The 115,343-nt window shown below is 67.9% G+C and carries 110 protein-coding genes (1 of these 110 cut by a window edge); 70 read left to right on the forward strand and 40 right to left on the reverse strand.

The features are described 5' to 3' along the window. The first annotated feature begins 208 nt into the window (after positions 1-208). From IC40_RS0111240 to IC40_RS0111260, 5 genes are read left to right on the forward strand one after another with little or no spacing between them, the layout of a single operon-like run. Complete coding sequence (locus IC40_RS0111240; RefSeq protein ID WP_042509996.1) at positions 209-1,372, forward strand: glycosyltransferase; 1,164 nt, start codon at positions 209-211, stop codon at positions 1,370-1,372. Between the two features lie 54 nt (positions 1,373-1,426). Beyond that, positions 1,427-2,104, forward strand: coding sequence for an acyltransferase (locus tag IC40_RS0111245; protein WP_030134808.1), 678 nt, complete (start codon positions 1,427-1,429; stop codon positions 2,102-2,104). Beyond that, positions 2,104-3,243, forward strand: coding sequence for a glycosyltransferase family 4 protein (locus IC40_RS0111250; protein ID WP_030134809.1), 1,140 nt, complete (start codon positions 2,104-2,106; stop codon positions 3,241-3,243). The genes IC40_RS0111245 and IC40_RS0111250 overlap by 1 nt, the downstream gene beginning before the upstream one ends. Continuing rightward, positions 3,222-4,427, forward strand: coding sequence for a lipopolysaccharide biosynthesis protein (locus IC40_RS0111255; RefSeq protein ID WP_030134810.1), 1,206 nt, complete (start codon positions 3,222-3,224; stop codon positions 4,425-4,427). The genes IC40_RS0111250 and IC40_RS0111255 overlap by 22 nt, the downstream gene beginning before the upstream one ends. Further along, positions 4,424-5,575 (forward strand): glycosyltransferase, encoded by a 1,152-nt coding sequence (locus IC40_RS0111260; RefSeq protein WP_030134811.1) that lies wholly within the window; start codon positions 4,424-4,426, stop codon positions 5,573-5,575. The genes IC40_RS0111255 and IC40_RS0111260 overlap by 4 nt, the downstream gene beginning before the upstream one ends. Here IC40_RS0111260 and IC40_RS0111265 read toward each other — a convergent pair. After that, positions 5,572-7,068, reverse strand: a complete 1,497-nt coding sequence (locus IC40_RS0111265; RefSeq protein WP_042509965.1) for an O-antigen ligase family protein — start codon at positions 7,066-7,068, stop codon at positions 5,572-5,574. The genes IC40_RS0111260 and IC40_RS0111265 overlap by 4 nt on opposite strands. Between IC40_RS0111265 and IC40_RS27835 the strand changes: the two genes are divergently transcribed. The 10 genes from IC40_RS27835 to IC40_RS0111315 all read left to right on the forward strand — a co-directional run bounded on the left by IC40_RS27835 (position 6,959) and on the right by IC40_RS0111315 (position 19,228). Further along, a complete protein-coding gene (locus IC40_RS27835; protein WP_234411676.1) occupies positions 6,959-8,707 on the forward strand; it encodes a tyrosine-protein kinase domain-containing protein in 1,749 nt (582 codons plus the stop codon). The two genes, IC40_RS0111265 and IC40_RS27835, sit on opposite strands and share 110 nt — an antisense overlap. Before the next feature lie 2 nt (positions 8,708-8,709). Next, on the forward strand, positions 8,710-9,963 hold the full coding sequence (locus IC40_RS0111275) for a lipase family protein (protein ID WP_030134814.1): 1,254 nt from the start codon (positions 8,710-8,712) through the stop codon (positions 9,961-9,963). Continuing rightward, on the forward strand, positions 9,960-10,685 hold the full coding sequence (locus IC40_RS0111280) for a YveK family protein (protein WP_030134815.1): 726 nt from the start codon (positions 9,960-9,962) through the stop codon (positions 10,683-10,685). The genes IC40_RS0111275 and IC40_RS0111280 overlap by 4 nt, the downstream gene beginning before the upstream one ends. Before the next feature lie 21 nt (positions 10,686-10,706). Beyond that, positions 10,707-11,942 (forward strand): lipase family protein, encoded by a 1,236-nt coding sequence (locus IC40_RS0111285; protein WP_030134816.1) that lies wholly within the window; start codon positions 10,707-10,709, stop codon positions 11,940-11,942. Between the two features lie 57 nt (positions 11,943-11,999). After that, positions 12,000-13,277, forward strand: a complete 1,278-nt coding sequence (locus tag IC40_RS0111290) for an acyltransferase family protein (protein WP_030134817.1) — start codon at positions 12,000-12,002, stop codon at positions 13,275-13,277. Further along, a complete protein-coding gene (locus IC40_RS0111295) occupies positions 13,277-14,506 on the forward strand; it encodes a lipase family protein (protein WP_030134818.1) in 1,230 nt (409 codons plus the stop codon). Before IC40_RS0111290 ends, IC40_RS0111295 begins: the two co-directional genes overlap by 1 nt. Before the next feature lie 617 nt (positions 14,507-15,123). Further along, positions 15,124-16,608 carry a sugar transferase gene (locus IC40_RS0111300; protein WP_234411665.1) on the forward strand — a complete coding sequence of 495 codons (1,485 nt, stop codon included), beginning with the start codon at positions 15,124-15,126 and terminating at the stop codon, positions 16,606-16,608. Between the two features lie 43 nt (positions 16,609-16,651). Beyond that, positions 16,652-17,908 (forward strand): lipase family protein, encoded by a 1,257-nt coding sequence (locus tag IC40_RS0111305; protein ID WP_234411664.1) that lies wholly within the window; start codon positions 16,652-16,654, stop codon positions 17,906-17,908. Next, the gene (locus IC40_RS0111310) at positions 17,898-18,698 is read left to right on the forward strand and encodes a biotin--[acetyl-CoA-carboxylase] ligase (RefSeq protein WP_030134821.1); all 801 of its coding nucleotides are present in this window, start codon (positions 17,898-17,900) and stop codon (positions 18,696-18,698) included. The genes IC40_RS0111305 and IC40_RS0111310 overlap by 11 nt, the downstream gene beginning before the upstream one ends. Positions 18,699-18,709: 11 nt before the next feature. Then, entirely contained in the window at positions 18,710-19,228 is a 519-nt protein-coding gene (locus IC40_RS0111315) for a PH domain-containing protein (RefSeq protein WP_030134822.1), read from the forward strand. On the opposite strand, the gene IC40_RS0111320 is transcribed toward IC40_RS0111315, so the two are convergent. Further along, positions 19,183-19,842: a GtrA family protein gene (locus IC40_RS0111320; RefSeq protein WP_030134823.1), complete on the reverse strand. Its 660-nt coding sequence runs from the start codon at positions 19,840-19,842 to the stop codon at positions 19,183-19,185. The two genes, IC40_RS0111315 and IC40_RS0111320, sit on opposite strands and share 46 nt — an antisense overlap. 150 nt (positions 19,843-19,992) lie before the next feature. Between IC40_RS0111320 and IC40_RS0111325 the strand changes: the two genes are divergently transcribed. Genes IC40_RS0111325 through IC40_RS0111335 form a run of 3 tightly spaced genes read left to right on the forward strand, consistent with a single transcriptional unit; the run spans position 19,993 to position 22,916 of the window. Continuing rightward, positions 19,993-21,189, forward strand: a complete 1,197-nt coding sequence (locus tag IC40_RS0111325; RefSeq protein WP_030134824.1) for a 5-(carboxyamino)imidazole ribonucleotide synthase — start codon at positions 19,993-19,995, stop codon at positions 21,187-21,189. Continuing rightward, complete coding sequence (purE, locus tag IC40_RS0111330; RefSeq protein WP_030134825.1) at positions 21,179-21,703, forward strand: 5-(carboxyamino)imidazole ribonucleotide mutase; 525 nt, start codon at positions 21,179-21,181, stop codon at positions 21,701-21,703. Before IC40_RS0111325 ends, purE begins: the two co-directional genes overlap by 11 nt. A 52-nt stretch (positions 21,704-21,755) precedes the next feature. Next, a complete protein-coding gene (locus IC40_RS0111335) occupies positions 21,756-22,916 on the forward strand; it encodes an acyl-CoA dehydrogenase (RefSeq protein ID WP_030134826.1) in 1,161 nt (386 codons plus the stop codon). Positions 22,917-23,009: 93 nt separating this feature from the next. On the opposite strand, the gene IC40_RS0111340 is transcribed toward IC40_RS0111335, so the two are convergent. The 3 genes from IC40_RS0111340 to IC40_RS0111350 form a co-directional block, all read right to left on the reverse strand. After that, entirely contained in the window at positions 23,010-23,810 is an 801-nt protein-coding gene (locus IC40_RS0111340; protein WP_030134827.1) for a class I SAM-dependent methyltransferase, read from the reverse strand. Between the two features lie 92 nt (positions 23,811-23,902). Then, a complete protein-coding gene (locus tag IC40_RS0111345; RefSeq protein WP_030134828.1) occupies positions 23,903-24,619 on the reverse strand; it encodes a TIGR03089 family protein in 717 nt (238 codons plus the stop codon). Between the two features lies 1 nt (position 24,620). Further along, positions 24,621-26,120: an LCP family protein gene (locus IC40_RS0111350; RefSeq protein ID WP_030134829.1), complete on the reverse strand. Its 1,500-nt coding sequence runs from the start codon at positions 26,118-26,120 to the stop codon at positions 24,621-24,623. Between the two features lie 216 nt (positions 26,121-26,336). On the opposite strand from IC40_RS0111350, the gene IC40_RS0111355 reads away from it, so the two are divergent. The 4 genes from IC40_RS0111355 to manB are packed head-to-tail and all read left to right on the forward strand — an operon-like array spanning position 26,337 to position 30,254. Beyond that, the gene (locus IC40_RS0111355) at positions 26,337-27,389 is read left to right on the forward strand and encodes a cellulase family glycosylhydrolase (protein WP_042509964.1); all 1,053 of its coding nucleotides are present in this window, start codon (positions 26,337-26,339) and stop codon (positions 27,387-27,389) included. Between the two features lie 6 nt (positions 27,390-27,395). Continuing rightward, entirely contained in the window at positions 27,396-28,253 is an 858-nt protein-coding gene (rfbD, locus tag IC40_RS0111360) for a dTDP-4-dehydrorhamnose reductase (protein ID WP_030134831.1), read from the forward strand. 43 nt (positions 28,254-28,296) lie between these two features. Further along, positions 28,297-29,172, forward strand: coding sequence for a glycosyltransferase family 2 protein (locus IC40_RS0111365; RefSeq protein ID WP_030134832.1), 876 nt, complete (start codon positions 28,297-28,299; stop codon positions 29,170-29,172). Positions 29,173-29,174: 2 nt separating this feature from the next. Next, positions 29,175-30,254, forward strand: a complete 1,080-nt coding sequence (gene manB / locus IC40_RS0111370; RefSeq protein WP_030134833.1) for a mannose-1-phosphate guanylyltransferase ManB — start codon at positions 29,175-29,177, stop codon at positions 30,252-30,254. Between the two features lie 18 nt (positions 30,255-30,272). Here manB and IC40_RS0111375 read toward each other — a convergent pair whose 3' ends face one another. The 3 genes from IC40_RS0111375 to cofD are packed head-to-tail and all read right to left on the reverse strand — an operon-like array spanning position 30,273 to position 33,183. Continuing rightward, on the reverse strand, positions 30,273-30,860 hold the full coding sequence (locus IC40_RS0111375; RefSeq protein ID WP_030134834.1) for an NUDIX hydrolase: 588 nt from the start codon (positions 30,858-30,860) through the stop codon (positions 30,273-30,275). After that, complete coding sequence (locus IC40_RS0111380; protein ID WP_030134835.1) at positions 30,857-32,200, reverse strand: coenzyme F420-0:L-glutamate ligase; 1,344 nt, start codon at positions 32,198-32,200, stop codon at positions 30,857-30,859. The genes IC40_RS0111375 and IC40_RS0111380 overlap by 4 nt, the downstream gene beginning before the upstream one ends. Then, entirely contained in the window at positions 32,197-33,183 is a 987-nt protein-coding gene (gene cofD, locus IC40_RS0111385) for a 2-phospho-L-lactate transferase (protein WP_030134836.1), read from the reverse strand. Before cofD ends, IC40_RS0111380 begins: the two co-directional genes overlap by 4 nt. Before the next feature lie 464 nt (positions 33,184-33,647). Here cofD and IC40_RS0111390 point away from each other — a divergent pair, with 464 nt between their 5' ends. Beyond that, positions 33,648-33,914 carry a WhiB family transcriptional regulator gene (locus IC40_RS0111390; protein ID WP_191293506.1) on the forward strand — a complete coding sequence of 89 codons (267 nt, stop codon included), beginning with the start codon at positions 33,648-33,650 and terminating at the stop codon, positions 33,912-33,914. Between the two features lie 9 nt (positions 33,915-33,923). On the opposite strand, the gene IC40_RS0111395 is transcribed toward IC40_RS0111390, so the two are convergent. Further along, positions 33,924-34,346 carry a metallopeptidase family protein gene (locus IC40_RS0111395; RefSeq protein WP_019514716.1) on the reverse strand — a complete coding sequence of 141 codons (423 nt, stop codon included), beginning with the start codon at positions 34,344-34,346 and terminating at the stop codon, positions 33,924-33,926. 150 nt (positions 34,347-34,496) lie between these two features. Between IC40_RS0111395 and IC40_RS0111400 the strand changes: the two genes are divergently transcribed. The 8 genes from IC40_RS0111400 to alkX all read left to right on the forward strand — a co-directional run bounded on the left by IC40_RS0111400 (position 34,497) and on the right by alkX (position 41,347). Then, positions 34,497-34,922 (forward strand): DUF3499 domain-containing protein, encoded by a 426-nt coding sequence (locus IC40_RS0111400; protein WP_030134838.1) that lies wholly within the window; start codon positions 34,497-34,499, stop codon positions 34,920-34,922. 138 nt (positions 34,923-35,060) lie between these two features. After that, entirely contained in the window at positions 35,061-36,485 is a 1,425-nt protein-coding gene (locus IC40_RS0111405; protein ID WP_030134839.1) for a phosphomannomutase/phosphoglucomutase, read from the forward strand. Continuing rightward, positions 36,482-37,552 (forward strand): hypothetical protein, encoded by a 1,071-nt coding sequence (locus IC40_RS0111410; protein WP_030134840.1) that lies wholly within the window; start codon positions 36,482-36,484, stop codon positions 37,550-37,552. Before IC40_RS0111405 ends, IC40_RS0111410 begins: the two co-directional genes overlap by 4 nt. 4 nt (positions 37,553-37,556) lie before the next feature. After that, complete coding sequence (gene manA / locus IC40_RS0111415) at positions 37,557-38,798, forward strand: mannose-6-phosphate isomerase, class I (RefSeq protein WP_030134841.1); 1,242 nt, start codon at positions 37,557-37,559, stop codon at positions 38,796-38,798. A gap of 214 nt (positions 38,799-39,012) precedes the next feature. Beyond that, complete coding sequence (locus IC40_RS0111420) at positions 39,013-40,251, forward strand: alkane 1-monooxygenase (protein WP_030134842.1); 1,239 nt, start codon at positions 39,013-39,015, stop codon at positions 40,249-40,251. A gap of 2 nt (positions 40,252-40,253) precedes the next feature. Then, positions 40,254-40,415, forward strand: coding sequence for a rubredoxin (locus IC40_RS27265; protein WP_081843402.1), 162 nt, complete (start codon positions 40,254-40,256; stop codon positions 40,413-40,415). A gap of 78 nt (positions 40,416-40,493) precedes the next feature. Further along, positions 40,494-40,673, forward strand: a complete 180-nt coding sequence (locus IC40_RS0111425) for a rubredoxin (protein WP_030134843.1) — start codon at positions 40,494-40,496, stop codon at positions 40,671-40,673. Positions 40,674-40,714: 41 nt separating this feature from the next. Further along, positions 40,715-41,347 carry a TetR family transcriptional regulator AlkX gene (alkX, locus tag IC40_RS0111430; RefSeq protein WP_030134844.1) on the forward strand — a complete coding sequence of 211 codons (633 nt, stop codon included), beginning with the start codon at positions 40,715-40,717 and terminating at the stop codon, positions 41,345-41,347. Here alkX and IC40_RS0111435 read toward each other — a convergent pair. Beyond that, a complete protein-coding gene (locus IC40_RS0111435) occupies positions 41,325-42,584 on the reverse strand; it encodes an MFS transporter (RefSeq protein ID WP_030134845.1) in 1,260 nt (419 codons plus the stop codon). The genes alkX and IC40_RS0111435 overlap by 23 nt on opposite strands. A gap of 286 nt (positions 42,585-42,870) precedes the next feature. On the opposite strand from IC40_RS0111435, the gene ahcY reads away from it, so the two are divergent. The 10 genes from ahcY (at position 42,871) to secA (ending at position 56,205) form a co-directional block, all read left to right on the forward strand. Beyond that, a complete protein-coding gene (ahcY, locus tag IC40_RS0111440) occupies positions 42,871-44,331 on the forward strand; it encodes an adenosylhomocysteinase (RefSeq protein WP_030134846.1) in 1,461 nt (486 codons plus the stop codon). 206 nt (positions 44,332-44,537) lie between these two features. Further along, positions 44,538-45,815 (forward strand): lipase family protein, encoded by a 1,278-nt coding sequence (locus IC40_RS0111445; protein WP_042509993.1) that lies wholly within the window; start codon positions 44,538-44,540, stop codon positions 45,813-45,815. 42 nt (positions 45,816-45,857) lie between these two features. Next, the gene (locus tag IC40_RS0111450) at positions 45,858-46,676 is read left to right on the forward strand and encodes a tetratricopeptide repeat protein (RefSeq protein ID WP_051644314.1); all 819 of its coding nucleotides are present in this window, start codon (positions 45,858-45,860) and stop codon (positions 46,674-46,676) included. A 21-nt stretch (positions 46,677-46,697) separates the two neighbouring features. Continuing rightward, positions 46,698-47,330 carry a dTMP kinase gene (locus tag IC40_RS0111455; protein WP_030134849.1) on the forward strand — a complete coding sequence of 211 codons (633 nt, stop codon included), beginning with the start codon at positions 46,698-46,700 and terminating at the stop codon, positions 47,328-47,330. Between the two features lie 57 nt (positions 47,331-47,387). After that, positions 47,388-48,074 (forward strand): two-component system response regulator MtrA, encoded by a 687-nt coding sequence (gene mtrA / locus IC40_RS0111460; protein ID WP_019514701.1) that lies wholly within the window; start codon positions 47,388-47,390, stop codon positions 48,072-48,074. Between the two features lie 46 nt (positions 48,075-48,120). Continuing rightward, positions 48,121-49,797 carry an MtrAB system histidine kinase MtrB gene (gene mtrB, locus IC40_RS0111465; protein WP_036463168.1) on the forward strand — a complete coding sequence of 559 codons (1,677 nt, stop codon included), beginning with the start codon at positions 48,121-48,123 and terminating at the stop codon, positions 49,795-49,797. Continuing rightward, the gene (gene lpqB, locus IC40_RS0111470) at positions 49,794-51,563 is read left to right on the forward strand and encodes an MtrAB system accessory lipoprotein LpqB (protein ID WP_030134851.1); all 1,770 of its coding nucleotides are present in this window, start codon (positions 49,794-49,796) and stop codon (positions 51,561-51,563) included. The genes mtrB and lpqB overlap by 4 nt, the downstream gene beginning before the upstream one ends. A gap of 56 nt (positions 51,564-51,619) precedes the next feature. Then, positions 51,620-52,249, forward strand: a complete 630-nt coding sequence (locus IC40_RS0111475; protein ID WP_030134852.1) for a ComF family protein — start codon at positions 51,620-51,622, stop codon at positions 52,247-52,249. Positions 52,250-52,541: 292 nt separating this feature from the next. Further along, a complete protein-coding gene (gene hpf, locus IC40_RS0111480; protein WP_030134853.1) occupies positions 52,542-53,219 on the forward strand; it encodes a ribosome hibernation-promoting factor, HPF/YfiA family in 678 nt (225 codons plus the stop codon). 193 nt (positions 53,220-53,412) lie between these two features. Further along, complete coding sequence (gene secA / locus IC40_RS0111485) at positions 53,413-56,205, forward strand: preprotein translocase subunit SecA (RefSeq protein WP_030134854.1); 2,793 nt, start codon at positions 53,413-53,415, stop codon at positions 56,203-56,205. 3 nt (positions 56,206-56,208) lie between these two features. Here secA and IC40_RS0111490 read toward each other — a convergent pair whose 3' ends face one another. Then, the gene (locus IC40_RS0111490) at positions 56,209-56,706 is read right to left on the reverse strand and encodes an Rv3235 family protein (protein WP_042509962.1); all 498 of its coding nucleotides are present in this window, start codon (positions 56,704-56,706) and stop codon (positions 56,209-56,211) included. Between the two features lie 183 nt (positions 56,707-56,889). Between IC40_RS0111490 and IC40_RS0111495 the strand changes: the two genes are divergently transcribed. The 5 genes from IC40_RS0111495 to IC40_RS0111515 all read left to right on the forward strand — a co-directional run bounded on the left by IC40_RS0111495 (position 56,890) and on the right by IC40_RS0111515 (position 63,244). Continuing rightward, positions 56,890-58,299 carry a WS/DGAT/MGAT family O-acyltransferase gene (locus IC40_RS0111495; protein WP_030134856.1) on the forward strand — a complete coding sequence of 470 codons (1,410 nt, stop codon included), beginning with the start codon at positions 56,890-56,892 and terminating at the stop codon, positions 58,297-58,299. Positions 58,300-58,343: 44 nt separating this feature from the next. Beyond that, the gene (locus IC40_RS0111500) at positions 58,344-60,122 is read left to right on the forward strand and encodes a BCCT family transporter (protein WP_036469719.1); all 1,779 of its coding nucleotides are present in this window, start codon (positions 58,344-58,346) and stop codon (positions 60,120-60,122) included. A gap of 9 nt (positions 60,123-60,131) precedes the next feature. Then, positions 60,132-60,632, forward strand: a complete 501-nt coding sequence (locus IC40_RS0111505) for a DUF6912 family protein (protein ID WP_030134858.1) — start codon at positions 60,132-60,134, stop codon at positions 60,630-60,632. Between the two features lie 102 nt (positions 60,633-60,734). Next, on the forward strand, positions 60,735-61,901 hold the full coding sequence (locus IC40_RS0111510; protein ID WP_030134859.1) for a ferredoxin reductase: 1,167 nt from the start codon (positions 60,735-60,737) through the stop codon (positions 61,899-61,901). A gap of 89 nt (positions 61,902-61,990) precedes the next feature. Further along, positions 61,991-63,244: a fatty acid desaturase family protein gene (locus tag IC40_RS0111515; RefSeq protein WP_030134860.1), complete on the forward strand. Its 1,254-nt coding sequence runs from the start codon at positions 61,991-61,993 to the stop codon at positions 63,242-63,244. Between the two features lie 81 nt (positions 63,245-63,325). Here the strand turns inward: IC40_RS0111515 and rsgA are convergent, their stop codons facing one another. Both rsgA and aroA read right to left on the reverse strand, forming a co-directional pair. Further along, positions 63,326-64,312 (reverse strand): ribosome small subunit-dependent GTPase A, encoded by a 987-nt coding sequence (gene rsgA / locus IC40_RS0111520; protein WP_030134861.1) that lies wholly within the window; start codon positions 64,310-64,312, stop codon positions 63,326-63,328. Continuing rightward, complete coding sequence (gene aroA, locus IC40_RS0111525; RefSeq protein ID WP_110783503.1) at positions 64,309-65,604, reverse strand: 3-phosphoshikimate 1-carboxyvinyltransferase; 1,296 nt, start codon at positions 65,602-65,604, stop codon at positions 64,309-64,311. Before aroA ends, rsgA begins: the two co-directional genes overlap by 4 nt. A gap of 10 nt (positions 65,605-65,614) precedes the next feature. Here aroA and IC40_RS0111530 point away from each other — a divergent pair, with 10 nt between their 5' ends. Together IC40_RS0111530 and IC40_RS0111535 are read left to right on the forward strand one after the other, a co-directional pair. Beyond that, positions 65,615-66,478, forward strand: coding sequence for an SOS response-associated peptidase (locus tag IC40_RS0111530; RefSeq protein ID WP_030134863.1), 864 nt, complete (start codon positions 65,615-65,617; stop codon positions 66,476-66,478). Beyond that, positions 66,475-67,950: a DUF7782 domain-containing protein gene (locus IC40_RS0111535; RefSeq protein ID WP_030134864.1), complete on the forward strand. Its 1,476-nt coding sequence runs from the start codon at positions 66,475-66,477 to the stop codon at positions 67,948-67,950. Before IC40_RS0111530 ends, IC40_RS0111535 begins: the two co-directional genes overlap by 4 nt. Here IC40_RS0111535 and IC40_RS0111540 read toward each other — a convergent pair. The 3 genes from IC40_RS0111540 to IC40_RS0111550 form a co-directional block, all read right to left on the reverse strand. After that, positions 67,938-68,711, reverse strand: a complete 774-nt coding sequence (locus IC40_RS0111540; protein WP_030134865.1) for a class I SAM-dependent methyltransferase — start codon at positions 68,709-68,711, stop codon at positions 67,938-67,940. The two genes, IC40_RS0111535 and IC40_RS0111540, sit on opposite strands and share 13 nt — an antisense overlap. A gap of 71 nt (positions 68,712-68,782) precedes the next feature. Next, positions 68,783-69,094, reverse strand: coding sequence for a GNAT family N-acetyltransferase (locus IC40_RS0111545; RefSeq protein ID WP_030134866.1), 312 nt, complete (start codon positions 69,092-69,094; stop codon positions 68,783-68,785). A 28-nt stretch (positions 69,095-69,122) separates the two neighbouring features. Then, positions 69,123-69,614 (reverse strand): YbaK/EbsC family protein, encoded by a 492-nt coding sequence (locus IC40_RS0111550; protein ID WP_030134867.1) that lies wholly within the window; start codon positions 69,612-69,614, stop codon positions 69,123-69,125. A gap of 238 nt (positions 69,615-69,852) precedes the next feature. On the opposite strand from IC40_RS0111550, the gene IC40_RS0111555 reads away from it, so the two are divergent. Then, on the forward strand, positions 69,853-70,491 hold the full coding sequence (locus IC40_RS0111555; protein ID WP_030134868.1) for a sigma-70 family RNA polymerase sigma factor: 639 nt from the start codon (positions 69,853-69,855) through the stop codon (positions 70,489-70,491). After that, positions 70,488-70,790, forward strand: a complete 303-nt coding sequence (rsrA, locus tag IC40_RS0111560) for a mycothiol system anti-sigma-R factor (RefSeq protein WP_030134869.1) — start codon at positions 70,488-70,490, stop codon at positions 70,788-70,790. Before IC40_RS0111555 ends, rsrA begins: the two co-directional genes overlap by 4 nt. 94 nt (positions 70,791-70,884) lie before the next feature. Here rsrA and IC40_RS28570 read toward each other — a convergent pair whose 3' ends face one another. Next, positions 70,885-70,959: a 50S ribosomal protein bL37 gene (locus IC40_RS28570; protein ID WP_085976028.1), complete on the reverse strand. Its 75-nt coding sequence runs from the start codon at positions 70,957-70,959 to the stop codon at positions 70,885-70,887. Between the two features lie 160 nt (positions 70,960-71,119). Here IC40_RS28570 and IC40_RS0111565 point away from each other — a divergent pair, with 160 nt between their 5' ends. Then, positions 71,120-71,335 (forward strand): biotin/lipoyl-binding carrier protein, encoded by a 216-nt coding sequence (locus IC40_RS0111565; RefSeq protein WP_030134870.1) that lies wholly within the window; start codon positions 71,120-71,122, stop codon positions 71,333-71,335. A gap of 19 nt (positions 71,336-71,354) precedes the next feature. Further along, on the forward strand, positions 71,355-72,854 hold the full coding sequence (locus IC40_RS0111570; protein ID WP_030134871.1) for a two-component system sensor histidine kinase PdtaS: 1,500 nt from the start codon (positions 71,355-71,357) through the stop codon (positions 72,852-72,854). Positions 72,855-72,967: 113 nt separating this feature from the next. Here the strand turns inward: IC40_RS0111570 and whiB1 are convergent, their stop codons facing one another. From whiB1 to IC40_RS0111610, 8 genes are all read right to left on the reverse strand, one after another. Next, entirely contained in the window at positions 72,968-73,222 is a 255-nt protein-coding gene (whiB1, locus tag IC40_RS0111575) for a transcriptional regulator WhiB1 (RefSeq protein ID WP_019514677.1), read from the reverse strand. Positions 73,223-73,498: 276 nt separating this feature from the next. After that, entirely contained in the window at positions 73,499-74,443 is a 945-nt protein-coding gene (locus IC40_RS0111580; RefSeq protein WP_030134872.1) for a diacylglycerol/lipid kinase family protein, read from the reverse strand. 130 nt (positions 74,444-74,573) lie between these two features. Further along, a complete protein-coding gene (locus IC40_RS0111585) occupies positions 74,574-75,068 on the reverse strand; it encodes a M15 family metallopeptidase (protein WP_030134873.1) in 495 nt (164 codons plus the stop codon). Between the two features lie 9 nt (positions 75,069-75,077). After that, positions 75,078-75,461, reverse strand: a complete 384-nt coding sequence (locus tag IC40_RS0111590; protein ID WP_030134874.1) for a YchJ family protein — start codon at positions 75,459-75,461, stop codon at positions 75,078-75,080. Next, entirely contained in the window at positions 75,451-76,362 is a 912-nt protein-coding gene (locus tag IC40_RS0111595; protein WP_030134875.1) for a LysR family transcriptional regulator, read from the reverse strand. Before IC40_RS0111595 ends, IC40_RS0111590 begins: the two co-directional genes overlap by 11 nt. A 36-nt stretch (positions 76,363-76,398) precedes the next feature. Continuing rightward, the gene (locus IC40_RS0111600; RefSeq protein ID WP_030134876.1) at positions 76,399-78,798 is read right to left on the reverse strand and encodes a CaiB/BaiF CoA-transferase family protein; all 2,400 of its coding nucleotides are present in this window, start codon (positions 78,796-78,798) and stop codon (positions 76,399-76,401) included. Between the two features lie 7 nt (positions 78,799-78,805). Beyond that, on the reverse strand, positions 78,806-80,008 hold the full coding sequence (locus IC40_RS0111605; protein ID WP_030134877.1) for an acyl-CoA dehydrogenase family protein: 1,203 nt from the start codon (positions 80,006-80,008) through the stop codon (positions 78,806-78,808). A 3-nt stretch (positions 80,009-80,011) separates the two neighbouring features. Then, complete coding sequence (locus tag IC40_RS0111610; protein ID WP_030134878.1) at positions 80,012-81,103, reverse strand: acyl-CoA dehydrogenase family protein; 1,092 nt, start codon at positions 81,101-81,103, stop codon at positions 80,012-80,014. A gap of 125 nt (positions 81,104-81,228) precedes the next feature. Between IC40_RS0111610 and aroQ the strand changes: the two genes are divergently transcribed. Further along, positions 81,229-81,669 (forward strand): type II 3-dehydroquinate dehydratase, encoded by a 441-nt coding sequence (aroQ, locus tag IC40_RS0111615; RefSeq protein ID WP_030134879.1) that lies wholly within the window; start codon positions 81,229-81,231, stop codon positions 81,667-81,669. After that, complete coding sequence (locus IC40_RS0111620; protein WP_030134880.1) at positions 81,666-82,043, forward strand: hypothetical protein; 378 nt, start codon at positions 81,666-81,668, stop codon at positions 82,041-82,043. The genes aroQ and IC40_RS0111620 overlap by 4 nt, the downstream gene beginning before the upstream one ends. On the opposite strand, the gene IC40_RS0111625 is transcribed toward IC40_RS0111620, so the two are convergent. Genes IC40_RS0111625 through IC40_RS0111635 form a run of 3 tightly spaced genes read right to left on the reverse strand, consistent with a single transcriptional unit; the run spans position 82,040 to position 84,227 of the window. Next, positions 82,040-82,534, reverse strand: a complete 495-nt coding sequence (locus tag IC40_RS0111625) for a GNAT family N-acetyltransferase (RefSeq protein ID WP_030134881.1) — start codon at positions 82,532-82,534, stop codon at positions 82,040-82,042. The genes IC40_RS0111620 and IC40_RS0111625 overlap by 4 nt on opposite strands. Beyond that, positions 82,531-83,631, reverse strand: coding sequence for an isochorismate synthase (locus tag IC40_RS0111630; RefSeq protein WP_030134882.1), 1,101 nt, complete (start codon positions 83,629-83,631; stop codon positions 82,531-82,533). Before IC40_RS0111630 ends, IC40_RS0111625 begins: the two co-directional genes overlap by 4 nt. Continuing rightward, positions 83,610-84,227, reverse strand: coding sequence for an acid phosphatase (locus tag IC40_RS0111635; protein ID WP_030134883.1), 618 nt, complete (start codon positions 84,225-84,227; stop codon positions 83,610-83,612). Before IC40_RS0111635 ends, IC40_RS0111630 begins: the two co-directional genes overlap by 22 nt. A 59-nt stretch (positions 84,228-84,286) precedes the next feature. On the opposite strand from IC40_RS0111635, the gene IC40_RS0111640 reads away from it, so the two are divergent. Continuing rightward, positions 84,287-85,081: a ParA family protein gene (locus IC40_RS0111640; RefSeq protein WP_030134884.1), complete on the forward strand. Its 795-nt coding sequence runs from the start codon at positions 84,287-84,289 to the stop codon at positions 85,079-85,081. A 19-nt stretch (positions 85,082-85,100) separates the two neighbouring features. On the opposite strand, the gene IC40_RS0111645 is transcribed toward IC40_RS0111640, so the two are convergent. Both IC40_RS0111645 and IC40_RS0111650 read right to left on the reverse strand, forming a co-directional pair. Next, positions 85,101-86,327 carry an Rv3212 family protein gene (locus IC40_RS0111645; RefSeq protein WP_036463248.1) on the reverse strand — a complete coding sequence of 409 codons (1,227 nt, stop codon included), beginning with the start codon at positions 86,325-86,327 and terminating at the stop codon, positions 85,101-85,103. A gap of 20 nt (positions 86,328-86,347) precedes the next feature. Then, a complete protein-coding gene (locus IC40_RS0111650) occupies positions 86,348-87,874 on the reverse strand; it encodes a DEAD/DEAH box helicase (RefSeq protein ID WP_030134886.1) in 1,527 nt (508 codons plus the stop codon). Positions 87,875-88,175: 301 nt separating this feature from the next. Between IC40_RS0111650 and IC40_RS0111655 the strand changes: the two genes are divergently transcribed. Both IC40_RS0111655 and IC40_RS0111660 read left to right on the forward strand, forming a co-directional pair. Continuing rightward, positions 88,176-89,408 (forward strand): FAD-dependent monooxygenase, encoded by a 1,233-nt coding sequence (locus tag IC40_RS0111655; protein ID WP_042509992.1) that lies wholly within the window; start codon positions 88,176-88,178, stop codon positions 89,406-89,408. A gap of 9 nt (positions 89,409-89,417) precedes the next feature. Beyond that, positions 89,418-90,104 carry a ferritin-like fold-containing protein gene (locus IC40_RS0111660; protein WP_030134888.1) on the forward strand — a complete coding sequence of 229 codons (687 nt, stop codon included), beginning with the start codon at positions 89,418-89,420 and terminating at the stop codon, positions 90,102-90,104. A gap of 4 nt (positions 90,105-90,108) precedes the next feature. Here the strand turns inward: IC40_RS0111660 and IC40_RS0111665 are convergent, their stop codons facing one another. Next, positions 90,109-91,050, reverse strand: coding sequence for a hypothetical protein (locus IC40_RS0111665; protein ID WP_081843404.1), 942 nt, complete (start codon positions 91,048-91,050; stop codon positions 90,109-90,111). A gap of 224 nt (positions 91,051-91,274) precedes the next feature. Here IC40_RS0111665 and IC40_RS0111670 point away from each other — a divergent pair, with 224 nt between their 5' ends. After that, the gene (locus IC40_RS0111670; RefSeq protein WP_030134890.1) at positions 91,275-91,523 is read left to right on the forward strand and encodes a DUF3107 domain-containing protein; all 249 of its coding nucleotides are present in this window, start codon (positions 91,275-91,277) and stop codon (positions 91,521-91,523) included. On the opposite strand, the gene IC40_RS0111675 is transcribed toward IC40_RS0111670, so the two are convergent. After that, on the reverse strand, positions 91,520-92,176 hold the full coding sequence (locus IC40_RS0111675) for an HTH-type transcriptional activator FasR (protein WP_019511184.1): 657 nt from the start codon (positions 92,174-92,176) through the stop codon (positions 91,520-91,522). The two genes, IC40_RS0111670 and IC40_RS0111675, sit on opposite strands and share 4 nt — an antisense overlap. A 219-nt stretch (positions 92,177-92,395) precedes the next feature. Here IC40_RS0111675 and IC40_RS0111685 point away from each other — a divergent pair, with 219 nt between their 5' ends. The 3 genes from IC40_RS0111685 to IC40_RS0111695 all read left to right on the forward strand — a co-directional run bounded on the left by IC40_RS0111685 (position 92,396) and on the right by IC40_RS0111695 (position 95,795). Continuing rightward, complete coding sequence (locus IC40_RS0111685; protein WP_240478685.1) at positions 92,396-93,625, forward strand: DUF3152 domain-containing protein; 1,230 nt, start codon at positions 92,396-92,398, stop codon at positions 93,623-93,625. Positions 93,626-93,736: 111 nt separating this feature from the next. Beyond that, positions 93,737-94,903: an adenylyltransferase/sulfurtransferase MoeZ gene (gene moeZ / locus IC40_RS0111690; RefSeq protein ID WP_030134893.1), complete on the forward strand. Its 1,167-nt coding sequence runs from the start codon at positions 93,737-93,739 to the stop codon at positions 94,901-94,903. Positions 94,904-94,940: 37 nt separating this feature from the next. Next, a complete protein-coding gene (locus IC40_RS0111695) occupies positions 94,941-95,795 on the forward strand; it encodes a TIGR02569 family protein (RefSeq protein WP_030134894.1) in 855 nt (284 codons plus the stop codon). Positions 95,796-95,871: 76 nt separating this feature from the next. Here the strand turns inward: IC40_RS0111695 and IC40_RS0111700 are convergent, their stop codons facing one another. Together IC40_RS0111700 and IC40_RS0111705 are read right to left on the reverse strand one after the other, a co-directional pair. Continuing rightward, positions 95,872-96,168 (reverse strand): MGMT family protein, encoded by a 297-nt coding sequence (locus IC40_RS0111700; protein ID WP_030134895.1) that lies wholly within the window; start codon positions 96,166-96,168, stop codon positions 95,872-95,874. A gap of 1 nt (position 96,169) precedes the next feature. Then, entirely contained in the window at positions 96,170-96,961 is a 792-nt protein-coding gene (locus IC40_RS0111705; protein WP_030134896.1) for an alpha/beta fold hydrolase, read from the reverse strand. A 59-nt stretch (positions 96,962-97,020) separates the two neighbouring features. Here IC40_RS0111705 and IC40_RS0111710 point away from each other — a divergent pair, with 59 nt between their 5' ends. Both IC40_RS0111710 and IC40_RS0111715 read left to right on the forward strand, forming a co-directional pair. Then, on the forward strand, positions 97,021-100,122 hold the full coding sequence (locus IC40_RS0111710) for an ATP-dependent helicase (protein WP_030134897.1): 3,102 nt from the start codon (positions 97,021-97,023) through the stop codon (positions 100,120-100,122). Further along, on the forward strand, positions 100,119-103,361 hold the full coding sequence (locus tag IC40_RS0111715) for an ATP-dependent helicase (RefSeq protein WP_030134898.1): 3,243 nt from the start codon (positions 100,119-100,121) through the stop codon (positions 103,359-103,361). Before IC40_RS0111710 ends, IC40_RS0111715 begins: the two co-directional genes overlap by 4 nt. Here the strand turns inward: IC40_RS0111715 and IC40_RS0111720 are convergent. After that, the gene (locus IC40_RS0111720; RefSeq protein ID WP_030134899.1) at positions 103,346-103,741 is read right to left on the reverse strand and encodes a DoxX family protein; all 396 of its coding nucleotides are present in this window, start codon (positions 103,739-103,741) and stop codon (positions 103,346-103,348) included. The two genes, IC40_RS0111715 and IC40_RS0111720, sit on opposite strands and share 16 nt — an antisense overlap. A gap of 42 nt (positions 103,742-103,783) precedes the next feature. Here IC40_RS0111720 and IC40_RS0111725 point away from each other — a divergent pair, with 42 nt between their 5' ends. Both IC40_RS0111725 and nudC read left to right on the forward strand, forming a co-directional pair. Next, on the forward strand, positions 103,784-104,875 hold the full coding sequence (locus IC40_RS0111725) for a potassium channel family protein (RefSeq protein ID WP_030134900.1): 1,092 nt from the start codon (positions 103,784-103,786) through the stop codon (positions 104,873-104,875). Beyond that, on the forward strand, positions 104,875-105,798 hold the full coding sequence (gene nudC / locus IC40_RS0111730; RefSeq protein ID WP_030134901.1) for an NAD(+) diphosphatase: 924 nt from the start codon (positions 104,875-104,877) through the stop codon (positions 105,796-105,798). Before IC40_RS0111725 ends, nudC begins: the two co-directional genes overlap by 1 nt. A 4-nt stretch (positions 105,799-105,802) precedes the next feature. On the opposite strand, the gene IC40_RS0111735 is transcribed toward nudC, so the two are convergent. Together IC40_RS0111735 and mrx1 are read right to left on the reverse strand one after the other, a co-directional pair. Continuing rightward, positions 105,803-106,108 carry a hypothetical protein gene (locus IC40_RS0111735; protein ID WP_030134902.1) on the reverse strand — a complete coding sequence of 102 codons (306 nt, stop codon included), beginning with the start codon at positions 106,106-106,108 and terminating at the stop codon, positions 105,803-105,805. Between the two features lie 32 nt (positions 106,109-106,140). Then, a complete protein-coding gene (gene mrx1 / locus IC40_RS0111740; protein WP_030134903.1) occupies positions 106,141-106,383 on the reverse strand; it encodes a mycoredoxin Mrx1 in 243 nt (80 codons plus the stop codon). A 60-nt stretch (positions 106,384-106,443) separates the two neighbouring features. Between mrx1 and IC40_RS0111745 the strand changes: the two genes are divergently transcribed. The 3 genes from IC40_RS0111745 (at position 106,444) to IC40_RS0111755 (ending at position 109,323) form a co-directional block, all read left to right on the forward strand. Continuing rightward, positions 106,444-108,567, forward strand: a complete 2,124-nt coding sequence (locus IC40_RS0111745; RefSeq protein ID WP_030134904.1) for an ATP-dependent DNA helicase UvrD2 — start codon at positions 106,444-106,446, stop codon at positions 108,565-108,567. A gap of 132 nt (positions 108,568-108,699) precedes the next feature. Further along, complete coding sequence (locus tag IC40_RS0111750; RefSeq protein WP_030134905.1) at positions 108,700-108,885, forward strand: hypothetical protein; 186 nt, start codon at positions 108,700-108,702, stop codon at positions 108,883-108,885. 159 nt (positions 108,886-109,044) lie between these two features. Further along, positions 109,045-109,323, forward strand: a complete 279-nt coding sequence (locus IC40_RS0111755; protein WP_030134906.1) for a WhiB family transcriptional regulator — start codon at positions 109,045-109,047, stop codon at positions 109,321-109,323. Between the two features lie 76 nt (positions 109,324-109,399). On the opposite strand, the gene IC40_RS0111760 is transcribed toward IC40_RS0111755, so the two are convergent. The 3 genes from IC40_RS0111760 to IC40_RS0111770 are packed head-to-tail and all read right to left on the reverse strand — an operon-like array spanning position 109,400 to position 112,985. Next, a complete protein-coding gene (locus tag IC40_RS0111760; RefSeq protein ID WP_030134907.1) occupies positions 109,400-110,725 on the reverse strand; it encodes a macrolide-binding ATPase MABP-1 in 1,326 nt (441 codons plus the stop codon). A gap of 50 nt (positions 110,726-110,775) precedes the next feature. After that, a complete protein-coding gene (locus IC40_RS0111765; RefSeq protein WP_030134908.1) occupies positions 110,776-111,615 on the reverse strand; it encodes a bacteriocin biosynthesis cyclodehydratase domain-containing protein in 840 nt (279 codons plus the stop codon). A gap of 35 nt (positions 111,616-111,650) precedes the next feature. Continuing rightward, entirely contained in the window at positions 111,651-112,985 is a 1,335-nt protein-coding gene (locus IC40_RS0111770) for a zinc-dependent metalloprotease (protein WP_030134909.1), read from the reverse strand. 81 nt (positions 112,986-113,066) lie between these two features. On the opposite strand from IC40_RS0111770, the gene IC40_RS0111775 reads away from it, so the two are divergent. Further along, the gene (locus tag IC40_RS0111775; protein WP_030134910.1) at positions 113,067-114,107 is read left to right on the forward strand and encodes a YlbL family protein; all 1,041 of its coding nucleotides are present in this window, start codon (positions 113,067-113,069) and stop codon (positions 114,105-114,107) included. A gap of 114 nt (positions 114,108-114,221) precedes the next feature. Continuing rightward, a protein-coding gene (locus IC40_RS0111780; protein ID WP_036469722.1) for a UPF0182 family protein crosses the window boundary here: on the forward strand, positions 114,222-115,343 show its 5' end (the start). 1,896 nt of this gene lie beyond the right edge of the window; the window shows 1,122 of its 3,018 coding nt (coding positions 1-1,122); it begins with the start codon at positions 114,222-114,224; its stop codon lies beyond the right edge, outside the window.

Consider the following 115,343-nt stretch of genomic DNA (forward strand, 5'->3'; position numbering starts at 1 on the left):
GCGTGGTGAACTGGGTCGGCTAACGTCACGGGGGCACCCCGGCGTCGAGTGAAAGGGCTGACGAGTTTGAGCCTGCAGGCGGCGCCACGTGGCGAAGCGGTGCGGTGTTCGCTGGGCGACCCATCAGCAATTGACGCTTTTGATAAATTTCGGGGCGTTCACATGCACCGCCGCGGTCGGTGTGCCGGCTATTCAGGAGGATTCGTTCGTGTCTGACGACCGCAGCGGAGCCCCGCGGCGTTTCGACGGTGTCGACGGCCCGCGGGTGGCGATCGCGCACGACTACCTCACTCAGCGCGGTGGCGCCGAGAAGGTGGTGCTCTCGATGAGCAAGGCCTTCCCCGACGCACCGATCTACACGCTGCTCTACGACCCGGCGGGCACCTATCCCGAGTTCGCCGAGCGCGATGTGCGGGTGTCCCCGCTGAACCGGATGTCGCTGTTCCGCAAGCACCACCGGGCCGCGCTGCCGGTACTGCCGTTCGCGGCCAGTGCGATGTTCGTCGACGCCGACGTCGTGGTCACCAGCAGCAGCGGCTGGGCGCACGGGTTTCGTACCAACGGCGCCAAACTGGTGCACTGCCACACGCCGGCGCACTGGCTCTACGCACTGGAGCACTACCTCAAACCCGACGGCGACAAACTGAAGCGGGCCGTGTTGAAGGTCGGCTCGCCGGCGCTGCGGTCATGGGATCAGCGCGCCGCCACCACCGTGGACCGTTACCTGGCGGTCTCGACCGCCATCAAGGATCGGATCCAGACCGCCTACGGTATCGACGCCGGTGTGCTGCCGTCGCCGATCTCCATGCGCCCGGATGCCCCTGCCGAACCCGTGCCCGAGGTGGCGCACTGGCTCACCGATGGCGGTGAGCCCTTCTATCTGTGCGTCTCTCGCCTGATGGCCTACAAGAACGTCGACGCCGTCATCGGCGCCTTCGCCCACAGCGACCGCCGGCTCGTCGTCGTCGGGCACGGACCGGAGGCGGCCCGGCTAGAACGGCTCAAAACGCCCAACGTCGCGCTCCTCTCGGCACTGACCGACGGACAGATGGCCTGGCTGTATCAATCCTGCCGGGCACTGATCGCGGCCAGCTACGAGGACTTCGGGCTGACGCCCATCGAGGCCGCGGTATCGGGCAAGCCCAGTGTGGTGCTGCGGTGGGGCGGATTCCTGGACACCGTCGTCGAAGGCAGCACCGGGGTCTTCTTCGACCGGCCCGAGCCCGCCGCCATCGCCGAGGCGCTGGACCGCTTCGAAGCCGGTGAGTTCGACCCCGACCGGTTGCGGGCCCACGCCGAGCGCTTCACCGAGGCGCGCTACGCGGAGTCGCTGTACGCCGCCGTCGACGAGATCGTGACCCGAACCAGGTGACACCACGGCCCTGATGGCTATGGTGGACGCGCAATCGCAAAGGAGCACAAACCCATGACCGGAGTACCCGCGTCGGCTGATCCGGAAGACGTTGCCCGCAAGCTGGCCGCCGCTCCGGCGCTGCACATGCCACCGCCGCCGGAGTGGATCCTCGACGAGAACAACCGCGTCATCGACTACAAGATGCAGGGGATGACCCGGTTCCGCAAGATCCGCAACCGGCTCGGCGAGCTGTTCTTCAACAGCTTCATCACCTACATCCCCTCGCACACCATCCGGCAGGGCTATCTGCGGCTGATGGGTGCGCGGATCGGCAAGCGATCGTCCATCCTGCGCGGCACCACCGTGCTGGACATCGAATTCCTCACCATCGGCGACGGGGTCGCCATCGGTTTCCGCTGCCTGCTGGACTCCCGCGCGGGGCTCTACATCGGCAACAATGTGACGATCGCCAGCGATGTGCATTTCATCGGCGGCGGACATGACATCAACCATCCCGACTTCCTGCCGGTGCCGATCCCGACCGTCGTCCAGGATTACGTGTGGATCGCCAGCCGCGCCATGGTCTTGCCGTCGCTGATCGGCCGGGGCGCCGTGGTGGCCGCCCATGCGGTGGTGAACAAGGATGTCGCCGAACTCGACATCGTCGGCGGGGTGCCCGCCAAGGTGATCGGCAAGCGGCCCGCCGATTCGTTGGGCTACACCAACAATCACCGCCCACTGTTCTACTGATGCCGGTCGCATCGGAGTCGTTTCCCGATCACCGGCTCGTCTTCGTCGCCCCGGACGAGGGGCAGACCGCGGTCGGGGATTACGCGCAGGACCTGGTGACCGCGCTGCGACCGCATTTTGGTGAGATCGTGCAGTGCCGCACCGCGGGACCGGGTTCGGACACCCTCGCCGATATCCGCCGGCACCGCGCACACGTGCGCAGGCTGATCGCCGATGGCCCGCCCGGACGCACACTGGTGCATGCCGAGTTGTCCACCGGGGTGCTGCCGACGTTCTGGGCCACCGCCGGTATCGACGATGTGCCCGTCACCGCCACCATCCACGATCCGCCACAAGGGTTGTGGTTCCTGGCGCGCACAAAGTTCATCGCGTCGTCGCGGCTGCTGACCCACGGCATCCACTACCCGCTGCGTCCGGTGTCCCGCGCCGTCGAGGGGCGGGTGCACGCCGGGCGCACGCTGATCGCGCTCACCGAGACCGGGCGGCAGTCGATCGCGCGTACCTACCCGGACACGACCACCTACTGCGTGCCGCACCTGGTGCGCAGCCGGCCGGCCATCGCACCGGCCCAGGATCGGCCGAAGGCCGTCGGCTTCTTCGGATTCGTCTACCGAGGCAAGGGTTTCGACCAGATCGCGCGGATCCGCGAGCTGCTACCCCCGGACATCACGATCCGCATCGCCGGTCGCGGCACGGAGGCGTTGCCGCGCGCCGAGGGTATCGAGATCCTCGGCGGTGTCGACGGAGCGGAAGAGGATGCCTTCTTCGAATCGGTGCGCGCCATCGTCGTGCCCTACGGCAAGCGGCATTTCTACGCCGAGACGTATCCGGCGTCCGGGGTGGTGGCCCATGCCATGGCCTACAGCACGCCCATCGTGTGTACCGGCTACGGCGCCCTGGCCGAACTCGGCACCGACCAAGGCGTTGTCAATGTCGCCCCGCGTGGTGGCGGCGACGATGCCGTGGCGGCCGGACTGGCCGATGGCATCACCACCCTGCTCAACGATGCCGACCGGTTGACCGAGCTCGGGCGTAACGCCGACCGCACCCGCCAGGAACGGTCCGCCGCCCGCACCGCGGAGGCCTTCGCCGAGATCTGGTCGAAGGTGCTCACCGAGTGGTCCGCGAGCAGCCGGTGACCGATCCCGTGCAGCCGGTGCCCTCCGGTCCGGCGCCCACATCGAATCACCTGATGCGGACGCTGTGGGCGGTGTTCTGGCTCTACGGCGGACGCGGTGTCGGACTGTTGTGGACGGCAGTCATCATCGCCCAACTCGGCATCGCCGACTACGGCCAGTACGGCATGGCGTACGCGGCCTTCTCGTTGATCGGGCCGCCGCTGGACAATCCGTTCGCCGTCCGCGCGGTGCGGGAGTCCGAGCAGCGGTTTCTGTCCGAGCGCACCAGCCGCTATCTGCTCGGCGTCACCCTCATGGCAGCCGGTGCGGCCCTGGTCGAGGTCAGCTACATCGCCTGGTTCGGGTTGTTCGTCGCAGGCGGTGAGATCGTGCTGAAGGCATACCAGAGTCATTGGGCCCGCGACGGACAGCCCCAGCGGGTCGCCCAGCTCGACACCATCCGCCAGATCGCCAGCGTGGTGTGCGCGGCCGGCTATGTCTTCCTCGCCGACGAGCCCACCCTGCAGATCGCCAGCCTGTTCCTGGTGGCGCCGTATGTGGTGATCGCCATCGTGGTCGGCTTCGTCGTGTTACCGCACCGTCCGGGTATGCCGGGCCCGCCCAAGCTGATCGCCATCCTGATCGGCGAGATGCTGGGGCTGGCCGCCTATCTGCAGGGTGACGTGCTGCTGCTCGGCTGGCTGACCGATGACACGACGGTGGGCTACTACGCGCTCACCGTGACCGTGACGATCGCCATCGTCGCCGTCGGCCAGTCATTCGGGATGTCCTACAACCGGGCGTTGCGCGAGGGGGATGGTCACCTGTCGGCCGGCCCGCCGCTGAAGAGCACGCTGATCCTGGGAGTGGGCGCCGGTCTGCTCGTCCTGCTGGTCGGGGTGGTCATGCTGTTCACCCCCGCCCCCGACGAGCTGGCCGTCGCAATGATCATCATGGCGATGTTCTGCGGTATGCGCACCATCACCTCGGTCTTCCAGGCGGTGCTCTACCTGCAGCGCCGCGACACCACCCGACTGGTCGCCAACCTGAGCCTGCTCCCGGTCAAGCTCGGTCTGGTGGCGTTGCTGGCCTTCGCCGGTGCCGTCGGCGCGGCCATCGCCACCGTGATCGCCGATGCCCTACTGCTCGGCATCTATGCCTACATCCTCTATCGCAGGCCCACAGGCAGGACGACATCACCATGACCGCCGCATCCATCAAGGTCGTGTTCCTGCTCTCGAAGGATCCGGTCGCCGACCACGGCGGCGACGTCGAGCTGTCCCGGTTGGTGATCGGGCTGGCGGCCGATTCCTGTGACGTATCGGCCATCTGCCTGTCCCAAGAGCCACCGGGCACGGTCCAGACCGATCTGGTGCCCGGCGGGATGACCCTGGTGCGGGTCGCCAAGACCGGTGTGCAACCGGTGCGGTTGCTGTTCGACACCCTGCGCACCGGCCGCAGCCTGACCCACGCCCGGTTCGACAGCGATGCGCTGGTCGCGGCCATCTCCGCGGCTACCGCCGACGTGTTCGTCGCCGAGCACAGCTATATGGCCGAATCATTCCTGCGCAGCACCCAGGTCGGCCGGGCGCGCCTGGTGGTCAACACCCATGTCAGCGAGTCCCTGGTCTGGCGTGCCACCCGCGGGCTACTGGGGCGGCAGCAGGAGGGCCGCTTGCTGCGCGACGAACTGCGGGTGGCCCGCGCCGCCGACGCGGTCGGCACCTACGACGCCGAGGAGGCCGAGTTCTACCGCGCCAACGGCGTGCCCTCGGCGCGCTGGCTGGACCTCACCCTGCCACCGGCGACACAGGTGCCGGTGGAATCGACGCCGCGTCGGCTGGTGTTGATGGGCACCAGGGACTGGCCGCCCAACCAGGAGGCCTTCCTGACCGCGCTGCGGTTGTGGCCGCGGATCGCCGCCGGTATCGACGGCGCCGAGCTGTGCATCATCGGAGCCAAGAAGTCGGGGAAGCCCGGCGGGAGAAACGGTGACCCGGCCTATCCGGACGGGGTACGCGACCTCGGCTTCGTCGACGACCTCGGCGGTTTCCTGGCCACCTGCCGGGCGATGATCGCGCCGATCAGCACCGGCGGCGGTGTGCGGGTGAAGATCCTCGACGCGGCACGGATGGGGCTGCCGGTGGTGGGCACCACCGCGGCGGTGGGGTCGCTGGCGCAGCTGCTGGAACTGGGCACCCATGACGACGACGAGGACTTCGTCGCGGCGTGCCGGAGTTTGCTGTTGGACGTCGAGCAAGCGCGTTCGGCGGGTGAGCGGCTGTACGCCCTCAACCGCGGATTCTGGGAGCAGCGCCGTCCGCATCGCGCGGTGTCGGCGCTGCTCGGCTAGCCGCCTGCCGGCACCGGGACCGGCGCGTCCTGGTGTTTTCTGGCCAGCTCGATCCGCGCGGTCAGCTCATCGGCTTCCCGGTTCTCGATCCGCAACTGATCGGCGTAGACCAGGAAGACCAGGAAGATCGTGTACAGGAAGACGATCTGGGGGATGATCACCACCGGGTGATCGAGATTGAGCGCCACGAACGAAAATCCGATGAATACGCCGCCATAAACCGCGCTCGGAAGTGAATTTGCCCGCAGCAGCCGATAGCCGATGAAGCAACCGATAGCGACGACGGCCAGGAAAGCGATTCCGACAAAAATGCCGCCCCGGTGGATCGCGATCAGCGGCGCGTTGGACACGAAGTTCTCCAGGAACGCGTAGGCGCCGTCCTTGAACTCACGCTGTGACCAACCCCACCCGAACAACCAGTGCCCGTCCATCCGGCCGGGGAACTCGCGGATCGAATCGACGCGGTCGGTGGCCCCGGCATCGTTCTCGCTCAGCGTCCCGAGTAATCGGGTGCGCACCGAGGGCACCATGAATGCGCCGACCACGGCCAGGGTCATCGTGCCGATGAGCAGCTGGCGGTCGCGTGCGCGCATCGGGTGGAAGATGAACACCAGAACAACACCCACCAACACCGTGACGATGGCGGATCGGCTCAGCGTCAGGGCAATTGCCGCGCCGATGATCCCGACGATGAGCACCCGCCGCCACCCCGCGAAGACGATCATGGCGACGACGAACGAGATCACCAGGCCGATGCCCGCGGCATTGGGATCCAGCCACAGGCCGCCGAGGCGGCTGAATGCCTGACTGTCGGCGGCGACCTGAAAACGGTCCGTGCGTGGCACATTCGTCGGCGTGCCACCGGTGAAGAAGAACCGCTCGGTGTTCGCCACGGCATACCCGAAGATCCGAAATGGTTGCAGCAGAATCTGATTCGATCCCATGAGGATCGACGCGATACCGAACGCGGCGTTGAACGCCGCGGCGTAGGCGAAGATCCGGCCGAACTTGGCCAGGTGCTCGCGCGGCAGTGCGAGGATGGCGAAGAACGCGCCCGTCGCGATGGCCCATTTGGTGTAGTCGAGGATGTTCACGATCGAGGAGAACGTGACGATCATCGAGATGCCGGACACGATCACCAGCACCAACACAGCCTTGGCCAAGGTGCTGCCCAGTACCGGGAAACGCTTGGCGGCGTTGGGATGGATCAATGCCGCCATCAGCGCCCCGCCCGCGAACGGTAGGTACAGCGGCAGGTGCACCCCGGGGAAATAGCCGAACGGCAGCGTGCCGATGGCCACCGCCATACCCCAGTACAACCAGAGCGGATGCCGCAGGCCGATGTAGACGCCGACCGACATGGCGATCAACGCCGCAATGCCCATGATCGCCGGCTTGCCCGCGAGAGCGACCGCGGTCGCCAACAGCACCGTCAGCGCAACGATTGCCGCGCCGAGCAGCAGACTGCCGCGTGACGGCGCGCCGAGTTTCATTGCGGACTCGTCTTCATTGCGGAATGATCCTCACGGCTTTACTGCACCGTTGTTGCATTTAACTATCCTTGCATCGGTTTCGCTGGCGCCGCCACCTAGGGTGCCAGCCGCAAACTGGGCGGCTGCTGTAGTTGACGCTATCGTTGCATTGTCGTGGCGATCCAGAAGCGAATGGAGTGCTCCCTTGGCCGTCGGTGATTACCTGCGAATCTTTCGCCGGTTCTGGTGGGTAGTCCTGCTGGCAACGCTCATAGGCGTTGCTGTGGGTTACGCCACCATGTTCATGTCGACGACGCAGTACTCCTCGACGACCCGGTTGTTCGTCACCACCCAGAGCGGCACCTCGGTCGGTGACGCCTACCAGAACAACCTGTTCTCGCAGGAGCGCGTGTTCTCCTACGCGGGGCTGGCCACCAGCGACCAGGTCGCGGCGCGGGCCATCGCCCAGCTCAAGGCGCCGATCTCGGTCGACGAACTGCGCGCAAAGATCACCGCGGTGCCACTGCCGCAGACGGTGCTGCTCGACATCACCGCCACCGATCCCGATCCCGCTGCCGCCCAGCGCTACGCCAACGCGGTGGCCGACCAGCTGGTCAACGTGACCGCCGAGCTGGAGACCTCCCGCCGGGGCGGTGAGGCCGCTGCGGCCGCCGTGCTCGTCGACGACGCCAGCTACGGAACCAAGGTCGAGTCGATGGGTTTGCCGATCCGGTTGGCCGCCGGTGCGGTCGGTGGTCTCGTGCTCGGCGTGCTGGTGGCGGTGCTGCTCGGCATCTCCGACAGCAAGGTCCGCCGCCGCGAGCGCATCGAGGACGTCACGGGCGTGCCGTTGCTCGGCACCCTGGTCGCCGACGGACAGGGGCGCAGCGGGGTCATCGACCTTGAGGCCGGGGGACTGGCGGTCGAGCGGTTGCGCGAGCTGCGCACCAATGTCCAGTTCGCCCGCAACGCCCACGGCCAGCATCCGCGCGTCATCGCGGTGACCAGCCCGTCCCCCGAGGACGGCCGCTCGACCACCGCCATCGACCTGGCGGCCTCCTTCGCCGAGGCCGGTCACTCCGTGGTGCTTGTCGACGGTGACCTGGTCAAACCGGATCTGCCGGAGCTGCTGGCTCTCGACAGTGCCGCGGTCAAGCAGGCGGGCACCAAGGGGTTCAGCACCCTGCTGGCCGGCCAACATGATCTGACCGAATCGCTGATCGAGGTGCCCGGCTCGCGGGTCGCACTGCTGCCCGCCGGACCGGTGCCGTCGGTGCGTCGGGATCTGTGGGGTGACCAGCGCACCTCGCGCGTGCTGGAGCTGCTGCGCGGACATTTCGAGTATGTGATCATCGACACCCCGCCACTGACCAAGTACGCCGACGGAACCGTGCCCGCCGCGCTCGGCGACGGTGCGCTGGTGCTGGGTCGCATCGGGCACACCAAGGCCTCGGCGCTGCGGCAGGGCGTGACCGCGTTGCAGACCGCGCACGCCACGGTCCTCGGTGTCGTCGCCACCTTCGAACCGGGTCACCGGCGCGAGCTGTCCGCCGACCGCAAGCACGGTGGGGCATCGGCGGGATCCGCCAAGACCGCCGACGCGCGCGATACCGACGACGAGACCGCCAAGGCCGAATCCTCGGCCTCGGCCAAGAGGTAGGAGTGGCGCCGAGCCTGTTCCGCTGCGCGGCTGCCCTGTGCGCGGTGGTCGTGCTGGTCACCTCCTGCGCGCCCGCGGAACCGGCACCACCGCCGGAGGCCGGCGCCCCGCCGGCCATCAAGACCTTCACCCCGCCCTTCGACGGTAAGCCCCGGCTGCCACCACCGGATATGACCGACGACGGGCCCGGATCGCTGATCTCGGTGGAGCCCATGTCGGGCAGCGAGCTGCTCAATCAGGACGATGCCACCTATATGCGGGTGGTGTACCGGTCCACTTCCGGTGTCGACGGCCAGCCCACCGAGGTCTCCGGTGCGGTCGCCATCCCGCCCGGTGATCCGCCCAAGGGCGGCTGGCCCATCCTGGCGTTCGGGCAGGGCACCAAGGGCGTGCTGAACAAGTGCGCCAGCAGTCTGTACAGCAGCCTGCCACTGAACGCCTGGACCATGTCGGTGTTCGTGCGGGCCGGATTCCTGGTCACCGTCTCGGATTTCCAGGGCGCCGGCGTCGAGGGTTATCAGCATCCGTTCCTCAACGCCAAGACCTACGGGTACAACGTCATCGACTCGGTGCGCGCTGCCCAGCGCATCGGCGCTCCGACCACCGGCCGCTGGCTGGCCTACGGTCACTCGGCGGGCGGGCTCGCCGTCTGGGCGGCGGCCGAACAGGCGCCGACCTACGGCCGGGGTCTGGACCTGCTCGGCACGGTATCGATGGCACCGGCGGCCGATATGGCCGGTCTGGCCGATGCGGCGTGGAACGAGACGCTGACCCCCGACCAGCGGGTCACGCTGGTGTTCGCGCTGCAGTCGCTGAAGTGGTTCCACCCCGAGATGAACCTGGACAACTACCGTCGCGGCGTCACCGCGCAGAACTGGGATGCCCTGTTGGACTGCATCCCGCCCAACTTCGACGATATCGCCAGGGTGCGTGCCCTGATGACCAACGAAGACCTCAAACCGGCCACCTACGAAGACGTGGTGTGGTTGCGCGACCGGCTGGCCGAGATCGCGGTGCCCCAGGCGCCGAATCTGACGCCGATGGTGGTCGGCTACGGCACTCAGGACATGTTGGTCAACCAGGCCTGGTTCGAGCAGGCACTCGACCGCGCCTGCGCCATGGGCAGCTATATCCAGATAGAGAAGGGCGTCGGTAAGGGGCACGCCGACCTGGACAGTGGTTTCACGTTGCCCTGGTTGATGGACCGTCTCGACGGCGCCGACCCGCCGCCCAATGATTGCCTGAGCCGGAATTGAGGGCGCCGGTCGACGTCCCGCGGGCTCGGGACTACCTGACGATCCTGGCCAGGGGCTGGGTGATCATCCTGCTCGCCACGCTGCTGGCCCCCGGTGCGGCCTATGTCGTGCAGAAACTGACCTTCGACAAGGGTTACACCGCGTCGGCGCTGCTGTTCGCTCAGGTCGCCGGCGATCCCGGCACCTACTCCGCTTACGCGGGCGGGCTCGGTGCCAATGCCCGCATGGCGACGTACTCCTCGCTGGCCCAGTCGCGGGTGATCAGCCAGCGCGCCATCGACGAGACCGGACTGCCGATGACCGCCGAGCAGCTGGCCGCCAGCACCACCGCCACCTGGGAGCCCTACGGCATCAACCGATTCGGCATGCCCAGCTCGGTGCTGCTGCGGGTGACCGTCACCGGTGCCGACCCCGAGCAGACCGTGACGGCCGTCAATGCGCTGGCGGCCAACCTGGCCAAGCTCTCGGGGGAGCTGGAGTGGATCCAGGCCGAACCCACCGACGCCATTCAGTACACCGGTCCGGTCGCCCAACTCGTGCCCGTCGACGCCGCCGCGGCCGCCCACAAGGTGCAACCCGATGTCACCAACACCCTGATCATCGCCGCCGGGGTCGGTTTCGCGCTCAGCGCGGTGCTCGTGCTGGCCGTCGGTATCGCTCGCGACAACGTGCTGACCCGTGGCCAACTGGTCGACGTCGTCAACGGCACGATGTCCACCTGAGTCCGAGGAGTTTCTGAGTTGGTGCCCAAGAAGATGCTGGCGAGCTCGGTGCTGGCGGTCGCGCTGGTCGTCGCGGGGTGTGCCGGACCCCAGACCCCACCGCCGGGGCCCCAGGCGACCGAGATCCAGCTGCCGGGGGACTATTCCGCGGACGGGCCCGGCGCGCTGGTCAGCGCGACCCGGCTGCCGACCGTGGACCGTCGCCTGCTGCGGATCACCTCGATCGCCGCGCGCATCTCCTACAACTCGACCTCCGGGGTCGACGGCAGCCCGCAGGTGGTCACCGGCAGCGTGTTCGTCCCGGACGGCACCCCACCCGAGGGCGGCTGGCCGACGATCGTGTTCGGGCATGGCACCACCGGCGTGCTGTCCGAGTGCGGTCCGTCGCTGTCGCCGACGCTGCTCGGTTCCGTCGACGCCATCCGGGCGCTGGTCACCCTCGGTTACGTGATGGTCGTTCCCGATTACCAGGGGCTGGGCAACACCAACAGCTACCACCCCTACCTGGATGCCACGACCGCCGGCTACAACATGGTCGACGCGGCGAGCGCGGCCAAGCGGCTGGTCCCCGACATGTCCGATCGCTGGGTTGCCTTCGGGGTGTCCCAGGGCGGGCAGGCGTCGTGGGCGGCCAACGAGGTGTTCAACACCTACGGGGCCCGCGACACCAGGCTGCTCGGATCGGTCAGCGTGTCCCCGGCCGCCGATATCACCGGCCTGGCCGACATGGCCGCCGCAGGCACGCTGTCGGCCCAGCAGCGCATCGCCATGGTGCTGATCCTTTCCTCGCTGCAGAATGCGCACCCCGATCTGAATCTCGACGACTACCGGCGCGGCCTGGTCGCGGAGAAGTGGAACCTGTTGGCCGGTTGCTCGGTCGACGCCACAGAAGAGCGACTTGAGGTCGCCGAGAAGATCCCGCCGGAGGATCTGCGGCCGGCGACGCCGGAAGCCCTCGACCGGTTGCGCGGATACCTGCAGCAGATGAGCGGGCTGCCCAAGGCGCCGGCCGCGGCCCCGATGTTCGTGGTGCACGGTGACGCCGATGATGTGGTGCCGGTGGCCTGGACCTCCGAGGCCGTGCAAAGAGCCTGCAATATGGGCGACACCGTGGCATCGTTCATCGCTGGTGGCCGCGGACACGGTGACTTCGATCCGATCGTCGCGTTGGACTGGATCATCAAGCGGTTCGCCGACGCACCCGCCGACAGCACATGCAACGTCGAGGGTGGCCCGTCGATACTCAAGGGTGTCTAGCGGGTCCTGGCCGATGCAGGAACCGAACCTCGAACGTCGCTCGACCGGAGAACGCTCATGACAGATACCAACGCGGCACGCGGACAGGCACCTGCGCCGGCCATCGAGTCCCAGGTGGTGGCCAGTTCGCCGACCCAGACCCGGATCATCGGTCTGGACGGGATACGCGGTCTGGGTTGCCTCGCGGTCGTCGTCGGCCATGTGGCGCTGGCCTACTCGCCGGTCACCCATGACAAGGCGTTCCTCGGCGTGCTCGGCCTGGCGCTCATCCTGTTCTTCGTCCTCAGCGGTTTCCTGCTCTTCCTGCCCTACATCCGGCGGCTCACCAGAGACCGGTCGGCGGCCGCGATGCCCGATACCAAGCAGTACGCCCTGCACCGGATCTTCCGGGTGTTCCCCGGCTATCTGGTGATCTTCCTGATCTGCAACTACCTGCTGCAGGTGGCCTACGTCGAGAACTCGGCCATCCAGCCGCACGGCACCGATGCCGGCACCGGGATGATCACCGACCCGTGGGAACTGCTGGCAAACCTGACGCTCACCCAGACCTACTTCCCGGACTATGTGCAGACCGGGATCAGCCCGTCCTGGTCGCTGACCCTGGAGATCGCCTTCTACGCGTCGCTGCCGCTGCTGGGTGCGCTGTTGTTCGCACTGCGCAGGCGCACCGCCGTCACGCCGCTGGTGTTGGCCTGTCTTGCGCCGGTCATCCTGCTGACGATCGGTGTGGTCGGACGGCTGTTCGCGCCGATGGTGTTCGCCGCGACCGGCGCGGACACCGTGATGATGCAGAACTGGGGTCCCACCTGGGCCGCGGTCTTCATGCGCTGTTTCTTGACCAATGCCGACCTGTTCGCCTATGGCATGTTCGCGGCCATCATCTATGTGGCGATCGAGCAGGGCGTGATCTCGGCACCGGCGGCCAAGCGGATCTATCTGCTCTGCTTCCCGCTGCTGATGGTGTCCTTCGTCGGTGCCCTGGCGCTGACCTTCGCAGGTACCGTCTTCGCTACCGCCGGAATCGGTTTCGTCTCCGCGGTGTTCATCGCGATCGTGGTGTTCCCGCTGGCGCGGGGCAGGGATTCCAAGTTGGCCAGGTTCCTGGACGCCAAACCGTTCTATTTCGTCGGGCTGATCTCGCTGTCGGTCTACCTGTGGCACTACCCGATCCTGTTGCTGTTGGGCCGGTACGACCTGGCCGCCGGCGACTCCTGGGGCGGAATGCTGCGTAACGTGGCGGTGGTGGCCATCGTGACGATCGTCGTGGCGACGATCACCTACTACACCGTCGAACGTCCGGGGCTGGACCTCGTCAAGCGGTTCCGGAAGCGTTGATGCGTCGCAATCTCGTGATCGGCGGTGCGCTTGCGGCCGTGCTGGTTCTGGTCGCCGGTGTGACCGTCGCGGTGTCGCCGACCGTCCGCCAACAACTGGGTCTGTCCGACCCGCCCGCCGCGGCCACCCAAGCGGAGCCCATTCCGGGTGCCGATCTGTCCGGGACCGGACCGGGATCGCTGATCAGCGCGATGACGATGCCGGAGTTCAGTCGCAGCCCGCAGGGCTCGCAGATTAGCGCCGCGCGCGTGGTGTATCGATCCACCGACGGTGACACCGGTGCGCCGACCGAGGTGTCGGGTTCGGTCTTCATCCCGCGTGGCAGCCCGCCGGCGGGCGGCTGGCCCGTCGTCGCGTTCGGACACGGCACGGTGGGTATCGACGAGCCATGCGCGCCCTCGCTGTCGGCGACGCTGCTCGGGATGACCGATTGGGTGGTCAAACTCACCGATCTCGGTTTCGCGGTCGCGTTCGCCGATTTCCAGGGACTGGGTGCGCCCGGTGTGCACCCCTACCTGGATTCCCGGACGGCGGGTCTGAACATGATCGATTCGGTGCGTGCGTTGCGGCACACCTTCGATGACGTGTCGGACCGCTGGGCGGCGCTGGGCGGCTCCCAGGGCGGCGGTGCGGTGTGGGCGGTCGGCGAGCAGTCCGGCACCTACGCCCCGGATATGCTGCCCAGCGGCGTGCTGGCGCTGGCCCCGGTGGCCGACGTCGCCGGGCTGGTCGACAAGGCCGTCGACGCGACGCTGACCAAGGAGCAGGGCGCAGCGCTGATCCTGATCATCGAGTCGCTGGCCCGGTTGCACCCGGACATCGATCGCGACGACTACCGCCACGGCGTGGCTGCGGCGCAATGGGACACCCTGATCGCCTGTTCGGGTGCCGCGGTGCACGACCGCGAGGGGTTCATCGACCAGCTCGAGCCCGCTGACCTCAAGCCCACCTCGCCGGCGGCGGCCGATCGGCTGCGCGGATACCTGAAAGCCTGGGCGCTGCCGCAACAGCGGCTGGCGGTCCCGATGTCCGTCGTCTACGGGGGCAGGGACGAATACATCGATCCGCCGTGGACCGAGGCCGCGATTGCGCAGGCGTGCGCGCTGGGTGGCAACGTGGTCGCCGACTTCCAGCCCGACAAGGGGCATGGCGATCTCGACGTCGCCGATCAGCTCGGCTGGCTCAGCGAGCGCCTTGCCGGGCAGCCGGCGGCCTCCGGCTGCGCCTAGCCCGAGTCGCTGCCACCGAACCTCTCCCGAGCCGGTCCACGGCGCGGCTGCGGGCTCGTTCACCCACGATGCGGCCGCTTTACCGGCGATATCGTGCGCCTCGTGTCACCCGTCGTTCGCCAGGGTGACGGCCCGCGATCCGCGCGGCCGGCTCGTGCCACCGGGCCATCACTCCCGCACCAGGCGCCCCGAACGCACCGGGACCGGCGGCGTTGCCGGGTCGCGAGCGTCACGGGCTAAGCGGTGGTCGTCGCAAGTGTGCGCGGGATCGCATTTTTAGCAATGAGTTTCCGGGTCCAGGACCAGGCTTCGGCGGATCGCTGTGCCGATGTAACGCTTCGGCTACTCAGACGAAAAGTCTTCAGTACGTCTTATTAACACGGCCGGATTACGCTAACTGCCTGGTCAAATAGTCGGGAGCGTCATTTTTGGTCGGCACGGGGGAGCGGCGGCCGCGGGCAAATCAAGATCGATTGGGCGAGCGAATTTGCGCCCGCGTCAGCCGGTGGTCAGAAATTTGGGCCAAAATGTTGCAAGTATCAGGAAACAAAGCGATAGTCTTATCCAGCACGCAGTGAGTGGTGCAGCAAACGAAGGTGGACGCGCAAGTGACGTTGGTGAGAGAGACGGAAGCGCCGGTGACCCTGACGGGCCCGGCGCCCGTTCGAGATCACGATGGGTTGCTGTGGCAGCGGCGTTACGGTCGTGCGCTGCTCATCACCGACATCGTGGTCGTCGGGACGGCCATGGCGTGCGCACAGATGGTTCGGCTGGGTCGCCCGGTCACCGACTTCGACCCACTCACCAAGTACTTCGGATTGCTCTCGGTCATCTTCGGTCTGATCTGGCTGGGTTTGCTGGCCGCCTACCGCACCCGCTCGCCCCGGATCGTCGGCGCAGGCATGGAGGAGTACCGCCGCGTTCTGTCGGCCACGCTGTCCACCATCAGCGTCGTGGCCGTCACCCTGATGATCTTCCGGCCGGAGTACGCGCGCGGATATCTGGCGCTGGCCTTCCCGCTCGGTCTGGTGTTCCTGTTCGTCGGCCGCAGCGCATGCCGACGGGTGTTGGCGTGGTACCGCAAGCGCGGGCAGTGCATCACCTCGGTCGTCGCGGTCGGTAACGCCGCCGCGGTGCGCAGCCTGGTGCAGTCCCTCGAACGATCCTGGGGTTACGGCTACTCGGTGGTCGGTGTCTGCCTCACCGGTCGCTCCGGTGGCGGCACCCTCGATGTTCCCGGTGTCGGGCCGTTGCCCATCCTCGGCGACGAGCATCAGGTCGAAGAGGCCATCGCCAAGGTCAACGCCGACACCGTGGCGCTGACCACCACCGAACACCTCGGCCCCGACGGTGTCCGCGAGCTGTCCTGGGATCTCGATCGCCTCGGTGTGGACCTGGTGGTCTCGCCGGGGATGGTCGATGTCGCCGGACCGCGGTTGACCATGCGACCGGTCGCCGGCCTCCCGCTCATCCACGTCGAGAAGCCGCAGTACAGCGGAACCAAGAAGCTGCAGAAGCGTGCCTTCGACATCTTCGTCTCGGTCAGCGTGCTGCTGGCGGCGTTCCCGCTGCTGCTGGTGAGCGCCATCGCCATCAAGCTGACCAGCCGCGGGCCGATCTTCTACCTGTCCGAGCGGATCGGGCTGGACGGCAAGCCGTTCCAGATGATCAAGCTGCGCACCATGGTGGTGGACGCCGACAAGATGGTGGCCGGCCTCGCCGAGCTCAACGAGATGGACGGCGGGGTGTTGTTCAAGATCCGCCAGGATCCGCGCGTCACCTCCGTCGGCCGGATCCTGCGCCGGTACAGCATTGACGAGCTGCCGCAGTTCATCAACGTTCTGAAGAAGGAAATGAGTGTCGTCGGGCCGCGGCCGCCGCTGCCCAGCGAGGCCGACGCCTACACCGACCAGGTGCGCCGCCGGCTGCTCGTGCTGCCGGGCATCACCGGGCTCTGGCAGGTCAGTGGTCGCGCGGATCTGTCCTGGGACGACTCCGTGCGACTGGACCTGTCCTACGTCGAGAACTGGTCCATCAGCAGCGATCTGCTGATCGCGGTCAAGACCGTGCGCACCGTGCTCGGCGGTACCGGCGCCTACTGACGGCCACCCGAAACGGCACCGACGCTGCGGTAGCGTGGAGTTCGTGCCGTCCGAGGTCCGATCCAGCCGACCGCGCCGGATCTTCGGCATCATCGCCCTCACCGTCGCCCTGATCGCCCAACTGGCCCTGTACGCCGCGTTGGCCCCGTTCGCCGTGCCGATCGGACTCGCGGTCGTCAACACCCTTCCCGGACCCGGCGGTCCGCCCACCCCCATCCCGTCGGCGGATCGCAGCGCCGGCGGACCTGGATCGTTGGTGTCGGCCACCACCATGCCCGGTGTGACCCGCCGCGTGGAGGCCCGCAACATGCACGCCGCCCGCGTCCTCTACCGGTCCACCTCCGGGGATTCCGGGGAGTCCACCGTGGTGTCCGGTTCGGTCTTCACGCCGCTGGGCGCGCCACCTCCCGGGGGTTGGCGGGTGGTCGCGATCGGGCACGGCACCGTCGGTATCGACGAGCCCTGTGCGCCGTCGCTCTCGGACACCATGTTGGGCGCGCTGGCCTTCGTGACACCGTTCATCGATCGCGGCTACGCCGTCGCGGTGCCCGACTACCAGGGGTTGGGCGCCAAGGGGATTCATCCCTACCTCGATGCCAAGACCGCCGGGCTGAACATGATCGACAGCGTCCGCGCATTGCGGCACACCTTCGCCGACGTCTCGGGAACCTGGATGGCCTTCGGCCACTCCCAGGGTGGAGCCGCCACCTGGGCGGCCGACGAGCAGGCGGCGGTCTATGCGCCGGAACTGCAGCTGCTCGGGGCCGTGGCGGCAGCTCCGGCCGCCGATGTCAGCGGATTCGTCGACAAGGCACTGGCGGGCACCCTGACCGCCGACCAGCTGCTGGCGATGCCCGTCATCGTCGAAGCGTTGGCCCGGGTGCATCCCGATCTGAACCGCGACGATTTCCGGGGCGGGGCGGCCACCGAGAACTGGTCGGTGCTGACCGCGTGCCAGGCGCCCGAGATCTACCAGCGCGGTGCGGCCGCCGAACAGCTCCGGCCGGCCGATGTCGCGCCGCGCAACGGTGTGGCCGCCGACCGGTTGCGCCAACTCCTCCGTGCCTGGGCGCTGCCGGAGCGCGCGCTGTCGGCGCCGATGTCGGTCTGGTACGGCGGTGCCGATACATTGGTCGACGCAGCATGGACCGCCGCCGCTATCGAACGCGCATGTGCCTTGGGTGGCACGGTGACGGTCCAGTTCGAGCCGGACAAGGGGCATGCGGAGGTTGACCTGGTGAGCCAGTTGAACTGGATGGCAACGCGATTCGCCGATCAACCGGTGCGTAATGACTGCTGACCGGATCGCCCTCGACGCTGCCGCCCTGCGGGCCGGTTTGGCCGCACCCTGGCAGCGCCTCGACGTGGTCGACGAGACCGGATCGACCAACGCCGATCTGATCGCCCGCGCCGCCGCCGAACCGATCGCCGGTGCGGTGCTGCTGGCCGAGCATCAGGCTGCCGGCCGCGGCCGGGGCGGACGCGTCTGGGAGGCGGTGCCCCGCGGGTTGGTCATCGTGTCGGTGGGTATCTCGACCGCCGGAGTCCACGAACAGCAGTGGGGCCTATTGCCGCTGCTCGCCGGTGTGGCGGTGGTGGACACGCTCGCCGCCATCGGTGTCACCGCGGGGCTCAAGTGGCCCAACGACGTCCAGGTCGGCGGTGCCAAGATCGCCGGCATCCTGGCCGAGGTCGCCTCGCCACAACCGGTGGTGGTGCTGGGGATCGGGTTGAACGTCGCGGTCAGCCCCGATGAGCTGGGCCAGGCCAACGCCACCTCGGTCCAGATTCTCGGCGGTCCCACCGACCGGACCGAGATCGCGCGGATCCTGCTGGGGCAGTTGGGCTCCCGGATCCTGGGGTGGCAGGCAGGTGGCGGTGCCGCGCTGCTTGCCGACTACCGGACCCGCTCGGCAACCCTGGGCCGATCGGTGCGCGCACTGCTGCCGGGCGGACGCGAGATCGCCGGTACCGCGACCGGCGTCGACGAGCAGGGCCGATTGTGTATCGACACCGGCGCGGGCACCGAGGTGGTCGCGGCCGCCGATATTGTGCATTTACGCCCGTTGTCCGGCGAGGTGTTTGAGTAGAGTCCACAGTCGTGGGCTATCCAGAAAACGTCCTGGCCAGGGATGAGCACGTCGTGCTGCATCGGCATCCGCACTGGAAGCGGCTGCTGGGGGCGATCTCGGTGCTGCTGCTGGCCAGTGCCGCCGCGGCGTTTGCCGCCGGCTGGGTGAACCAGACCGACTGGGACGACAATGCCAAGCGCATCATTTTCGCCGTCATCGCGGCCATCTGGTTGATTCTGGTCGGCTGGCTGTCGGTGTGGCCGTTCCTGACGTGGTGGACAACACATTTCGTGATCACCGACCGCCGCGTGATGTTCCGGCACGGTCTGCTGACCCGCAGTGGTATCGACATCCCGCTGGCCAGGATCAACAGCGTGGAATTCACCCACGGACTGCTCGACCGGATGCTGCGCACCGGCACGTTGATCATCGAATCCGCGTCACAGGATCCGCTGGAGTTCTCCGATATCCCGCGCGTGGAGCAGGTGCATTCCCTGCTCTATCACGAGGTCTTCGACACCCTCGATTCCGAGGAATCGCCCAGCTGATCCGGGCCTGCCACGCCGCGGTGTAACGGGGTGACCGAACCGTTGTGACCGGCCTCGGCGTGGTCTTCGAAGGCCTCGGCGATACCGCCGGCGGTCAGGGTGGACTCCAACGCCTTCTCCGGGTTGCGGGCGAATTCGTCGGGGAACACCCAGCGGCGGAACGCCCAAAAACGGAAGGCCATCTGCAGCAGGTTGCCGATGATGTAGGCGGAGATGAAGTCGGCGATGTTCTCGACGGTCAGCGACACCTCGGGCACCCGCAGCCCCAGCACATAACTGGAGAAGTACAGCGGAGCCATGGCCAGCAGCACCCCGACGCCGCTGACGCCGAAGAACAGCAACGCCTCATGATGGCGCTCCCGGCCGCCGCGGTCCTTGAAGCTCCACTCCCGGTTGAGGACGTAGGACGCGATCACCGCGACGATCCCGGCGATGATCTTCGCCGTCACCGGCTTGGGCTCCAGGACGGTGAGCTTCAGCGTGTAGAAAATCGCCGAGTCGATGACGAACGTCGTCGCGCCGACCAGCGCGAACTTGATGAGCTCATGGTGCCGCTCGGCGAAGGGCCGGATCGGGCGGGGCAGCCGCGCGATCGTGGCATCAGCAAAGGACACGGGGATGGAGTCTACGCAAGTTACCCGGCCAACGTGAACCGCTGCAGGTCAGTCCTGGTACCGGCGGTCCGCTCGACCGCTGTGCCCGGCATGACAACATAGGTAGCCGTGTCCCGAACGCCCTCTGTCTCCCGAGCACCGACCGTCGTGATGATCGGCGGCGGTCAATTGGCCAGGATGACCCATCAGGCCGCCATCGCGCTGGGGCAATCCCTGCGGGTGTTGGCCGCCGATCCCGGCGATCCGGCCGCTCAGGTCACACCCGAGGTGGTGCTGGGCTCCCACACCGATCTGGACGCCCTGCGCCGCGCGGCCCAGGGCGTGGCGGCGTTGACCTTCGACCACGAGCATGTGCCGACCGTGCACCTCGAGCAGCTGGTCGCCGAGGGGGTGACCGTGCACCCGCCGCCGCAGGCGCTGATCCACGCCCAGGACAAGCTGGTGATGCGCCGCAAGCTGGAGGCCCTGGGTGCGCCGATCCCGGCCTATGCCGCGGTGCGCAGCGTCGATGATGTCGATGCGTTCGCCGAGCGGACCGGGGCGCCGGTGGTGATCAAAACCGTCCGCGGCGGTTACGACGGTCGCGGGGTGGTGCTGGCGCGCGACCTGGCCCATGCCCGCGAGGCCGTTGCCGGCTACCTGGCAGATGGTGTCGAGGTGATGCTGGAGGAGCGAGTGGCCTGGCGGCGAGAGCTTTCGGCGCTGGTGGCGCGCTCGCCGTTCGGGCAGGGGGCGGCGTGGCCGGTGGTGCAGACCGTGCAGCGCAACGGCATCTGCGTCGAGGTCATCGCCCCGGCGCCGGGGCTGCCGCTGGAGCTGGCAGCCGGCGCCGAGGCGCTGGGGCTGAGGTTGGCCGAGGAGCTCGGTGTCGTCGGCGTGCTCGCCGTCGAGCTCTTCGAGACCGAATCCGGTCAGATCCTGGTGAATGAGCTCGCGATGCGCCCGCACAACTCGGGGCACTGGAGCATGGACGGTGCCCGCACCGGCCAGTTCGAGCAGCACCTGCGCGCGGTGCTCGACTATCCGCTCGGCGACACCTCGGCGCTGGCACCGGTGACGGTGATGGGCAATGTCCTCGGCGCGGCGGAGGTGCCTTCGATGTCGATGGACGAGCGCGTCCACCACCTGTGTGGCCGGATGCCCGATGCCAAAATCCACCTGTACGGCAAGGGGGAGCGGCCCGGTCGCAAGATCGGGCACGTCAACATCGTGGGCGGCAGTTGGGCCGGCCCGGGTCCCGCTTCGCCGGACAATGCCGAATATGTTGCGGCACTGCGGGAACGGGCGCAGCGGGCCGCGCATTGGTTATCGCATGCCGAGTGGACCGACGGATGGGATGGACACTGAGGTGACGGAAAAACTGCATCCCCGCGTCGGGGTCATCATGGGCAGCGACAGTGACTGGTCGGTGATGGAGGCCGCCGTGATCGCGCTGGCCGAGTTCGACATCCCGTTCGAGATCGGCGTCGTGTCGGCCCACCGCACGCCGGGCCGGATGCTGGAGTACGCCCAGAGCGCCGCCGGCCGCGGTATCGAGATCATCATCGCCGGTGCCGGCGGGGCGGCGCACCTGCCCGGCATGGTCGCCTCGGCGACGCCGCTGCCGGTGATCGGCGTCCCGGTGCCGCTGGCGCGATTGGACGGCCTGGACTCGCTGCTGTCGATCGTGCAGATGCCGGCCGGGGTGCCGGTGGCGACGGTGTCGATCGGCGGTGCCCGCAACGCGGGCCTGCTGGCAGTGCGGATCCTCGGTGCCTCCGATCCCGCGTTGCGCACCCGGATCGAGGATTTCCAGGCGGGTCTGGAGCAGATGGTGCTGGAGAAAGACGCCGCGTTGCGCAATCGCCTACTCGGCGATTGAGTGAATCGCTATTAACCGGCTAAGGTTACTGGCGAGTAGCGAGGAGATCCCCATGGTTGCCAACCCGTCCTTTGACCTGTTCCAACTCTCCGACGAGCACAACGAGTTGCGCACCGTGCTGCGCGATCTGTGTGAGAAGGAAATCGAGCCGCACGCCGCCGATGTGGACGCCAAGGCGCGCTACACCGACGAGGCCTTGGCAGCGCTGGATTCTTCCGGCTTCTCGGCCGTCTTCATTCCCGAGGAGTACGGCGGCCAGGGTGCCGACGCGGTCGCGGCGTGCATCGTCATCGAGGAGGTCGCGCGGGTGTGTGCGTCGTCCTCGCTGATCCCGATCTGCAACAAGCTGGGCACCACCGGCCTGCTGATGCGTGGTTCCGAGGAGCTCAAGGCCAAGGTGCTGCCCTCGATCGCCGCGGGCGAGGCGACCGCCTCCTATGCGCTGTCCGAGCGCGAGGCCGGCAGCGATGCCGGCGCCATGCGCACCAAGGCCGTCGCCGACGGTGACGACTGGATCCTCAACGGCACCAAGTGCTGGATCTCCAACGGCGGCAAGTCCACCTGGTACACCGTCATGGCCGTGACCGACCCCGATAAGGGTGCCAACGGCATCTCGGCGTTCATCGTGCACAAGGACGACGAGGGGTTCAGCGCCGGGCCCAAAGAACACAAGATGGGCATCAAGGGATCACCCACCACCGAGCTGTACTTCGAGAACTGCCGCATCCCCGGGGACCGCATCATCGGCGAGCCGGGCACCGGTTTCAAGACAGCGCTGGCCACCCTGGATCACACCAGGCCCACCATCGGCGCGCAGGCCGTCGGCATCGCCCAGGGCGCGCTGGACGCCTCGATCGCCTACACCAAGGAGCGCAAGCAGTTCGGCAAGTCGATCGCCGATTTCCAGAACACCCAGTTCATGCTGGCCGATATGGCGATGAAGATCGAGGCCGCCCGGCTGATGGTCTACACCGCCGCCGCCCGGGCCGAGCGGGGCGAGCCCAACTTGCAGTTCCTGGCCTCGGCGTCGAAGTGCTTCGCCTCCGATGTCGCGATGGAGGTCACCACCAACGCCGTGCAGCTGTTCGGCGGCTACGGCTACACCGTCGACTTCCCGGTCGAGCGGTTCATGCGCGATGCCAAGATCACCCAGATCTACGAGGGCACCAACCAGATCCAACGCGTCGTGATGAGCAGGCAGCTGCTGAAGTGACCCCGCCGGCCTGAGTCGGCGCCGACCGGCCGGTTATTGCACGCTTTCCTCGAAAAGGCGTGCGATAACCGGCCATTCGCGTCTCGGGTCGATCTAGCGAAGACCCTTGGTGATCTTGCGGTAGGTGCTGCGCAGCGTCTCGTTGCGGCGCGCGATGTGCACGGGGTGCTTGGGCACGGGCACCAGGACGCTGACCGGGTGTCCGACGAAGGACGACTCGAACACGGCGGTCATGGTCCTGCCGCTGTAGGCGGCGTCCAGGGCCTGCCGGTAACGCGCGGCGTGCTCGGGTTGGGTGAACAGCACCTTGTTGTAACCGATGTAGAAGGGCACCAGGGCGCCACCCTGCTCGAGGTAGTGCACGGTGCCCACGCAGACGCCGGGCCACTGCTGGTTGAAGACGTCGTCGGCGATCACCACACCGCCCTCGGTCAGGCTCTTCTCGGCCAGCCGCATATCGCTGAGCACGATCTCCTGGGTGTGTCCACCGTCGACGGAGAACAGCCGGACCCCGGACATCTCGGCGATCTCACCCGGGGAGATCTGGGTGGAATCACCCTGGTGGATCACCAGGCCGTCCCGGTCGGTCCAGGAATCCAGGTGTGCCAGGAACCGGTCCCGATCACCCTGGCCGGATTTGTCGATATTGGCGTCCTGATCCTCGAACAGGTCGATCGCGATGGACGCCTCGCCGGGCTGCTGGAGCAGCTTCATGGCGATGAAGAGCTGCCCGTGGTGCACGCCGATCTCGGCGATCGGACCACCGATGCCTGCCGCGCGCTGATAGTCGTCGACGGCGTGCAGCAACCCGATGGCGGCCGTCTCCGTATAGCCCTGCACCCGTCGATGCCCGATATGGCGATATGCAGCGAACTTCAGGCCATTGCGTTCCACGTGTCACAGGGTACTCATTGCAGGTGCAAAAGAGCCATTGCGAGCGAAATATTGACGCTCGGGGCACTTCGCGACCGCCGGCGCACGACGGGTCAACCCCTGGTGACCTTCTCCATCTCCCGACGGCGATCGAGCCGCTCGGGGTCGGGGTTGACCACCAGCACCAGCGACGCTCCCGCGGCCAGCACCGCCAGCAGGTGCTCCTCGAGGTCGGCGGGGCTGTCCCAGGATGTGGTGGAGAGCACCCGGTCCCTGTCGGTCAACCCCAGTCGGGTGGCGGCCGCGGTGGCGGTGGCGATCAGCTGCGCCGGGCTGCGGCCGAGCAGTGCCGGTCCGGGGGCGCGTTCGGGCACGATCTGGTCGCCGTGCACCCGCACCGAGGTCGCGTAATCGGTGACCCCGATCGGCAGATCCGCGACCGGCTTGCCGAACGGATCGAGCGACAGCGCGACCACTTCACCGGTCCCGACGATCGCGTCGGCCTCGTCGAGCCGGTCGGCGGTGCACAACGCGATATCGGCATCCCCGCCATCGGCCCCCAACACAGCCTCGGCGCCGATCCACCAGATGCCCAGCAGCACCGCGGCGGTCTGCCAATGCGCGGGCAGCAGCACCGCGACCCGGCTGCCGGGGCCTGCGCCGAGTTCATCGCGCAGCAGGTTGGCGGTCTTGGCGGCCCAGTTGGCCAGCGTCACCGCGGACAACTCGATCCGCTCGCCGGTGGCGTCGTCGTAGTAGGTGATCCGCGGACCCACCGGGTCTGCCTTGAGCAACGGATCCAGCAGGGCGGCGCTGACGGTGTCGGTCACTTCAGTTCACGCACTGGGGGTCATCCGAGCCCGCGGTGATGATCGGCGATGGCGGCGGGGGAGCGGTTTCGCTGGTGGAGACCAGGTCGTCGCCCTGATAGCCCTGATACCAGTCGCTGGCCGCCGGATCGGCCGATGCGCCGGTGCCCTCCAGCCCGGAGCCGGGGCCGGAGTAGTCATCGGACAACACGACCTGCACGGTGCCGGGCGCCAGCGAGGGATCCTCGACGACGGTCAGGTTGCCCAACTTCTGCGAGACGGCCTGCGCGCCGAGATCATCGACGCTGGGCGCCCTGACCATGCTGTTGGCGACGCGCTCGCCGTCGTGGTTGCCGACATTGCCCGCGGTGAACCCGCCGCCGGTGAGCACCTGGGACACCGCGGCGGCCAGCCCGTTGATATCGGTGTCGTTGACGACGTCGACGGTGGTCTTCTCCGGTGAATAGGCGACCTTTTCGGTGTTGCCTTCGGCCTGCTCGTTGAGCAGACCTTCCACCCACTGCTTGACCTGATCCTGGTCGACGCGCACGACGGACTGCATGCCGTCGTCACTCCAGCCGTCCTCGCGCAGGATGGGGATGGTGGCGAAGGCGACCGAACCGGCCGCGACATCCTGGAGCTGCTTGATGAAATCCATGATGTCCCAACCGTCGGACAGCACGACCGAGCGCTGTACCGCGGTCTGCAACCGGTTCAGGGTCGCCGGGCTGGACAGCGTCTTACCCGAGATGACCTCATGGGCCAGCGATGCCATCACCACCTGCTGGCGGGTCACCCGATCCAGATCGCCGCGCGGCAGATCGTGGCGCTGTCGCACGAAGCTCAATGCCTGCGGGCCGTCCAACTTCTGCCAGCCCGCCGGGAAGTCGGCGCCCGAGAGCGGTTCGTAGACCGGGTTCTTCAGGCAGACGTTCACACCGCCGAGGGCATCGGTGATCAGGCTGAAACCCAGCAGCCCGATCTCGGCGTAATGGTCGACGGTGACGCCGGTGAGGTGGGCGACGGTCTTGATCAGCGCCTCCCGCCCGGCCTCGGTGCCTTCCTTCTCACCCTCGACCGGGTCCATGCCCTCGACCTCGATGAGTTGTTTCATCGTCGCCAGCCTGGCGTCGCCGTAGACCCCGTTGATCTTCATCTTGCCCTCGTTGTCGGGCAGCTCGACATAGGTGTCGCGGGGGATGGAGATCGCGGTGGCCGACCTGCCGTTGTTCGGGATGCGGATCAAGATGATGGTGTCGGTATTGGTGGCGACATCGTCGCCGACCCGCAGCGTCGCCAATTCCTCTGGCGAGAGCGGATTGCCGTGCGCATCGGTGCGGCTGTCGACACCGACGAGCAGGATGTCGATGGCGCCGTCCTCGCCGCCGCCACCGAGGGCCGCCGAGTTCACGTGGTGGATACCGTCCTCGAACGAGCGGACCGTGCTCCAGGCAACCCCGGTGGACAACACGACCGCGACCGCGGCAGCAACGCCAACGGTCCTGGTCAGCCGATTCTGCATCTGCTCAGGCTACTGTCCGACGCTTCGATGTCCGTCCAGGCGCGTCGGCGTGCCAACCGGTCCGTGGCGCATCCGCGGGTCACCCCGGTCGGTAACGGGAACGGCTCAGCGAACGAAAGATTGCGTACAAACCGATTACGGCCGACATCGGCGTTCACCCTCCTGGGCAGGGCGTTCGGTCCAAGAGTGCACAGGAGGTCCGGTAAATTGACCGGCATGCGGAAAACTATGGGCAGGGTCTTCGGCCGTGCGGCGGTAATGGTCGCTCTGGTCGCGTCGATGGTCGCGGTGAATCCGGCCACGGCCAGTGCGGTGGTGGCCCCGGCCGACGGGTACGGATTCGCCCAGGGCTACACCTGGGCCACCGGTAATCCGGCGGATTCGGCCCGCGAGATCGCCGCGGTCGGCAAGACCACGGCGACCTGGGTGCGGCTGCCGCTGGACTGGGGGATCGTCGGAACCGGCCCGGGCCAGTACAACTGGGGCTATTTCGACAACCTGGTCAACGCCGCCAGCGCCAACGGACTGCGGATCCTCGGACTGATCTCGAACACCCCGTTCTGGGCCAGGACCGATGGCGCCCAGAAGTTGTTCCCGTCGGCGCCGCCGAAGAACTACGGCGAGTTCGGTGATTTCGCCGCGGCCGCCGCCAGCCGGTACGCCGGGCGCATCAACGCCTGGGAGATCTGGAACGAGCCGAACCTGCCGCTGTTCATGGGGTTCGCCGACAACAAGGCCGTCCGCTACACCGACATGCTCAAGGCCGCCTACCCGGCCATCAAGCGCGCCAACCCCGGTGCCACCGTGGTGGCCGCCGGCCTGAGCCCGCTCGCCGGACCCGATTCACCTCCCGGATTCCTGCAGCAGATGTATGCCGCCGGCGCCAAGGGGTCCTTCGACGCCGCCGCCGCCCACCCCTATGTCTTCCCCGGTGGACTGGCCGCCGACAGCAACAACGGCTGGTCCGATGTGCTGCGCATGCATGACGTGATGGTCGCCAACGGTGACGGCGGCAAGAAGATCTGGTTGACCGAGATGGGCGCCTCCACCAGCGATATCCCCGGCGACGGTGTGAGCCAGCAGGAGCAGGCCAAGCAGATCGTCGACGTGCTGGGTGCCGCCGCCGCCGTGGGCTGGGCCGGGCCGGCCTTCATCCACGCGGTGCGTGACCTGGACACCGGCAATCGCAACGACCGGGAGGCCAACTACGGCGCGCTGCTGACCAGCGATTGGCAGCCCAAGGTGGCCGCCGGCGTCCTCGCCAAATAGCGCGAGGTGACCGCCCGGATCGTCATCACCGGCGCGGGCGGGCAGGTCGGACGGTACCTGGCCGGTGTGCTCACCGGTCAGGGCCGTGATCTGCTCGCCCTGAGTTCCGCCCAGTGGGATATCACCGACCCGTCCGCCGGGCGTGACCTGCTGGCCGCCGGTGATGTCGTCGTCAACTGCGCGGCACTCACGGCCGTCGACATCGCCGAGGCCGATGAGTCCCGTGCCCACGCCGTCAACGCCGCGGGCGCCGGCCATGTCGCACGGGCCTGTGCGGCCGCCGGGGCCCGGCTGATCCACATCTCCACCGACTATGTGTTCGGCGGGGCCGAAACGGTCGGCGAACCGCGCCCGTTCGAGATCGACGATCCGCCGGCTCCGGTCAGTGTGTACGGCCGTAGCAAGCTCGCCGGCGAGCAGGAGGTGCACGCCGCACTACCGACGGCGCAGGTGGTGCGCACGGCCTGGGTGTACACCGGATCCGGTACCGATTTCGTGGGCACCATGCGCAGATTGGCCGCCGAGCGCGATACCGTCGAGGTGGTGGCCGACCAGACCGGGTCGCCGACCTATGTGGCCGATCTGGTCGACGCGCTGCTGGTGCTGGCCGACGACCCGGATCCCCGACCGGTGTGGCATATCGCGAACACCGGTCCGGTCAGCCGGTACGAGTTGGCGCGGGCGGTGTTCGCCGGAATCGGCGCCGACCCGGACCGGGTTCGGCCGGTGACCACCGACAAACATCCCCGTCCGGCACCGCGGCCCGGCTACTCGGCGCTGTCGACGGCCAGGTATGACGCTGCCCACACACCGATGCGGTCCTGGCAGGACGCCCTGACCGCCGCCTTGACGGCGCTGGGATAGAACCGGTTATCTACGAGCGTGCGTGATGAACTGGCTGGGCAGCGTGGCTGACGAACTCACCGTGGTGACGGTGACGTATTCACCGGGACCGCATCTCGACCGCTTCCTGGCCTCGCTCGCACATGCCACCGAACGCCCGGTCACCGTCATCATGGCCGACAACGGGTCCACCGACGGGGCGCCCGAGGAGGCCGAGCAGCGCTACCCGAATGCGGTGCTGCTGCGCACCGGCGGCAATCTGGGCTACGGCACCGCCGTCAACCGCGCGGTGCAGAAGTACGTCACCGACGGTGACTGGTTCATCGTGGCCAATCCGGATGTGCAGTGGGGACCGGGCAGCATCGACGAATTGTTCGCCGCCACCGAGCGCTGGCCCGATGCCGGTGCCCTCGGCCCGCTGATCCGGGACCCCGACGGCACGGTTTACCCGTCGGCGCGACATCTACCGAGCCTGATCCGCGGCGGTATGCACGCCGTTGTCGGGCCGGTGTGGAAATCGAATCCGTGGACGGCGGCCTATCGGCAGGAGCGGCTGGAACCCAGCGAACGGACCGTCGGTTGGCTCTCCGGTGCGTGTCTTTTGTTGCGCCGCAGCGCATTCACCGGAATCAACGGGTTCGACGAGCGGTACTTCATGTACATGGAGGATGTGGACCTGGGGGATCGGCTGGCGCAGGCCGGATACCAGAACGTCTACGTCCCGACCGCCGAGATCCTGCACGACAAGGGACATTCCACCGGTCGCGACCCCGCGCGCAATCTGGCTGCACACCATCGCAGCACCTACACTTTCCTGGCCGATCGGCATCCGCGGTGGTGGCAGGCCCCGCTACGGTGGACCATCAAGGGTGCGCTGGCGACCCGAGCCGGCCTGGTGGTCCGGAATTCTCGACGTAAGCAGGCGAAAGGACGGCACTGAGCATGGTCAATCCCGCGGAGGTCGACGCCGTCATCCTGGTCGGCGGCCAGGGCACCCGGTTGCGGCCGCTGACACTGTCCGCGCCCAAGCCCATGCTGCCGACCGCTGGTCTGCCGTTTCTGACCCACCTGCTCTCGCGCATCGCCGCGTCGGGCATCCGCCACGTGGTGCTCGGCACCTCCTACAAGGCCGAGGTGTTCGAGGCCGCCTTCGGTGACGGATCGAAGCTGGGGCTTGAGATCGAGTACGTCGTTGAGGAGGAGGCGCTGGGCACGGGCGGCGGTATCGCCAACGTCGCCGGCAAGCTGCGCCATGACACCGCGCTGGTGTTCAACGGTGATGTGCTCTCCGGTGCCGATCTGGGGGCGCTGCTGAACTGCCACACCGAACACGATGCCGATGTGACACTGCATCTGGTGCGCGTCAGCGATCCGCGTGCATTCGGTTGTGTGCCCACCGACGAGAACCAGCGGGTGACGGCGTTTTTGGAGAAGACCCAGGATCCGCCGACCGATCAGATCAACGCCGGCTGTTATGTGTTCCGCCGCAGCGTGATCGACGAGATTCCCAAGGGCAGGATGCTCTCGGTCGAGCGCGAGGTGTTCCCGACCCTGCTGGCCGAGGACCGCAAGGTGTGCGGCTACGTCGATTCCAGTTACTGGCGCGATATGGGGACCCCCGACGATTTCGTGCGCGGGTCGGCGGATCTGGTGCGCGGTATCGCACCGTCGCCCGCCCTGCAGGGCCAGCGCGGTGAATTCCTCATCCATGACGGCGCAGCGGTGGCGCCGGGGGCGTTGCTCATCGGTGGCACCGTCATCGGCCGGGGCGCCGAGATCGGCGCGGGCGCGCGGCTGGACGGCGCGGTGATCTTCGACGGTGTGCGGGTCGAGGCCGGTGCGGTGATCGAACGCTCGATCATCGGTTTCGGCGCCCGCGTCGGACCGCGCGCGCTGATCCGCGACGGCGTCATCGGTGACGGTGCCGATATCGGGGCACGGTGTGAACTGTTGCGCGGTGCGCGGGTCTGGCCCGGTGTGACGATCCCCGACGGCGGCATCCGCTATTCGACCGACGTCTGAGGTCGCGGCGCGCCGGCACTACGGGTTCTGCGGTGTCTTCGCCGTTTCGGCGCCATGAACCGTAGGCTCGGCGAACCGGTGGCGCGCCGCGCGGACCAGCGCGTCCAGCGCGGGATCGCCCGGCGGCATGGCCTCCAGTGGCCACCATCGCAGATCCAGTGACTCGTCGCTGCGGGTGATCTGCGCCTCCGCCGGTGCGTGCACCACGTACTGCAGATCCAGGTGCCGGGTGGGCGCACCGAGCGAGCAGGTGAGCGGATGCACATGTATCGCAACGAGTTCCGGATCGATGCGTAGACCGGCGATACCCGATTCCTCGGTGGCCTCGCGCAGTGCGGCGGCCACGATATCGGGATCGTCGTCCTCACAGTGTCCGCCGAGTTGCAGCCACCGGCCCACCCGGGGGTGCAGTGTCAGCAGGGCGTGCGTGCCGCTGTGGTCGAGTACCAGCGCCGAGGCGGTGATATGCCCGGGGGCGCAGGATCGCGAGCAGGCGTCGGGGCGGGCCAGCACGAATGCCAGCACCGCGTGCCGCAGCGCGTCCTGTCCGGTTTCGGCTGTCTGCCAATCGGTCAGTGCGTCGACGACGGAGGTGTGCAGGCTCATCGCCGGATGAGCAGTCCGTCGGTGGACGCCGGCTCGCGTGCCGGCTGCGGCTCGGCCGGGTAGCCGATCGCGATGGCCCCCAACGGTTCCCAGTCGTCCGGAACCGAGAGCTCGTGCCGGGCGATATCGGGGGCGAAGATCGTCGAGCCGACCCAGCAGCTGCCGATCTCGCGAACCGCCAACGCCACCAACAGCGCTTGGACCGCCGCCCCGGCGGCCACCGTGAACATCGTGTGCTCGGCGGCGCTGCGATGCGCGTCAGGGTAGCTGTGTGCGCCATCGGGCACCATGAACGGGATGACCAATTCGGGTGCGTCGTAGAGCAACCGGCCCCGATCGGCGCGGCGTGCGGCGTCCTCGGGGGAGCGGCCGTCGCCGGTGAGATCGGCTTCCCAGCGCGCCCGCATCGCGTCCAGCAGCCGGACGCGCGTCGCGCGGTCGCGCACCCACACGAACCGCACCGGTCGGGTGTGGTGCGGCGCGGGCGCGGTCAGCGCCTCGGCGACGGCGGCCTCGACGAGGGCGGGCGGCACCTCCGCAGGGTCGAAGGTGCGAACCGACCGACGCAACAACTGCGCCTGGTGGCGGCCGAGTTCGATGGCCTCGGCGGTGCCCAGCCAGAACAGGTCGTCCTGCCCGCTGCGCACCAGGGTGCGGCCGCTGGAGCCGTCGTCGTGCACGGTGAGACCGCGGACCACCGCCGCCGGGATCCCGGTGAGCTTTCCCTTGACCAGGTCCGCCGCGGCGGCGAGTTCGTCGGCCACCGCGATCTCGGTCACCACCAACTCGTTACCGTGCACATCGTGGGCGCCGGCGTAACCGTGCAGCACCGTCAATCCGGCGGCCCCGATGGCGACATCGGTCTGCCCGTTGCGCCAGGCGCGGCCCATGGTGTCGGTGACCACGACACCCACCCGCACGCCGAGGCGATGCGCCAGACCGTCGCGCAGGGCGGCGGCGCTGGCGTCGGGATCCACCGGGAGCAGCGCCAATTCGGCGGCATCGACATTCGAGCCGTCCACCCCGGCGGCGGCCTGGATCAGGCCGACCGCGTTCTCGGTGATCAGCGTCTTGCCCTTGCGGGCAAGCACCCGTACGGCCTCATCGTCGATGAGCTTGCGGCGCAACGCATCCCGTTGTTCGGGGTCGGTGGGTGCCGGCACGATGCGGCCCTCGGCCTTGGACAACACCTTGCTGGTGATGACGAGCACATCGTCATCGCGCAACCACGGCGCGGCCCCGGCCACGGCCGCGGCCACATCGTCACCGGGCCGGAACTCGCCGAGACCGGTGACCGGGATGATCTCGAGCGCGCCTGCGCTGCCGTGTTCGGCACTCACAGCGTCAGCCCGGCCAGATCCAGGCCGGCGCGCACCATCTCGGCGGTCACGGCGGGCTCGGACATCAACAACGGCGCCTGGGCGACGGTGACACCGTCGATCTGGGCACTGTCACCCTGATCGATCAACCAGCCGTCCAGGATGCCGACGCCGCTGCGGGCACCGTAGTGCCGTCCGACAGCCTCGGAGGACGATTCGACACCGATCACCGAGAGGCATTCGTCGGCCATGCCGCGCAACGGCTTTCCGGCGATGATGGGGGAGTAGCCGATCACCGGGGCCGCGGTGGAACGCAGCGCGGCGCGGATACCACCCACGGTGAGGATGGAGCCGATGCTGACCACCGGGTTGGACGGCGCGACCAAGACGATGTCGGCGCCGGTGATCGCCTCGGCCACACCGGGTGCTGCCGAGGCCTTGTCCGAACCCACGAACGCGAAACTGTGCGTCTGCACCTTGGCGCGGTAGCGCACCCACCACTCCTGGAAGTGGATGGCCTTGCGCTCACCTTGCGGATCGGTGATCACCACATGGGTCTCGCTGCGGTCGTCGCTGGCCGGCAGCAACTGCGCGCCGGGTTGCCATCGTGCGCACAGCGCCTCGGTCACCTGGGACAGCGGGTAGCCCGCCCGCAGCATCTGGGTGCGCACCAGGTGGGTGGCCAGATCGCGGTCACCGAGCCCGAACCAATCGGGCTGCACGCCATAGGCGGCCAGTTCTTCCTTGGCGTGCCAGGTTTCGTCGCGGTGGCCCCAACCGCGCTCGGGATCGATGCCACCGCCGAGGGTGTACATGCACGTATCGAGGTCCGGACAGATGCGGACGCCGAACATCCAGGCATCGTCGCCGACGTTGACCACCGCCGTCACCTCGTGCGCCGGCGTGCCGGTGGGGTCGGCAAACTGGCCCAGCCGCAACAGATGCTGGACCCCGAGCAGGAACCGGGCGCCGCCCACGCCGCCCACCAGAACGGTGACCTTCACGACCTCAGACCCTAGGCCAGTCGGCCCGCGGCGTCGTCGCCACCCGGGGTGTGGCGAACACGCCGGAGCATGGACACGCCGGATCTACGTCACGGGATGGTATGAAAACTAGCCATTCCGCTTGACCGAGACAGCTAACAAGTGTCTAATCACATCAGTGTCATTCCTGGTTCGCCGCCGGTTGCGGTGGCGCAGACCGACATTCGATCACCTGTTCGAATGGAGTGGCCGGACATCACAATAGTGATAGCTGGGGTAGTGCTGGTGGGGATAGCGTTTTCACGATCCGGCAGGGGCTCCACCCGTGGGGAACATACAAGTAGGTGAGGAGGCGGAACATGTCTTTTGAGCAGGTCGATCTCGACCGCGTGCTCCGGTTCGACAACCGGATGCTCGGTTCAGTGGGCAGCGCACCGCACACCGCTGCCGGTCCGGAATCCAACGATGTGATCGCACGTCCGCAGCTGAGCCTGGTCTCTGACCGCGCCGAACTCGCTGCGCCGTCCGACGAAGATGATCAGTGGCAGGAGCGCGGCCTCTGCGCGCAAACTGATCCCGAGGCGTTCTTCCCCGAGAAGGGCGGCTCGACCCGCGAAGCCAAGCGCATCTGCCAGGGCTGCGAGGTGCGTGATCGCTGCCTGGAGTACGCCCTCGCCAACGACGAACGTTTCGGCATCTGGGGCGGACTGTCCGAGCGTGAGCGCCGGCGCCTCAAGCGCGGCATCATCTGACGTTCGGCGTCAGGCGTCGTCGGCCGGTGCGTCGATGACGTCGGGATCCACTCCCAGATAGGTGGCCACCTGCGCCACCAGAACTTCGTGAAGTAGGTCGGCGAGCTCGTCGGTGTCTTTGGCGCGGCGCTCGATCGGCTTGCGGAACAACACAATTCGTGCCCGCGTGGAGTTACCGCGGACATCGACCCCCGCCGGGATCAGCCGGGCGAGGGCAATCGGACCATCGGCGACGACCTCGGGCGGCCACTGCACGCTCTCGGGATCCTTCGGGGCGATGCGGGGAATCTCGTCGACGGCGACGTCCAGCGTCGCGACCCGACTGTGCCACCGGCGCTCGATCGGTTCATAGGCTTCCAGCACCGCCATGTCGAATCGCTCGGCTCGGCTGCGCCAGCCGGGGACGGTCGGCGGCAACAACGGCCCGCGCATTCCACGCCCGCGGCGTGATCGGAGATGGTTGCGCTGCGCCACGGGTCAGATGGTAACGGTTGATCATCATGCGATAACGGTTGGAGATCGGCGGACGGTCGCGCGCGTGTCCGGACGCCCGTGGCGGGCCCGCACGATAATCTTCGGGGCGTGAACGTTCCCCGTCGCTGCTGCAGGCCCGGGTGCCCGCACTACGCCGTGGCGACGCTGACCTTCGTCTATTCGGACTCGACAGCGGTCGTCGGGCCGTTGGCCACCGTCTCCGAGCCACACTCCTGGGATCTGTGCGTCGTGCATGCCGGCCGCATCACCGCCCCGCGTGGGTGGGAACTCGTGCGCCACGCCGGCCCGCTGCCGGCCAACCCCGACGAGGACGACCTCGTCGCGCTCGCCGATGCGGTGCGTGAGGGACGCGAGGGCATGGCCTCCACGGTCAACGGTGTCACCGCAGGATTCTCCGATCCCACCACCGGTATGCCCGGGGGAGCGCTGATGGCGCCACCGGTGCGTCGGCCGGAACCCAACGGTCGTCGACGCGGTCATCTGCGGGTTCTCCCGGATCCGCCGTCGGAATAGCCAGGATCGCGCCGTCCGGAGATATCCGCTGCGCGCTCCGGAGGCGGGACCCGCCGCAGTGCTGGGGGCAAGCCACTAGGCTGGCCTGCAGAGCTGTCCCTTCAAGATTCCCCGTCGACCGAGAGAGCGAGGAGAGCCATGTCTCGGCCCGCTGAGGCTGTCCACGCCGTCATCAAGGCCTACGACGTGCGGGGTCTGGTTGGAGAACAGATCGACGAGGGATTCGTCCGCGATGTCGGCGGTGCGTTCGCCCGGCTGGTGCGCGACGAGGGCGATCAGTCCGTCGACACGGTGGTGATCGGGCACGATATGCGCGCCAGTTCGCCGGCCCTGTCGGACGCGTTCGCCGAGGGGGTGACCGCCCAGGGCCTCGACGTGGTGCGGATCGGGCTGGCATCGACCGATCAGCTCTATTTCGCCTCCGGTCTGCTGAACTGCCCCGGTGCGATGTTCACCGCCAGCCACAATCCGGCCGCTTACAACGGCATCAAACTGTGCCGTGCCGGGGCGAAGCCGGTGGGGCGCGAGACCGGCCTGGCCACCGTCGCCCAAGAGGTGATCGACGGTGTACCCGCCCACGATGGCGCCGCCGGCACCATCACCGACCGCGATGTGCTGGTCGAGTATGGCGATTTCCTGCGCTCGCTGGTCGACCTCGCGGCGCTGCGCCCGCTGCGGGTGGCCGTCGACGCGGGCAACGGGATGGGCGGGCACACGACCCCCGCCGTGCTCGGAGCGATTCCCGGGATCACGGTGCTGCCGCTGTATTTCGAGCTCGACGGAACGTTTCCCAACCACGAGGCCAATCCACTGGACCCGGCCAACCTGGTGGATCTGCAGAAGCATGTGCTCGACACCAGTGCCGATATCGGGCTGGCCTTCGACGGTGACGCCGATCGTTGTTTCGTCGTCGACGAGCTGGGCAGGCCGGTGTCGCCCTCTGCGGTCACCGCATTGGTGGCCGGTCGCGAACTCGGCAGGGAGATCGGCGCCACGGTCATCCACAACCTCATCACCTCGCGCGCGGTGCCCGAACTGATCACCGAACGCGGTGGTACGGCTGTGCGTTCGCGTGTCGGCCATTCCTATATCAAGGCGCTGATGGCCGAGACGGGGGCCATCTTCGGCGGGGAGCATTCCGCGCACTACTACTTCCGCGATTTCTGGGGTGCCGACTCAGGCATGCTCGCCGCGCTGCATGTGCTGGCCGCGCTCGGAGAGCAGCAGCGTCCGCTCTCGGAACTGATGGCCGACTATCAGCGCTACGAGTCCTCAGGGGAGATCAACTTCACCGTCACCGACGCCCCGGCCACGGTCGATGCCGTACTGACCGCCTTCGGCAGCCGGACCCAGTCCCTCGATCACCTGGACGGGGTGACGGTGGATCTGGGTGCGGGCCGCTGGTTCAACCTGCGTACCTCCAACACCGAGCCGTTGTTGCGGCTCAACGTGGAGGCGCGCAGCGCCGACGAGGTGGCCGAGGTGGTGGATGAGGTGGCTGCGCTGATCGCGGCGCAGACCGATGACGGTGCCCGGCCGCAGGCCAGTGAGCCGGCGCCATGACCGCCCAGGCCGCCACCATTGACCTCGATGATGTCGAGGCACTGCTGGCCGCCGACCGGGACGGATTGTTGCGGGCGGCCGCGATGGCCGGTGCGCAGGTGCGCGCCATGGCGGCCGCGGTGGGCGAGGGCGCACTCGACGAGGTACGTGCCGATGGTCTTGCGCGCACCCTGATCTGGGTGTCCGACGGCGGGCCGGCACGTGCGGCGGGCACGATGCTCGCGGCCGCGTTGGCCGGGGTGACGTCGGTACCGATCGTGCTGGCCGCCGAGGTTCCGCCGTGGACGGGCGCGCTGGATGTGGTGGTTGTCGCGGGCGCCGACGCCGGGGACCCGGTTCTGGTATCGGCCGCGGCGACGGGTGTGCGCCGTGGTGCGCGGGTGGTGCTGGTGGCCCCGAACGAGGGCCCGCTGCGCGAGGCGACCGCGGGCCGGGCCGCCGTGCTGGCGCCGCGGTTGGCGGTGCCGGAGGACTTCTCGTCGACCCGATATCTGGCTGCCGGCGCGGCGATCCTGGCGGTGCTCGACCGCGGGCTGCGGGTCGACATCGACGCCCTCGCCGACGAGCTCGACGCCGAGGCGTTGCGCAACAGCGTCGGCCGCGAGCTGTTCACCAACCCGGCCAAGGCGCTGGCCGACCGGTTGTCCGGCCGTGAGGTCGTGTTGGCTGGTGACAGTGCGGCGACGGTGGCCCTGGCCCAGCACAGTGCGACGGTATTGCTGAAGGTGGCGAGCCAGGTGGTCGCCGCGGTCGGGTTGACCGACGCCCTCAGCGCGCTGGCCCGCCTCAACGCCGCGCCGGTGGATTACGAGACGGCGCTGTTCCACGACGAGGAGCTCGACGGTCCGCTGCCCGCACGGGTGCGCACGGTCGTGCTGACCTCCGATGCGCAGCGTCCGGCCGTGGTGTCCCGTACCGAGGGCTTCCCCGATCTCGACGTCGTCAGCGCCGACGATGTTCCCGACGCCGCGCCGTCGGCCGTCGGCAACCGTCCCGAGCAGCAACTGGCGATGGTGGCGGTGCGGTTGGAGATGACGGCCGTGTACCTGCGATTGGCGCGAGGTTGACAGCGTGAACCTGCTCCGTGGAGCCATCCGTAAATATGCCTGGGGATCGCGGACCGCGATCGCCGAATTCACCGGAAGGCCTAGTCCGACAGCCAATCCCGAGGCCGAGCTGTGGTTGGGTGCCCATCCCGGTGATCCCGCGCACTGTGCGACCGCGGCCGGTGAGCTCTCGCTGTTGGAGATGATCACCGCCGACCCAGACGGTCAGCTCGGCGGCCGTACCCGGTCCCGATTCGGTGACGCGCTGCCGTTCCTTGCCAAGGTGCTCGCCGCCGACGAGCCGTTGTCACTGCAGGCGCATCCGAGCGCCCAGCAGGCCGTCCAGGGTTTCGAACTGGAAAACCACCTCGGCATCCCGGTCAACGCGCCGACGCGCAACTACCGCGACCGCAGCCACAAGCCCGAGATCATCATCGCGCTGGGGACATTCGAGGCGTTGGCCGGTTTCCGCCCGGCCGCCAGGACCGCGGAGTTCATGCGCGCCCTCGCGGTGCCTGCGCTGGATCCGTTCATCACGCTGCTCAAGGACCAGTCCGACGCCGACGGTCTGCGCGCGCTGTTCACCACCTGGATCACGTTCCCGCAGCCCGATCTCGACGTGCTCGTTCCCTCGGTGCTCGACGGGGCCATCAACTACCTGCGTTCCGGTGCGACCGATTTTCATGCCGAGGCCAAGACGATCCTGGAACTCGGCGAGCGCTATCCCGGTGACGCCGGGGTGCTGGCGGCGATGCTGCTGAACCGGATCACCTTGGCCGAGGGTGAGGCGATCTATCTCCCGGCCGGTAACCTGCACGCCTACTTGCACGGTATCGGGTTCGAAGTCATGGCCAACTCGGACAACGTATTACGCGGTGGGCTGACGCCCAAGCACGTCGATGTGCCCGAACTGCTCCGGGTGCTGGACTTCACGCCCACCGACGATGCACCGATCCTGCCGCGGGTCGCGCTGGACGGCCTGGAACTGGTCTATGACACCCCGGCCACCGAATTCGCGGTCTCGGTGCTGCGGTTGGACGGTGATCGGCTGGGTCGCGAGGTCGACGTCCCCGCCGAGCACGAGGGTCCACAGATCCTGCTCTGCATCGACGGCACCGTACGTGTGCATGCCGAGTCCGACGAGGACAACGCCATGGCCGTCACGCTGTCCCGCGGCGCCTCGGCCTGGGTTGCCGCCGACGACGGCCCGGTGCGGCTGTCCGCGGACGAGCCGGCCCGACTGTTCCGGGTGACCGTCGGTATCTGACGCGCCGGCGCGTGTACCCGCCGGCCGGTCGGTCGGTGATCAACCTCAGTGGGTGGGCCGTATTCGGCATGTCCGGGCGGGCGGCCACCGGGTCGTCGGCGGCTGACGCACGCCATGGTGTTTGTACAAAAACGGGTCATTTGTCTAGACGTCCGACAAAATGCGATCTATAGTCAAGTCTGCACGTGACAGTCCTCACAGAGGGGTAGGGCAGATGACATCGCAGATCGACCACGGGGCGATCGACGTCCCCGCGACCGAATGGCGTGACCGCAAGCGGTACCTGTGGCTGATGGGGCTGATCGCCCCGACGGCCCTGTTCGTGATGCTGCCGCTGGTCTGGGCCTTGAACGAGCTCGGCTGGCAGATCGCGGCACAGGTCCCGTTCTGGGTCGGTCCGCTGCTGGTCTACGGGTTGTTGCCGATCCTGGATCGCTTCTTCGGCCCCGACGGGCAGAATCCGCCCGACGAGGTCATGGAGCGGCTGGAGAACGACAAGTACTACCGGTACTGCACCTACGCCTACATCCCCTGCCAGTACGCCAGCGTCATCTTCGGCGCGTACCTGTTCACGGCGACGGACCTGAGTTGGTTGGGCTTCGACGGCGGTCTGGGGTGGCCGGCGAAGATCGGGCTGGCCCTGTCGGTCGGTGTGCTCGGCGGCGTCGGCATCAACACCGCCCACGAGATGGGCCACAAGAAAGACTCGCTGGAACGCTGGCTGTCCAAGATAACCCTCGCCCAGACCGGATACGGGCACTTCTACATCGAGCACAACCGTGGCCACCATGTTCGCGTCGCCACCCCCGAGGACCCCGCCTCGGCGCGGTTCGGCGAGACCTTCTGGGAGTTCCTGCCGCGCAGCGTGTGGGGCAGCCTCAAGTCGTCCTGGGAGTTGGAGGCCAAACGGCTGGAGCGCGCCGGAAAGTCCAAGTGGCACTGGTCGAATGATGTGCTGAACGCCTGGGCGATGTCGGTGGTGCTCTACGGCGCCCTGCTGGCGATCTTCGGTCTCGGGTTGATCCCGTACATCCTGATCTCGGCGGTCTACGGTTTCGCCCTGTTGGAGACCGTCAACTATCTGGAGCACTACGGTCTGCTCCGGCAGAGACTGGAGTCCGGCCGCTACGAGCGGTGCGCTCCGGCGCACAGCTGGAACTCCGACCACATCGTGACCAACCTGTTCCTCTATCACCTGCAGCGGCACAGCGATCACCACGCCAACCCCACCCGCCGCTACCAGACGCTGCGCAGCATGGACGGCGCGCCGAACCTCCCCAGCGGGTACGCCTCGATGATCGGTCTCACCTACTTCCCGCCGCTGTGGCGCAAGGTGATGGATCACCGGGTGCTGGCCCACTACGACGGTGACATCACCCGGGCCAACATCCATCCGCGCAGGCGCGCTCACGTGCTCGCCAAGTACGGGGCCGGCGAAGTGCAGGGGGCCTGAGCGTGAGCGCCTACCGTTGCCCGGGTTGCGACTTCGTCTACGACGAGGCCAAAGGCGCCCCCCGCGAAGGGTTTCCAGCCGGCACCAGCTGGGACGCGATACCCGATGACTGGACCTGTCCGGACTGCGCGGTCCGCGAGAAGCCCGATTTCGAAACAGCATGAAGCCGACTCTGCGCTGACGGCGCGAAAGTACGAGAAGCCGCCACCGTGAGCGCAGAGTCGACTGGGAAAGGGAATGACATGGACTACAAACTGTTCGTCTGCGTGCAATGCGGATTCGAGTACGACGAGGCCAAGGGATGGCCCGAGGACGGTATCGCGCCGGGCACCCGTTGGGCCGACATCCCCGAGGACTGGAGTTGCCCGGACTGTGGTGCGGCCAAGTCCGATTTCGACATGGTGGAGATCGCCCGGCCGTGACGGTCGCAACGGATCGGCGCGAAAGTTATAGGGTCGCGGTCATGAACGCACCGCGGTCCGGCGCCACCCGCGTGCCGTATGCGGAGGCATCGCGGGTGCTGCTGCGCGATTCGATCCTCGACGGCATGCGCGAGATGCTGCTGGTGCGTGACTGGTCCTCGATCACGCTCACCGATGTGGCACGGGCCGCCGGCATCAGCAGGCAGACGATCTACAACGAGTTCGGCTCGCGACAGGGCCTGGCGCAGGGATACGCCCTGCGCCTGGCCGACCGTCTGGTCAATGCCGTCGATGCGGCCATCGCCAACAACATCGGGCAGGTGTACGAGGCGTTCCTGGAGGGTTTCCGGGCCTTCTTCTTCGAGTCGGCCTCCGACCCGCTGGTCATCTCGCTGCTCAACGGCGAGGCCAAACCCGACCTGCTGCAGATCATCACGACCGACAGTGGGCCCATCATCAGCCGTTGCTCGCAGCGGCTGACCACCACCTTCCAGAACAGCTGGATCAAGGCCACCGACGAGGACGCCGGAGTGCTCGCCCGCGCGATCGTCCGGCTGGCGATGAGCTACGTGTCGATGCCGCCGGAGGCCGACCACGACGTCGCCCGCGATCTGGCCCGCCTGATGTCCCCGTTCGCCGAGCGGTACGGCGTCATCGACCCGGGACCGCAGTGACACCGTCGAGGCTCTCGCGGTCCGGCCGCACGATGAGTCTGCGGTAACGCAGGAACAGCGCGATCGCGGTCACCGCGATCAAACCGCTGAGCAGGTGTGCGGCCTGGTAGCCGCGCGCGGACACCACCGCCCCGGCGATCACATTGCTCAACGACGCGCCCACCCCCTGCACCGTCATCACCGCCGCGAATCCGACGTTGAACCTTCCGGTCCCGGCCAACAGGCGCTCCACGGCGACCGGGGTCACGATGCCGACCAGCCCGGCACCGACCCCGTCGAGCATCTGGACCGGGAAGATCGTCCAGAAACCGGGGATGGTGCCGGCGATCAGACCGCGGATCGGCAGCGCGCACAGACCGATGAGCAGCACCGTGGACAACCCGAAACGCCTGATCGCCGCCGGCGCCGCGACCGCGGCGGCGATCATCGACAACTGGGCCACCCCGGTGATGATGGCGGTGGTGCGGAACGGGGTGCCCAGCTCGATCGCGAAATCCTGGGCGATCAGCCGGCTCATCGGCGCATTGCCGAAGTGGAACATCAGCAGCACCAGCGCCAAGACCACCAGACCCGGCGTCGCGACCAAGGTCCGCAGGCCCGACGGCCGGTCCCCGGTATCGGCCTCGGACAGGCCGCGGGCCGTGTCGTGGTCGATATCGGCGGGGGAGACGCAGAAGGCGGCGAGCACCGCACCGGCGGCGGTCACCAGCATCAGCCCGATGATCGCCCGATCCCCGTAGAGCGAGACCAGGACGAAGACCGCGGTCAGCGACGCCACGTTGCCGACATGGTTCCAGAACTCGTTGCGGGCGACCTGCCTGCCGAACACCTGTTCCCCGACCAACCCCAGGGTCAGGCCCATCATGGCCGGACCGATGACGGCGCCGACGACCGCCGTACCGACCTGGCCGACCCACACGATCGGTCCGGTCGGGGCGATCAAGGTCAGCAATGCCACCGCGGTCACCACGATCACCGGACCGGCAACCAGTGCGCGTTTGCGCCGCGACCCGTCGACCAGGGCACCGAACAGCGGCGTGACCACCAGCCCGATCAGCCCACCGGTGGTGGCGATCGCGCCGAGTGCGACCGATGACCAGCCGCGAGTGGCGAGAAAAGCGTCCAGGAACGGCCCGAGGCCGTCGCGCGCGTCGGCGAGGAAGAAGTTCAGCACGGCCAGCGATATCAGCGACCGGCGCACGGTGCCGTCGTTTCCGGAGGCCGGGTGAGCACGCATGGTCGACCTCCCGCTCTGTCCTGAACGCGAGCGGCTTGGTACCCCGGCTCCGATGCGCCGAAACCGGATCCGGGACCATCGGCGGATCCGCGGACGGGGGACGGGGTTGGACAGCGGCATTTTCGGCTACGGTGTAAGGCGATACCCCGTAGCTGGCAGAGCGCCATGTGATGCGTTGGCCCTGTCCCGCGAGCCCGCAGGCTACGGGTTTCGGCATGGCCCGCGCCGTATCGTGCAGGCCTGCCTCCAGTGATGACGAACGACACAAAAGGGGCTCTGACCACTTATGACTGCGTTGACCGCCGATGTCCGCAACGGCATCGACTACAAGGTCGCCGACCTTTCGCTCGCCGATTTCGGCCGCAAGGAGATCCGGCTGGCCGAGCACGAGATGCCCGGCCTGATGGAGCTGCGCCGCGAGTACCACGATGTGCAGCCGCTCAAGGGCGCGCGCATCTCCGGCTCGCTGCACATGACCGTGCAGACCGCCGTGCTGATCGAGACGCTGGTTGCGCTCGGTGCCGAGGTCCGCTGGGCGAGCTGCAACATCTTCTCCACCCAGGACCATGCCGCCGCCGCGATCGTCGTCGGCCCCAACGGCACCGTCGAGGAGCCCAAGGGCACCCCGGTCTTTGCCTGGAAGGGCGAGACGCTGGAGGAGTACTGGTGGGCCGCCGAGCAGATGCTCACCTGGCCGAATGAGCCCGCCAACATGATCCTCGACGACGGTGGCGACGCCACCATGATGGTGCTGCGCGGCGCGCAGTACGAGAAGGCCGGCGTGGTCCCGCCCGCCGAAGAGGACGACTCGGCCGAGTGGAAGGTCTTCCTGGGAGTGCTGCGTGAGCGCTTCGAGACCGAGAAGGACAAGTGGACCAAGATCGCCGAGTCGGTCCAGGGTGTCACCGAGGAGACCACCACCGGTGTGCTGCGGCTGTACCAGTTCGCCGCTGCCGGTGAGCTGGCGTTCCCGGCCATCAACGTCAACGATTCGGTCACCAAGAGCAAGTTCGACAACAAGTACGGCACCCGCCACTCGCTGGTCGACGGCATCAACCGCGGCACCGACGCCCTCATCGGCGGCAAGAAGGTGCTGATCTGCGGTTACGGCGATGTCGGCAAGGGCTGCGCGGAGTCGCTGGCCGGTCAGGGCGCCCGCGTCCAGGTCACCGAGATCGACCCGATCAACGCCCTGCAGGCGCTGATGGACGGTTATGACGTGGTGACCGTCGAGCAGGCGATCGGCGATGCCGACATCGTCATCACCTCGACCGGTAACAAGGACATCATCACCCTCGACCACATGAAGGCGATGAAGGATCACTCGATCCTCGGCAACATCGGCCACTTCGACAACGAGATCGACATGGCCGCCCTGGAGCGCTCGGGTGCCACCCGCATCAACATCAAGCCGCAGGTCGACGAGTGGACCTTCGGTGACTCGGGCAAGTCGATCATCGTGCTGAGCGAGGGCCGTCTGCTCAACCTGGGCAACGCGACCGGGCATCCCTCGTTCGTGATGAGCAACAGCTTCTCCAACCAGGTCATCGCGCAGATCGAGTTGTGGACCAAGAACGACGAGTACGACAACGAGGTCTACCGGCTGGCCAAGCATCTCGACGAGAAGGTCGCCAAGATCCACGTCGAGGCACTCGGCGGCACGCTGACCAAGCTGACCAAGGATCAGGCCGAGTACATCGGTGTCGATGTCGAGGGTCCGTACAAGCCGGAGCACTACCGGTACTGACCGCTCGACCCATCTGATCGCAAGTAGACGCCGCGACGGCCACGTGCCGTCGCGGCGTCCTGCTGTCCGGGGTGATCCGCGGCCGTGGCGCGCGCCGGTCGGCGTTACACCTTTGCCGCCGGACGAAACGTAACGAATCCGTGGTCAATCGGCGACCTCTTTGTTACTGTCCGGTAGTGATTCGGGCCGGGGCGCTGTTCGTCGTGATGTCTTTCGGGGTTGTCATCGGTTGTCTGACAAGCGGATTGGCTCATGCCGACGACTGGTATCCGTACTACAACGAGGACGAATACACCGCCTTCTACACGCCACCGAATCCGTTGCCCGATGTACCGCCGGGTGCGCTCATTCGCACCGAACCATCTCGGCTGGTGTTGGAGCCGTCCGGCCAGCTCGGCCACATCATGGCCAACGGCACCCGCATCATGTACCGCAGCACCGACGGCCGCGGCAACCCCGATGTGGTTACCGGCACCTACTTCGAACCCTGGGCGCCGTGGCCCGGCCGGGGTCCGCGGCCGCTGATCGTCTACGGCCCCGGCACCCAGGGCCAGGGTGATCAGTGCGCGCCTTCGCGGGGCTTCAACCAGGGCATCCACTGGTCGCCGTATCTGGACTTCACGTTCAACTACGAGGAGATGTTCGTCGCGACCATGGTCGCGCGGGGCTTCGCCATCGTGATGACCGATTACGAGGGTCTCGGCACCATCGGGGTCACCCACACCTATGTCAACCGACTGTCCCAAGGCCAGGCGATGCTCGACGCGGCGCGGGCGGCCAGAGCGCTGCCCGACACCTCACTGCCGCCGGACGGCCCCGTCGCGTTCTGGGGTTACTCCCAGGGTGGCGGCGCGGCGGCCTCGGCGGCCGAACTGGCCTCGGCCTACGCCCCTGAACTCGACATCGTCGGCACCTACGCCGGAGCGCCGCCGGCCGATCTGGCCGCGTTGATCCCGTTTGCCGATGGCAGCGCGCTGGTAGGGGTGATCGGCTACGCGCTCAACAGCGTGTTCCAGACCTACCCCGAGGTGGAACCCAAGATTCGCGGTCTGCTCACCCCGCGCGGCATGGACTTCGTGGACAAGACCAGGGATCAGTGTGTTCCCGAGACGCTGACGAAGTTCATGTTCCGGCATCTGCAGCCCTACTTCAACGGACCGATCGACGTCCTACTGGCCGATCCCCAGTTCCGCGGGCTGCTCGACCTGCAGAAGCTGGGCACGCTGAAACCGAATGCTCCCGTGATGATCAACCACAACCGTTTCGATCCACTGGTGCCGTATGCGCCGTCGGTCCAACTCGGCAAGGACTGGTGTGCCAAGGGTGCCGACGTCGAGTTCCGCACCAACGAGCAACCCCCGTTCCTGAACAAGGCCGTCGTCAACCATGCGCTGCCCATGCTCGTCGACGGTGAGCCCGCGATGCAGTGGATTGCCGACCGCTTCAACGGGGTGCCGACCAGACCCAACTGCGGCCAGTTCTAGGGTCGTCCCGACAACCGGAATCGGCGACACCATGGGGGAACAGTGGCCGACGATATCGCCGCCAGCGGGACGCAGGCGTTGACGCTCTACGGTCAGGGTCGGGTGCAGGAGGCACTGATGTTGGCTTGGCAGACCGCCGCGGCCCATCCCGATTCACCGCTGGCGCAGTACACCTACGCCAGCCTGCTGCGCGAGGCCGGTCGGCATGCCGAGGCGTTGGCCGTCGTCGACCACGCGCTGCGACTGTACCCGGCATCGGCGGATGCCTGGGTGCTGCGCGGTGACCTGCAGCAGAAGGTGTCCGGGCTGGCCGCCGCCGAACCCGACTATCTGCAGGCGTTGCGGATCGATCCCGGCCATGGGCTGGCCGTGCACAACCTGGCGGTCAGCAGGTTGCGGTGGGGCACCAACACCGCGGCCTTGCGTGGTCTGCTGCACGCCATGCGGCTGGATCCCGGACTGACGCAGACGGCACTGGGCAACATCGCGCTGGCCATTACCCGCGTGCTGCGGATGGCGACGGCGTCCACGGTCCTGCTGGCCGCGGCGATGTTCGCCATCTTCACACTGCACGAGCAGGGTCAATCGACAGTTCTGGCAAGGGTTTTCACCGCGGTCCTGGCCGCGCCTCCGATCGCCGCGGTGTGCTGGACACTGCGGATGGTCCCGTCGGCGGTCTTGCGCGCGGCCTCGGCCCGCCACATTCTCGTGGCGCTGCGGTTGATCTTCCTCACCCTGGCGGGTGCCTGCGGGCTGGTGGTCGCGGCGCTCGGCGCGACCTCGCTCACCACCGTCGTGCCCGCACTGCTGTTGTTCGCGATGGTGGGGCTGACGATCCTCGGATGGGTGATCGGCGGGTAACGCGTCGGCTACGCTCGCCGCGTGCTCATCGTGATCGAGGGCCTCGACGGGGCAGGCAAGCGGACGTTGACCGAGGGTCTGCGCGTGGCGTTCGAGACCGAAGGCAAGTCCGTGACCACCCTGGCGTTCCCGCGCTACGGCGAGTCGATCCATGCCGATCTGGCCGCCGAGGCCCTGCGCGGCGGACACGGTGACCTCGCCGAGTCGGTCTATGCGATGGCGATGTTGTTCGCGCTGGACCGCTCCGGGGCGGCCGCCGACATCCGGCGACTGCTCGCCGAACACGATGTGCTGATCCTTGACCGCTATGTCGCGTCCAACGCCGCCTACAGCGCCGCCCGGCTCAGCCAGGCAGGCGACGGTGACGTGGTCGAGTGGGTCGGCGACCTGGAATACCGGCGTTTCGCGTTGCCCGCCCCGGATTATCAAGTGCTGCTCGATGTTCCGGTCGAGCTGGCCGCCGAGCGTGCCGTCAGCCGGGCGGCGAAGGAGGCCGACCGCGCGCGTGATGCCTATGAGCGCGACGGCGGACTGCAGCAGCGCACCGGTGCGGTGTACGCCCAGTTGGCCGCCGCGGACTGGGGCGGGCGGTGGATCGTCGTCGGACCCGATGTGGAGGCGGCGGCGCTGGCGGCGGGCATGTCGACGGCCTGAGGTTCACCGCGCGGCACCCCGCGTGGCACCCTGGTTTTGTCGCCTTGTGGTGACACCATGGTCACCATGAGGCAACGGATCCTGGTCGTCGACGACGACCCGTCACTGGCCGAGATGCTCACCATCGTCCTGCGCAACGAGGGTTTCGACACGGCCGTCATCGGCGACGGCAGCCAGGCGCTCACCGCTGTGCGTGAGCTCCGTCCCGATCTGGTTCTGCTGGACCTCATGCTGCCCGGCATGAACGGGATCGACGTCTGCCGGGTGCTGCGCTCGGACTCGGGCGTGCCGATCGTGATGCTGACGGCCAAGACCGACACCGTGGACGTGGTGCTGGGTCTGGAATCCGGCGCCGACGACTACGTCATGAAGCCGTTCAAGCCCAAGGAACTGGTCGCCAGGGTGCGGGCCCGGTTGCGCCGCAACGATGATGAGCCCGCCGAGATGCTGTCGATCGCCGATATCGACATCGACGTGCCTGCCCACAAGGTCACCCGCAACGGCGAGCAGATCTCGCTGACCCCGCTGGAGTTCGACCTGTTGGTGGCGCTGGCCCGCAAACCGCGCCAGGTGTTCACCCGCGACGTACTGCTCGAACAGGTCTGGGGTTACCGGCATCCCGCCGACACCCGGCTGGTCAACGTGCACGTGCAGCGGCTGCGGGCCAAGGTCGAGACCGATCCGGAGAATCCGCAGGTGGTGCTGACCGTTCGAGGGGTGGGATACAAGGCCGGCCCGCCGTGACCGTGATCGACGGGACCGCCGTCGTCTTGATCGAACGGCACCATCCGTGATCTTCGGCTCCAGACGTCGGGTCCGCAGCCGATTTCGGGGGCCGTCGCCGGTGTGGCGCGGGCTCGGTGCGCTCGGTCGTGCCATCAGTTTCGCCTGGCGTCGATCACTGCAGCTGCGGGTGGTCTCACTGACGCTGGGGTTGTCGCTGGCCGTCATCATGGTTCTCGGTTTCGTGCTCACCAGCCAGATCACCGACCGCATCCTGGAAGTCAAGGTGCGGGCGGCGACCGAGGAGATCGAGCGCGCCCGCGACACCGTCAGCGGCATCGTCAGCGGCGAGGAAACCCGGTCGCTGGACAGCAGCCTTCAGCTGGCCCGCAACACCCTGATCGATCGCAAAGCCGATGCCGGGCCTGGCCTCGCCGGTGCCTATGACGCGGTGCTCGTCGTCCCCGGTGACGGCCCACGCGCGGCCACCGCGGCCGGACCCGTGCAGCAGATACCCACCGCGCTCCGGGATTTCGTGCAGGCCGGCCAGGTGAGCTACCAGTACGCCGGAGTGCACACCGACGGGTTCTCCGGACCCGCCCTCATCGTCGGCAGCCCCGGTGCCTCGGCGCGTTCTACGGTCACCAACCTCGAGCTCTACCTGATCTTCCCGCTGAGCAACGAGGAATCGACCATCGCCCTGGTGCGCGGCACCATGGCCACCGGCGGCATCGTGCTGCTCGGACTGTTGGCGGCCATCGCGCTGTTGGTCGCCCGGCAGATCGTGTTGCCGGTGCGGTCGGCCTCACGCATCGCCGAACGGTTCGCCGAGGGTCACCTGACCGAGCGGATGCCGGTGCGCGGCGAGGACGATATGGCCCGGCTGGCGGTCTCCTTCAACGATATGGCCGAAAGCCTGTCGCGCCAGATCACCCAGCTCGAAGAGTTCGGTAATCTGCAGCGCCGCTTCACCTCCGATGTCAGCCACGAGCTGCGTACCCCGCTCACCACGGTCCGGATGGCCGCCGACCTGATCCACGATCACAGTGACGAGCTGGACCCCGCGTTGCGGCGGTCCACCGAGCTGATGGTCAACGAACTGGACCGGTTCGAGACGCTGCTGGCCGACCTGCTGGAGATATCCCGACACGATGCGGGCGTTGCCGAACTGGCGGTCGAGGCGGTCGATCTGCGCGCCACCGTGCAGAGCGCATTGGACAACGTCGGGCACCTGGCGGCCGACGCCGCGGTGCAGCTGGATGTCGACATGCCCGCCGACGGCGTCATCGCGGAGGTCGACCCCCGCCGGGTCGAACGCATCCTGCGCAACCTCATCGCCAACGCCATCGACCACGCCGAACGTAAGCCCGTGGAGATCCGGATGGCCGCCGACGAGGACACCGTCGCCGTCACCGTCCGCGATCACGGTGTCGGGCTGCGCCCCGGCGAAGAGAAACTGGTGTTCAGTCGCTTCTGGCGGTCGGACCCGTCGCGGGTACGCCGCTCCGGGGGCACCGGTCTCGGGCTCGCGATCAGCATCGAGGACGCACGGTTGCACCAGGGACGACTGGAGGCCTGGGGCGAACCGGGCAACGGCGCCTGTTTCCGGTTGACCCTGCCGCTGGTGCGCGGTCACAAGGTGACCACCAGCCCGCTGCCGCTCAAACCCGTCAACGTTGCGGCAAGGGCCAAGGACACCGCGGGCGAGCGGGGCAGGCGCGATCGCGAATCGGAGGGCGTATGAGACGCGTCCTGGTGGTGCTGAGCCTGTTCGTCACCGCCGTCCTCTTGGTATCGGGTTGCGCTGGTGTGCCGAGTTCGTCTGCGCCGCAGGCGATCGGCACCGTCGACCGCCCGGCGCCGCCGCGGTTGCCGACGCCGTCGCCCGGCATGGAACCCGATGTGCTGCTCCGCGAATTCCTCAAGGCCACCGCCGATCCCGCCAACCGGCATCTGGCCGCCCGGCAGTTTCTCACCGAATCCGCCTCGCGCGGTTGGGATGACGCTGGCAGCGCGCTGCTGATCGACCGGGTGGTGTTCACCGAGACGCGCCGCCCGGACCGGGTGTCGGTCACCATGGCGGCCGATATCCTCGGATCGCTCTCCGATGTCGGGGTGTTCGAGACCGCCGAGGGCGCGCTGCCCGATCCCGGCCCCATCGAGCTGGTGCAGACGCCCGGCGGATGGCGTATCGACAGGCTGCCCAACGGAGTCTTCCTGGACTGGCAGCAGTTCCAGCAGACCTACCGGCGCAATACCCTGTACTTCACCGACCCCACCGGTAACACGGTGGTGCCCGACCCGCGTTACGTCGCGGTGTCGGACTCCGATCAGCTTGCCACCGAACTGATGTCGAAGATGATCACCGGGCCGCGACCGGAGATGGCGCACACGGTGCGCAACCTGCTCGCCGCCCCGCTGCGGTTGCGCGGACCGGTCACCAGGGCCGACGGCAGCAAGACCGGGGTGGGTCGTGGCTACGGCGGCGCCCGCATCGATCTGGAGAATCTCTCCACCACCGACCCGCACACCCGGCAACTACTTGCCGCGCAGATCATCTGGACGTTGGCGCGGGCGGGTATCAACGGTCCCTATGTCATCAACGCCGACGGCGCGGCGCTGGACGACCGGTTCGCCCAGGGTTGGGACACCGCCGATGTCGCGGCCAGTGATCCCGGCGCAGCCGACGGCGCAGGAGCCGGACTGCACGCGCTCATCGGCGGCTCCCTGGTCTACCTCGACGGCCAACGCGCACCGCGGGTGCCCGGGCCGTTCGGGCAGCTGCGCGACCAGACCGCCGCGGCCCTGTCGCGCAGCGGCCAGCAGGTCGCCTCGGTGGTGGTGCTGCGCCGCGATGCCCCGGACATGGCCTCCTCGCTGTGGATAGGACCGGTCGGCGGGGATGCCGCGCAGGCACTCGACGGCCGCTCGCTGACCCGACCGACCTGGTCGCTGGATGAGGCCATCTGGGTCGTCGTCGACGGCGTCAACGTCGTGCGGGTCCTACAGGAGGCCGCCTCCGGGCAGCCGGCGCGCATCCCGGTCGATTCCACCGCCGTGGCGACGAAGTTCCCCGGCGCCATCGCCGAACTGCAGCTCTCGCGCGACGGCACGCGCGCGGCCATGGTGATCAACGGACAGGTGATCCTGGCCGGGGTGGAGCAGACCCCCGGCGGGGGATACGCGCTGACCTACCCGCGGCGGCTGGGTTTCGGGCTGCGTGACACCGCGGTGTCACTGTCCTGGCGGACCGGCGATGACATCGTCGTCACCCGCACCGACGCCGCGCACCCGGTGTCCTATGTGAATCTCGACGGTGTGAACTCCGACGGGCCCAACGGCAACCTGGCCGTGCCCATGTCGGTGGTCGCGGCCAATCCGTCCACGGTCTACGTGGCCGACCGCCGCGGGATCCTCCAGCTCTCCGGGTCGGCAGCCGACAACGACCTGACCTGGTCGGAGGTCGGACCGCTGATGGTCACCGGCGCGGTACCCGTGCTCCCGGGCTAGGTCCGCCCGGGCGACGGGGACCCCGATTGTCGGACCTGTTGCCGACACTTGAGGGTGTGCTGGATCTGATGCTGCCGCTGGAATGCGGCGGGTGCGGTGCGCCGTCGACGCGCTGGTGCGCGGCGTGTGCCGCCGAACTGTGCGCCAGGGCCGCCCAGCCGCAGGTGGTCACGCCGCGCCTGGATCCCGGTGTGCCGGTGCTGGCCCTCGGCCGTTACGCCGGCGCGCGGCGTAACGCGATCATCGCGGTCAAGGAACACGGCCGCGCAGACCTGGTGGCACCGCTGGCCCAGACCCTGCGCATCGGGCTGGACCGACTGCTGGCCTGGGGGCTCATCGACACACCGCTGACCATCGTCGCCGCACCCACCCGAACGTTGGCCGCACGGCGGCGCGGCGGGGACCCGGTGGCGCGGTTGGCCGCCCGCGCGACCGCTGATCTCACCGGTGTCGGCGTGATCCGGGCGCTGCGGCTGACGGGCTTTGCCAGGGACTCCGTCGGGCTGTCCAGTTCCCAACGTCAGCGCAACCTCGCCGGCCGGGTCCGGGTGACACGCCCGGTGCTCGGTGCGGTGATCATCGTCGATGATGTCGTCACCACCGGCGCCACAGCCAGCGAATCGGTGCGGGCATTACGCGATGCCGGCGTTGCTGTGCAGGCGGTTCTGGCATTGGCGAGCGCGTGATTCTCACGGGTCGTCGTTGCCCGCAGATGAAGAACTGAAAACAGGTCTGCGAAATAGGTGGCACAGTCAGGTGAACTCGGACTACGGTCGATCCCAACAACCCGTGAACACCTCACGGCGGCACCCGAAGACGGGCGCCCGTGCGGTATCGGGACTGCCCGACTGTGGTGGGAGGTGGTAACTCGACACCTGACGCCGGCGGGCGCGCGGCATGCTCGGTTCTCGTCGGCGTATCTGTGACAATCCGGCACGCTTTCTGCGTGCGACTGCCGAGAGAAATGAGTTGTCAAGTATGTCAACGAATTCCGTGCAATCTGATCGCTCGACCATGGTCATGGACGACCGGGAAGATACCCCTGACGCGCCGGCCATGAACGCCGAAGTCGTGGTCAAGGGCCGAAATGTCGAGGTACCTGAGCACTTCCGCATCTACGTCGCGGAGAAGCTGGCTCGGCTCGAACGTTTCGACAAGACCATCTACCTTTTCGATGTCGAGCTCGACCATGAACGCAACCGCCGTCAGCGCAAGAACTGCCAGCACGTCGAGATCACCGCGCGCGGCCGCGGACCCGTGGTGCGCGGTGAGGCGTGTGCCGACAGCTTCTATGCCGCGCTGGAGTCGGCGGCCAACAAACTCGAGGCACGGTTGCGCCGGACGAAGGACCGCCGCAAGATCCACTACGGCGACAAGACGCCGGTGTCGCTGCACGAGGCCACCGCGACGCTGCCGCCCGAAGAGGCGCCCGCAGCTCCTGACCCGTTCTCCATCGATCCCGCCGACTTCCACGAGCCCGGCCGCATCGTGCGAACCAAGACCCACGAGTCCACCCCGATGAGCGTCGATGACGCGCTCTACGAGATGGAGCTCGTCGGACATGATTTCTTCCTCTTCCACGACAAGGAGTCGGACCGGCCCACGGTGGTCTACCGCAGGCACGCCTACGACTACGGTCTGATCCGGTTGGCCTGATCCGACCCGCCTGACCAGCTGTCCGCACGAGCCCCCGGCCGATCCGGCCGGGGGCTCGGTGCATGTACGGACCGACGTCGGCCGACACTCATGTGGACACCAGGGACGCTTTCAAGGGGGCTGCCAGAACGGTCGCCTACGATGGAACGGGCCCATTGGCCGTCCAGATTCGTCAACCCACAGGGGAAATAGCGTGCTCGATAAGTTGCTCCGGCTCGGTGAAGGCCGCATGGTCAAACGCCTCAAGAAGGTGGCCGACTATGTGGACACCCTGTCCGAGGACGTCGAGAAGCTCTCCGACGCCGAACTGCGGGCCAAGACCGACGAGTTCCGCAAGCGCATCGACGGTGGTGAAGACGTCGACGACCTGCTGCCCGAGGCTTTCGCGGTGGCCCGGGAGGCGGCCTGGCGGGTGCTCGGCCAGAAACCGTTCATCGTCCAGCTGATGGGTGGTGCGGCGCTGCACTTCGGCAACGTGGCCGAGATGAAGACCGGTGAGGGCAAGACCCTGACCGGCGTGATGCCCGCCTACCTCAACGCGCTGACCGGCAAGGGCACCCACATCGTCACGGTCAACGACTACCTGGCCAAACGCGATAGCGAACAGATGGGCCGCATCCACCGGTTCCTCGGCCTGGAGGTCGGCGTCATCCTGTCCGGGCTGACCCCGGACCAGCGCCGGGCGGCCTACGCCGCCGATATCACCTACGGCACCAACAACGAGTTCGGCTTCGACTACCTGCGCGACAACATGGCCCACTCCGTGCAGGAGATGGTGCAGCGCGGTCATCACTTCGCCATCGTCGACGAGGTCGACTCGATCCTGATCGACGAGGCCCGCACCCCGCTGATCATCTCGGGTCCGGCCGACGGCGCCTCCAACTGGTACTCCGAGTTCGCCCGGCTGGCCCCGCTGATGGAGAAGGACGTCCACTACGAGGTCGACCTGCGCAAGCGCACCATCGGTGTGCATGAGATCGGTGTCGAGTTCGTCGAGGACCAGTTGGGTATCGAGAACCTCTACGAGGCGGCCAACTCACCGCTGGTCAGCTATCTGAACAACGCCCTGAAGGCCAAGGAACTCTTTCTGCGCGACAAGGACTACATCGTCCGCGACGGCGAGGTCATCATCGTCGACGAGTTCACCGGCCGCGTGCTGGTGGGCCGGCGCTACAACGAGGGCATGCACCAGGCCATCGAGGCCAAGGAGCGTGTCGAGATCAAGGCCGAGAACCAGACCCTGGCCACCATCACACTGCAGAACTACTTCCGCCTCTACAAGAAGCTCTCCGGCATGACCGGTACCGCCCAGACCGAGGCCTCCGAGCTGCACGAGATCTACAAGCTGGGTGTCGTCTCGATCCCGACCAACCGGCCGATGATCCGCGAAGACCAGTCCGACCTGATCTACAAGACCGAGGAAGCCAAGTACATCGCCGTCGTCGACGATGTCGTGGAGCGATACGAGAAGGGGCAGCCGGTCCTGATCGGCACCACCTCCGTCGAGCGCTCGGAGTACCTGTCGCGGCAGTTCACCAAGCGCAAGGTGCCCCACAACGTCCTCAACGCCAAGTACCACGAGCAAGAGGCGAACATCATCGCCGAGGCCGGTCGCCGCGGTGCCATCACCGTGGCCACCAACATGGCGGGTCGCGGTACCGACATCGTGCTCGGCGGCAACGTCGAGTTCCTCGCCGACAAGCGGCTCAAGGAGCAGGGCCTCGACCCGGTGGAGACGCCCGAGGAGTACGAGGCCGCCTGGGAGTCCACCGTCAACGCCATCAAGGAGGAGGCCAAGGGCGAGGCCGACGAGGTGCGTGCCGCCGGTGGCCTCTACGTGCTGGGCACCGAGCGCCACGAGTCGCGCCGCATCGACAACCAGCTGCGCGGTCGCTCCGGTCGTCAGGGCGACCCCGGCGAGTCGCGGTTCTACCTTTCGCTGGGTGACGAGTTGATGCGCCGCTTCAACGGCGCGACGCTGGAGACCCTGCTGACCCGGCTGAACCTGCCCGAGGACGTGCCGATCGAGGCCAAGATGGTGACCCGCGCGATCAAGAGCGCGCAGACCCAGGTCGAGCAGCAGAACTTCGAGGTCCGCAAGAACGTCCTCAAGTACGACGAGGTGATGAACCGGCAGCGCACGGTCATCTACGACGAGCGCCGGATGATCCTGGAGGGCGAGAACCTGCAACAGCAGGCGCACGACATGATGGTCGACGTCATCACCGCCTATGTCGACGGTGCGACGGCCGAGGGCTACTCCGAGGATTGGGATCTGGAGAAGCTGTGGGAGGCGCTCAAGACGCTCTACCCGGTGAGCATCGACCACCATGACCTCATCGACTCCGATGCGATCGGTGAACCCGGCGAGCTGACCCGCGAGGAACTGCTCGACGCGCTGATCAAGGATGCCGAACGGGCCTACGCCGAGCGGGAGGCCCAGATCGACGCCATCGGCGGCGAGGGCGCCATGCGGCAGCTGGAACGCAACGTCCTGCTCAACGTGATCGACCGCAAGTGGCGTGAGCATCTCTACGAGATGGATTACCTCAAGGAGGGCATCGGACTGCGCGCGATGGCCCAGCGTGACCCGCTGGTCGAGTACCAGCGCGAGGGTTACGACATGTTCGTCGCCATGCTCGAGGGTCTCAAGGAGGAGTCGGTCGGCTTCCTGTTCAACGTGGCGGTCGAGGCGGCGCCGCAGACCGCGCCGGTGGTGCAGCCGATGTCGACGGGGCTGGCCGAGTTCGCTGCGGCTGCGCAGCAGGGGGCGGGTCAGCAGGGCCAGGTCGCCACCAAGGAACGCCCGGCGGGCGTGCAGGCCAAGGGAATCAACGACGGTTCCGCACCGCCGCTGACCTACACCGGCCCGGCCGAGGACGGCTCGGCAGAGGTGAAGCGATCCGGCGGCGGCACGAACCGGCCGGCCGGCGGCGGCACCCGCAAGGAGCGTCGCGACGCGGCGCGCCGCGGCAAGAAGCGCTGACACTCAGCCGATCTGCAGCGCGACCAGCTGCCAGCGGCCGGCGACGATCTCGACCCGTGCCGCGATCGCCCGCACCCGGGGGCCCCGGGTGTAGGTCGCGAACACCTCGGCCGCCGTCACCGCGGTCGCAGTCCCTTCGACGATGCTGCGCAACCGGATTCGCCGCAGTATCGCGGTGGGCCCGGCCTGCGGCGAGCGAGCCAGTGAGCCGACGGCGTCGATGAGCGCCGGGGTGAGCAGGCCGCGCAACTGGGTCGTCGGTCTGCGTCGATCCAGCACCTCCAGGACCCGCCGCAACGCCGCATCGGTGAAGACGGCGGCCGCGGTCGGAGCGGGTGGTTCACCGGTGATCGCCGGTGGACTGAGTTGGCGCGGTGTCCGACGTCGTGGCGTGCCGATCGTGGGTTGACGATGGTGTGGTCCGCCGTGCGGCGGTGGCTCATAATCGATGATCGGCGTGGTCACCACCGGATGTGGGCGGTGCTGCGGGATGGATGTCACACATACTCCAGCGGGCAGGATCGGATACGGCAATTGCTGGAGGGGACAGGCATATTGATGATCCCACGCGGCGCGCACACCACCGCGCAGTAAATGGTGGTGCCGGGTGAACACCCGCGATGCGCGGATATGCGCTGTGCCGCTACGGTGGCGGTGACATCAAGCAAGGGGGTCCGCGTCGCGATGGTGACCAGGTTGTCGGCATCGGACGCGGCGTTCTTCGGTCTGGAGAACAGTTCCACGCCGATGTACGTCGGATCGCTGTCGATCGTGCGCAAACCGCGCGGTGGGCTCGGCTACGAGACGCTGCTGGCCACCGTCGAGCAGCGGTTGCCCCAGATACCGCGCTACCGGCAGAAGGTGCGTGCGGTGCCGTTCGGACTGGCCCGGCCGGTCTGGATCGACGATGACGATTTCGACATCACCTACCACGTCCGGCGCTCGGCACTGCCCTCGCCGGGCAGCGATGCCCAGTTACACGACCTCATTGCCAGGATCGGCTCCCGGCCCCTGGACGCATCACGTCCGCTCTGGGAGATGTATCTGATCGAAGGGCTGGCCCGCAACCGGATCGCCATCTACACCAAATCGCACCAGGCGCTGGTCAATGGCATGTCGGCGTTGGAGATCGGGCACGTCATCGCCGATCGCACCCAGAAACCGCCGGAGTTCGGGGAGGACATCTGGATTCCGGCTCGGGAGCCCGGTGGGGGCCAACTGCTCGCCGGCGCCGTGGGGGAGTGGATCACGCGGCCGACCGCCCAGGCCGCGGCGTTGCGGTCCTCGGTCCAGGAGACGATCACCAATGTCGGCGCCCTCGTCGATATCGGCCGCCGGGTGGCGGAGGTGGCGCGCACCGTCGCACGCGGCACGGCGCCGAGCAGCCCGCTGAACACCACGGTGTCGCGCAACCGGCGCCTGGCAGTGGCCGCGCACGCGTTGGAGGATTATCGCGATCTGCGAGCCCGGTACGACTGCGATGTCAACGATGTGGTGCTGGCGGTGGTGGCCGGTGCGTTGCGCAACTGGTTGCTCTCCCGCGGTGAGCCGGTCAATGCCACCTCCACGGTGCGGGCGATGGCGCCCAACTCGGTGTATCCCGACGGGGAGATCGACTCGGACGGGCCCGGTCAGGCGATCAGCGAGGTTTCGCCGTTCCTGGTCGATCTGCCGGTCGGCGAGGGCAACGCGGTGGTGCGGCTCTCCCAGATCGCACATGCCACCGAGTCGTACTCCAGCGCCGCCAGCCTGGTGGACGCCCGCACCATCGTGACGCTGTCGGGGTTCGCCCCACCGACGCTGCACGCGATGGGCATCCGGGTCGCCACCAGCTTCTCGGCTCGCCAGTTCAATTTGCTGATCACCAATGTGCCCGGAGCGCAGCGGCAGATGTACATCGCGGGCGCAAAACTTCTTGAGACCTATGCCGTCCCGCCGCTTCTCGCCAACCAAGTTCTTGCCATCGCTGTGACCTCGTATAACGGCATGCTCTACTTCGGGATCAACGCCGATCGGGACGCCATGAGCGATGTCGATGTGCTGCCGCTGTTGCTTCGCGAATCCCTCGACGAGCTTCTTGAGGCCGGTCGTTAGCGGAGTTGACGAAGTTGCCCCGCGCGGTATCTGATGGATCAACCATGCCTGATACCGATAGCCACGATACGAAACCAGACAAGCGCGACGTCATACCTCATCCCGTCCTGGACGTTCCGATCGACGAGGACGCGCTGACCAACAAACGCAACCTCGATTGGTACGTCTTCGGTATCACCGCGGTGATCGCGGTGGCATTCCTGATCTGGGGCTTCGTCGACACCGACGGGCTTGCCACGGTGTCGGGAGACGCCCTTGGCTGGGTGCTCACGAACGCGGGCTGGCTGTTCACGTTGGTGGCTTCGGGCTTCGTCCTGTTCGTGCTGTGGATCGCGCTGGGGCGGTTCGGCAACATCCCGCTGGGCCGTGACGACGAGGAGCCAGAGTTCCGCACGGTGTCCTGGATCGCCATGATGTTCAGCGCCGGTATGGGTATCGGCCTGATGTTCTTCGGCGTCGCCGAACCGCTGTCGCATCTGGTGACCCCGCCGCCGGGAACAGGTCCCGAGGGCACCGAAGCGGCCCAGAACGCTGTGCAGACGGCGATGGCCACCACGCTCTTTCACTGGACCCTGCACCCCTGGGCCATCTACGCCGTCGTCGGTCTTGCCATCGCCTACGGCGTCTACCGCAAGGGTCGCTTCCAGCTGATCAGCGCGGCGTTCGAACCCTTGATCGGGGACCGGGCCAACGGCGGGCTGGGCAAGGTCATCGACATGCTCGCGATCTTCGCGACGCTGTTCGGATCGGCCGCCTCGCTCGGTCTCGGCGCATTGCAGATTCGCAGCGGTCTGCAGATCGTGGCGGGTATCGGGGAAACCGGCAACGCCATCCTGATCGGCATCATCGCGATCCTGACCTGTGCGTTCGTGCTGTCCGCCGTGTCCGGGGTGGCCCGCGGCATCCAGTGGCTGTCGAATATCAACATGGTGCTGGCGCTGGTGCTCGCGCTGTTCGTGTTCATCGTCGGGCCGACGATCTTCATGCTCAACCTCCTGCCCACCGCGATCGGCAGCTACTTCCAGGATCTGGCGATGATGGCCGCGCGCACCGGAGCCGAGGGCGCCGAGACCGAGGCCTGGCTGGGTAGCTGGACCGTCTTCTACTGGGCGTGGTGGATCTCCTGGACCCCGTTCGTCGGCATGTTCATCGCGCGTATCTCACGGGGCCGCACGATCCGTCAGTTCGTCACCGGCGTCCTGCTGGCGCCCAGCCTGGTCTCGCTGGCGTGGTTCTGCATCTTCGGCGGCGCCGCGATAGCCGCCCAGCGTGACGGCAAGGATCTTGCCGGTGAGGGTTCGGTCGAGGCACAGCTGTTCGGACTGCTCAGTGACTATCCCTTCGCGACCGTGTCGACCATCGTCGTGATGGCACTTGTCGCGATCTTCTTCATCTCCGGCGCGGATTCGGCCTCGTTGGTCATGGGGTCGCTGTCCGAGCGCGGCACCATCGAGCCGAGCCGGAAGACCGTGATCTTCTGGGGTATCGCGACCGGCGCGGTCGCGGCGGTGATGTTGTTGGCCGGCGGTTCGGATGCGTTGACCGGTTTGCAGTCGATCACCATCGTGGCCGCGTTGCCGTTCGTGGTGGTGATGATCGGGCTGTCGATAGCGCTGGTCAAGGATCTGCGTCAGGACCCCCTGATGGTGCGTCGTCAGTACGCGGTCGAAGCCGTGCACTCTGCGGTGATCGCCGGCGTGACCCAGCACGGTGACGATTTCGTCCTCGCCGTCCAGAAGGACCCCGATGCCGACGGTAAGTCGGAGTCGACGGGGACGGCGCCGACCGAGACGGCAGCGTCGGACGGCGGCGCCGAGCGTTAGTCTCGGCGGGTGCGTGTCTACATACCGGCGACCCTGCCGATGCTGACGCAGCTGGTCACCGACCGGCTGATCCATGCCCGCAGCGGCACCGCATTCGCGGTCACACCGACGCTGCGGGAGGCCTATTCCAAGGGTGACGACGAGGAGTTGGCCGAGGTTGCCCTTGCCGATGCCGCCTTGGCCTCGCTTCGGTTGCTGGCCGGTGAGCAGGGCGACGGCGCCGCACCGCCGCGGCGTGCGGTGCTGGTCGCCGATGTGGAGGGTGCGACGGTCCGGCCCGATCTCGACGATGCCGTGGTCAGGCTGGCCGGTCCGGTCGCGATCGAGGATATCGTCGCAGCGTATGTGGACAATTCCGGGGCCGAACCCGCGGTGCTCAAGGCCATCGAGGTGATCGACGAGGCGGATCTCGGCGATGAGGACGCGGAGTTGGCCGTCGGCGATGCCCAGGATCACGACCTCGCCTGGTACGCGCCGCAGGAGTTGCCATTCCTGCTCGAGCTGTTGTGACGTAGATCGCTGCGCAAGACAGATCTCCGGTCTGCAAAGTTCTGTACGGGCGCGTAACTTACGGTACCGTAGGTTAGCCGCGGACGTGAGGAGCAACAGGCAGTGGCCAAGAATGAAATCAAGGTCTCGGCCAAGGTCGCCGACACCGTGCGCCCGACGATCGCCGGCGCGGACCGGCATCGTGGCTGGCATGCCTTGCGGACCATCGCAGGCCGCATCACCACGCCGCTGTTGCCCGACGATTACCTGAAGCTGGCCAACCCGCTGTGGTCGGCCCGCGAGCTTCGCGGCCGGGTTGTCGAGGTGCGCCGGGAGACGGTCGATTCGGCGACCCTGGTCATCAAGCCAGGCTGGGGTTTCTCCTTCGACTACGCGCCGGGACAGTACATCGGGATCGGCCTGCTGGTCGACGGTCGCTGGCGTTGGCGGTCCTACTCGTTGACCTCGGCTCCCGTGCGCGGCGACCGGCAGGCGGGCGTCGGCTCGCGCGGTCCGCGCACCATCACCATCACGGTCAAGGCGATGCCCGAGGGCTTTCTGTCGACCCACCTGGTCGGCGGCGTCGCACCGGGCACCATCGTGCGGCTGGCCGCCCCGCAGGGAAATTTCGTCATGCCGGATCCGGCCCCGGCCAAGGTGCTGTTCCTGACGGCGGGTTCGGGTATCACCCCGGTCATGTCGATGCTGCGCACCCTGGTCCGCCACGATCAGATCACCGACATCGTGCACGTGCACTCGGCTCCGACCGAGGCCGATGTCATGTTCGCCGGTGAGCTCAAGGAGCTCCATGATGCCCACCCGGGTTATCGGATGCAGCTGCGCACCACCCGGACCGAGGGCCGGCTCGACCTTTCCCGTCTCGACGAGGTCGTGCCGGATTGGCGCGAGCGGCAGGCCTGGGCGTGCGGGCCGGAGGCCATGCTCGACGATGCCGAGCGGGTGTGGACCGAGGCCGGTATCGCCGGCGGCCTGCACCTGGAGCGGTTCGCCGTCTCGCGGGCGGCGCCGCACGGCACCGGTGGAACGGTCACCTTCGAGCGCAGTGGCAAGACGGTGACCGCGGATGCCGCCACCTCGCTGATGGAGGCCGGCGAAGGCGCGGGTATCCAGATGCCATTCGGATGTCGGATGGGTATCTGTCAGTCCTGTGTCGTCGGCCTGGTTGATGGGCATGTCCGTGATCTGCGCACCGGTGTGGAGCACGAGCCGGGTTCGCGGGTGCAGACCTGCGTCTCCGCGGCATCGGGCGACTGCACGTTGGACGCATAGATCTTTTTGGTCGCATAGCTTTTACTGACTAGTAACCTACGGTGCCGTAGGTTACGCTACCGTAGTAACCGGAAGGAGGGCCGAACGCCATGGCAGTAACCGACGTACCGGAATTCGCGCATCTCACCGAGGCGGATATCGAAGCGCTGGGTGCAGAACTGGACGCGATCCGTCAGGACATCGAAGACTCGCGTGGCGCCGACGACGCCCGCTACATCCGCCGGACCATCGCCTTCCAGCGGGGTCTGGATCTCACCGGCCGGCTGCTGTTGGCGGCCAGCTCCAAGCGGTTCTTCTGGTGGGCGGGGGCATCGACCCTCGGCGTGGCCAAGATCATCGAGAACATGGAGATCGGCCACAACGTCATGCACGGCCAGTGGGACTGGATGAACGATCCCGAGATTCACTCCTCCTCGTGGGAGTGGGACATGGGCGGGGCGTCCAAGCACTGGCGATTCACCCACAACTTCATGCATCACAAGTACACCAACATCCTCGGCATGGACGACGATGTGGGCTACGGCCTCATCCGCGTCACCAGGGATGCCAGGTGGAAGCCGATGAACGTCTTCAATCTGCTGTTCAACACGGCGCTGATGTCGTTGTTCGAATGGGGAGTCGGCTTGCAGCACTTGGAGATCGGCAAGATCTTCAAGGGGCGCGACGACCGCGCGGCAACGATGGTCCGGATGAAGGAGTTCGGCGTCAAGGCCGGACATCAGATCGCCAAGGACTACGTGTTGTGGCCCGCGCTGACCTCGCTGTCTCCCGGTGCGACCTACAAGTCGACGATGCGGGCCAACTTCTTGGCCAACATCATCCGCAACGTATGGGCCAACGCGGTCATCTTCTGCGGGCATTTCCCCGACGGCGCGGAGAAGTTCACCAAGACCGACATGGTCGGCGAGACCCGCGGCCAGTGGTACCTGCGCCAGATGTTGGGCAGCGCCAATTTCGACAACGGCCCGGTGCTGCGCTTCATGAGCGGCAACCTGTGCCACCAGATCGAACATCACCTGTTCCCCGATCTGCCGAGCAACCGGTACTACGACATCTCGATCAAGGTGCGGGCGCTGTGCGAGAAGTACGACCTGCCCTACACCACCGGACCGTTCCTGGTGCAGTACGGCAAGGCCTGGCGCACCATCGCCAAGCTGTCGCTGCCGGACAAGTACCTCAAGGACACCCGGGACAACGCGCCGGAGACCCGCAGCGAGCGGATGTTCGAGGAGCTTGAAGGCTTCGGCGGCGTCGATCCGGTCACCGGCAAGCGTCGTGGCCTGAAGTCGGCGATCGCCGCTGTCCGCGGCGGTGGATGGCGTAAGCAAAAAGCCGCCGCCTGAGCTTCACCCCCAACCGCGAGCGTGCGTGTCTGCACCAAGACACGCCGCTCGCGGTTCTGCGTTCACGCGCGCTCGCGGTGTTCAGTACCCCGCTTCGCCCAGGGTGACCAGCAGTCGACGCGCCGCGGCCACCCGCGCCGCCGCCGGACCGGTCAGCGTGTCCAACGCGCACTCGGGGTCGGCGGGAGGCCCGAGATGTCCGCAGCCGCGGGGGCAATCATCCACGGCCGCAGCGAGATCCGAGAAAGACGCGACGACGTCATCGGGTTTGACGTGGGCGAGGCCGAACGACCGGATGCCCGGTGTGTCGATCACCCATCCCGATTCCCGCAGCGGCAGGGCAACCGACTGGGTGGACGTGTGCCGCCCCTTGCCGACGCCGGTCACCGACCCCGTGGCCCGGTCCGCATCGGGCACAAGACGATTCACCAGCGTGGACTTGCCGACCCCGGAATGCCCGAGCAGCACCGTCACCTTGCCCGCCAATAGCGGTGCCACCACATCCAGCGGATCGTCGCGGCCCGCCGTCACCACCTGTAGATCCAGATCGGCGAACTGGGCCGCGAACTCCACGGGAGAGGCCAGATCGGACTTGGTCAGACACAGGATGGGGATCAGTCCGCCGGTGAATGCCGCGATCAGGGCGCGTTCGACGAACCCGGTGCGCGGCGGCGGGTCGGCCAGGGCCACCACGATCAACAGCTGATCGGCGTTGGCCACCACCACCCGCTCGGTCGGGTCGGTGTCATCGGCCGTGCGCCGCAACACCGTTCGCCGCTCGGCGCGACGGATGATGCGGGCCAGCGTGTCCGGTCGACCGGATACGTCGCCGACGATGCCGACCTCGTCGCCGACGACGATAGGGGTCCGGCCGAGTTCACGGGCCCGCATCGCGGTGACGTTGCGGTGCGGGTCACCACCGAGCGCGCAGCCCCATCGGCCACGGTCGACGGTGACGACCATGGCGTCCTCGGCGTCGGCGTGTTCGGGCCGGGTCTTGGTGCGCGGACGCGAACCCTTGCCCGGGCGGACCCGGACATCGGACTCGTCGTACTCGCGCGACTTCACATCGGGCCCAACATCGCCGCCCACATCCCTGGAAAGTCGGGCAGGGTCTTGGCCGTGGTGGCGATGTCCTCGACCTCGACACCCGGCACCCGCAACCCGATGATGGCCCCGGCCGTGGCCATCCGGTGATCGGCGTAGGACCGCCACACCCCGCCGTGCATCGGCACCGCGGTGATCCGCAGGCCGTCCTCGGTCTCGGTGCAGTCACCGCCCAGGCTGGTGATCTCGGTGCGCAGGGCAGCCAGTCGATCGGTCTCGTGCCCGCGCAGATGGGCGATCCCGCGCAGTGTGGACACCGAACCGGGTGCGGCCAGGGTCGCCAGTGCGGCCACCGCGGGGGCCAGCTCGCCGATATCGTGCAGGTCGATGTCGATACCGCCGAACTGAGCGGCGCCCCGTGCTTCGAGGAACGAATCATGCTGTGAAGCAGTCACATTCACTCGCGCAAGCAGGTCGAGGATATCGCCGGCCGGCTGGATGCTCGCCGCGGGCCAGCGATTGATGCGCACGGTGCCGGCGGTGACGGCCGCCGCGGCCAGGAACGGTACGGAGTTGGACAGGTCGGGCTCGATCACCCAGTCCCTGGCCGCCACCGTGCCCGGTTCGACACGCCACCGGTTGGCGACGCTGTCGTCGACGCTCACCCCGGCGCTGCGCAGCATCGACACCGTCATCGAGATGTGCGGGGCCGAGGGCACCGAGTCGCCGGTGTGCACCACGGTCAGCCCGTCGGTGAAACCGGCACCGGACAACAGCAGACCCGAGACGAACTGGGAGGACGCCGACGCGTCGATGTGGACCTCACCGCCGGACACCGCGCCGTGGCCGCGCACCCGGAACGGTAATCCATCGCCCTCGATATCCACGCCCAGACCGCGCAACGCATCCAGCAATGGTGCGATCGGGCGGGCCCTGGCCTGTTCGTCACCGTCGAAGATGACGGTCTCACCGCCCTGCGCGGCGATCGCGGGCAGGAAGCGCAGAACCGTGCCGGCCAGCCCGCAGTCGATGCGGGTGTCCGCGACCGGGGCCACGGCACCTTCGACGCTCAGTTCGGTGCCCGCGCCGCTGATCCGCACCCCGAGGGCGCGCAGGGCGTCGATCATCAGGTCGGTATCGCGGCTGCGCAGCGCGCCGTCGATGGTCGATGCTCGCGTTCCGCCGTGGTGCGCCCCTGCCAGCGCGGCCAGCACCAACGCGCGGTTGGTCAGCGATTTGGACCCGGGCACCTCGACGGTGGCGTTCACGGGGGTGGTGGTCGTCGGTGCCGGCCAGTTGCTCACGGCCTCTATCCTGCCTGGTATGTGTGGGCGATTTGCGGTGACCACCGACCCGGCGTTGTTGGCCGAGAAAATCAAGGCCTTGGACGAAACGACGGCGACGGCCGAAGGCCAGGGCGGTCCGAACTTCAACGTGGCTCCGACCACGACCATCAGCTCCGTGGTCAAGCGGCATGATCATCCCTCCCCGTCGCTTCGCTCGCCCCATGACCATCCCTCCCCGTCGCTTCGCTCGCCCCATGACCATCCCTCCCCGTCGCTTCGCTCGCCCCAAGGCCATCCCGACGACGAGTCGCGCCGGCGGATCCGCTCGATGCGCTGGGGCCTGATCCCGCCGTGGTCCAAGACCGGCGAGGACGGCGGACCCGACCTCAAGAAGGGGCCGCTGCTGATCAACGCCCGCGCCGAGACGGTGACCACCTCCCCGGCGTTCCGCGGCTCGGCCAAGACCAAACGCTGCCTGATCCCGATGGATGGCTGGTACGAGTGGAAGCCCGGAATCGTCGAGGGTGCCAAGAAGCCCGCCAAGACGCCGTACTACATGTATGCCGCCGACGGTGAGCCGCTCTTCATGGCCGGGCTGTGGTCGACCTGGCGGCCGAAAGACGCCGACCGGGACAGTCCGCCGCTGCTCAGCTGCACCATCATCACGACCGAATCGGCCGCGCAGCTGGCCGATATCCACGACCGCATGCCGCTGACCATCAGTGCCGCCGACTGGGACCGTTGGCTGGACCCGGACGCAGATATCGACGAGGGGCTGCTACGCGGGCACGGTGATCTCGACCGCATCGAGATCCGCGAGGTATCGCGACTGGTCAACAGCGTGCGCAACAACGGTCCCGAGCTCATCGAGCCCGCCCACCACGATGAGGGCCTGTTTTGACGCTCACACCACAGTTCCTCGATGCTCTCGGTGCCGATCTGCGATCGGCCGGGTTCACCGTCGATGGTGTCGCCGCACTGCTGGGACCCGAGGCCAACGATGCGCTCGGCCGCGGCATCTGGTGGCCTGCGCTGCGCGCCACCGGCGAGGACCGGTTGTCGGTGTTGATCCGCTTGTTCCTGCTCGGTGCGTCCGAATCCCGGGATCGGTTACAGCGTGCGTTCCCGTCGGTGCCGCTGGATGCACTGGTCGCGGCCGGGGTGCTGGAGCCCGACGGTGCCGGGGGTTGGCGTGCGGCGCTGGACATCCGCCCGCACAGCGACGGCGATCGCGATCACCTGGTGGTTTCGGATCAGGATGCCGCCCTGCGCGCCGGAGGTTTGCGGCGTGATCACGTGCTCGGGATCGGCGGGGCGTCGATGTCGTTGGCACGTGCGATCATTCGCACCCCGGTGCGTCGTGCGCTGGATCTGGGCACCGGGTGCGGCATCCAGGCGCTGCACCTGAACGCGCACTGCGCCGATATCGTCGCCACCGACACCAACGAGCGGGCGCTGATGTTGGCCGCGGCCACCGCGCGGCTCAACGGCATGAACTGGGATATGCGTCTGGGCAACCTGTTCGAGCCGGTGGCCGGTGAACGGTTCGACCTCATCGTGTCCAACCCGCCGTTCGTCATCGGCTCGGGCGCCAGTGACTACACCTACCGCGATTCCGGGATGGCCGGAGACCAACTGTGTCGCAACCTGATCGAACAGTTGCCCGACCACCTGGAACCCGGCGGCACGGCCCAGATCATGGCGAATTGGATCGTCGGCGAACAGGACTGGCGCGAGCGGGTGGCCGGCTGGCTGGCCGGCACCGGGTTACACGCCTGGGTGGTGCAGCGGGAGCTCGCCGATCCGGTGAGCTATGTCTCGCTGTGGTTGGCCGACGCCGGCGAGCCGCCCGAGGTCGCCGCGGTCCGTGGCGGCCAGTGGCTGGACTGGTTCGCCGAGGAGGGCGTCCGGGCCATCGGCATGGGGTTGATCACGGTGCGCCGGCCGGCCGGCGGTGAGCAACCCGAACAGATCCTCGAGGAGATCACCGGTGCCGACGAGGCCCCGACCGGTACCGAGGTGGCGGCCTTCCTCGCCCGCCGGGCCTATCTGCGCGATACCGGCGATGACGCCCTACTCGCCACCAGGCTGTCGACCGCACCGGTGCTGCTGGAACAGCATTCGCTGCCGGGGCCCGACGGCTGGCAGCAGATCGGCGCCGCGGTGCGCAGGCCGGGCGGACCGGGTGCGGTGATCGGCGTCGACGATGTGTTGACCGCACTGCTGGCCGGGTGTCGCGGCGAGGTGCCGCTCGGGACGCTCATCGAATTGCTGGCCGCCCACCACGGGGTGGCGGCCGATGCGCTGGCCGCTGCCGCGCTGCCGGAGATCCGGGCGGCGATCGGGCGCGGGATCCTGTATCAGGCCGGGTGACGGACGGCGGCGATGACGGCGTAGGACGCCTCGAAGCCGACCGTCCCGTCGGCAGCCGTGTGGGCATCCAGTGCCGCCCGGAACGCCTCGACGAGACGGTCGCCGGTCGGCTGGTCGAGGCGGGACAGGATGTCGACGTGCATGGGGGACTCGTCGGTGACGAACTGCACGGCGTGCGCCGTCGAATCGAAGGTCCACGGATGCGCACCGCGTTCGATGGTGATCCGGTCGAAATCGGCCAACAGGCGCGCGGTGGCCACCTCGGGGTCACCCCACTGATCGGGGCTGTGGGTGCCCGCGGGGCGTGGGCCGAGTACCTCGACGATCGGGTCGTAGAACGGATTCTCGGCGTCGCGCACCCAGGTCGAGAAGGCGAACACGCCGCCCGGTCGCAGCAGCCGGGCCACCTCGGTCATCATCGCCGTCGGCTCGACGAAGATGGTGCCCATGTTCGACACCGCGATGTCGAAGGACGCGTCGGGCAGGCCGGTGGCGGCGGCATCGGCGGCCACCCAGCGCACGGCGTCCCCGCCCGGTTTACCCGCCGCGATCGCCAGCAGTTCCGGGGTCAGGTCCACACCCGTCACGGTGGCGCCCGCCGCCGCGGCGGTCAGGGCGGCACTGCCGGTGCCGCAGGCCAGGTCGACGATATCGGCATCCGGTAGCGGTCGCAGCTGACCGGCGGTGTCCACGACGCGGGTGGCGATGGCAGAGATCTGTTGCGCGACGGCCTCATACCGTCCTGCTGACCAGAGGGACACGTCGTCACCCTAGCCGTCGGCGGCGGCCCTGGGGCGTCCACGACCACTGCGCACGGCCACGGTCGATCCGCTCAGTCGACCAGAGCGCGGATCTCCGGCGTCACCTCGTCGACGGAGCCGGCGAAGTCGTCGTGGCTGTCCAGGAACTTCGCCACGAACGAGCAGACCGGCACGATGCGCATGCCTGCGGCGACGGTGTCGGCCAGCGCGTCGCGAATCAGCTTGCTGCCCAGACCCTTTCCGCCGTACTGCTCGCCGATCTCGGTGTGATAGAAGATCCGCTGCCCGCCATGATCGCGGTACTCTGCGAAACCGGCCAGATCCTGGCCGTGGTGGATCTCGAAGCGGTTGCGCTCGGTCGCGTCGGTGATGGTGTCGGTCATGACTCCATCATGGCCCCCGGCCGCAGGATCACGGCGCCAGGATGTCGGCGGTGACCGCGCCGGTGAGGCGGACGAGGTCGCCGGGGGCCAGCGCGACATCCCAGCCCCGCTTGCCCGCGCTGCACAACACCCGATCCCAGTTCAGCGCCGAGGAGTCCACGACCGTCGGCAATGCCTTGCGCTGGCCCAGCGGCGAGATCCCGCCGAGGACGTAGCCGGTGGCCCGCTCGGCGGCCGCCTTCTCCGCCATCGCGGCCTTCGGTGTGCCCAATGCGGCGGCGGCGGCCTTGAGTGACAGCTTGGCGGGCACCGGTAGCACGGCGACCGCCAAACCGCCGGGCACGGCGAGCACCAGCGTCTTGAAGATCTGTTCCGGGGCCAGCCCGTGCGCGGCGGCCAGCGCGGCGACCGCCTCGTCACCGAAGGACTCGGCGCGCGGATCGTGCTGGTATCGCAAGATCTCGTGAGCGACGCCATCATCGACCAGGACCCCGATGGCCGGGGTAGCTGCGCGTGCCACCCGACCGACCCTAGCCGTCGTGACCTGGCTGTCAGCACACCCAGCCGGGCCGGCCGGGAATGAGCGGGCCGCGACGCCGTGTTGTTGGAGTTGATGCAGCCCGAGCCAGGTTGTGTCGGTCATTGCCTTTAGGATCGTCAGATAGGGGATTTTGGTGCCAACGGCCTGCCTTGAACGTCCGGTGGTCGCACTGGAGTGGTTCGGTGGCGCCGCGACAGAAGGGACGGTGTCTCCCGCAATGACCGATATCGACGATATGGCCGCCGCGCCGGCCGAAGAAACCGACGCCGAACTCACCGCACGCTTCGAACGCGACGCCATCCCGCTGCTCGACCAGCTCTACGGCGGCGCACTGCGGATGACGCGCAATCCGGCCGACGCCGAGGACCTGCTGCAGGAGACGATGGTCAAGGCCTACGCCGGCTTCCGCTCCTTCCGTGCGGGCACCAACCTCAAGGCGTGGCTGTACCGCATCCTGACCAACACCTACATCAACAGCTACCGCAAGAAGCAGCGCCAGCCTGCGGAGTACCCGACCGACGAGATCACCGACTGGCAGTTGGCCTCCAACGCCGAGCACTCCTCGACGGGTCTGCGTTCGGCGGAGGTCGAAGCGCTCGAAGCGCTCCCGGACACCGAGATCAAGGCCGCCCTACAGGCACTGCCCGAGGAATTCCGGATGGCCGTGTACTACGCCGATGTCGAGGGTTTCCCGTACAAGGAGATCGCAGAGATCATGGACACGCCGATCGGCACGGTGATGTCGCGACTGCATCGCGGCAGGAAACAATTACGCGAGCTGTTGTCCGATGTGGCCCGCGACCGCGGCTTCCTACGAGGTCAGCAACAGGACGAGCCGGAGGAGGTCTCTTCGTGAGCGACACCCATGACGAGGAACGCTGGGTTCCACCGATCGGCCCGGTCGATCCCGACCACCCGGAGTGTGCGGCGGTCATCGCCGAGGTATGGACCCTGCTCGACGGTGAGTGCACCGTCGAGACCCGCGACAAGCTCCGCCAACATCTGGAGGAGTGCCCGACCTGTCTGCGTCAGTACGGCATCGAGGAGCGGGTGAAGACCCTGATCGCCACCAAATGCAGCGGCGAGAAGGCACCGGAGAGCCTGCGCGCCAGGCTTCGCCTGGAAATCAGCCGCACCACCATCGTGCGTGGCTGACTGCCCGACAGAGGCGTCAAACATAAACCGCCCGGGCTCCCTATGAGGAGCTCGGGCGGTTTGCTTCCCAGCGTCGCTGTCAGCGGCAGTGCGCTCAGGCGTTGGGACGACGGCCGTGATTGGCCTTCGAGTGCTTACGGTCGCGCTTCTTGCGGCCACGCTTGGCCATGATGGAACCTCCGGGTCAGACGAATACTGGCTACCAGTGTCTCATGCCCGCGGGAGTGCTTTTGTCCACCTGGTGTTCGTGGGGGCCGCCGGGGTTGTGGTTCGATATAGGCCGGTGGGCCGAATGTTGCCGGCCAGAAGCGCAGATGAGTGGGGTGAAGATGGCCGAGGATGTTCGCGCCGAGATCGTGGCCAGTGTGCTGGAGGTCGTGGTGAACAAGGGCGACCAGATCGAAGCGGGCGACACTCTCGTGCTGCTGGAGTCCATGAAGATGGAGATCCCGGTGCTCGCCGAGGTCGCGGGCACCATCACCGAGGTGAGTGTTTCCGTCGGTGATGTCATCCAGGCCGGCGACCTCATCGCGGTGATCAGCTAGCCCGAAGGCGACCCGGCTCATGTCGACCCTCGGTGATCTGCTCGCCGAGCACACTGTCCTGCCGGGCAATGCCGTCGACCACCTGCACGCCGTGGTGGGGGAATGGCAGCTGTTGGCCGATCTGTCCTTCGCCGACTACCTGATGTGGGTGCGCAGCGATGACGATGTCCTGGTCTGTGTCGCTCAGGTCCGCCCCAACACCGCACCGACGGTCCTGCTGGCCGACGCGGTGGGAACCCTGTCCAACGCCACCGACATGCCGGTCGTGGGCGCTGCCTTCTCCTCGGGGGCGATCGGCAGGGAAAGCGATGCCGGGCGCTCGGAAACCGGTGACGGTCGCTGGCTGAACGTCGAGGCGGTGCCGGTTCGCCACGGTGACCGGGTGGTCGCCGTGCTGACCCATCAGACCGCCCTTGCCGACCGGCGCACGACCAGCCCGCTGGAACAGGCCTATCTGGACTGCGCGCGGGACCTGGTCCGGATGCTCAGCGAGGGCACCTTCCCCAATGTCGGCGACGCCGCGATGTCGCGGTCCAGCCCCCGCGTGGGTGATGGATTCATCCGTCTGGACGTCAACGGCGATGTCACCTTCGCCAGCCCCAACGCGCTCTCGGCCTATCACCGGATGGGGCTGAACGCCGAGCTGGAGGGGCACAACCTCATCGGGGTGACCCGGCCGTTGATGTCGGACCCATTCGAGGCTCAGGAACTGGCCAACCATCTGCGCATCTCGGTGGCGGGCGGAGCCAGCACCCGGATGGAACTGGATGCCGGTGGCGCAGCGGTGCTGCTGCGCACCATCCCGTTGCTCGCCAGTGGGGAGCCCGCCGGGGCCGCGGTGCTCATCCGCGATGTCACCGAGATCAAACGCCGCGACCGCGCGCTGCTGTCCAAGGACGCCACCATCCGCGAGATCCACCACCGGGTGAAGAACAATCTGCAGACCGTCGCAGCGCTGTTGCGATTGCAGGCGCGCCGGACCAACAATGCCGAGGGGCGCGAGGCGCTGATCGAATCGGTGCGGCGGGTGTCCTCGATCGCGCTGGTGCACGACGCGCTCTCGATGTCGGTCGACGAGGAGGTCAACCTCGACGAGGTGGTCGACCGGATCGTGCCGATCATGAACGATGTCGCTTCGGTGGACACCCCGATCCGGATCACCCGCGAGGGTGATCTGGGCGTGCTGGATGCCGACCGGGCCACCGCTCTCATCATGGTCATCACCGAGCTGGTGCAGAACGCGCTCGAGCATGCCTTCGACGGAGACGTGTCCAAGGGGTCGGTGACCATCCGCGCCGAACGCTCGGCGCGGTGGCTCGATGTCGTGGTGCACGACGATGGCCGGGGCTTACCCGAGGGGTTCAGTCTGGAGAAGTCGGACCGGCTCGGTCTGCAGATCGTGCGCACCCTGGTCTCGGCCGAACTCGACGGCTCGCTGGGTATGCACGATGTCGCCAGTGGCGGCACCGATGTTGTCCTGCGGGTGCCCATCGGTAGGCACCGACGAATGCCGATCTGAGTACCGCCGACCCTCCGGTGCCGCGGCCTATTGTGATGAGGCACACAGCATTTGGGCCGGAAACGACTGCGGCCCCGACAGTTTGTCGGGGCCGCAGTCGTCGTCGGTTCTGGCTAGACGCTGCTGCGGGCCTTCGTCCGGGCGTTGCGACGCTTCAGTGCGCGACGCTCGTCCTCGCTCATCCCGCCCCAGACGCCGGCGTCCTGGCCGGACTCAAGCGCCCAGCTCAGGCACTCGGTGGTCACCGGGCAACGGTTGCAGACGAGCTTCGCATCAGCGATCTGGGCGAGGGCCGGGCCGCTGTTCCCCACGGGGAAGAACAGTTCCGGATCCTCGTCGCGACAGACCGCCTTGTGACGCCAATCCATAGCTTCCAACTCCTAGTCAGTTTTCGCCCGTGCGCACAAAATCGCACTAGGTTTTCTTCGGCTGTTAACGGGTGCACATGAAATGTTTCTGCACTGTTGCATCCGATGCTTTCACAGGCTGAACAGATGTCAATAGAACTGCGTTAACACGTGGGCAATGTCACTGCGCTACCGGGTTACCGGTCCACTCATCCGTTTGTACTACACTGGGCTCACTTGCGCTCTAAATATCTGTCGCTCACAGCAAACTAGCAGGTCACGGCTGTGTAGGCCTGATCACGGAGCAGGGGCGACCACCCCGATGGCATTCGGTACCGAGGTAAAGGTCATCGCCTGACGTAAACCGACGTAATCGCCGTCTATCTGGCAGGCCACCGGTGTGTCACTGCTCACCCGCAGCCACGGCAGGTCGTCATCGCGCACCAGATGCCCGGCGGTGATATCGGGTTTCGACGACAACATCCGGCGCACCAATCCCAGATTGCGCCAGATGCTCATGCTGGTGATCGCGAACACTCCCAGGCCGGTGTCGAAGGTGGTGTCCGGGTTCGTCCACACCGGTCGGGTGTTGGCGTAGGTCCAGGGGCTGGAATTGGACACGAACGCGAAATGCACTCCTGTCTGCGGCTCCCGGTCCGGTAGTTCCAGCGTCAGCAGCGGCTCCCGGCGCGCGCTGGCCAGCATCTCCCGGATGGCGACCCTGATGTAGCGCGATGCGGTCACCTTGCGCCCGCGGGCGCGCTGGGCTTCCACGGCCGCCACGACGTCACCGTCGACCCCCATGCCCGCGGTGAACACGCCCCAGCGCTCCCCACAGTCCATCAACCCGATACGCCGCCACGGCATGCCTCGACGACGCTCACCGAGCAGGTCGACCAGCTGATTGGTGGCCTCGATGGGGTCGGGGCTGATGCCAAGGGACCGCGCGAAGACGTTGGCCGAACCGCCGGGTACCACGCCGACGGCCGGGGTGTGCTCACCGGTTCCGCCCGCCTGCAATACGCCGTTGACCACTTCGTTCACCGTGCCGTCTCCGCCGTGCACGATCAGGACATCGGTGCCGTCGTTGGCTGCCTGCGCGCCGATCTCGACGGCGTGACCGCGATGGTCGGTGTGGATCACGGTCAGATCCACCCGGCTCTCCAATGCGTGGGCCAGCAGATCACGACCCGCCGGGGTCGTCGAAGTCGCATTCGGGTTGACGATCAGCACGGCACGCACGGGATACCAGCCTAGCCATGTGTCCGGGGCACGGTGGCCGCGCCCGACAACAGTCGAGGCAGATTCGACTCGTACGGATGTCCGTTCGATGAACGCCGGCCATGGCGATCGTGTTGGCGGGCAGCGATGTTCAGCCGGCGGCGTTGGGCAGCAACGGTGGGCAGATGCCGTTGGCGTCGGCCGCCAGCTCGAAATGCCATGTCTCGTTGGCATAGATCTGGCACAGCCCGAAACGCGGTCCGTTGGCGATCATCCACTGCGCGGCGTCGGGCCCACCGATATCGACCGCCGCCCCGATGACGTGCCGGGACTGCTCGGGTAATTGGACGTATTGGCGGGCAAGCTCGAAGCTGCCGTAGGTGACGATGGCGTCTTCGAGGAGCTGGCGCTGGAACTGCGGACTGCGCCAGCCCGAGTTGACGGTCACGCTGACGCCTTGGGCCGCGGCCGCAGTGGTGGCGTTCTGCACGGCCGTGCGCAGTGCCGGATCCAGATTGCCGATCGCCGGATCGGAGGTGTCGAATGCGGTCAACGGCCGGTCTGGTGTCTCGACGGGTTCGGCCTTGGCGACCGGTGCGAGGGCAAGGGCGGTGGCCAGCACTCCCGCCATCAGCACTGCGCGCATCGGTTCAGTCTAGGAGATCTCACCGTCCAGATAGCGCCAGGTGTCGTCGCGGGCGCGGATGAATCGACTGCGTTCGTGCAGGATGTGGCGCCTACCGTGCTGTTCGTACTGGGCGCGGAACTCCACGATGCCCTCCTCGTCGTGCTGCCCGCCGGCCTCGGTGTCCACGATCTGCAGCCGTCGCCACGTGATGGTGTCATCGAGCTCGAGTTCACCGGGCCTGGTGCGCGGATGCCAGGACCGCAGCAGGTATGCGGTGTGGCCGAGGGCGAAGGCGCTGAATCGCGACCGCATCAGCGCCAGCGCGGTCACCGCGGGCACGGCCCCGTCGTGCAGCGGTCCGCAACATCGGGCATAGGTGAGCGTCGATCCGCACGGGCAGTCAGCGGACACGGTCGGCGATCCGTTCGACCAGTGAATCGATCATCCCGGAGTCGTCCGCTGGATCGGGTACCCAGGCCAGCGCGATCTGGGCCGGGGCCCAGGTGCTTTCGTCGATCGGGATCAACTCGAATTCCGGCGGGGAGAAGATCCGGCCGATCGCCGAGTTCGGCGCATAGGTGACCAGGGCAACCAGGTGCCGGTTGAAGACCTGAGTTGCCATTTCCAGCTCACCGCCGAGATCCTTTGTGGCGCGGACGATCCGGGTCACACCGCGACTGGCCAGGCCGCGCGCCAGACCGGCCAACACCACCGGATTGGGTCTGGCGAAATCGATCACCACATCACGGTCGCGAAGCTGTTCGATGCGCACGCTCGCCGAGCCTGCCAGCGGATCGTCGAACCGCACCGCGATGGCACCGGGGTAGGTCGCCACCACGCGGTGGCGTAGTCGTTTGTCGGATGAGGGCAGATGGATCAATCCGATGTCCAGATGTCCGGAGACCAGCTTCGCGGTGACCTCGGCGGCCGAACCGGGTAGCCCGAACTCGGTGGGCACAGGCAGATCGGCCACGGCCGTCTCCAGTCTGGCCAGGAAATCCGACGGCGCGTACGCGGTGGCACCAACCCGAACAGTGTTGCCGGTCTTGGCGATTCGCGTGGCAATGACTTTGAGATCCTCTACCCGGCGCAGGATTTCGCGGGCCGGTTCGAGCAGTTGCGCGCCGAGTTCGGTCAACTCCACGCGGTGATACCGCCGTTCGAACAGCGGCCCGCCGAGCTCACGCTCGAGCAGTTTGATCTGCTTGCTCAGCGGGGGCGGGGTGATCATCAACCGATCGGCGGCACGCTTGAAGTGCAACTCTTCGGCGACCGCCACGAAGTAGCGGAGCCTGGTGAAGTCGACTTGCATGCGGCACTCCGGGACGGCTGAGGGGGTCGCTCGATCCTAGACGCCGGCACCGTCGATCTCGGCCGGTTGAATCGACTCCAAGACCCCGCTGCGCAAAAGCTCGGTGATCTGCTCGTCGTCGAGACCCAGCAGGTCGGCCGCGATCTCGCGGGTCTGCTCCCCGAGCAGCGGTGCCTGCCGCATCGGTGGGTCGGCAATCCGCTCGGAATGGATGACGACGTTCTCCATCACGAAGGGCGTGGTCCACAGCGGGTGGAGTTCTTCGCGGAACGCACGCCGGGCGACGTAGTAGTCCCAATCGAGCAACTCGGCCGCGCGCAGCGCCGCACCGGCGGGCACGCCTGCGCGTTGTAGCGCCGTCATGGCCTCGGTGGGGGAGCGCTCGGCGGTCCAGGCCCGCACGGCATCCTCGATGCGGGCCCGCTCCGCGATCCGGCCGGTGCGGGTGCTCAGCCGCGCGTCGGCGGCCAGATCGGGTCGCCCGATCACCCTGCACAGCGCCTGCCAGTCGGTGTCGCCGCGTACGGTCACCGCGACCCACTGATCGTCGCCGGCGGACCCGAACACGCCCCAGGGCGCGTCCTGCTCGAACGCCGACGTGGCGTCGGCCGACTGTTCGGCGATCTCGGCGGCCAGATGGCTGAGCATCACCTCCGACTGCGCGATGCTGACCGAACCGCCGGCACCGGTGCGTTCGCGGCGCAGCAGCAGCGCCAGCGCGGCCAGCACACCGATGCGGGCCGACACGTGGTCGGGGTAGACGGTCACGGTGTCGCAGAAGGCCCTGCGCTTGGCGGGCTTCTCGGGGTCCTCGGGGTAGACCCACATGTCCGTGAAACCCGCGGCGGCGCGCACCAGCGGTCCGTAGCCCATCCGGGTGGCCCAGGGTCCCGTCGGGCCGAATGCGGAACTGTCCACCACGACGATGCCGGGGTTCACCCCGTTCAGGGTGTCGTGATCCATGCCCAGCGTGGCGGCCACCCCGGGCTTGAAGTTGGTGAGCACCACATCGGCGTCGGCGGCCAGCCGGTGCGCCAGGGCGCGGCCCTCATCGGAGCGCAGGTCGATGCCGATGGACCGCTTGTTGCGGTGCCCGGCGGCGTAGGTCTGCGATACCGAGGTGAGGTTGCCGCGCAGACCGTCCGGGAACGCCGTGTTCTCGATCTTGACCACATCGGCTCCCAGGTCGCCGAACAACCGACCGCTGTCGCTGCCGACCACGATGACGCCGAGATCCAGCACCCGCAGACCCTCCAGCGGAAGCCCCTCGTTGCGACGAGGCCGGCCGGCCAGGATGGCCGCCGACGGCGGGCGGCGCTGCGGAGCAACGGCATCGGTGAGTGTGCTGGCCCGGTGCCCGTCGATCTCGGCCACCCCGACCGGCACCGGAACACTCACCCCTTTCTGCAGCTCTACCTGCCGCAGGAAACCGCGCTCACGGATCTGGTCGGTGCGCAATGCCTCGGGCAGGGTCAGCACCGCAGCGGCGGGCACCCGGTACCGCTGGGCCGCCGATTCCAGTTCGGCCCGGGTTTTGTCCCGGATGAACGTGGCAATCGCCGGCATCAGTGTCGGGGACATGAAACGTTCCCGCAGCTTGTCGTACTTGGGGTCGGCGAACTCCGCTGGGCGGCCCATCCACTCGAACATGCCGCGCCACTGGCGCTTTGCCAACAGACAGATCCGGATGTAGCCGTCCGCGCACTTCAGGATCGGGTAGCGCAACTGCTCGGCGATCCAGTTTCGCTCCTGCTGGCTGACGGCGACGCCGGCCGAGGCGGTACCGGCACTGCCATAGGGCGGGTCGAGGGTCTGCATGGCGCCGTCGAGGACCGAGAAGTCGATGAGATCGCCTGCGCCGGTGCGTAACCTGTCAAGATAGACGCTGAGCACCAGCACCACGGCCTGCGCCGCCGCCACATGGTAGGGCAATTGCCGGGCCGGCGGGACCAGCGGGACCTGGCCCGGGATACCGGACCGGGTCAGCTCGCTGGTCAGCGCGTGCAATACCGGCGTGGTGGCCTGCCATTCGCGAAAATCGTTGTCCCGGCCGAAGTCACTGATGGACAGCACCACCAGTTCCGGATGTTCGACTCGGATCTGCCGGACATCGAGCGCCGCCTCGTTTACCGACCCGGGGCGAGTGTTCTCGACGAGAATGTCCGCACCCGCGACCAGTTCCGGCCATTGCCGGGCATCGGCGTCGATGCGGGGCAGGCCGCGCCGGTTGATGGCGGTATCGAGCACATCGCCGTCCGGGGAGTCGCTGTCGTCGTCGGCTGCGCCGGTGCCGTCGTTCACACCGGCGAGCCGCACCACGCTCACCTGCGCACCCAGGTCGGCCAGCAGCCGTCCGACGGCGGTCATCGGGCCGGTGCTCAGATCCAGGATCCGCACGCCGGAAAGCGGTGGGTCGTAAGCTTTCGGGTTGTTCATGGCTACGCTAGTTCTTCCGGATCTCGCGGAACGGGATGTCGCGATCGACCTCGGGCTCCCTGGGCAGCCCGAGCACCCGCTCGCCGATGATGTTGCGCTGGATTTGGTCGGTGCCGCCGCCGATCGAGGTGAAGAACGCGTTGAGACTCAGGAAGTTCACCTCGTCGGCCTCGGCATTGTCCGGTCCGGCCAGCAGCGCATCGGCGCCGATGATGTCGGTCTTCAGCCGTGCCTCGGCGTGCAGGATGCGCGATGTCGCCAGCTTGCCCAGCGACATCACCGGGCTTGCGGTGCCCTGTTTGGCCTCGGCCTTTGCGCGGGCATTGTTGAGGCTGTTCAGCTCTCGCAGCGCGAGCACATCGGCCAGTGACCTGCGGATCGCGGCATCGCCCAGCTTGCCGTGCGTGCGGGCCATTTCGACAAGGCTGTTACCACGGGACTGCTTGCGGTGCAGGCTGGTTCCGGAACCCATGATGGAACGCTCGACGGCCAGCGCGGTCTGCAGCACCAGCCAGCCATTGCCGACGCCGCCCACCACGTAGGCGTCGGGCACCGTGGCGTCGGTGATGAACACCTCGTTGAAATGCGCGTCGCCGGTGATCTGCACCAGCGGCCGGATCTCGATGCCCGGCTGGTTCATCGGCACGATGAAAAAGGTGATGCCCTTGTGCTTGGGCACATCCCAGTCGGTGCGGGCGATCAGCAGCGCGTACTGCGAGGTCTTGGCGCCCGACGTCCACACCTTCTGGCCGTTGATGACCCACCGGTCACCGTCGCGCACCGCGGTGGTGCGCACACCGGCCAGATCCGAGCCGGCACCGGGCTCGCTGTAGAGCAGGCAGGTGCGTGCCTTCTCGGTCAGGAACTTGTACAGCAGATCGGATTTGAGCGCCTCGGTGCCGAACGCCAGCGTCGTGTTGGCCGGGATGCTGAACCTGTCCTGGCAGGCGCCGGGGGCGCCGGCCGCGCGGAATTCCTCGGCGATCACCTTGGCGAGCTTGTTCGGGTAGGCCCGGCCGAACCACTGGCTCGGGTAGGTCGGGGCACCGTAGCCGGCCGCCACAACCTGCTCGAGCCAGGCGATCCGCTCGGGGGAGCTGACCCACGGGTCGTCGGATTTGGGCAGGGTGACGCCGGTCCAGTTCTCTTCCAGCCAGGCACGGACCTCAGCCCGGAGTTCCTCGGCGCTGGGCAGATTGATCTCGCTCATGACTCATGCACCTTTCGAGAGCAGGTAGCGTTCGCGGTGCGATGCGGAGTCGCCGAACAGTTGCAGGCCACTGCGAGCCCGGCGGACGTAGAGGTGACACGCGTGCTCCCAGGTGAAACCGATGCCGCCGTGCATCTGGACGGCCTGCATCGCGGTGGTCACATATCCTTCCGCGCAGGCGAACCCGGCCAGTGCGACCGCTCCGGCGCGGGCCTGTTCGTCCTCGAACTGCGCCGCGGCGTTCTGAGCCGCCGAGGTGACGGACTCGACCTCCAGCAGCAGATCGGCGGCCATGTGTTTGAGCGCCTGGAAGCTGCCGATCGCCCGGCCGAACTGGAAGCGGGTCTTGAGGTATTCGATGGTGATGTCGAAAATGCGCCGCGTACCGCCGGCCTGCTCACCGGCCAGGGCGACGACGGTGAGGTCGAGAGCCTGTTGCACGGCATCCCAGCCGGCGGTGCCCAGGCGGCGGGCCGGGGTGTCGGCGAAGGTATAGGTCGACAGCGGTACGGTCCGGTCGAAAACCGTTGCGGGCGTGCGCTGGAAGCCGGGCGCATCGGCTTCGACGTGGAAGATCTCGGTACCGTCGGCGCCCTGCGCGACCACCAGGATCACATCGGCGAGCTGTCCGTGGGTGACGAAGTGCGCGGAGCCGGTCAGGGTGCCGTCGGCGCCTGCGGTGACGTCGACACCGGCCGAGGTCCACGTGCCGCGGGCGCCGGTCACCGCGACGGTGCCGATGGAGCTGCCATCGGCCAAGCCGGGCAGCAACCGCTGCTTGTCCTCCGCGGTGCCTGCCGCCTGGATCAGCGCGACGGTGAGCACCGCGCTGGAGATGAACGGGGCGGGCAGCAGCGCGGCGCCGGTCTCCTCGGCGACGGCCTCCAGTTCCGGCGGTCCGAAACCGAGGCCGCCGTGCTCCTCGCCGACCAGCATGCCGAGCACGCCCTGCTCGGCCAGACGGCCCCACAGCTCCCGGTCGAAGCCATCCTCGGACTCCATGGCCGCGCGCACGTCCTGCTCGGAACACTTCTCCTGCAGCAGGTCGCGGACCGCGGATCGCAACTCCGCCCGTTCGGCCACGCTGATCGTCATGCTCTACCGCCCCTTCCTGGGTGTCGGCATCCCATGCTGTGTGGTGCGCGTCGCCGTGTAAATCACGCATGCCGACACCGATACGTTTCCGATGACGACATGCGTGGTGCAGGTACCGTACTGACGTGACCGCACGCCAACTGCTCCTCGTGAACGGGCCCAACCTGAATCTGTTGGGCACCCGGCAGCCGGAGATCTACGGGTCCACCACGCTCACGCAGATCGAACAGCAGGTCAGCGAGGCCGCCGCCGAGCACGGGCTACGGGTTCGCGCGGTACAGAGCAATCACGAGGGTGTGCTGATCGACGCCATTCATGCCGCGCGCGCGGATTGCGCCGGGATCATCATCAATCCAGGGGCCTACAGCCATACCTCGGTGGCCATCGCCGACGCCCTGACCGGTGTCGACCTGCCGGTGGTCGAGGTGCATCTGAGCAATATCCACCGCCGTGAGGCCTTTCGGCACCATTCCTATGTCTCGGCGGTGGCCGAGGTGGTCATCGCCGGTGCCGGACCGCGCGGCTACGTGTTCGCGGTGGCACATCTGGCGGGCCGGCTGTCGTGACGCAGCCACCGATCGTCCGCTACGTCGGTTATCTGGTGGCGGCGCAAGGCGTCGCGGCGCTCGTCATGGCGGCGGTGCTACTGGTGCGTGCCTTCGCCGGGGCCGACCAGCACATCGTCAACGGTTACGGCACCGCGGTGTGGTTCATCCTGATCGGCGCCGGTGTGCTGACCGGAGGGTGGGCGTTGGTGACCGGTCGACGCTGGGGTCGCGGAATCGCGGTGCCGACGAATCTGCTGCTGCTTCCCATCGCCTGGTATGTGATCACCAGCCACCATGTGGTGTACGGAATCCTGGTCGGTCTGCTGGCGCTCTCGGCGCTGGCGATGTTGTTCAGCCCGTCCTCGGTGCAATGGATGGCCGGTCGGGACTAGTCCGGCCGATCGGATTCGCTCGCCAGTTCCGCCAGCTGCGGCCCGGAGACGCGATAGGTGGTCCACTCGGTCTGCGGGGTTCCGCCGACGGCGTCGTACAGTGCGATGGCGTCGACGTTCCAGTTCAGCACCGCCCAGCTCAGCCGGGTGTAGCCGTGGGTACGGCATTCGGCGGCCAGCGTGGCGAGCAGCTTGCGGGCAAGGCCGCGCCGGCGAAATGCCGGGCGCACGAACAGGTCTTCCAGATAGATCCCGGACACCCCGTCCCACGTCGAGAAGTTCAGGAACCAGACCGCTGTCGCGGCGGCCTGTCCGTCGATGTCCACGATATGGGCGTGTGCCGTCGCCTGGTCGCCGAAAAGTGCTGTGTGCAGCTGGGTTTCGGTGACCACGCACTCGTCGGCGGCGTTCTCGAAGTCGGCCAGCTCGCGGATCATCGCCACGATCTCGGCCTCGTCGCCGGGTCGCGCCCGCCGGATCACTTCGCTCACGGTGTAACCCCCAGTCCTGTCAGGATCGTCCGGAACTTCGTCGTGGTCTCGTCGACCTCGTCATCGGGATCGGACTCCGCGACGATGCCGCCACCGGCATGCGCCAGTGCGCTCATCCCGTCCTCGGCCAGCACCGCGCACCGGATGGACACCACCCAGCGGCCGTCGCCGGCGGCATCGCACCAGCCGACGGCGCCGGCGTAGAACCCGCGGTCACCCTCCAGCTCGTTGATCAGCGCCGCGGCCAGCTCCGTCGGCACGCCACCCACCGCGGGCGTCGGGTGCAGCGCCAGCGCCAGATCCAAGGCGCTGGTCGCCGCCGAGCGCAGCCTGCCACGGATCGGGGTGCTCAGGTGCCACAGCGCATCGGTGCCGTGCAGTTGTGGCTCGTCGGCGATCATCAGATCGGCGCACAGCGGCTCCAACGCCGCGCGCATCACGTCGACCACCAGCGCATGTTCGTGGCGGTTCTTGGTCGAGGCCGCCAGTGCTGCGGCATTGCGTGTGTCGATCTCGGGGTCGGCCGAGCGCGGCGCCGATCCGGCGAACGGCTGGCAGATCACGGTGTCCCCGGAACGGGCGACCAACAGTTCCGGGCTGGCCCCCACCAGCACGCCGGGGGTTGCCGCCGGCGCCAGGTCCGCCAGATACACGGTGGCTGTCGGATCTGCTACGGCCAGCCGCAGCAGCACCGATGGCGCGTCCCACGGGGTCTCGGCAGCCAACCGCAGCGCACGGGCCAGCACCACCTTCTGCAACGGCGACCCCGGCGCCCGTAACCGGCGCACCGCCTCGGCGACCCGGGCGCGATGCTCGGAGCTCGCGGGCAGGGTGTCACGCGTACGTATCCGCGGCGGGTCGACGGGCGTCCAGTCCGGCAGTGCGGTCACCCGGCTGACCGTCACCGGCGCGTGCAGCGCCGCGGGCCGGGTGAGATCGAAGGGCAAGGCCCCCACCACCATCGGCGCGGTCCCGGCGCGCAGGGCCTCCCGAGCGGCCGCCACCTCGGCGAATGCGGTGCCGATGCCCTCGGCCAGCACCGTGCCCGCCGGACCGGACAGCACGAAGGACGGCGTCACGGCGGCGGCGGCAGGCACGGGTTGGGGTGCCCGGTCAGCCCGAGCGCGCTGATCTGGCGGATGCCCTTCTCGAAACCGCACACCGCGATGGAGGCGGCTGCCATCGAGAAGCGCACCCCCTCCGACACCGGTAGCTCGACCCATCGGCTCAGCAGGGATCGGGAGAAGTGTCCGTGCCCGACGAACACCACATCGCGGGATTCCATATGTTCCAACGCCACCGCGATGGCGCGGTCGGCACGCTCGCTGACCTGTGCGGCCGACTCGCCGCCGGGGCAATCGTGGGTCCACACGGTCCAGCCCGGCACGGTCTCGCGGATCTGTGGTGTCGTCAGCCCCTCGTAATCGCCGTAGTCCCATTCGGCGAGGTCTGGGGATATGTCGGTGACGGTCAGCCCGGCCAGTTCTGCGGTCTCCAGCGCGCGCCGCCGCGGACTGGAGATGACCACCGGGTCGGACAACTGCAGTTCGGTGAGCGCCGCCGCGGCCAGCCGCGCCTGGTCACGGCCGATGTCGAGTAGTTCCAGATCGGTGCGGCCGGTGTGTCGACCGCTGCGCGACCACTCGGTTTCGCCGTGCCTCAGCAGTAACAACCGATGCTGGTGGACGCTCACCGTCGCGATTCTGCCGCACGCAACCGCCATCTGTTGCATTCGCGTGCTTGGATGGAGGTGTGACGCGGGTATTGGCGGTCGCCAATCAAAAGGGTGGGGTCGCCAAGACCACGACGGTGGCGTCGTTGGGTGCGGCGTTGACGGAAAAGGGTCGGCGAGTGCTGCTCGTCGATCTGGACCCGCAGGGCTCGCTGACGTTCTCCCTCGGCCACGACCCGGATGCACTCCCGGTATCGGTGCACGAGGTGCTGCTCGGTGAGGTCGAACCCAGCGCCGCGCTGGTGCAGACGCCCGAGGGGATGACGCTGTTGCCCGCGAATATCGACCTCGCGGGGGCGGAGGCGATGCTGTTGATGCGTGCCGGCCGCGAGTACGCGCTCAAGCGGGCGCTGGACAAGGTGGCCGACGATTTCGACGTCGTGGTCATCGACTGCCCGCCGTCGCTGGGGGTGTTGACCCTCAACGGCTTGACCGCCGCCGACGAGGCGATCGTGCCGTTGCAGTGCGAGACCTTGGCCCACCGTGGCGTCGGGCAATTCCTGCGCACGGTCAACGATGTCCAGCAGATCACCAATCCGAATCTGTCGTTGCTCGGCGCGCTGCCGACGTTGTATGACTCACGCACCACCCACAGCCGCGATGTGCTCTTCGATGTCGCCGATCGTTACGAGCTGCCGGTTCTGGCGCCACCCATTCCGCGGACGGTGCGCTTCGCCGAGGCCAGCGCTTCCGGCTCGTCGGTATTGGCGGGACGAAAGAACAAGGGCGCCAACGCCTATCGTGAGCTGGCCGAGAACCTCATGAAGCACTGGAAGTCCGGCAAGGCGCTCGCCACCTTCACCCCGGAGATCTGACCCCGCACGACGCGGGAATTCAGGAGCCCAGCGCCACCACGGTATCGCCGCGCTGCTCGATGATCGTCGAACCGGACGTCGCGGGCACCACCGCCGTGTCGGCAGGGTCGCGGGCGAGGTCGATATGGCGGATCCCGGTGCCGGTCTCGGGGTCGAACACGTCGTACCCGTCGGTGACCGGTACCAGCAGCTCGCCGGCCATCACCGTGCCCGGGCCGACCGGCGCGCCGCCGGCGGCGGGGGAGACGGTGAACTTGTAGCGCAGGCCGTCGGCGGCGAATACCAGCAGCGAATCACCGGTCCACCAGGTGATCAGATCACCGGTGCGCGAGGCGGTGGCGTAAGGCGAGGGTGCGGCGTCCAGTGGAATGCTGGCCGTCACCGTACCGGTGTCGTCGACGATGTTGACCACCGGCCGCGGGGTCGGCAGGTACACCGCGGTGGTGGTGTCGGAGACGGCGATCACCCGGGCGTCGGCGTCGACCGAAACGCCGGGTTGCTGTTCGTATTTGACGTCCGGGACGTCCTCCTCGTCGGACACCCGCAGCAGGGTCAGTCGCATCTCGGTCTGTTCCGGGCAGGACTCCATGATCGAGACCGCCGAGGAACTCGCTTGCGCCGAGACCAGCCGGCACAGTGGGGACACCGGAACATCTGGTTTGACCCGGGCATCCAGGGCGCCCCAGCTGAGCATGCGCACCATGTCCGAACGCCACAGTTCCAGCCTGCTGTCGCCGTAGGACAGCACCGCGGTGCCGTCGGTGGACAGCTTCACCTCCGGGTCGGCGTAGGCGGTACGGGCAGGCCCGCGCTTGCCGGTGCCGGCGTCGATGGTGCTGACCTGCCCGCACCCGCGTGTGTCCGGGTACACCGCGACCGCGTACTGGTATACGGAGGTCACACCGCACAGCGGCAGATCGCGCTGGTAGCTCCAGAGTTGTTCTCCGGTGTCCGGTGCCCGGCCGATCACCGCACCACCGTCACCGGTCACCAATGCGCCCGAAATGACAAGCGGTTGTGTGGTTTCCGGGCTCGCCGCGGTCCAGAGTTGGCGGAGCCGCTCCGGCACGGCGGTGGCCGGAGCCGGTGCGGTGACGGGGCTGGCGGCCGGTCGGCTGATCGTGGCACGCGCATCGCTGGTCCACCAGATCAGCGCCGCGATGATGGCGACCGCGCACGCGATGGCGACGGCCGCGATCACATCACCGCGGGTGCGGCGTTCCGGCTGCGGCGGGCAGGAGCGCAGCGACCCGGGAATTCTTGGTATCACTCAGCCGCGGCGGGAGCGCTGGCCTTGCGGGGCCTGCGACGACGGCGACGCTTTGCCGGGGCGCCCTCGCCACCCTCGGATTCGACCTGGTCCTGCGGACCGCTCTCCGAAGCCGTTGCCGCTTCGCCATTCTCGGGGTGTCCGGTGGCCGACTGGCCGCCGCGGGTGCGGCGACGGCTGCGGGTGCGGGCCGGGCGCTCGGCACGTTCGGTGCGCTCGACTCGCTCACCCTCGGTACGGGTCTTCGGCTTGCGCGGCGCCGCGATCGATCCGGTCGCCTCGACCGGAATGTTCAGCTCGGTGTACAGATGCGGTGAGCTGGAATAGGTTTCGGCGGGCTCCGGGGTGTCCAGTCCCAGCGCCTTGTCGATCATCGTCCAGCGCGGCAGCTCGTCCCAGTCGACGAGGGTGACCGCGATACCGGTCTTGCCCGCGCGCCCGGTGCGGCCGATGCGGTGCACGTAGGACTGTTCGTCCTCGGGGATCTGGTAGTTGATGACGTGGGTGATGTCGTCGATATCGATGCCGCGTGCCGCGACATCCGTCGCGACGAGCACGTCGACCTCGCCGGTGCGGAAAGCCTTGAGCGCCTTCTCCCGGGCGATCTGGCCGAGGTCGCCGTGTACCGCGCCGACCTTGAAGCCGCGCTCGCCGAGTTCGTCGGCGACCTTCTGCGCGGTGCGCTTGGTGCGGGTGAAGATCATGGTGGCCCCACGGCCCTCGGCCTGCAGGATCCGCGCCACCATCTCCACCTTGTCCAGGGCGTGCGCCCGGTAGACGAACTGTTCGGTGGTGTCGTGGGTCTGCGAGGACTGCGCCGATTCGGCCCGGATATGGGTCGGCTGGTTCATGAAGGTGCGCGCCAGCGTGATGATGGGGCCGGGCATGGTCGCCGAGAACAGCATCGACTGCCGGTCATCGGGGGTGAGGCGCAGGATGCGCTCGATATCGGGCAGGAATCCCAGATCGAGCATCTCGTCGGCCTCGTCGAGCACCAGCACCGAGAGGCTGCCGAGCTGCAGGTGACCTTGCTGGGCCAGGTCGAGCAGCCGTCCCGGGGTGCCGACCACGACGTCGACGCCCTTCTGCAGGGCCTCGATCTGCGGTTCGTACGGGCGACCGCCGTAGATCGAGGTGACCACGAACTTGCGGTCGGAGTCCTCGGAGACGGCCCGCAGGTACTTCGAGGCGATCTCCAGATCGCTGTAGACCTGCAGACACAGCTCGCGGGTGGGAACCACGATGAGCGCCCGCGGGGTGCCGTTGAGCGGGCGTCCCTGGTCACTGCTGATGCGGTGCAGCAGGGGCACGCCGAAGGCCAGGGTCTTGCCCATGCCGGTGCGGGCTTGGCCGATCAGGTCGTCGCCGGCCAGCGCGAGCGGCAGGGTCAGCTCCTGGATCGCGAACGCGTGTTCTTTACCGGTCTCGGCCAGTGCGCGGACGATCTCATCGCGAACGCCCAGGTCGGCGAAGGAGGTCTTGGGGGCTTCGACCGGTGCGGTCGTATCTGTCTGTGCAGTCATGGTGTGGTCCGGCGGCTTGGGCCGCCGTCAGCCTTTCGCTTGTCTTTCCTCGTCGCGTCCACGCGCGCACGACGATGACGAGTAAAAGGCGGATATCCCCAGATGGCGGGCGATACCGCTCCGTCGGGCCCAGCAATTGGACAGCGGGCCGAACCACGTGCACGCACATTTCTTTCGGTGGTGATGCGCACCCGGGAGTGCCGGTGACATCGCTACCGAACACCCATGGTAGCCGGTCACGCCTCGATAGCGCGCATCGTGGCGGTTTCGCGGTGTCGCGCAGTGGGCATCTGTGCAGGTCGTGAGTCCTCATGTCGTCATCTCCGGCGCCGGTATCGCCGGGCCCGCACTGGCCCATCAACTCCATGCGCGGGGGTGGCGGACGACTGTGATCGAACGATTCCCGCGGCGGCGTGAGGAGGGGCAGAACGTCGACATCCGCGGTGCGGCCCGCGAGGTGATCCGCAGGATGGGGATCGAATCCGACGTCCGGGCCGCCGGGACCGGTGAGATCGGCACCCGGTTCGTCACCGCCGACGGCCGTCCCGCCGCGTCGTTCCCGGTCGGCGAGCCGGGAGGCAGTGACGGCCCGACCGCCGAGTTGGAGATCCTGCGTGGGGAACTGTCACGCATCCTGATCGAGCACACCCCCGGCACCGAGTACCTCTTCGACCGCCAGATCACCGATGTCACCGACCACGGTGACGGGGTGAGCACGGTGCTGCAGGACGGTTCGGTACTGGAGTCCGATCTGCTGGTGATCGCGGAGGGCCTGCATTCGCGCTCGCGCCGGTTCGTCACCGATGTCGGCGTCGGCGAACTCGGCATGTACCTCGCCTACGCCACCATCCCGCGCCGCGATGACGACGATCTGTGGTGGAACTGGCAGCACGCCACCAGGCGCCGATCGGTCCATCTGCGACCCGACAATCTGGGAACCACCCGGGCCATCCTGACCTTCATGTCCGACGTGCGGGGATTCGAGGAACTGGATCGCCAGGGTCAGCTGACCATCCTTCGGCGCACCTTCGCCGATGTCGGGGGTGCGGCGCCGCGCATCCTCGCCGATATCGACGCCGGGGCTCCGATGTATTTCTCGGCGGTGGGCCAGGTGCGGGCGCCGGTGTGGAGCCGGGGACGGATCACCCTGCTGGGCGATACCGCGTTCTGTAACGGCACGTTCGGGGGAGCGGGGACCAGTCTGGCGCTCATCGGTGGGTACGTGTTGGCCGGCGAGCTGGCCGTCGCACCGGATATCCCCGCCGCGCTGGCGGGCTATCGGCGCACCATGCAACCGTTCCTCGACACCGCTCCTGAGCTCAGCGAATCGGTGCTGCGGCTGGCCAATCCGCATTCCGGCCTGGGCATTCGTGCGGTGCGGGCGGTCGCCGCCGTGTCGGCCGGGCCGGTCGGCAGGAGGATCAGCTCCCTGGTCGGCGACCGCTTCTCCGATATCGCTGGTGCCGGGCTGCGGCCGCCCGATTACCCACCGGCCGGCACGACTGCAGGTATCGGCCCGGTGGCTCGCGATTAAGGTTGGCCCATGACCTCGACGCCGTCCGACGCCGCCGCCGGCATTTCCCGTGTTCCGGCCGATCATCCCGGTGTCACCGAGCTGTTCGCCCTGCTGGCCTACGGCGAGGTGGCGGCCTTCTATCGGCTGACCGATGAGGCGCGGATGGCGCCGAACCTTGCGGGCCGGATCAACATGGCCAGCATGGCTGCCGCCGAGATGCGGCACTACGAGCTGCTGAACGAGGCGTTGTCGGCCCGCGGGGTGGACACCGTGCCCGCGATGACCAAGTACGCCCCCGCGTTGGAGAACTATCACCGCCTGACCACGCCGAGCACCTGGCTGGAGGCGTTGGTCAAGACCTATATCGGGGACGCGCTGGCGGCCGACTTCTATCTGCAGATCTCCGACGCCCTGCCGCCGGAGGCGGCCGAGGTGGTGCGTTCGGTGCTTGCCGAGACCGGACACTCGCAGTTCGTGGTGGCCGAGGTTCGCGCCGCCGTCACGGCCAGTGACCGTCAGCGTCACCGGCTGGCGCTGTGGTCGCGGCGACTGCTCGGCGAGGCCATCACCCAGGCCCAGTACGTGCTCGCCGACCGCGACGATCTGGTCGATCTGGTGATAAGCAGCAGCGATGGGTTGGGTCAGCTCTCCGAGTTCTTCGACAAGCTGCAGCACACCCACGCCAGCCGGATGCAGGAGCTGGGGCTGGCCTGAGGCGCTACCTGGTGCAGGTGGCGATCATCGAGTTGTTGGTCTGCAGCGCCAGCGCGGTGCCGTTGCCGTCGAGGATGGCGCAGTTGAGCTGACCGCCGACGCTGGTGGCGGTCACCGAGGACAGCGTGACGCCGGGGTTCAGGGTCACCGACTTGGTCCAGGGCAGGGCCACGTTCACATCGGTTTGCAGGGCACCCTGCTGGTCGGTGTAGATGATCGTCACCAGATCGATGAGCTGGCGGTTGCCGGTCACGCGGTAGGTGATGGCGCGCGCGGCGGCGGCCGGATCGACGGCGGCCGGCGGTGCGGGCGGCGCGGGAGCGGCCGGCGCGGGCGCGACGGGTGAGGGCACGACCTCGGGGGCGGCCGTGACGGCCGGTGTCGGGGTCACGGTGGTCACGCGTTCGGGGTTGGTGTCAGCCCGCGGCGGAGCGGCGGCGGGCGGCGCCGCGGCCGTGGTCGTGACGGAGTCGTCGGCAGGGGCCGCCGATGTGGTGGCCCCCGAGTTGGCGGACGTCACGGTGCCGCTGTCCCCGCCACCCAGGATGACCCCGGTGCAGATGACCGCGACCATCAGGATGGCACCGGCGACCCCGGCCACCCAGATCCAGCGCCGGTCCAGCTTCTCGTGATAGTCGGCGGGGTATTCGTAATCGGCGTCGTAACCGCCGGCGTCATAACCGTCGGAGTCGTAGTTGTCGACCCCGTACGTATTACGTGAGTACTTGTCGTCGGCGTAAACCCGGCCCGCGTAGTCGGTGCCGCCGTAGGCGCCTCGGCCGTAGGCCTGGCCGGAATCGCCGTAGCGGGAATGCCGATCGGTCGGGTAGTCCGAGCCGAACCGCGGTTCGTCGTCGATGCCCACGCCGGAATCGCGGCCGGACCGGTAGCTGTTGCCCGAGTATCCGTCACGCGTTGTCGAATATGGTGAATATTGCCTGCTCATCACGTAATTCCCAGATCGTTTCGGTGCGTACCCGGCCGATGCTAGTGGTGCAAAAGTTACGGATGATGTTGACTCGCTCTCGGTCCGATAACGGTCCGGCGTCGGTCTGGTCAGCGTGATTCGCTCACGGCGCAACGGTCGCAGCCCGCCTCGCTGCCATCCGCGCGGCACTGTCCACTAGCCTGATTGAACGCATCGCCACACAACCGAAGGGGTCTAAAAGCGTGGACATCAAGATCGGGGTCGCCGACAGCCCGCGAGAGCTGGTCATCAGCAGCGCGCAGACACCCGACGAGGTGGAAAAGGCGATCGTCGACGCGCTGGGCGCGTCCTCGTCCGTGCTGTCACTGACCGACGAGAAGGGGCGCCGCTACCTCGTGCAGGCGGCGAAGATCACCTATGTCGAGATCGGCCCGAGCGACGCCCGCCGCGTCGGCTTCGGCACCGTCGGCGCCGAGGCGCTCAAGGACTAAGACCTGGTGAGCGGCACGTGTGACAGTCCGCCCCAGGCGAACTGCACCGTGCCCTCCACGGCCGCATCCTTGGAGATCGGCCGGTCGTTGTCCAGCCAGTAGCGGGCGCAGTCGACGCTGGTCGAGACCAGTCCGACCGCGATCATCCTGGCGCGATGGGCCTCCAGCCCGGAATCCCGGCTGATCAGATCGAACACCGCGTCGGTGCAGGACTCGGTGGCCACCTTCACCTGCGCGGCCACCTGGGGTTCGGTGACGTAGTCGTTCTCGAATATCAACCGATAGCCCTGGCTGTCGTGTTCGACGAACTCGAAGAAGGCCTGCACCGCGGCGCGCAGTCGCTGGCGGTTGTCGGTGGTGGTGCGCAGCGCTTGGCGCACCCCGGACACCAGATTGTCCACATGCCGCTGAAGCACTGCGAGGTAAAGCTCCAGCTTCGATGAGAAGTGTTGGTAGAGAACGGGTTTACTGACACCTGCCCGCTCGGCGATCTCGTCCATGCCTGCCGCGTGATAACCGCGGTCGACGAAGACCTCGCTGGCGGCGATGAGCAATTGGCCGCGGCGCTCATCGCGGGGTAGCCGGTTTCCGCGCCGATTACCTGGCCCCGTCTTGGCGCCCCGCGCTCCGGCGGCATTGGCGAGATCGCTCATGACGTCCTCAATTTCACTCCGTACCGCGGGTACTGCTGTCGATCTGCACCGCGGCCACTGCGTACGTTCGGGTGTTCCGTTCGGGTGTTCTCGGTAAGCAGCCGGCACCCCCTGATCGCCACGACATTACTACCGCCCGTAGGTGGAGGTGTCGCCGTGGTGCTCGTGTCGGTGGCGCGCCGGAATGGGATGTGCGCGGGCTTATGCCATTCTGGTGCGGTGACCTATGACCCGGGGCGCCGCGGGGGCAACCGTGGCCCCGGCGGCCAAGAGCGCAACGACCCTGGATTCCGGGCAGGTGGGCACGACCGAAGCGAGTCCGGGTTTGTCCACGCAGGCCGCGGCGCACCGCGCGGTGAGCAGCGCGCACAGCCGCGCCGCCCCACCCACGTCAACCACGGCCAACCCCGCCGCGAGCCGTCGGAGAGCGCTGAGCAACACACCGATCCGGGCCGGGTGCCCGCCGCCCGTGATCAGTGGCGCGAACCGTTGCGCGCCCAGCGCGACCCGCTGGCCGAGGACCTCGGCCGGGTCCGGTCCAATCGCGATGAGCGCGCCCAGTTCCGCAAGCAGAGCTGGCTCGGCCGCTTCGTGTCCACCTATGGGTGGCGCGCCTATGCCCTGCCGATCCTGGCCGTGGTGACCGTCGTGGTGATCTATCAGACGATCGCCGGTCCTCCCGCGCCTACGCCGGTCAATGCCGAAGGCCCGGTGCAGGCGCCCGTCGAATCACCGAGTACCGAGATCGTCGGTGCCCCGCCCAAGGGCCTGACCCAATTCGATGCGAATCTGCCGACCGGCATCCTGCCCGGCGGCGGACCGTTCACCGAGGCGGGTGCGAAGACCTGGCATATCGTGCCGGGCACGACGCCCAAGGTCGGGCAGGGCACCGAACGCACCTTCACCTACACCGTCGAGGTCGAGGACGGGCTGGACACCGCCACCTTCGGCGGTGACGAGGGTTTCGCCACGATGGTCAGCGAGACCCTGGCCAACCCCAAGAGCTGGACCCACAATCCGCAGTTCGCCTTCCTGCGCGTCGACAACGACACCGAGGGGCCACCGGATTTCCGCGTCTCGCTGACCTCACCGTTGACGATCCGGGAGGGCTGTGGCTACGACATCCCATTGGAAGCGTCCTGCTACAACCCGGCCTATCTCGGCGACCAGGCGCGGGTGTTCGTCAACGAGGCCCGCTGGGTCCGCGGCGCCACCTCGTTCCAGGGCGATATCGGCTCCTACCGGCAGTACGTCATCAACCATGAGGTCGGTCACGCCATCGGCTATCGCCAACACGAGCCGTGCCCCGAGAACGGGGCGCTCGCGCCGATCATGATGCAGCAGACGTTCTCGACCAGCAACAACGACGGCGCCAAGTTCGATCCGCAGTCCGTGCCTGCCGACGGGCTCACCTGCCGGTTCAACCCGTGGCCCTACCCGATCGCCTGACCGCGCTCGGCGCCGGGAACGGATGGCCCGGTTTTGCTGTTGGATAGCTGTGCCTGGTCTGATTGAGGCCAGGAATTCGTCGTCCAATGCAAGGAGCGCACGGTGACGTCACTGCCCCCGCTGGTGGAGCCGGCCGCCGAACTGACCCGCGAGGAAGTCGCGCGGTACAGCAGGCATCTGATCATCCCCGATATGGGGGTCGACGGCCAGAAACGGTTGAAGAACGCCAAGGTGTTGGTCATCGGCGCCGGCGGACTGGGATCGCCGACCCTGCTGTATCTGGCCGCCGCCGGGGTGGGCACCATCGGCATCGTCGAATTCGACGTCGTCGACGAGTCGAACCTGCAGCGCCAGATCATCCACGGGCAGTCCGATATCGGCCGATCGAAGGCCCAGAGCGCACGCGACTCGGTGCTGGAGGTCAATCCGCTGGTCAATGTGGTGCTGCATGAGTTGCGTCTGGAGCCCGAGAACGCGGTCGACCTGTTCGCCCAGTACGACCTGATCCTCGACGGCACCGACAACTTCGCCACCCGCTACCTGGTCAACGATGCCGCCGTGTTGGCGGGCAAGCCCTATGTGTGGGGTTCGATCTACCGGTTCGAGGGCCAGGTGTCGGTGTTCTGGGAGGACGCCCCCGATGGTCTGGGCCTGAACTACCGCGATCTCTACCCCGAGCCGCCGCCACCGGGCATGGTGCCCTCCTGCGCCGAAGGCGGCGTGCTCGGCATCCTGTGCGCCTCGATCGCCTCGGTGATGGGCACCGAGGCCATCAAGCTGCTCACCGGTATCGGTGATCCGCTGCTGGGTCGGCTGATGGTCTACGACGCGCTCGACATGACCTATCGCACCATCAAGATCCGCAAGGACCCGGCGACTCCGAAGATCACCGAGTTGATCGACTACGAGGCCTTCTGCGGTGTCGTCTCGGATGAGGCCGCCGCCGCGTCGGCCGGTTCGACGGTGACGCCCAAGGAACTGCGTGAGCTGCTCGATTCGGGCAAGCCGGTCGCACTCATCGACGTCCGCGAGCCCGTCGAGTGGGAGATCAACCACATCGACGGCGCCTCGCTGATCCCGAAGTCGGTGATCGAGGCGGGCGAGGGACTGGCCACCGTGCCGCAGGACAAGACCCCGGTGCTGTACTGCAAGACCGGCGTCCGCTCCGCCGAGATGCTGGCCGTGCTGAAAAAGGCCGGCTTCTCCGACGCGCTGCATCTGCAGGGCGGCATCGTGGCCTGGGCCAAGCAACTCGAACCCGACATGGTCATGTACTGACGGTGTCTGCAGGCCGGCACCGCTTAGGCTGGCGTGCGTGACTGACGATCTGCCACCCGATCATGTGATGGCGGCGTTTGGGCTGGCCGGTGTGCGGCCGGTGCCGCTTGGTTCGTCCTGGGAGGGCGGCTGGCGGTGTGGCGAGGTGGTGTTGTCGATGGTCGCCGACCATGCGCGCGCCGCCTGGTCGGCCAAGGTCCGCGAAACGCTGTTCGCCGACGGGATCCGGTTGGCACGACCGGTGCGTTCCACCGACGGCCGCTATGTGGTGGCCGGTTGGCGCGCCGACACCTTCGTCGCCGGTACCCCGGAACCGCGCCATGACGAAGTGGTCTCGGCGGCGGTGCGCCTGCACGAGGCGACGGCCAAGCTGGAACGGCCCCGGTTCCTGACCCAGCCGCCGGTTGCGCCGTGGTCGGATGTCGATGTGTTCATCGCCGCCGATCGGGCGGCCTGGGAGGACCGCCCGCTGCACACCCTGCCCGCGGGCGCCCGGGTGGCCCCCGGCACGGTCGACGGCCAGAAGTCTGTCGAGCTGCTCAACCAGTTGGCGTCGTTGCGCACCCCGACACGCAGTCCGAGCCAGCTGGTGCACGGAGATCTCTACGGCACAGTCCTTTTCGCGGGCACCGCTGCGCCGGGTATCACCGACATCACCCCGTACTGGCGGCCCGCCTCCTGGGCAGCCGGTGTGGTCGTCGTGGATGCGCTGGCCTGGGGCGAGGCCGATGACGGACTTGTCGAGCGGTGGAGCGCATTACCGGAATGGCCGCAGATGTTGTTGCGGGCCTTGATGTTCCGGCTCGCCGTGCATGCGTTGCACCCGCGCTCGACCGCAGCGGCATTCCCCGGACTTGCCCGCACCGCGGCGTTGGTCCGCCTCGCCGTCTGAGTCGCTGTTCTCCCGCGAGCAGACTGGTATACCCCCATTTTCGTCGCGATCCGGGGGTGTACGCGTCTGCTCGCGGTCAGAATTCGTGGCGGTATTCGCGCAGCGACACCCGGCCGTCGACGGCCACCACACCCTCGGCGCGGAGCCGCTCCAACTGCCGGGTCGCCAGGTGCGGCGCCGGTCGTCCCGACGCCGGAACAACCCGGTGCCACGGCAGATCCGAAGAATCGGTGCGCATGATCCAACCGACGATCCGCGGGCTGGACAACCCCGCCTCGGCGGCGATGTCACCGTACGTACTGACGCGACCCGCCGGGATCCGGTCGACCAGTGCGCGCACCGCTTCGACCTGATCCTCGGTGACCGCGGCCATCTCAGTCCAGGTGACCGCGGATGATGGCCGCTGTCTCGGCGGGCAGCGCCTGGGCAACCATGTGATCGCAGTCCAGTTCGGTCAGGGTGAAGGCCTCGCCGACGGCGTCGCGCAGCGTGGCGATCAATTCGTCGGTCGCATACGGCGGGGTGGTGCGGGTGGCGCGGATCAACGTCGTCGGAGTTCCGCTGCGGGGCAACGGCACCGGACGGGTCAGCTCGCTCCAGTACGACATCGCCGCAGGCACGCTGATCCGCCAACCGAGACGACCGTTGGGCAGGGTGACCAGGTGCTCGTCGAGTTCGCCTTCCAGCACGGCCGGATCACGCTCGGCGACCTCGCGCCAGGACCCGGAGAGCTTGTCGGCGCGCGCCTCCTCGCGGTCGGGGTAATCGGGGGAGGAGAACATGGCATCGGCGATCTCGGCCATCCAGCCACCATCCAGCGCGACGGCCGGATCCAGCAGCACCAGTCCCCGCACCAGATCCGGGCGCGCCGCGGCGAGCGCCAGTGCCACCGCTCCGCCGAACGAATGCCCGACCACCACGACCGGACCACTGTCCTCGGCGTCCAGCAACGCCGTCAGCGCCACGACATTGGCCTCGATGGTCCACGGTGCGGCGTAACCGGAGCGGCCGTGCCCGATCAGATCCGGTGCCAACACCGAGAATTCGGCAAGGTGCTCGTTGGCGATCTCCTCGTAGCGACGGCCGTGGCCGGTCAGGCCGTGGATGGCGAGGATCTGCGCCGGACCCGACGGTCCGAAGCGGTAGCTGTGCAGGTCTGCGGTCACGGTTCGATCGTAGGCCCATGTCAGAGCCACTTGTCAGACCCCCGTGCTGTGATGCAGTCATGTCCGCACCGCACACCGAGCTCACCCCGGAGGCGCTGGCCCAGCCCGGCCGGCGCGGCATGGTGCGCGTCCTCGGTGGCGCGGGTACCGGCAAGAGCCGCCTGCTCGTCGACACCGCGGTCGCGCACATCACCGCCGGCGCCGATCCGGAATCGATTCTGCTGCTGACCGGTTCGGCCAAGCTCGGCGCCTCGGCACGCGCCGCCGTCACCGCCGCGCTGCTGTCCGCCGGGGTACGTGGGGTGGTCCGTGAACCATTGGTGCGCACCGTGCACTCCTATGCCTTCGCGGTGCTGCGGCTCGCCGCCCAACGCACCGGTGGCCCCCCGCCGCGCCTCATCACCAGCGCCGAACAGGACGGCATCGTCCGCGAGCTGCTCGCCGGGGAACTCGAAGACGGTGCGGGGAACTGGCCAGTGGAGCTGCATCCCGCGCTGGGAACCGCCGGTTTCGCCACCGAACTGCGGGACCTGTTGGCGCGCTGCGCCGAACGTGGGGTGGACCCGCTTGCACTGCAACGGTTGGGCCGGCTCTCCGGTCGGCCCGAATGGGTTGCTGCCGGACGGTTCGCCGCGACCTACGAACAGGTGATGTTGCTGCGCTCGGCTGTCGGGATGGCCGCGCCGCAAGCCACCATGCCCGCATTGGGCGCAGCCGAGCTGGTGGGCGCGGCGCTTGATGCCTTCGCCGTCGATGCCGATCTGCTGGCCGCCGAACGGGCCAGGGTACGGCTGTTGCTCGTCGATGACGCCCAACAGCTGGATCCGCAGGCCGCCCTGCTGGTTCGGGTGCTGGCCGCCGGTGCCGACCTCACGATCCTCGCCGGTGACCCGAACCAGGCCGTGTTCGGTTATCGCGGTGCCGATCCGGCGTTGTTGCGGCTGGACACCCCGGTCGTCGAACTCATCGAGTCGCGGCGCTGCCCATCCGCGGTGGCCGACGCCATCACCGCCGTGGCGGCCCGGCTGCCGGGAGCGGACCGTCCGCGCGCGTTCACCGGCACGTCCGAACGCACCGGATCGGTGGCCGTCCGGATCGCCGCGTCGCCGCACGCCGAGGCCACCCTGATCGCCGACGCACTGCGCCGGGCGCATCTGGTCGACGGTGTGCCGTGGTCCCAGATGGCCGTCATCGTGCGCTCCGTGCCGCGGGTGGGATCGGGTATCGGGCGCGCACTGGTCGCCGCAGGTGTCCCGGTGGATCTACCGGCCGCCGAGAGCGCACTGGCCCAGCAGCCGGCGGTGCGGGCATTGCTGACCGTGCTGGAGGCCACCGCGGGCTCGCTCACCGGAGCCGCGGCACTGGAGCTGGTGACCGGACCGATCGGCCGGGTGGATCCGGTGTCACTGCGTCAATTGCGCCGCGCGCTGCGCCGCATCCTTGGCCACCAGCGCGAATTCGGGGAGTTGCTGGTGGCCGCTCTGCACCGGATTCCGGAGGGTCTGCCCACCGAGCTGGGACACAGCCTGGCTCGGGTGCAGTCGGTGTTGCGTGCCGCTCGTGGCAGCCATCGCGCCGGCATGGATCCGCGGAACACGTTGTGGCAGGCCTGGAGTCGCAGTGGCCTGCAACGGCGCTGGGTCACCATCGCCGACCGAGGCGGTCCGGGTGCCGCCGTGGCCGAACGCGATCTGGCCGCGGTGACGGCCCTGTTCGATATCGCCGATCAGTACGTGTCGACCACCACCGGGGCCACCTTGGCCGGTCTGGTCGCCCATGTCGGCACGCTGACGTTGCCCACCGCGTCGGCGTCGACCGCAAGGACCGATGCGGTGACGGTGTGCACACCGCACGCCGCGCTGGACCGGGAGTGGGATGTCGTAGTGTTGGCCGGCGTACAGGAAGGGCTATGGCCCAATACCATTCCGCGCGGCGGAGTGCTCGGCACCGGCCGGCTGATCGATGTGCTCGACGGCGTCGCCGATGTCGACGGTGGACCGACGGCTCGGCTGTCCGCTCGCGCCCCGTTGCTGGCCGAAGAGCGCCGACTGCTCATCGCGGCGATGGGCCGTACCCGCGACCGTCTGCTCGTGACGGCCGTCGACAGCGAGACCGGCGATGCCGCGATGCTGCCGTCGCCGTTCTGCACCGAACTGTCCACGCTGGCCACCCAGGAGCGGGAAGCCGGCATTCCGCCCGCGCCGATCCCGGCTCCCCGGGTGTTGACCCCTTCGGCGCTGGTCGGTCGCCTCCGGTCGGTTGTGTGCGCACCCGAGGGCGAGGTCGGCGAGGACACCCGCGCATGTGCGGCAACGCAATTGGCCCGGCTGGCCGCCGCGGGGGTGGCCGGTGCCGACCCGGCCCAATGGCACAGCCGCACGGCCGCGTCGACCAGCGAGCCGCTGTGGTCGGACGAGGACCACATCAGCACACTGTCACCGTCGACGTTGCAGACCCTGGTGGACTGTCCGTTGCGCTGGCTGCTGGAGCGTCACGGCGGCTCCGACAGCCGCGATGTCCGCTCCGCGGTCGGCACGCTCGTGCACGCCCTGGTGGCAGATCCGGGGAAGACCGAGAACCAGCTGCTTGCCGAGCTGGAGAGGATCTGGTCGGCGCTGCCGTATGAGTCGCAGTGGTACGCCGACAACGAGCTGGCCCGGCACGGCGCCATGCTGTCGACGTTCGTGCAGTGGCGTGAGCTGACCCGACGGGAGTACACCGAGGTAGGCACCGAGGTCGAGGTCGAGGGCATGGTGGCGCCCGGGGTTCGGGTGCGCGGCCGTATCGACCGGCTGGAAAGAGATAGCGCCGACCGGCTGGTGATCGTCGACGTCAAGACCGGCAAGAGTCCGGTCACCAAGGATGACGCGCAGCGGCATGCCCAGTTGGCGATGTACCAGCTGGCGGTCGCCGAGGGCGTGCTCGGTGACGGCGAGGAACCCGGTGGCGGGCTGCTCGTGTATCCGGCCAAGGCAAGTGCAGGCGGAGCCACCGAGCGCCACCAGGACGCCCTCACCCCGGCCGCGGCGCAGCAGTGGCGCGAGACCGTCACCGAGGCTGCCGCTGCAACGCAGGGGCCGGACTTCGTGGCCCGGGTCAACGACGGGTGCGCGCACTGCCCGGTACGGTCCATGTGCCCCGCACAGGAGAACCGCTCATGACCTCGACCCCCACCGCAAGGCACAGCCCCGCCGAACTGGCTGAGGCGCTCGGACTGTTCACCCCCACCGCGGAGCAGGCCGCCGTGATCGCCGCCCCGCCGGGCCCGGTGGTGGTCATCGCCGGGGCCGGCGCGGGCAAGACCGAGACGATGGCAGCTCGGGTGGTCTGGCTGGTCGCCAACGGGTACGCACGACCCGACCAGGTGCTCGGCCTGACCTTCACCCGCAAGGCCGCCGGGCAGCTGCTGCGACGGGTCCGGACCCGGCTGGCCCGGTTGGCCGGCACCGGACTGGGTCGCGATATCCGTACCGACGAGCCGCCCACGATCAGCACCTATCACGCCTTCGCGGGCAACCTGCTACGCGAGTACGGACTGCTGCTCCCGATCGAGCCGGACACCCGGCTGATCGGAGAAACGGAGCTGTGGCAGTTGGCGTTTCGCGTGGTGTGTGAGCATCCTCGGGTGCTCGACACCGAGAAGACGCCGGCGGCGATCACCGCTCTGGTGCTGCGACTGTCCGGCGCGCTGTCCGAGCACTTGGTCGACACCGCGGCACTGCGCGATACGCACGTCGAACTCGAACGGCTGATCCACCACCTGCCCGCCGGCCCGAACCAGCGTGGCGGACCCGCTCAATGGCTGCTGAAGCTGCTGACAACCCAGACCGAACGCACCGATCTCATCGAGCTCATCGACGAGTTGCATCGGCGGATGCGCGCGGAGCGGGTCATGGACTTCGGTGCGCAGATGTCCGCCGCGGCCCGACTGGCGGCCGCCGCCCCACAGGTGGGAGTCGAACTGCGGCAACGTTATCGGGTGGTGCTGCTCGACGAGTACCAGGACACCGGCCACGCCCAGCGCATCGCGCTGTCGGCGCTGTTCGGTGGCGGTGTGGATGACGGTCTCGCGCTCACCGCGGTCGGCGATCCGATCCAATCGATCTACGGATGGCGCGGTGCGTCGGCGACGAACCTGCCCCGGTTCACCACCGACTTCCCGCATTCCGACGGAACGCCTGCGCCGACACTGGAACTGCGCACCAGTTGGCGTAATCCCGCCGAGGCTCTGCACCTGGCCAACGCGGTGTCCGAGCAGGCGCGTCGGCGTTCGGTCAATGTGCGCGAGCTACTGCCGCGGCCAGACGCCGCGCCGGGGACGGTGCGCGCCGCACTGCTCGATGATGTGGTTTCCGAGCGGGATTGGGTTGCCGATCAGATCGCGGTCCGCTATCTGGCCGCCGAGACACCGCCCACGGCGGCGGTCCTGGTGCGCCGCAACGCCGATGCCGCGCCGATGGCCGAGGCGCTGACCGCCAGGGGCGTGCCGGTGGAAGTGGTCGGGCTCGCGGGACTGCTGTCGATACCGGAGGTCGCCGATGTCGTGGCGATGCTGCGGTTGGTGGTCGATCCCACCGGCGGTCCGGCCGCGATGCGGGTGCTCACCGGTCCGCGCTGGCGGCTCGGGGCGCGAGACATCACCGCCCTGTGGCAGCGGGCCACCGAACTTGACGAGCCGGGTCCCGGCGAGCACGGCACCGCAGCGCGGATCGTCGCCCAGGTCGCCCCCGACGCCGATACCGCCTGCCTGGCCGATGCGATCTGCGATCCCGGCCCCGAGGAACGGTACTCACCCGTGGGGTATGCGCGCATCGTCGCGCTGGGCCGCGAATTGTCCGTTCTGCGTTCACATCTGGGCTATCCGCTGCCAGATCTGGTGGCCGAGATCCGGCGGGTTCTCGGTGTCGACGCCGAGGCCAGGGCCGCCCGCCCGGCGGCCGCGGGGTGGGGCGGCACCGAACACCTGGACGCCTTCGGTGATGTGGTGGCCGAGTTCGCTGAGCGCTCCGACGGCTCACCGGCCGGCCTGCTGGCCTATCTGGACGTTGCTGCCGATATCGAGAACGGGCTCGCTCCGGCCGAGGTGGCTGTCGCCGCCGACCGGGTCCAGATCCTCACCGTGCACGCCGCCAAGGGCCTGGAATGGGAGATCGTCGCGGTACCGCACCTGAGCGGACGGATCTTCCCGTCCACCGCGATGGCGCGGACCTGGCTCTCCGATGCCGGCGAGCTGCCGCCGCTGCTGCGTGGCGACCGGGCCACGGTGTCCGAGCACGGCGTACCGGTGCTGGACACCAGCGACGTGAACGATCGTAAAGTGCTGTCCGACAAGATCGCGCAGCACAAGGATGTCCTCGCCGTGCGGCGCGGTGACGAGGAGCGGCGACTGCTGTATGTGGCGTTGACCCGATCCGAGGACACCCTGCTGCTGTCGGGGCATCACTGGGGCCCCACCGAGTCCAAACCGCGTGGCCCGTCGGAGTTCCTGGTCGAGCTCAAGGCGATCATCGAGAGGTCGGGCTGCGGCGTCATCGACCGCTGGGATCCCGAACCCGCCGACGGCGAGCCGAACCCGTTGCGCGGCAGCACAGTCGAAGCGGTCTGGCCTGTCGAAGGTTCACGCGCGCGCGATACCGAGCGTGGTGCGGCACTGGTAGCGCACGCCGCCGAACGGGCGCAGGCGGGGATCGACCCCGAGGATTGGACGGCCGATGTGGACGCCTTGCTCGCTGAACGCGAACGGGCGGCGGCCGCGGCGCCGGTCGTGCTGCCCGGGCAACTCTCGGTCAGCACGCTCGTCGATCTCGGCAAGGATCGCGCCGCCGCGCTGAGCAGGCTGCGGCGCAGACTCCCGTCCCGGCCGGACCCACATGCGCTGCTGGGTACCGCATTTCACGAGTGGGTACAGCGTTACTTCCATGCCGAGCGGTTGTTCGATCTCGACGATCTGCCCGGCGCTGTCGACGGTGATGCGGGGCGCGCGCATGCCGAGGAGCTCGCCGAGTTGCAGACCGCCTTCGCCTCGTCGCCATGGGCGGCGCGCACCCCACTCGATGTGGAGGTCCCCTTCGACATACTGCTGGGCGGCGACGGTGCGGGTAAGCCGACGGTGGTGCGCGGCCGGATCGACGCCGTGTTCGCCGAATCCGACGGCGGCGTGATCGTGGTGGACTGGAAGACCGGCGACCCACCGTCGACGCCGGAGGCCCGTGAGCACGCCGCCGTGCAGCTCGCGGTGTACCGGTTGGCGTGGGCCGGGCTGCACGACTGCCCGGCCGACGCGGTGCGTGCGGCCTTCCACTACGTCCGCAGCGGGGTCACGGTCATTCCCGACGAACTACCCGATGCCGAGGACCTCGCGGCGTTGCTGGCCGACACCAGGGCTCAGGAGTTGCGATAGATCTTGTAGGCCTGGGTGATCATCGGGATCTGCAGCGGCAGGCGAGCCCATGCGCCGATACGCATCGGCAACGGCTTTTCCTTCCACAACCGCACCATGTTGACGTTGGCCGGCAGCACCCCGAGGAACAGGGCGATGGCCCCCAGCGCGCCGAGCCTGCGGGTTTTCGGCGCGATCAACATGCCGCCGACCGCGGCCTCGGCGACGCCGGAGGCGAGCGTGTAGAACCGGGCCGAACCAGGCAGTTCGGCGGGGACGATGGTGTCGAACGGTTTCGGCGCGGCGAAATGCAAGACCCCCATCCCGACGAGCCACACGCCCATCTTCGTGGCGCGCGATGCGATTGCCTGCTGCTCAACTCCGGGTACGGGGGTCGTCATGGTTACATTGTGGCGTGCCCACCCCGTGCCGATCGGTGAATCGTGGCCAAAGGTAGATTGCGCCGGCGCCTGGCGGCGGTCAACCAGGACCTGACTTCGCGACATGACGCCGACCTCGTCGACGTCCTGAGCATCCCGGAGAGGTTCGTCAGCCCCTGGCGACGGATCTTCACGCGCGTGCTGCTGGCACTGGGTGCGTTGTTCGCCGCGGTGCTCATCGTCTACGTCGACCGCCACGGCTATCGCGATATCGAGTCCGCGCCCAATGCGAACGACCCGCTGTCGTTCCTGGACTGCCTCTATTACGCCACGGTCTCGCTGTCTACCACCGGATATGGCGATATCACGCCGGTCACCCCGTCCGCCCGGTTGATCAACGTCCTGGTGATCACGCCGCTGCGGGTGGCGTTCCTGATCGTGCTGATCGGAACGACGGTGGAAACCCTGACCAACCAGTCGCGCCAGGCATTGAAGATCCAGCGATGGAGGAGAAGCGTGCGTAACCACACCGTCGTCGTCGGATACGGGACCAAGGGCCGCACCGCGGTGGCCGCCATGATCGGTGATGACGTCGCTCCCGCCGACATCGTCGTCGTCGAGAGCGACCCGGTCGCCTTGGAGAAGGCCAAGAACGCAGGCCTGGTCACCGTCCGCGGCAATGCCCAGGACTCCGAGGTGCTGCGGCTGGCCAGCGTTCAGCACGCGAAATCGATCATCGTCGCCGCCAACCGTGACGACACCGCGGTACTGGTGACGCTCACCGCGCGCGAGCTGAACCCGACCGCCACCATCATCGCCGCGGTCCGTGAGGCCGAAAACCAGCACCTGCTCAAGCAGTCCGGCGCAAACAGCACCGTCGTCACCTCCGAGACGGCGGGCCGGCTGCTTGGCCTGGCCACCCAGACCCCCAGCGTGGTGGAGATGATCGAGGACCTGCTGACCCCCGATGCCGGCTTCGCGATCGCCGAGCGTCAGGTGGAGCCCAAGGAGGCCGGTGGCTCGCCGCGCCATCTCACCGACATCGTGCTCGGGGTGGTGCGCGGCGGTGATCTGTTGCGGGTCGACGACGAGCGCGTCGATGCGCTGGAGCTGAGCGACCGACTGCTCTACGTCCGCTCGAACGAGGAACGGTAGTGAATTTCAGCCTGCGCAACGTCCCCCTGCTGTCCCGTGTCGGCGCCGACCGCGCCGACACCCTGCGCACCGATGTCGACGCCGCCATCGCCGGGTGGGCGGATGCTCGCGTGCTGCGTGTCGACCGTCGCAACCAGGTGCTCATCGCCGACGGCAGCGTCGTGTTGGGAAGCACCGCGAGTCTCGGCGACGCCCCGCCCGAGCATGCGGTGTTCCTCGGTCGTCTCGCCGACGGCCGGCATGTCTGGGCCATCCGCGGCGAGCTCGAGCCACCCGAGGATCCCGATGTCCGGACCGAGGTGCTCGATCTGCGCCGCGCCGGACCGGTGTTCGACGATGCCAGCGCGCAGTTGGTGTCGACCGCCACCGCACTGCTGAACTGGCACGACCACGCCCGGTTCAGCCCGGTCGACGGCGCCCCGACCAAGCCGATCAAGGCGGGCTGGTCGCGGATCAACCCGGCCACCGGTCACGAGGAGTTCCCGCGCATCGACCCGGCCGTGATCTGCCTGGTGCACGACGGTCACGACCGCGCCGTGCTGGCGCGCCAAGGCGTCTGGCCGGAGCGGATGTTCTCGATCCTGGCGGGGTTCGTCGAGGCCGGTGAATCCTTCGAGACCTGTGTGGTGCGCGAGATCGCCGAGGAGATCGGCCTCACCGTCACCGATGTGCAGTACCTGGGCAGCCAGCCGTGGCCGTTCCCGCGTTCGCTGATGGTCGGGTTCCACGCCCTCGGTGATCCCGAGCAGCCGTTCGCCTTCAACGACGGCGAGATCGCCGAGGCCGACTGGTTCAGCAGGGCAGAGATCCGCGACGCGCTGGAGAACGGGGACTGGAGCAGCACGTCGCCGTCGCGCGTGCTGCTGCCCGGATCCATCTCGATCGCGCGCGAGATCATCGAGTCTTGGGCCTACGCCGTCTGAGCTGTCACGGCCCCAGCGCCGCGACATCGCGCAGACGCAGCCGCGCCTCGTCGGGACTGATACGCAATTGGCCGGCCACGTACTCGACCCAGGACATGGCGCCCAGGGCGCGCGGCGTCGTGGTGGCCGTCAACCGGGCGAGCAGTCGCAGCTGGCATTCACCCGCCAGCTCCGCCGCGCGCCCATAGAGTGCCAGTGCGCGGCGAAGATCTGGTTCGGTCCGGGAGTTCGTCCGCAGCGCGTTGGCCTGGGCCACCAACGCCGAGGACTCGGCGTGCAGTGCGTCGATTTGAGCGAGGGTTTGGGTCATGCTTCGAACAATAGTTCGAAGCACTGACAACCTCAGCGCAGCTTGGCCTTGACCTGCTTGGCGCTCGGGTTGGTCAGCGTCGAGCCGTCGGCGAACTTGACCGTCGGCACCACATGGTTGCCGTTGTTGACCGAACCGACGAATTCGGCGGCCGCCGGATCACCTTCGATGTCGATCTCGGTCCACGAGATCCCCTCGGCCTTGAGCGCGGTCTTCAGGCGCGCGCAGTAACCACACCACGAGGTCGTGTACATCGTCAGCTCAGCATTGCTCATGGGTGAATCAACCTATCGACGTCGGTGCGCAATTCCCTGCACCCTATGCGCCCCGAGAACATGTCGGACACCCCTGCCATGATGGAGGCCATGCCGTCCGTCGACAGTCTCCTCGGCGACCTCGACGACGAACAGCGCGAGGCCGTCGTCGCGCCCCGCGGTCCGGTGTGTGTGCTCGCCGGTGCGGGCACCGGTAAGACCAGGACCATCACCCGCCGCATCGCCAATTTGGTGGTGGGCGGGCATGTCGCACCCGGCCAGGTGCTGGCGGTCACCTTCACCGCGCGTGCGGCGGGCGAGATGCGCAGCAGGTTGCGTGCGCTCGGTGATCAGGCCGGGGTGCCGACGGCCGCGGTCCAGGCCGTCACGTTCCACGCCGCCGCACGCCGTCAGCTGCAGTACTTCTGGCCGCGGGTGGTAGGGGACACGGCATGGCAGCTGCTCGACAGCAAGTTCGCCGTCGTCGCGCAGGCGGCCAACCGTGCCGCGATACAGGCCAGTACCGACGATGTGCGTGATCTGGCCGGCGAAATCGAGTGGGCCAAGGCATCGTTGATCACCCCCGAGCAATACGTGACCGCGGTGGCCAGGACCCGTCGCGACGTGCCGATGGACGCGAACTCCGTGGCCAAGGTCTACGCCGGTTACGAGAAGCTCAAGACCCACCGCGACGGCACCGCGCTGCTCGACTTCGACGATCTGCTCCTGCACACCGCCGCCGCCATCGAGAACGACGCCGCCGTCGCCCAGGAATTCCGCGATCGCTACCGCTGCTTCGTCGTCGACGAGTACCAGGACGTCACCCCGTTGCAGCAGCGCGTCCTGGACGCCTGGCTGGGCAACCGGGACGATCTCACCGTCGTCGGTGACGCGAACCAGACCATCTATTCGTTCACCGGGGCGACCCCGCGGTTCCTGCTCGACTTCTCCCGGCGTTTCCCGGAGGCCACCGTCGTCAGGTTGGAACGCGACTATCGGTCCACACCCGAGGTGGTGTCACTGGCCAACCGGGTCATCGCCGCCGCGCGCGGTCGGATGGCCGGCAGCAAGCTGCACCTGATCGGTCAGCGCGATCCCGGCCCGAAACCGACCTTCGCCGAACATCCCGACGAGGTCGCCGAGGCCTCCGCCGTCGCCAAGAAGGTCGCCAAGCTCATCGACAACGGCACCGCCCCCGCCGAAATCGCGGTGCTGTACCGGATCAACGCCCAGTCCGAGGTGTACGAGGAGGCGCTCACCGAGGCGGGTATCGCCTTCCAGGTGCGCGGCGGTGAGGGATTCTTCAGCAGGCAGGAGATCCGTCAGGCGCTGATCGCCTTGCAGCGCAACGTCGATCGCGAAACGCCGGGTGACCTCCCCGGGTTCGTACGCGGCATCCTGGAACCGCTGGGACTGACCGAGGAGCCACCGTCGGGCACCAAGGCGCGCGAACGCTGGGAGGCGCTGACCGCGCTGGCCGAATTGGTCGACGACGAAGTCGCACAACGCCCTTCGCTGGGTCTGAGCGCACTGGTCGCCGAACTGCGCCAACGCGCCGACTCGCGGCACCCGCCCGTGGTGCAGGGTGTGACGCTGGCCTCGCTGCATGCCGCCAAGGGCTTGGAATGGGACGCGGTGTTCCTCGTCGGACTGGCGGACGGCACGCTGCCGATCTCGCATGCGCTGGCCCACGGGCCCGACAGTGAAGCCGTCGAGGAGGAGCGCCGCCTGCTCTACGTCGGGGTCACCCGCGCCCGGGTGCATCTGAGCCTGAGCTGGGCGCTGGCCCGCACGCCCGGCGGCAGGCAGGGGCGGCGGCCCTCGCGGTTCCTCAACGGGATCGCCCCGCAGACCCCGGCCGACAACGCACCCGCCCGCCCGAAACGCGCCAGGGGAGCCACCCCGCGCTGCCGGGTCTGCAACGGCGCGCTGACCACACCGACGGCGATCATGCTGCGTCGCTGCGAGAATTGTCCGTCCGATATCGACGAGCAGCTACTGGTCGAACTCAAGGAATGGCGGCTGCGCACCTCGCAGGAGTTGAAGGTGCCCGCCTACGTCGTGTTCACCGACAACACGCTCATCGCCATCGCCGAGACGCTGCCCACCGATGCCGCCGCGTTGGTGGCCATCCCCGGCATCGGGGCGCGCAAGCTGGAGCAGTACGGACCCGATGTGCTGGCCCTGGTCAACGCCCGGTCCTGACGGGCTGCCGACTTTCGCATAAATCCCGCCAAAACCCCAGGTCAGAAAATCGCTTGTGGTTTCGGGCTGTTAGGCTCTAGCCTCAAGATCACCAGCTTTTTGCCAGACGATTCCACGAGAGGAGGCGGTCCGATGTCGATCATCAATATGCCCAGCGGCGTAAATGTCAGCGGTATGCCGCTGACCCTCGCTGCTGTCGCCGGCATGTCTGCCGCCCATCGAGCCGGTTGGGCGCCCGTTGCTGCCGCCGCCGCGCCGCAGCATAAGCGCCGCACCGCCCGCGAGATCGTCGCGTCCGTGAAGCGGGGTACCACCTAGGTAACCCCAGCACCGCCGAAAAGGCCACGGACCCGAACTCACCGGATCCGTGGCCATTCTGGTTTTGGGGACACCCGCACAGGAACCCCCAGACACCTGGTCACCGGTCCGAACAAGACCGACACCGAGAGAACACGACCAGGAAGTAGGGGACAAGACATGTCCGTCCAGACATGCCTAGAACGCACACTGCCCGCGGTGCCGTGCCACGAGGCCGATCCGGATCTGTGGTTCGCCGAGAGCCCGTCCGAACTGGAGCGGGCCAAGGCGTTGTGTGCGGATTGCCCGATTCGCAGCCTGTGCTTGAGTGAAGCGCTGCAGCGCCAGGAGCCGTGGGGCGTCTGGGGCGGCGAGATCATCGAGCGCGGGGCGATCGTGGCCCGCAAACGGCCGCGCGGACGTCCGCGCAAGCAGGCCGACGCCGGTCAGGCGGCGTGATGCCGACGCCCGAGACCACGGGTTCTGGCGGGGAAACCAGAAAATCCCGCCAGAACCCGTAGTCTCGGCGAAACGTTCAGTCGGCGAAGCCCGGGACGTACTCGTTGGCGATGGCCCGCACCGGCACATGCGCATCCAGCTGACAGCAGATCGCGATGGTCGAGGCGATCACGCGCAGCGGAATGGCAAGGTTGGCAGGAAGATCCAGCTGTCGGGCCATCTTGATCTGGGCGACCGAGTTGTCCATCTGCCCCGCGGCCATCTTCTGGATCCAGCGACGCGTGTAGTGGAACACCTCGGTCTCGACCGGTTCAACATACTGACGCAACATGTCGTCGATCTCTTCCACCGACACCTGCTCACCCTTCTGGATGAACCCGGCCGCTTCCATGGCGGGCAGCAGTTCGGCGTAGTTCTTGTCCCTGGCCAACCTGATGCAGTTGCCCAGTGAGGCCGGAAAACCGCCCGGCAGCGGGGCCACCGCGCCGAAGTCGATGACACCCATCCGGCCGTCGGCCAACAGCATGAAGTTTCCCGGATGTGCGTCGCCGTGCATCATCTCAAGCCGCTTGGGGGCGCCGAAGGTCAACTCGGTGAGTCGCGTTCCCATCAGATCGCGTTGCTCGGGGGTGCCTTCCCGGATGATCACCGACATCGGGATACCGTCCATCCACTCGGCGATGACGACCTTGGGCGCGCTGGCCACGATGCGTGGCACCGCGAAATGCGGGTCGTTGTCGTAGGCAGTGGCAAAGGCCCGCTGGTTGTCGGCCTCCAACCGGTAGTCCAGCTCCATCTCGGTGCGCTCGATGAGCTCGGCGACCACACTCTCGATATCGGCCCCGGGCGCCAGCTGTTTGAACACGCCGGTCAGGCGCTGGATCGTCTTCAGGTCGGCGCGCAACGCCTCATCGGCGCCGGGGTACTGGATTTTCACCGCGACGGTCCGGCCATCCGACCAGACGGCCTTGTGCACCTGTCCGATGCTCGCCGATGCCACCGGGGTGTCGTCGAAACTCTGGAATCGTTCCCGCCATTTGGTGCCCAACTGCTGATCGAGCACGCGATGTACCTTTGCCGCAGGCAGGGGAGGGGCCTCCCGCTGCAGCTTGGTCAGCGCCTCGCGGTAGGGCTTGCCGTACTGCTCGGGGATGGCGGCCTCCATCACCGAGAGGGCTTGGCCGACCTTCATGGCGCCGCCCTTGAGTTCACCGAGCACGGTGAACAGCTGCTGGGCAGCCTTGTCCATCAGTTCGGCGGTGACTTCGTCCTTGGATTTCCCGGTCAGCCGCTTGCCGAAGCCGAGCGCGGCCCGGCCGGCGAAGCCGACAGGTAGGGTGGCGAGCTTCGCGTTCCGGGCGACGCCACGCCGTTTGATTTCTGACACCCATCCATCATCCACCACGTAGCTGAGTGCTCCGCTACGAACCGGTAACTACCTGCGACTGATCATCAGCACCTGCAGGACGGATGCCGTGACCAGTGCTTGGTCACCACCGAACCCCGGGCGACGTCGAACTCGACGGTGTGGTCCAGCGTCAACGGCACCGGTGTATCGGTATCGGTATCGGCGCGCAGCGTGCGCACCACGCGATCCACCTGCGTCAGCGCCAATGCAGCGGTGCCCAGCAGCGTCGCCCGGTCGGCGGTGCCCACGGAGTGCCGGAGCTGTGCCGCGATCGCGGGCCAGGCCTCGTCGCGATCGCGTCGGTGCAGGTCCGCGCATCGCAGGCAGGAGGTGACGCCGGGCAATACCAGCGGGCCGATCAGACCGGTGCCGTCGCGCACCAGAACCGGGAGATGCGGGATGCGGGCGGCGTGCAGATCGCGCAGCACGCGGGGGTCGGCGACCAAAGCGTCGGCGAGCAATACGAGGTCGGTCTTGTCGGAGGTCACCGCGGCATGTGCCCGGCTGCTGCGGGTGACCCGGGTCGCCGAGCAGCGCAACGCGCCGGCCAGCAGGTCCGATAGCGGCCCGCGACCGTGGATGCGGACCGCGACCGGCCGATGTGCCGGCGACGGGCTGATCACCACACCCGCTCGTACCAGGGCGGCGAGCAGATCGGCAACCGCGACGGCAGGCCGCTGCATTCCGAGTTCTGTTGCGCGGCTGACCAATTCGTCCGCAGTGGTGGGATCCTGCATGGACCGCAACAACTGGGCCAGCGTCGAGGCCGTCAATCCTGCGGGTGGGTGTACCTGGACCGCCCGGCGCGGATCCCAGCCGATCTGTACCGTCCCGTCGGGACGCCACAGCACGGGCATGGCCGGGTTGAGTGCGTAGCGCCGCATTCCATGACTCTGTCACGGTCGGCGCGTACGCCGCTTCAGTTATCCACAGGCCCGTCGGGACCCTCGTTGCGCTCCAGGTCGGCCAGCGCCTCGTCGATACCGCTGGTGTCCCCGCCGATCACCCGGTCGATGAACCCGGCGGGCTCGTCGAGATCATCGGCGCCGGGGAGCAGGTCGGGGTGCTGCCACACCGCGTCGCGGGCATCGGCGCCCACCGCCTCGGTCAGCTTCTCCCACAGCGCGGCGGCCTCGCGCATCTTGCGGGGCCGCAGCTCCAGCCCGACCAGGGTGGCGAAGGTCTGCTCGGCGGGACCACCGGTGGCGCGGCGGCGGCGCAGCATCTCGCTGAGGGCGGGAGTTCCGGGTAGCCGGTCGCCCAGGGCGGCGGTCACGACGGTCTGCACCCAGCCCTCGATCAGCGCCAGCTGGGTCTCCAGGCGTTCCAGCGCGGCGGTCTGTTCCGGGGTGGCCTTCGGCTCGAACATGCCCTGGCTGAGCAACTGCTCCATGGCTGCTGGGTCGGCGAGGGAGGCGGGGTTGAACCCCTGGGCCATGTCCTCGATACCGCTCATGTCGATCTTCATGCCCTTGGCGAACGCCTCGACATTGTTGAGCAGCTGGCTCGACAGCCACGGCACATGGCTGAATAGCCGGTGATGGGCGGCTTCGCGGGCGGCGAGGAAAGTCAGCACCTCGCTGCGCGACTGCTCCAGACCCTCCGACAGCGCGTCCACCGCCGCGGGCATCAGCGCCGCGACGCCCTTGGGGCCCAGCGGCAGACCGATATCGGTGGAGGTCAGTACCTCACCGGCCAGCTTGCCCAGCGCCTGGCCGAGTTGGCTGCCGAACGCCATCCCGCCCATCTGGGACATCATCGCCAGCAGCGGGCCGGCCATCGCCTTGGCCTCCTCGGGCAGGGCCTGCGCCCATACCGAGGAGATCTGCTGGGCGACGGGGTCGCACAGCCGCTTCCAGGTGTCCATGGTGTTGTCGATCCAGTCCGAAGGCGACCACGCCGCGGTCCGGATGGTCCCCGCGGGCAGGGGTGTCGCACCGTCGAGCCAGGTCTCGGCCAGCCGGACAGCATCGCTGATCGCCGTCGCGGTGGATTCGGGCACGGGGGCGACGAAGCCGATCGAGTTCGACGCGAGCTGACGCGCCAGGTCGTAGTTGACCGGCCCGCCCTGCCCGCCGGGCCCCATTCCGCCTGCGCCGCTGAACATCTGGCCGAGCTTGGTGAAGATCTGGCCGAGATCGGACATGTCGAATCCGGCACCGCCCAGACCGAAGGGATCCCCCGACGGATCGTTCTTGCGCTTGTCGCGATCGGGGTCTTCGCCGGAGGAGAAGCCGAAGGGCAGGTCAGACATAGCGTCAACGGTACCCACCGACACCTGTGCGGGTAGGGCCGCGGGTCACGCTGTGGGTGAACGCGCTCTACTGTGGGCGGCGTGAACAGGCGGATTCTGACGCTGATGGTGGCATTGGTGCCGATTGTGGCCTTCGGTCTGCTGCTGTCGCTCGTGACGGTGCCCTATGTGGCGCTGGGGCCGGGCCCGACCTTCAACACCCTCGGCGAGGTGGACGGCAAGCAGGTCGTCGACATCAAGAGCACCGACGGAGTGGCCGGTGAGGTGGTCCATCCGACCAGCGGGCATCTGAACATGACGACGGTCGCCCAGCGTGACGGACTGACGCTGGGGCAGGCGCTGCTGTTGTGGATGTCGGGTCGCGATCAGCTGGTGCCGCGCGAGTTGGTGTATCCGCCGGACAAGTCCAAGGACGATATCGATCAGGCCAACACGACCGAGTTCCGGCAGTCCGAGGACGATGCCGAGTACGCGGCGCTGTCCTATCTGAAGTACCCGAAGGCGGTCACCGTCTCGACGGTGGAGGACAAGGGACCCTCGGCGGGCAAGCTGCAGCCCGGCGATGCCATCGACATGGTGAACAACGTCGCCGTTGCCGACCTCGCGGCGTTCCAGGCCGAGGTGAAGAAGACCAAGCCCGGTGACCAGCTCGTCATCGACTTCCGCCGCAAGAACGCCCCGGCGGGTACCACCACCGTCACCCTCGGCAAGCACCCGGAACGGGACCAGGGGTACCTGGGTATCGGCGTGGTCGACGCACCCTGGGCATTGTTCGACATCGAGTTCAACCTGGCCAATATCGGCGGACCCTCGGCCGGGCTGATGTTCAGCTTGGCCGTGGTCGACAAGCTCACCACCGGAGACCTCAACGACGGCAAGTTCGTCGCCGGGACCGGAACCATCGACGCGGACGGGAAGGTCGGCTCGATCGGCGGTATCACCCACAAGATGCTCGCGGCGGCCGAGGCCGGTGCGACGGTGTTCATGGTGCCCGCGGAGAACTGTGCCGAGGCGCTGACAGCGCGCGAGGACAGCATGCAGTTGGTGAAGGTGGACACCCTCACCACGGCGGTCGATGCGCTGAACACGATTTCCGCCGGTGGCGAACCCCCCACGTGCTGAGAATCTCCTTGGCGGTTGGTGCGTAGCATGAGGACAGCTGCGTCCAGCAGCGCGAGGCGTTGATGTTGTGGCGGGTTTGTCGGTGCGCCACGCAACCAGAGTGGAGTTGACGAGTTGGGTATGCGGCCGGCGGCGCGAATGCCGCAGCTGACACAGCGGAGCCGGATTCTGATCGGTGTCGCGGTAGCAGTTGTCCTGTTGTTGTTGGTGGGGCCGCGATTCATCGACGGCTATGTCGACTGGCTGTTCTTCGGTGAGCTCGGGTACCGGTCGGTGTTCACGACGGTGCTGCTCACCCGCATCGCACTGTTCTTCGTGGTGGCGGTCTTCATCGGCGCGGTCGTCTTCGCCGGCCTGGCGCTGGCCTACCGCACCCGGCCGGTATTCGTGCCCACGGTGGGTCCCAACGATCCGGTGGCCAGGTACCGCACCACGGTGATGAGCCGGCTGCGGTTGTTCGGCATCGGCATCCCGATCTTCATCGGCCTGCTGGCCGGGATCGTCGCCCAGAGCTACTGGGCCCCGGTGCAGCTGTTCCTCAACGGCGGTGAATTCGGGATCACGGACCCGCAGTTCGGTATCGACCTCGGCTTCTATGCCTTCGACCTGCCGTTCTACCGGCTGGTGCTCACCTACCTGTTCGTCGCGGTCTTCCTGGCGTTCGCGGCGAACCTGCTGGGCCACTACCTGTTCGGCGGTATCCGCCTGTCGAATCGTTCCGGTGCACTCACGCGCGCCGCCCGCATCCAGCTGATCGCGCTGGCGGGCACCCTGGTGCTGCTCAAGGCCGCCGCCTACTGGCTTGACCGCTACGAGCTGCTCAGCAACACCCGCGCCGGAAAGCCCTTCACCGGTGCCGGTTACACCGATATCAATGCGGTGCTGCCCGCCAAGCTGATCCTGCTGGCCATCGCGGTTATCTGCGCGGTCGCGGTGTTCTCGGCCCTGGTGCTTCGTGACCTTCGCATCCCGGCCATCGGCCTGGTGCTGCTGCTGTTGTCCTCTTTGGTGGTCGGTGCCGGCTGGCCGCTGATCGTCGAGCAGTTCAGCGTCAAACCGAATGCGGCGCAGAAGGAAAGCGAATACATCAACCGAAGTATCACCGCGACCCGAGATGCCTACGGGTTGACCGACCAGACGGTGGAGTACCGCAACTACGGCGGCGATGCCAATGCCACCGCCCAGCAGGTCTCCTCGGACACGGCGACCACCTCGAACATCCGGCTGCTCGACCCG

Origin of the sequence: Mycolicibacterium neoaurum ATCC 25795 (assembly GCF_000691525.1) — a bacterium.
In the GTDB taxonomy this organism is placed as follows: domain Bacteria; phylum Actinomycetota; class Actinomycetes; order Mycobacteriales; family Mycobacteriaceae; genus Mycobacterium; species Mycobacterium neoaurum.

Excerpts from the sequence above, each read along its gene's own strand:
- IC40_RS0111710 (WP_030134897.1), top strand. The coding sequence starts at position 97,021 with ATGTCCGCACCGCACACCGAGCTCACCCCGGAGGCGCTGGCCCAGCCC.
- mrx1 (WP_030134903.1), bottom strand. The coding sequence starts at position 106,383 with ATGAGCAATGCTGAGCTGACGATGTACACGACCTCGTGGTGTGGTTAC.
- IC40_RS0111570 (WP_030134871.1), top strand. The coding sequence starts at position 71,355 with ATGTCGACCCTCGGTGATCTGCTCGCCGAGCACACTGTCCTGCCGGGC.
- IC40_RS0111585 (WP_030134873.1), bottom strand. The coding sequence starts at position 75,068 with ATGCGCGCAGTGCTGATGGCGGGAGTGCTGGCCACCGCCCTTGCCCTC.
- IC40_RS0111595 (WP_030134875.1), bottom strand. The coding sequence starts at position 76,362 with ATGCAAGTCGACTTCACCAGGCTCCGCTACTTCGTGGCGGTCGCCGAA.
- IC40_RS0111545 (WP_030134866.1), bottom strand. The coding sequence starts at position 69,094 with ATGACCGACACCATCACCGACGCGACCGAGCGCAACCGCTTCGAGATC.
- IC40_RS0111500 (WP_036469719.1), top strand. The coding sequence starts at position 58,344 with ATGCCTGATACCGATAGCCACGATACGAAACCAGACAAGCGCGACGTC.
- ahcY (WP_030134846.1), top strand. The coding sequence starts at position 42,871 with ATGACTGCGTTGACCGCCGATGTCCGCAACGGCATCGACTACAAGGTC.
- IC40_RS0111600 (WP_030134876.1), bottom strand. The coding sequence starts at position 78,798 with ATGAACAACCCGAAAGCTTACGACCCACCGCTTTCCGGCGTGCGGATC.
- IC40_RS0111495 (WP_030134856.1), top strand. The coding sequence starts at position 56,890 with ATGGTGACCAGGTTGTCGGCATCGGACGCGGCGTTCTTCGGTCTGGAG.
- IC40_RS0111245 (WP_030134808.1), top strand. The coding sequence starts at position 1,427 with ATGACCGGAGTACCCGCGTCGGCTGATCCGGAAGACGTTGCCCGCAAG.
- IC40_RS0111745 (WP_030134904.1), top strand. The coding sequence starts at position 106,444 with ATGTCGGACACCCCTGCCATGATGGAGGCCATGCCGTCCGTCGACAGT.
- IC40_RS0111715 (WP_030134898.1), top strand. The coding sequence starts at position 100,119 with ATGACCTCGACCCCCACCGCAAGGCACAGCCCCGCCGAACTGGCTGAG.
- IC40_RS0111530 (WP_030134863.1), top strand. The coding sequence starts at position 65,615 with ATGTGTGGGCGATTTGCGGTGACCACCGACCCGGCGTTGTTGGCCGAG.
- whiB1 (WP_019514677.1), bottom strand. The coding sequence starts at position 73,222 with ATGGATTGGCGTCACAAGGCGGTCTGTCGCGACGAGGATCCGGAACTG.
- IC40_RS0111425 (WP_030134843.1), top strand. The coding sequence starts at position 40,494 with ATGGACTACAAACTGTTCGTCTGCGTGCAATGCGGATTCGAGTACGAC.
- IC40_RS0111720 (WP_030134899.1), bottom strand. The coding sequence starts at position 103,741 with ATGACGACCCCCGTACCCGGAGTTGAGCAGCAGGCAATCGCATCGCGC.
- IC40_RS0111265 (WP_042509965.1), bottom strand. The coding sequence starts at position 7,068 with ATGAAACTCGGCGCGCCGTCACGCGGCAGTCTGCTGCTCGGCGCGGCA.
- IC40_RS0111310 (WP_030134821.1), top strand. The coding sequence starts at position 17,898 with ATGACTGCTGACCGGATCGCCCTCGACGCTGCCGCCCTGCGGGCCGGT.
- IC40_RS0111515 (WP_030134860.1), top strand. The coding sequence starts at position 61,991 with ATGGCAGTAACCGACGTACCGGAATTCGCGCATCTCACCGAGGCGGAT.
- IC40_RS0111605 (WP_030134877.1), bottom strand. The coding sequence starts at position 80,008 with ATGAGCGAGATCAATCTGCCCAGCGCCGAGGAACTCCGGGCTGAGGTC.
- IC40_RS0111420 (WP_030134842.1), top strand. The coding sequence starts at position 39,013 with ATGACATCGCAGATCGACCACGGGGCGATCGACGTCCCCGCGACCGAA.
- IC40_RS0111650 (WP_030134886.1), bottom strand. The coding sequence starts at position 87,874 with ATGACTGCACAGACAGATACGACCGCACCGGTCGAAGCCCCCAAGACC.
- hpf (WP_030134853.1), top strand. The coding sequence starts at position 52,542 with ATGTCAACGAATTCCGTGCAATCTGATCGCTCGACCATGGTCATGGAC.
- IC40_RS0111435 (WP_030134845.1), bottom strand. The coding sequence starts at position 42,584 with ATGCGTGCTCACCCGGCCTCCGGAAACGACGGCACCGTGCGCCGGTCG.
- manB (WP_030134833.1), top strand. The coding sequence starts at position 29,175 with ATGGTCAATCCCGCGGAGGTCGACGCCGTCATCCTGGTCGGCGGCCAG.
- IC40_RS0111290 (WP_030134817.1), top strand. The coding sequence starts at position 12,000 with ATGACAGATACCAACGCGGCACGCGGACAGGCACCTGCGCCGGCCATC.
- IC40_RS0111335 (WP_030134826.1), top strand. The coding sequence starts at position 21,756 with ATGGTTGCCAACCCGTCCTTTGACCTGTTCCAACTCTCCGACGAGCAC.
- IC40_RS27835 (WP_234411676.1), top strand. The coding sequence starts at position 6,959 with ATGATCGCCGGCTTGCCCGCGAGAGCGACCGCGGTCGCCAACAGCACC.
- IC40_RS0111660 (WP_030134888.1), top strand. The coding sequence starts at position 89,418 with ATGACCTCGACGCCGTCCGACGCCGCCGCCGGCATTTCCCGTGTTCCG.
- IC40_RS0111750 (WP_030134905.1), top strand. The coding sequence starts at position 108,700 with ATGTCGATCATCAATATGCCCAGCGGCGTAAATGTCAGCGGTATGCCG.
- IC40_RS0111375 (WP_030134834.1), bottom strand. The coding sequence starts at position 30,860 with ATGAGCCTGCACACCTCCGTCGTCGACGCACTGACCGATTGGCAGACA.
- IC40_RS0111350 (WP_030134829.1), bottom strand. The coding sequence starts at position 26,120 with ATGCAGAATCGGCTGACCAGGACCGTTGGCGTTGCTGCCGCGGTCGCG.
- IC40_RS0111675 (WP_019511184.1), bottom strand. The coding sequence starts at position 92,176 with ATGAGCGATCTCGCCAATGCCGCCGGAGCGCGGGGCGCCAAGACGGGG.
- IC40_RS0111770 (WP_030134909.1), bottom strand. The coding sequence starts at position 112,985 with ATGTCTGACCTGCCCTTCGGCTTCTCCTCCGGCGAAGACCCCGATCGC.
- IC40_RS0111410 (WP_030134840.1), top strand. The coding sequence starts at position 36,482 with ATGACCGCCCAGGCCGCCACCATTGACCTCGATGATGTCGAGGCACTG.
- IC40_RS0111445 (WP_042509993.1), top strand. The coding sequence starts at position 44,538 with ATGTCTTTCGGGGTTGTCATCGGTTGTCTGACAAGCGGATTGGCTCAT.
- IC40_RS0111355 (WP_042509964.1), top strand. The coding sequence starts at position 26,337 with ATGCGGAAAACTATGGGCAGGGTCTTCGGCCGTGCGGCGGTAATGGTC.
- IC40_RS0111555 (WP_030134868.1), top strand. The coding sequence starts at position 69,853 with ATGACCGATATCGACGATATGGCCGCCGCGCCGGCCGAAGAAACCGAC.
- purE (WP_030134825.1), top strand. The coding sequence starts at position 21,179 with ATGGACACTGAGGTGACGGAAAAACTGCATCCCCGCGTCGGGGTCATC.
- alkX (WP_030134844.1), top strand. The coding sequence starts at position 40,715 with ATGAACGCACCGCGGTCCGGCGCCACCCGCGTGCCGTATGCGGAGGCA.
- IC40_RS0111395 (WP_019514716.1), bottom strand. The coding sequence starts at position 34,346 with ATGCGCGGGCCGTTGTTGCCGCCGACCGTCCCCGGCTGGCGCAGCCGA.
- IC40_RS0111765 (WP_030134908.1), bottom strand. The coding sequence starts at position 111,615 with ATGCGGCGCTACGCACTCAACCCGGCCATGCCCGTGCTGTGGCGTCCC.
- IC40_RS0111665 (WP_081843404.1), bottom strand. The coding sequence starts at position 91,050 with ATGAGCAGGCAATATTCACCATATTCGACAACGCGTGACGGATACTCG.
- IC40_RS0111700 (WP_030134895.1), bottom strand. The coding sequence starts at position 96,168 with ATGGCCGCGGTCACCGAGGATCAGGTCGAAGCGGTGCGCGCACTGGTC.
- mtrA (WP_019514701.1), top strand. The coding sequence starts at position 47,388 with ATGGTCACCATGAGGCAACGGATCCTGGTCGTCGACGACGACCCGTCA.
- IC40_RS0111260 (WP_030134811.1), top strand. The coding sequence starts at position 4,424 with ATGACCGCCGCATCCATCAAGGTCGTGTTCCTGCTCTCGAAGGATCCG.
- IC40_RS0111565 (WP_030134870.1), top strand. The coding sequence starts at position 71,120 with ATGGCCGAGGATGTTCGCGCCGAGATCGTGGCCAGTGTGCTGGAGGTC.
- IC40_RS0111325 (WP_030134824.1), top strand. The coding sequence starts at position 19,993 with ATGATCGGCGGCGGTCAATTGGCCAGGATGACCCATCAGGCCGCCATC.
- IC40_RS0111735 (WP_030134902.1), bottom strand. The coding sequence starts at position 106,108 with ATGACCCAAACCCTCGCTCAAATCGACGCACTGCACGCCGAGTCCTCG.
- IC40_RS0111295 (WP_030134818.1), top strand. The coding sequence starts at position 13,277 with ATGCGTCGCAATCTCGTGATCGGCGGTGCGCTTGCGGCCGTGCTGGTT.
- IC40_RS0111250 (WP_030134809.1), top strand. The coding sequence starts at position 2,104 with ATGCCGGTCGCATCGGAGTCGTTTCCCGATCACCGGCTCGTCTTCGTC.
- IC40_RS0111610 (WP_030134878.1), bottom strand. The coding sequence starts at position 81,103 with ATGACGATCAGCGTGGCCGAACGGGCGGAGTTGCGATCCGCGGTCCGC.
- IC40_RS0111755 (WP_030134906.1), top strand. The coding sequence starts at position 109,045 with ATGTCCGTCCAGACATGCCTAGAACGCACACTGCCCGCGGTGCCGTGC.
- lpqB (WP_030134851.1), top strand. The coding sequence starts at position 49,794 with ATGAGACGCGTCCTGGTGGTGCTGAGCCTGTTCGTCACCGCCGTCCTC.
- IC40_RS0111405 (WP_030134839.1), top strand. The coding sequence starts at position 35,061 with ATGTCTCGGCCCGCTGAGGCTGTCCACGCCGTCATCAAGGCCTACGAC.